The sequence below is a fragment of the Limnohabitans sp. T6-5 genome (genome assembly GCF_003063315.1).
Taxonomy (GTDB): domain Bacteria; phylum Pseudomonadota; class Gammaproteobacteria; order Burkholderiales; family Burkholderiaceae_C; genus Limnohabitans_A.
On sequence record NZ_NERV01000003.1, the window covers coordinates 453,902 to 567,011 of the forward strand.

The 113,110-nt window shown below is 59.6% G+C and carries 109 protein-coding genes and 3 tRNA genes (2 of these 112 cut by a window edge); 55 read left to right on the plus strand and 57 right to left on the minus strand.

All coding sequences use genetic code 11. The features are described from left to right. On the plus strand, positions 1–69 hold the 3' portion of the coding sequence (locus B9Z51_RS13750) for an ABC transporter substrate-binding protein (protein WP_233254971.1). Its footprint begins 966 nt before the window's first position; only the last 69 of its 1,035 coding nucleotides appear in the window; the start codon falls outside the window, past its left edge; the stop codon is at positions 67–69. 31 nt (positions 70–100) lie between these two features. On the opposite strand, the gene B9Z51_RS13755 is transcribed toward B9Z51_RS13750, so the two are convergent. Both B9Z51_RS13755 and gloB read right to left on the minus strand, forming a co-directional pair. Further along, positions 101–1,588 (minus strand): transglycosylase SLT domain-containing protein, encoded by a 1,488-nt coding sequence (locus B9Z51_RS13755; protein ID WP_199227551.1) that lies wholly within the window; start codon positions 1,586–1,588, stop codon positions 101–103. 50 nt (positions 1,589–1,638) lie between these two features. Then, positions 1,639–2,412, minus strand: a complete 774-nt coding sequence (gene gloB / locus B9Z51_RS13760; protein ID WP_108375635.1) for a hydroxyacylglutathione hydrolase — start codon at positions 2,410–2,412, stop codon at positions 1,639–1,641. On the opposite strand from gloB, the gene B9Z51_RS13765 reads away from it, so the two are divergent. From B9Z51_RS13765 to B9Z51_RS13780, 4 genes are all read left to right on the plus strand, one after another. Then, entirely contained in the window at positions 2,411–3,238 is an 828-nt protein-coding gene (locus tag B9Z51_RS13765) for a class I SAM-dependent methyltransferase (RefSeq protein WP_108375637.1), read from the plus strand. The two genes, gloB and B9Z51_RS13765, sit on opposite strands and share 2 nt — an antisense overlap. Next, on the plus strand, positions 3,225–3,671 hold the full coding sequence (gene rnhA, locus B9Z51_RS13770; protein WP_108375639.1) for a ribonuclease HI: 447 nt from the start codon (positions 3,225–3,227) through the stop codon (positions 3,669–3,671). The genes B9Z51_RS13765 and rnhA overlap by 14 nt, the downstream gene beginning before the upstream one ends. A gap of 154 nt (positions 3,672–3,825) precedes the next feature. Further along, entirely contained in the window at positions 3,826–5,181 is a 1,356-nt protein-coding gene (locus B9Z51_RS13775; protein WP_108375641.1) for an efflux RND transporter periplasmic adaptor subunit, read from the plus strand. Beyond that, positions 5,168–8,248: an efflux RND transporter permease subunit gene (locus B9Z51_RS13780; protein ID WP_108375643.1), complete on the plus strand. Its 3,081-nt coding sequence runs from the start codon at positions 5,168–5,170 to the stop codon at positions 8,246–8,248. Before B9Z51_RS13775 ends, B9Z51_RS13780 begins: the two co-directional genes overlap by 14 nt. 281 nt (positions 8,249–8,529) lie before the next feature. On the opposite strand, the gene glp is transcribed toward B9Z51_RS13780, so the two are convergent. From glp to B9Z51_RS13805, 5 genes are all read right to left on the minus strand, one after another. Next, positions 8,530–9,816: a gephyrin-like molybdotransferase Glp gene (gene glp / locus B9Z51_RS13785; RefSeq protein WP_108376019.1), complete on the minus strand. Its 1,287-nt coding sequence runs from the start codon at positions 9,814–9,816 to the stop codon at positions 8,530–8,532. Positions 9,817–9,852: 36 nt separating this feature from the next. Beyond that, entirely contained in the window at positions 9,853–10,476 is a 624-nt protein-coding gene (gene mobA, locus B9Z51_RS13790; protein WP_108375645.1) for a molybdenum cofactor guanylyltransferase MobA, read from the minus strand. A 5-nt stretch (positions 10,477–10,481) separates the two neighbouring features. Further along, positions 10,482–11,624, minus strand: a complete 1,143-nt coding sequence (gene moaA / locus B9Z51_RS13795; RefSeq protein ID WP_108375647.1) for a GTP 3',8-cyclase MoaA — start codon at positions 11,622–11,624, stop codon at positions 10,482–10,484. A 179-nt stretch (positions 11,625–11,803) separates the two neighbouring features. Beyond that, positions 11,804–13,237 (minus strand): aldehyde dehydrogenase family protein, encoded by a 1,434-nt coding sequence (locus B9Z51_RS13800; protein WP_108375649.1) that lies wholly within the window; start codon positions 13,235–13,237, stop codon positions 11,804–11,806. A gap of 133 nt (positions 13,238–13,370) precedes the next feature. Then, on the minus strand, positions 13,371–15,440 hold the full coding sequence (locus tag B9Z51_RS13805) for a sodium-translocating pyrophosphatase (protein WP_108375651.1): 2,070 nt from the start codon (positions 15,438–15,440) through the stop codon (positions 13,371–13,373). A gap of 209 nt (positions 15,441–15,649) precedes the next feature. Here B9Z51_RS13805 and ppa point away from each other — a divergent pair, with 209 nt between their 5' ends. Further along, positions 15,650–16,180, plus strand: coding sequence for an inorganic diphosphatase (gene ppa, locus B9Z51_RS13810; RefSeq protein WP_108375653.1), 531 nt, complete (start codon positions 15,650–15,652; stop codon positions 16,178–16,180). Positions 16,181–16,256: 76 nt separating this feature from the next. On the opposite strand, the gene B9Z51_RS13815 is transcribed toward ppa, so the two are convergent. Further along, positions 16,257–17,444, minus strand: coding sequence for a GNAT family N-acetyltransferase (locus B9Z51_RS13815; RefSeq protein WP_108375655.1), 1,188 nt, complete (start codon positions 17,442–17,444; stop codon positions 16,257–16,259). A gap of 4 nt (positions 17,445–17,448) precedes the next feature. On the opposite strand from B9Z51_RS13815, the gene B9Z51_RS13820 reads away from it, so the two are divergent. Together B9Z51_RS13820 and B9Z51_RS13825 are read left to right on the plus strand one after the other, a co-directional pair. Further along, a complete protein-coding gene (locus B9Z51_RS13820) occupies positions 17,449–19,122 on the plus strand; it encodes an NAD+ synthase (RefSeq protein ID WP_108375657.1) in 1,674 nt (557 codons plus the stop codon). A gap of 17 nt (positions 19,123–19,139) precedes the next feature. Continuing rightward, on the plus strand, positions 19,140–19,478 hold the full coding sequence (locus tag B9Z51_RS13825) for a P-II family nitrogen regulator (protein WP_108375659.1): 339 nt from the start codon (positions 19,140–19,142) through the stop codon (positions 19,476–19,478). A gap of 80 nt (positions 19,479–19,558) precedes the next feature. Here B9Z51_RS13825 and B9Z51_RS13830 read toward each other — a convergent pair whose 3' ends face one another. From B9Z51_RS13830 to B9Z51_RS13855, 6 genes are all read right to left on the minus strand, one after another. After that, entirely contained in the window at positions 19,559–20,152 is a 594-nt protein-coding gene (locus tag B9Z51_RS13830) for a TIGR00730 family Rossman fold protein (RefSeq protein WP_108376020.1), read from the minus strand. After that, a complete protein-coding gene (locus B9Z51_RS13835; protein ID WP_108375661.1) occupies positions 20,149–20,556 on the minus strand; it encodes a diacylglycerol kinase in 408 nt (135 codons plus the stop codon). Before B9Z51_RS13835 ends, B9Z51_RS13830 begins: the two co-directional genes overlap by 4 nt. A 12-nt stretch (positions 20,557–20,568) precedes the next feature. Beyond that, positions 20,569–21,078, minus strand: coding sequence for an RDD family protein (locus B9Z51_RS13840; protein WP_199227552.1), 510 nt, complete (start codon positions 21,076–21,078; stop codon positions 20,569–20,571). Then, positions 21,078–21,701, minus strand: a complete 624-nt coding sequence (locus B9Z51_RS13845) for a DUF3106 domain-containing protein (protein WP_158272897.1) — start codon at positions 21,699–21,701, stop codon at positions 21,078–21,080. The genes B9Z51_RS13840 and B9Z51_RS13845 overlap by 1 nt, the downstream gene beginning before the upstream one ends. A gap of 85 nt (positions 21,702–21,786) precedes the next feature. Then, on the minus strand, positions 21,787–22,233 hold the full coding sequence (locus tag B9Z51_RS13850; RefSeq protein ID WP_108375667.1) for a DUF3619 family protein: 447 nt from the start codon (positions 22,231–22,233) through the stop codon (positions 21,787–21,789). After that, positions 22,230–22,796 (minus strand): RNA polymerase sigma factor, encoded by a 567-nt coding sequence (locus B9Z51_RS13855; RefSeq protein ID WP_108376021.1) that lies wholly within the window; start codon positions 22,794–22,796, stop codon positions 22,230–22,232. The genes B9Z51_RS13850 and B9Z51_RS13855 overlap by 4 nt, the downstream gene beginning before the upstream one ends. A 307-nt stretch (positions 22,797–23,103) precedes the next feature. On the opposite strand from B9Z51_RS13855, the gene B9Z51_RS13860 reads away from it, so the two are divergent. The 6 genes from B9Z51_RS13860 (at position 23,104) to B9Z51_RS13885 (ending at position 30,291) form a co-directional block, all read left to right on the plus strand. Next, positions 23,104–24,867 (plus strand): acetolactate synthase 3 catalytic subunit, encoded by a 1,764-nt coding sequence (locus B9Z51_RS13860; protein ID WP_108375669.1) that lies wholly within the window; start codon positions 23,104–23,106, stop codon positions 24,865–24,867. 2 nt (positions 24,868–24,869) lie between these two features. After that, entirely contained in the window at positions 24,870–25,361 is a 492-nt protein-coding gene (gene ilvN, locus B9Z51_RS13865; protein WP_089953931.1) for an acetolactate synthase small subunit, read from the plus strand. Positions 25,362–25,400: 39 nt separating this feature from the next. After that, positions 25,401–26,417 (plus strand): ketol-acid reductoisomerase, encoded by a 1,017-nt coding sequence (gene ilvC / locus B9Z51_RS13870; RefSeq protein WP_108375671.1) that lies wholly within the window; start codon positions 25,401–25,403, stop codon positions 26,415–26,417. Positions 26,418–26,537: 120 nt separating this feature from the next. Continuing rightward, positions 26,538–27,353 carry a CDP-diacylglycerol--serine O-phosphatidyltransferase gene (pssA, locus tag B9Z51_RS13875; protein ID WP_108376022.1) on the plus strand — a complete coding sequence of 272 codons (816 nt, stop codon included), beginning with the start codon at positions 26,538–26,540 and terminating at the stop codon, positions 27,351–27,353. A gap of 197 nt (positions 27,354–27,550) precedes the next feature. Further along, positions 27,551–29,089: a 2-isopropylmalate synthase gene (locus tag B9Z51_RS13880; protein ID WP_108375673.1), complete on the plus strand. Its 1,539-nt coding sequence runs from the start codon at positions 27,551–27,553 to the stop codon at positions 29,087–29,089. A 125-nt stretch (positions 29,090–29,214) separates the two neighbouring features. Next, on the plus strand, positions 29,215–30,291 hold the full coding sequence (locus tag B9Z51_RS13885; RefSeq protein ID WP_108376023.1) for a serine hydrolase: 1,077 nt from the start codon (positions 29,215–29,217) through the stop codon (positions 30,289–30,291). Positions 30,292–30,369: 78 nt separating this feature from the next. Here the strand turns inward: B9Z51_RS13885 and B9Z51_RS13890 are convergent, their stop codons facing one another. Genes B9Z51_RS13890 through aat form a run of 3 tightly spaced genes read right to left on the minus strand, consistent with a single transcriptional unit; the run spans position 30,370 to position 32,702 of the window. Further along, positions 30,370–31,149 (minus strand): IclR family transcriptional regulator, encoded by a 780-nt coding sequence (locus B9Z51_RS13890; RefSeq protein ID WP_108375675.1) that lies wholly within the window; start codon positions 31,147–31,149, stop codon positions 30,370–30,372. Between the two features lie 51 nt (positions 31,150–31,200). Further along, a complete protein-coding gene (locus B9Z51_RS13895; protein ID WP_108375677.1) occupies positions 31,201–31,938 on the minus strand; it encodes an arginyltransferase in 738 nt (245 codons plus the stop codon). After that, complete coding sequence (gene aat, locus B9Z51_RS13900; RefSeq protein WP_108375679.1) at positions 31,935–32,702, minus strand: leucyl/phenylalanyl-tRNA--protein transferase; 768 nt, start codon at positions 32,700–32,702, stop codon at positions 31,935–31,937. The genes B9Z51_RS13895 and aat overlap by 4 nt, the downstream gene beginning before the upstream one ends. A gap of 244 nt (positions 32,703–32,946) precedes the next feature. On the opposite strand from aat, the gene pgeF reads away from it, so the two are divergent. After that, positions 32,947–33,618 (plus strand): peptidoglycan editing factor PgeF, encoded by a 672-nt coding sequence (gene pgeF / locus B9Z51_RS13905; protein WP_369959258.1) that lies wholly within the window; start codon positions 32,947–32,949, stop codon positions 33,616–33,618. Here the strand turns inward: pgeF and B9Z51_RS13910 are convergent. Further along, positions 33,535–33,891, minus strand: coding sequence for a hypothetical protein (locus B9Z51_RS13910; RefSeq protein ID WP_369959260.1), 357 nt, complete (start codon positions 33,889–33,891; stop codon positions 33,535–33,537). The genes pgeF and B9Z51_RS13910 overlap by 84 nt on opposite strands. A gap of 37 nt (positions 33,892–33,928) precedes the next feature. Here B9Z51_RS13910 and phaC point away from each other — a divergent pair, with 37 nt between their 5' ends. The 3 genes from phaC (at position 33,929) to phbB (ending at position 37,711) form a co-directional block, all read left to right on the plus strand. Further along, entirely contained in the window at positions 33,929–35,647 is a 1,719-nt protein-coding gene (gene phaC, locus B9Z51_RS13915; RefSeq protein ID WP_108375685.1) for a class I poly(R)-hydroxyalkanoic acid synthase, read from the plus strand. A 23-nt stretch (positions 35,648–35,670) separates the two neighbouring features. Then, positions 35,671–36,852, plus strand: a complete 1,182-nt coding sequence (locus tag B9Z51_RS13920) for an acetyl-CoA C-acetyltransferase (RefSeq protein ID WP_108375687.1) — start codon at positions 35,671–35,673, stop codon at positions 36,850–36,852. Positions 36,853–36,973: 121 nt separating this feature from the next. Further along, positions 36,974–37,711 (plus strand): acetoacetyl-CoA reductase, encoded by a 738-nt coding sequence (gene phbB / locus B9Z51_RS13925; protein ID WP_108375689.1) that lies wholly within the window; start codon positions 36,974–36,976, stop codon positions 37,709–37,711. 87 nt (positions 37,712–37,798) lie between these two features. Here the strand turns inward: phbB and B9Z51_RS13930 are convergent, their stop codons facing one another. Together B9Z51_RS13930 and B9Z51_RS13935 are read right to left on the minus strand one after the other, a co-directional pair. Continuing rightward, the gene (locus B9Z51_RS13930) at positions 37,799–38,719 is read right to left on the minus strand and encodes an SPFH domain-containing protein (protein ID WP_108375691.1); all 921 of its coding nucleotides are present in this window, start codon (positions 38,717–38,719) and stop codon (positions 37,799–37,801) included. Positions 38,720–38,747: 28 nt separating this feature from the next. Next, entirely contained in the window at positions 38,748–39,173 is a 426-nt protein-coding gene (locus tag B9Z51_RS13935; RefSeq protein ID WP_108375693.1) for an NfeD family protein, read from the minus strand. Positions 39,174–39,272: 99 nt separating this feature from the next. Between B9Z51_RS13935 and dusA the strand changes: the two genes are divergently transcribed. Then, the gene (gene dusA / locus B9Z51_RS13940) at positions 39,273–40,274 is read left to right on the plus strand and encodes a tRNA dihydrouridine(20/20a) synthase DusA (protein ID WP_108375695.1); all 1,002 of its coding nucleotides are present in this window, start codon (positions 39,273–39,275) and stop codon (positions 40,272–40,274) included. 1 nt (position 40,275) lies between these two features. Here the strand turns inward: dusA and B9Z51_RS13945 are convergent, their stop codons facing one another. Next, positions 40,276–40,911, minus strand: coding sequence for a GntR family transcriptional regulator (locus B9Z51_RS13945; protein WP_108375697.1), 636 nt, complete (start codon positions 40,909–40,911; stop codon positions 40,276–40,278). Positions 40,912–41,100: 189 nt separating this feature from the next. Here B9Z51_RS13945 and scpA point away from each other — a divergent pair, with 189 nt between their 5' ends. From scpA to B9Z51_RS13985, 8 genes are all read left to right on the plus strand, one after another. Next, a complete protein-coding gene (gene scpA, locus B9Z51_RS13950; RefSeq protein WP_108375699.1) occupies positions 41,101–43,257 on the plus strand; it encodes a methylmalonyl-CoA mutase in 2,157 nt (718 codons plus the stop codon). 53 nt (positions 43,258–43,310) lie between these two features. Then, entirely contained in the window at positions 43,311–43,643 is a 333-nt protein-coding gene (locus tag B9Z51_RS13955; protein ID WP_108375701.1) for a hypothetical protein, read from the plus strand. Beyond that, complete coding sequence (locus B9Z51_RS13960) at positions 43,640–44,047, plus strand: type II toxin-antitoxin system VapC family toxin (protein ID WP_146187773.1); 408 nt, start codon at positions 43,640–43,642, stop codon at positions 44,045–44,047. Before B9Z51_RS13955 ends, B9Z51_RS13960 begins: the two co-directional genes overlap by 4 nt. Positions 44,048–44,057: 10 nt before the next feature. Further along, entirely contained in the window at positions 44,058–44,507 is a 450-nt protein-coding gene (locus tag B9Z51_RS13965) for a DUF4260 family protein (protein ID WP_233254972.1), read from the plus strand. Further along, positions 44,504–45,535 (plus strand): methylmalonyl Co-A mutase-associated GTPase MeaB, encoded by a 1,032-nt coding sequence (gene meaB / locus B9Z51_RS13970; RefSeq protein ID WP_108375705.1) that lies wholly within the window; start codon positions 44,504–44,506, stop codon positions 45,533–45,535. The genes B9Z51_RS13965 and meaB overlap by 4 nt, the downstream gene beginning before the upstream one ends. A gap of 29 nt (positions 45,536–45,564) precedes the next feature. After that, complete coding sequence (locus B9Z51_RS13975) at positions 45,565–47,097, plus strand: acyl-CoA carboxylase subunit beta (RefSeq protein ID WP_108375707.1); 1,533 nt, start codon at positions 45,565–45,567, stop codon at positions 47,095–47,097. A gap of 91 nt (positions 47,098–47,188) precedes the next feature. Further along, positions 47,189–49,237 carry an acetyl-CoA carboxylase biotin carboxylase subunit gene (accC, locus tag B9Z51_RS13980; RefSeq protein WP_108375709.1) on the plus strand — a complete coding sequence of 683 codons (2,049 nt, stop codon included), beginning with the start codon at positions 47,189–47,191 and terminating at the stop codon, positions 49,235–49,237. Next, positions 49,238–49,720, plus strand: a complete 483-nt coding sequence (locus tag B9Z51_RS13985) for a VOC family protein (RefSeq protein ID WP_108375711.1) — start codon at positions 49,238–49,240, stop codon at positions 49,718–49,720. Positions 49,721–49,925: 205 nt separating this feature from the next. Here the strand turns inward: B9Z51_RS13985 and rsxB are convergent, their stop codons facing one another. The 3 genes from rsxB to B9Z51_RS14000 form a co-directional block, all read right to left on the minus strand. Next, positions 49,926–50,615: an electron transport complex subunit RsxB gene (gene rsxB / locus B9Z51_RS13990; RefSeq protein WP_108375713.1), complete on the minus strand. Its 690-nt coding sequence runs from the start codon at positions 50,613–50,615 to the stop codon at positions 49,926–49,928. Positions 50,616–50,620: 5 nt separating this feature from the next. Next, positions 50,621–52,186 (minus strand): polyhydroxyalkanoate depolymerase, encoded by a 1,566-nt coding sequence (locus B9Z51_RS13995; protein ID WP_108375715.1) that lies wholly within the window; start codon positions 52,184–52,186, stop codon positions 50,621–50,623. 165 nt (positions 52,187–52,351) lie between these two features. Next, positions 52,352–53,548 (minus strand): amino acid aminotransferase, encoded by a 1,197-nt coding sequence (locus tag B9Z51_RS14000; protein WP_108375717.1) that lies wholly within the window; start codon positions 53,546–53,548, stop codon positions 52,352–52,354. 191 nt (positions 53,549–53,739) lie between these two features. Here B9Z51_RS14000 and B9Z51_RS14005 point away from each other — a divergent pair, with 191 nt between their 5' ends. The 20 genes from B9Z51_RS14005 to B9Z51_RS14095 all read left to right on the plus strand — a co-directional run bounded on the left by B9Z51_RS14005 (position 53,740) and on the right by B9Z51_RS14095 (position 72,065). Further along, the gene (locus B9Z51_RS14005) at positions 53,740–55,491 is read left to right on the plus strand and encodes a hypothetical protein (RefSeq protein WP_146187774.1); all 1,752 of its coding nucleotides are present in this window, start codon (positions 53,740–53,742) and stop codon (positions 55,489–55,491) included. 232 nt (positions 55,492–55,723) lie between these two features. After that, complete coding sequence (locus B9Z51_RS14010) at positions 55,724–55,963, plus strand: type II toxin-antitoxin system CcdA family antitoxin (protein WP_108375721.1); 240 nt, start codon at positions 55,724–55,726, stop codon at positions 55,961–55,963. A 3-nt stretch (positions 55,964–55,966) separates the two neighbouring features. After that, positions 55,967–56,281, plus strand: a complete 315-nt coding sequence (locus B9Z51_RS14015; RefSeq protein WP_108375723.1) for a CcdB family protein — start codon at positions 55,967–55,969, stop codon at positions 56,279–56,281. Between the two features lie 42 nt (positions 56,282–56,323). Then, the gene (uvrB, locus tag B9Z51_RS14020) at positions 56,324–58,435 is read left to right on the plus strand and encodes an excinuclease ABC subunit UvrB (RefSeq protein WP_108375725.1); all 2,112 of its coding nucleotides are present in this window, start codon (positions 56,324–56,326) and stop codon (positions 58,433–58,435) included. 243 nt (positions 58,436–58,678) lie between these two features. After that, positions 58,679–59,215: a Fe-S cluster assembly transcriptional regulator IscR gene (gene iscR / locus B9Z51_RS14025; protein WP_108311373.1), complete on the plus strand. Its 537-nt coding sequence runs from the start codon at positions 58,679–58,681 to the stop codon at positions 59,213–59,215. Positions 59,216–59,237: 22 nt separating this feature from the next. Further along, positions 59,238–60,458 (plus strand): IscS subfamily cysteine desulfurase, encoded by a 1,221-nt coding sequence (locus B9Z51_RS14030; RefSeq protein ID WP_108375727.1) that lies wholly within the window; start codon positions 59,238–59,240, stop codon positions 60,456–60,458. Positions 60,459–60,534: 76 nt separating this feature from the next. Further along, positions 60,535–60,921 carry a Fe-S cluster assembly scaffold IscU gene (gene iscU, locus B9Z51_RS14035; RefSeq protein ID WP_053175507.1) on the plus strand — a complete coding sequence of 129 codons (387 nt, stop codon included), beginning with the start codon at positions 60,535–60,537 and terminating at the stop codon, positions 60,919–60,921. Position 60,922: 1 nt separating this feature from the next. Continuing rightward, entirely contained in the window at positions 60,923–61,246 is a 324-nt protein-coding gene (iscA, locus tag B9Z51_RS14040; protein WP_108375729.1) for an iron-sulfur cluster assembly protein IscA, read from the plus strand. Positions 61,247–61,261: 15 nt separating this feature from the next. Next, complete coding sequence (hscB, locus tag B9Z51_RS14045; protein ID WP_199227554.1) at positions 61,262–61,777, plus strand: Fe-S protein assembly co-chaperone HscB; 516 nt, start codon at positions 61,262–61,264, stop codon at positions 61,775–61,777. Between the two features lie 58 nt (positions 61,778–61,835). Beyond that, complete coding sequence (hscA, locus tag B9Z51_RS14050) at positions 61,836–63,701, plus strand: Fe-S protein assembly chaperone HscA (RefSeq protein ID WP_108375733.1); 1,866 nt, start codon at positions 61,836–61,838, stop codon at positions 63,699–63,701. A gap of 34 nt (positions 63,702–63,735) precedes the next feature. Continuing rightward, entirely contained in the window at positions 63,736–64,074 is a 339-nt protein-coding gene (gene fdx / locus B9Z51_RS14055) for an ISC system 2Fe-2S type ferredoxin (protein WP_108375735.1), read from the plus strand. Positions 64,075–64,087: 13 nt separating this feature from the next. Continuing rightward, a complete protein-coding gene (gene dnaQ / locus B9Z51_RS14060) occupies positions 64,088–64,801 on the plus strand; it encodes a DNA polymerase III subunit epsilon (protein WP_108375737.1) in 714 nt (237 codons plus the stop codon). 82 nt (positions 64,802–64,883) lie between these two features. Next, a tRNA-Val gene (locus B9Z51_RS14065) sits at positions 64,884–64,958 on the plus strand. 133 nt (positions 64,959–65,091) lie between these two features. Further along, complete coding sequence (locus B9Z51_RS18445) at positions 65,092–65,265, plus strand: hypothetical protein (RefSeq protein WP_158272898.1); 174 nt, start codon at positions 65,092–65,094, stop codon at positions 65,263–65,265. A gap of 23 nt (positions 65,266–65,288) precedes the next feature. Then, positions 65,289–66,272, plus strand: coding sequence for a tripartite tricarboxylate transporter substrate binding protein (locus tag B9Z51_RS14070; RefSeq protein WP_108375739.1), 984 nt, complete (start codon positions 65,289–65,291; stop codon positions 66,270–66,272). A gap of 11 nt (positions 66,273–66,283) precedes the next feature. Continuing rightward, positions 66,284–67,492, plus strand: coding sequence for a CaiB/BaiF CoA transferase family protein (locus B9Z51_RS14075; RefSeq protein ID WP_369959271.1), 1,209 nt, complete (start codon positions 66,284–66,286; stop codon positions 67,490–67,492). After that, positions 67,489–68,481 carry a hydroxymethylglutaryl-CoA lyase gene (locus B9Z51_RS14080; RefSeq protein WP_108375741.1) on the plus strand — a complete coding sequence of 331 codons (993 nt, stop codon included), beginning with the start codon at positions 67,489–67,491 and terminating at the stop codon, positions 68,479–68,481. The genes B9Z51_RS14075 and B9Z51_RS14080 overlap by 4 nt, the downstream gene beginning before the upstream one ends. A gap of 462 nt (positions 68,482–68,943) precedes the next feature. After that, a complete protein-coding gene (paaZ, locus tag B9Z51_RS14085; RefSeq protein ID WP_108375743.1) occupies positions 68,944–70,989 on the plus strand; it encodes a phenylacetic acid degradation bifunctional protein PaaZ in 2,046 nt (681 codons plus the stop codon). Between the two features lie 29 nt (positions 70,990–71,018). Continuing rightward, positions 71,019–71,633, plus strand: a complete 615-nt coding sequence (locus B9Z51_RS14090; protein ID WP_108375745.1) for a class I SAM-dependent methyltransferase — start codon at positions 71,019–71,021, stop codon at positions 71,631–71,633. A gap of 27 nt (positions 71,634–71,660) precedes the next feature. Continuing rightward, positions 71,661–72,065, plus strand: coding sequence for a YkgJ family cysteine cluster protein (locus B9Z51_RS14095; protein WP_108375747.1), 405 nt, complete (start codon positions 71,661–71,663; stop codon positions 72,063–72,065). A gap of 67 nt (positions 72,066–72,132) precedes the next feature. Here the strand turns inward: B9Z51_RS14095 and rpoD are convergent, their stop codons facing one another. From rpoD to yjgA, 3 genes are all read right to left on the minus strand, one after another. After that, positions 72,133–74,586: an RNA polymerase sigma factor RpoD gene (gene rpoD, locus B9Z51_RS14100; protein WP_199227543.1), complete on the minus strand. Its 2,454-nt coding sequence runs from the start codon at positions 74,584–74,586 to the stop codon at positions 72,133–72,135. Positions 74,587–75,094: 508 nt separating this feature from the next. Further along, positions 75,095–75,691, minus strand: coding sequence for a molybdopterin adenylyltransferase (gene mog, locus B9Z51_RS14105; RefSeq protein WP_108375749.1), 597 nt, complete (start codon positions 75,689–75,691; stop codon positions 75,095–75,097). Continuing rightward, the gene (yjgA, locus tag B9Z51_RS14110) at positions 75,684–76,337 is read right to left on the minus strand and encodes a ribosome biogenesis factor YjgA (RefSeq protein WP_108375751.1); all 654 of its coding nucleotides are present in this window, start codon (positions 76,335–76,337) and stop codon (positions 75,684–75,686) included. Before yjgA ends, mog begins: the two co-directional genes overlap by 8 nt. Before the next feature lie 104 nt (positions 76,338–76,441). On the opposite strand from yjgA, the gene pmbA reads away from it, so the two are divergent. Together pmbA and B9Z51_RS14120 are read left to right on the plus strand one after the other, a co-directional pair. After that, entirely contained in the window at positions 76,442–77,839 is a 1,398-nt protein-coding gene (gene pmbA / locus B9Z51_RS14115; RefSeq protein WP_233254973.1) for a metalloprotease PmbA, read from the plus strand. Between the two features lie 13 nt (positions 77,840–77,852). Beyond that, a complete protein-coding gene (locus tag B9Z51_RS14120) occupies positions 77,853–78,743 on the plus strand; it encodes a DMT family transporter (RefSeq protein ID WP_108375755.1) in 891 nt (296 codons plus the stop codon). Between the two features lie 96 nt (positions 78,744–78,839). Here the strand turns inward: B9Z51_RS14120 and B9Z51_RS14125 are convergent, their stop codons facing one another. Genes B9Z51_RS14125 through B9Z51_RS14145 form a run of 5 tightly spaced genes read right to left on the minus strand, consistent with a single transcriptional unit; the run spans position 78,840 to position 84,340 of the window. Further along, a complete protein-coding gene (locus tag B9Z51_RS14125; RefSeq protein WP_108375757.1) occupies positions 78,840–79,964 on the minus strand; it encodes a class II histone deacetylase in 1,125 nt (374 codons plus the stop codon). 6 nt (positions 79,965–79,970) lie between these two features. Beyond that, a complete protein-coding gene (locus B9Z51_RS14130) occupies positions 79,971–81,464 on the minus strand; it encodes a tripartite tricarboxylate transporter permease (RefSeq protein ID WP_108375759.1) in 1,494 nt (497 codons plus the stop codon). A 2-nt stretch (positions 81,465–81,466) separates the two neighbouring features. Continuing rightward, entirely contained in the window at positions 81,467–81,961 is a 495-nt protein-coding gene (locus tag B9Z51_RS14135) for a tripartite tricarboxylate transporter TctB family protein (RefSeq protein WP_158272899.1), read from the minus strand. After that, positions 81,958–82,914: a tripartite tricarboxylate transporter substrate binding protein gene (locus B9Z51_RS14140; RefSeq protein WP_108375763.1), complete on the minus strand. Its 957-nt coding sequence runs from the start codon at positions 82,912–82,914 to the stop codon at positions 81,958–81,960. The genes B9Z51_RS14135 and B9Z51_RS14140 overlap by 4 nt, the downstream gene beginning before the upstream one ends. Before the next feature lie 40 nt (positions 82,915–82,954). After that, a complete protein-coding gene (locus B9Z51_RS14145; protein WP_108375765.1) occupies positions 82,955–84,340 on the minus strand; it encodes an aminotransferase class III-fold pyridoxal phosphate-dependent enzyme in 1,386 nt (461 codons plus the stop codon). A gap of 81 nt (positions 84,341–84,421) precedes the next feature. Between B9Z51_RS14145 and B9Z51_RS14150 the strand changes: the two genes are divergently transcribed. Continuing rightward, positions 84,422–84,994 carry a MarR family winged helix-turn-helix transcriptional regulator gene (locus tag B9Z51_RS14150; RefSeq protein WP_108375766.1) on the plus strand — a complete coding sequence of 191 codons (573 nt, stop codon included), beginning with the start codon at positions 84,422–84,424 and terminating at the stop codon, positions 84,992–84,994. On the opposite strand, the gene B9Z51_RS14155 is transcribed toward B9Z51_RS14150, so the two are convergent. Together B9Z51_RS14155 and B9Z51_RS14160 are read right to left on the minus strand one after the other, a co-directional pair. After that, a complete protein-coding gene (locus tag B9Z51_RS14155) occupies positions 84,991–86,607 on the minus strand; it encodes a GMC family oxidoreductase (protein WP_108375767.1) in 1,617 nt (538 codons plus the stop codon). The genes B9Z51_RS14150 and B9Z51_RS14155 overlap by 4 nt on opposite strands. Further along, positions 86,608–87,588, minus strand: a complete 981-nt coding sequence (locus B9Z51_RS14160) for a tripartite tricarboxylate transporter substrate binding protein (RefSeq protein WP_158272900.1) — start codon at positions 87,586–87,588, stop codon at positions 86,608–86,610. A gap of 131 nt (positions 87,589–87,719) precedes the next feature. Between B9Z51_RS14160 and B9Z51_RS14165 the strand changes: the two genes are divergently transcribed. Next, a complete protein-coding gene (locus tag B9Z51_RS14165) occupies positions 87,720–88,655 on the plus strand; it encodes a LysR family transcriptional regulator (protein ID WP_108375769.1) in 936 nt (311 codons plus the stop codon). A gap of 9 nt (positions 88,656–88,664) precedes the next feature. On the opposite strand, the gene B9Z51_RS14170 is transcribed toward B9Z51_RS14165, so the two are convergent. Continuing rightward, positions 88,665–89,111, minus strand: a complete 447-nt coding sequence (locus tag B9Z51_RS14170; protein WP_108375770.1) for a GatB/YqeY domain-containing protein — start codon at positions 89,109–89,111, stop codon at positions 88,665–88,667. Between the two features lie 108 nt (positions 89,112–89,219). Then, positions 89,220–89,432: a 30S ribosomal protein S21 gene (gene rpsU, locus B9Z51_RS14175; protein ID WP_053175654.1), complete on the minus strand. Its 213-nt coding sequence runs from the start codon at positions 89,430–89,432 to the stop codon at positions 89,220–89,222. Positions 89,433–89,687: 255 nt separating this feature from the next. Between rpsU and B9Z51_RS14180 the strand changes: the two genes are divergently transcribed. Then, positions 89,688–91,967, plus strand: coding sequence for a patatin-like phospholipase family protein (locus B9Z51_RS14180; protein WP_108375771.1), 2,280 nt, complete (start codon positions 89,688–89,690; stop codon positions 91,965–91,967). Here the strand turns inward: B9Z51_RS14180 and B9Z51_RS14185 are convergent. Further along, positions 91,957–93,186 carry an NAD(P)/FAD-dependent oxidoreductase gene (locus tag B9Z51_RS14185; RefSeq protein ID WP_108375772.1) on the minus strand — a complete coding sequence of 410 codons (1,230 nt, stop codon included), beginning with the start codon at positions 93,184–93,186 and terminating at the stop codon, positions 91,957–91,959. The genes B9Z51_RS14180 and B9Z51_RS14185 overlap by 11 nt on opposite strands. Before the next feature lie 78 nt (positions 93,187–93,264). Here B9Z51_RS14185 and B9Z51_RS14190 point away from each other — a divergent pair, with 78 nt between their 5' ends. Together B9Z51_RS14190 and B9Z51_RS14195 are read left to right on the plus strand one after the other, a co-directional pair. Beyond that, positions 93,265–93,510, plus strand: a complete 246-nt coding sequence (locus tag B9Z51_RS14190) for a type II toxin-antitoxin system CcdA family antitoxin (protein WP_108375773.1) — start codon at positions 93,265–93,267, stop codon at positions 93,508–93,510. Positions 93,511–93,523: 13 nt separating this feature from the next. Beyond that, positions 93,524–93,853, plus strand: a complete 330-nt coding sequence (locus tag B9Z51_RS14195) for a CcdB family protein (protein ID WP_108375774.1) — start codon at positions 93,524–93,526, stop codon at positions 93,851–93,853. A 2-nt stretch (positions 93,854–93,855) separates the two neighbouring features. Here B9Z51_RS14195 and cobA read toward each other — a convergent pair whose 3' ends face one another. From cobA to B9Z51_RS14210, 3 genes are read right to left on the minus strand one after another with little or no spacing between them, the layout of a single operon-like run. Further along, positions 93,856–94,635, minus strand: coding sequence for a uroporphyrinogen-III C-methyltransferase (gene cobA, locus B9Z51_RS14200; protein ID WP_108375775.1), 780 nt, complete (start codon positions 94,633–94,635; stop codon positions 93,856–93,858). Then, on the minus strand, positions 94,632–95,531 hold the full coding sequence (gene ybiB / locus B9Z51_RS14205) for a DNA-binding protein YbiB (RefSeq protein ID WP_108375776.1): 900 nt from the start codon (positions 95,529–95,531) through the stop codon (positions 94,632–94,634). Before ybiB ends, cobA begins: the two co-directional genes overlap by 4 nt. Positions 95,532–95,583: 52 nt before the next feature. After that, positions 95,584–96,273 carry a substrate-binding domain-containing protein gene (locus tag B9Z51_RS14210; RefSeq protein ID WP_108375777.1) on the minus strand — a complete coding sequence of 230 codons (690 nt, stop codon included), beginning with the start codon at positions 96,271–96,273 and terminating at the stop codon, positions 95,584–95,586. A 165-nt stretch (positions 96,274–96,438) separates the two neighbouring features. On the opposite strand from B9Z51_RS14210, the gene tsaD reads away from it, so the two are divergent. Further along, positions 96,439–97,488 carry a tRNA (adenosine(37)-N6)-threonylcarbamoyltransferase complex transferase subunit TsaD gene (gene tsaD / locus B9Z51_RS14215; RefSeq protein ID WP_108375778.1) on the plus strand — a complete coding sequence of 350 codons (1,050 nt, stop codon included), beginning with the start codon at positions 96,439–96,441 and terminating at the stop codon, positions 97,486–97,488. 214 nt (positions 97,489–97,702) lie between these two features. Here the strand turns inward: tsaD and B9Z51_RS14220 are convergent, their stop codons facing one another. The 17 genes from B9Z51_RS14220 to B9Z51_RS14300 form a co-directional block, all read right to left on the minus strand. Then, positions 97,703–98,698 (minus strand): SDR family oxidoreductase, encoded by a 996-nt coding sequence (locus tag B9Z51_RS14220; RefSeq protein WP_108375779.1) that lies wholly within the window; start codon positions 98,696–98,698, stop codon positions 97,703–97,705. Continuing rightward, positions 98,695–99,627, minus strand: a complete 933-nt coding sequence (locus B9Z51_RS14225) for a bile acid:sodium symporter family protein (RefSeq protein WP_108375780.1) — start codon at positions 99,625–99,627, stop codon at positions 98,695–98,697. Before B9Z51_RS14225 ends, B9Z51_RS14220 begins: the two co-directional genes overlap by 4 nt. Positions 99,628–99,652: 25 nt before the next feature. After that, the gene (locus tag B9Z51_RS14230; protein ID WP_108375781.1) at positions 99,653–100,969 is read right to left on the minus strand and encodes an NAD(P)/FAD-dependent oxidoreductase; all 1,317 of its coding nucleotides are present in this window, start codon (positions 100,967–100,969) and stop codon (positions 99,653–99,655) included. Beyond that, entirely contained in the window at positions 100,966–101,784 is an 819-nt protein-coding gene (locus tag B9Z51_RS14235) for an SDR family oxidoreductase (RefSeq protein WP_108375782.1), read from the minus strand. The genes B9Z51_RS14230 and B9Z51_RS14235 overlap by 4 nt, the downstream gene beginning before the upstream one ends. Positions 101,785–101,989: 205 nt before the next feature. After that, the gene (locus B9Z51_RS14240) at positions 101,990–102,703 is read right to left on the minus strand and encodes an ABC transporter ATP-binding protein (RefSeq protein ID WP_108375783.1); all 714 of its coding nucleotides are present in this window, start codon (positions 102,701–102,703) and stop codon (positions 101,990–101,992) included. A gap of 1 nt (position 102,704) precedes the next feature. Further along, on the minus strand, positions 102,705–103,472 hold the full coding sequence (locus tag B9Z51_RS14245) for an ABC transporter ATP-binding protein (protein ID WP_108375784.1): 768 nt from the start codon (positions 103,470–103,472) through the stop codon (positions 102,705–102,707). After that, positions 103,465–104,463, minus strand: coding sequence for a branched-chain amino acid ABC transporter permease (locus B9Z51_RS14250; RefSeq protein WP_108375785.1), 999 nt, complete (start codon positions 104,461–104,463; stop codon positions 103,465–103,467). The genes B9Z51_RS14245 and B9Z51_RS14250 overlap by 8 nt, the downstream gene beginning before the upstream one ends. A 7-nt stretch (positions 104,464–104,470) precedes the next feature. Next, complete coding sequence (locus tag B9Z51_RS14255; protein WP_108375786.1) at positions 104,471–105,334, minus strand: branched-chain amino acid ABC transporter permease; 864 nt, start codon at positions 105,332–105,334, stop codon at positions 104,471–104,473. 120 nt (positions 105,335–105,454) lie between these two features. Beyond that, positions 105,455–106,639 carry an ABC transporter substrate-binding protein gene (locus B9Z51_RS14260; protein ID WP_108376027.1) on the minus strand — a complete coding sequence of 395 codons (1,185 nt, stop codon included), beginning with the start codon at positions 106,637–106,639 and terminating at the stop codon, positions 105,455–105,457. A 663-nt stretch (positions 106,640–107,302) separates the two neighbouring features. Beyond that, positions 107,303–107,379, minus strand: a tRNA-Arg gene (locus B9Z51_RS14265). 43 nt (positions 107,380–107,422) lie between these two features. Beyond that, positions 107,423–107,499: transfer RNA gene (locus B9Z51_RS14270), tRNA-Pro, on the minus strand. A gap of 65 nt (positions 107,500–107,564) precedes the next feature. Beyond that, positions 107,565–108,257: a glutathione binding-like protein gene (locus B9Z51_RS14275; protein ID WP_108376028.1), complete on the minus strand. Its 693-nt coding sequence runs from the start codon at positions 108,255–108,257 to the stop codon at positions 107,565–107,567. Between the two features lie 90 nt (positions 108,258–108,347). Continuing rightward, entirely contained in the window at positions 108,348–109,607 is a 1,260-nt protein-coding gene (locus B9Z51_RS14280; RefSeq protein WP_108375787.1) for an acyl-CoA dehydrogenase family protein, read from the minus strand. A gap of 47 nt (positions 109,608–109,654) precedes the next feature. Beyond that, positions 109,655–110,740, minus strand: a complete 1,086-nt coding sequence (locus B9Z51_RS14285) for a phosphotransferase (protein ID WP_108375788.1) — start codon at positions 110,738–110,740, stop codon at positions 109,655–109,657. A gap of 52 nt (positions 110,741–110,792) precedes the next feature. Then, complete coding sequence (locus B9Z51_RS14290) at positions 110,793–111,512, minus strand: Crp/Fnr family transcriptional regulator (RefSeq protein WP_108375789.1); 720 nt, start codon at positions 111,510–111,512, stop codon at positions 110,793–110,795. A 57-nt stretch (positions 111,513–111,569) separates the two neighbouring features. Next, entirely contained in the window at positions 111,570–112,349 is a 780-nt protein-coding gene (locus B9Z51_RS14295) for an oxepin-CoA hydrolase, alternative type (protein ID WP_108375790.1), read from the minus strand. Between the two features lie 2 nt (positions 112,350–112,351). Next, a protein-coding gene (locus B9Z51_RS14300) for a 3-hydroxyacyl-CoA dehydrogenase (protein WP_108376029.1) crosses the window boundary here: on the minus strand, positions 112,352–113,110 show its final stretch. It continues 762 nt past the right edge of the window; the window shows 759 of its 1,521 coding nt (coding positions 763–1,521); its start codon lies beyond the right edge, outside the window; the stop codon is at positions 112,352–112,354.

Below are 113,110 nucleotides of genomic sequence, written 5' to 3' on the forward strand. Positions count from 1 at the left end.
TCGAGCCGATTGCCTCGGGCGTACACCAATGTCTTCGCAGTCAAGGCCAAAGAACGTTTCGAGTTGTGATCGGTTGGAACCGCTCCCGCTGGGATAAGACTCAGCGCCGGGCTTTGGCCGGGGCGGAGTGCTGCGCCGTGGTGTGACTGCGTGGGGCTGTTTTGCCCATCGCAGGTTTGGTGACCCGCCGTGGTGCTTGTGAGGGCATCAGGATGGTCAGACTCTGGTTTGCGCTCAAAATGGCATTGATTTTCAGGTTGTTCCAAGCCGCCATGTTGGCGGCTGTTACCCCATATCTGGCGGCCAGGCTGGCCAGGGAGTCCCCTTTGTGGGCTTTGACAGAGATGCGTTTGAGGACAATTTCCGGGGCCAAAGACAGATGGCCATTTTCTGCCATCTGTTGCGTCACATCGTTGTTCAGTTGTCCCTTGCGATGCACAAGCAGTGTGGAGCCCGCTTTGACCATCATCTGAGGCGGAATGCCATTGACAGAGCGCAACTGATCGATGGGCATGTTCAGTTGCTGCGCTACTTCTTCGGGCTTCATGGTACGCGGCGCCTGCCAGGCGGTCCAGGTGGCCAGCGGCAAATTGGCGTGGGCCTGGAGCTTCTCTTCAAAAATGGTGGCATTGTCCCAGGGCAGCAGAATTTGCGGCGTACCAGCGGCCAGGATGACCGGCCGTTTCATGGAGGGGTTGAGGGCCTTGAAGTCTTCCAGGCTGACCGAAGCCAGCTTGACCGCCACCGCCACATCAATGTCGCGCTCAATCGGCACGCTCTTGAAGTAAGGGTGGTTTTGGATCAGCGGCAGTTGCGTGCTGAAGGCCTCGGGTTGCGCCACGATGTTTTTCACGGCTTGCAGCTTGGGCACGTAATAGCGTGTCTCGTTGGGCATATTCAAGTCGCTGTAGCTCAAAGGTTTGCCTTGCGCCTTGTTGCGGGCCAGTGCCCGGCCTACGCTGCCTTCGCCCCAGTTGTAGGCGGCCAGTGCCAGATGCCAGTCACCAAACATGCCATAGAGCTTTTGCAGGTAATCGAGCGCTGCACGCGTGGATTCCAGCACATCGCGTCGGTCATCGCGAAACAGATTTTGTTTCAGGTCGAAATACTTGCCTGTGGCCGGCATGAACTGCCACATGCCTGCGGCATTGGCGCTCGACACGGCCTGGGGATTAAAGGCCGACTCGATGAAGGGCAGCAGGGCCAGCTCGGTGGGCATTTTGCGCCGCTCCAGCTCCTCGACGATGTGAAACAAATAGGGACGTGAACGCTCGGTCATGCGCAAGATGTAATCCGGTCGGCTTGAATACCACTGCTCGCGGTTGCGCACCAGGTCATTGTCCAGGTCAGGCATGGCAAAGCCCCGCCGAATCCGCTCCCACACGTCGGTCGGTGGTGTCAGCCCAAGGTTGCCATGGGGCTTGAGTGAGACAGGACGCTCTGCGGTCTGTTCGGCATCGGCCACCATTCGGGCTGCTGGCTGTGCGGTGGGTGCGTTCATGCCCGGGAGGGGGGGCGGTGGTGTGGCGGTGCCAGAAGTCGTAGCGCAGCCGACCAGCCATAAGACCAGAGACAGCCCCAGGCCCATGAGCAGTCTCTGGGGCCTCTGGCCGTCAATGTGCGGTTTCAAGGATAAGTTCATCGGAAGTCGTTTTTCCAGGCGCGCAATGCGGCAAACGTTGAGATATCGTCCACCGCTTGGGCATCATGGTCCTTGAGCGCAGCAACCACACTGGGGCTGCGGCTGCGCAAAAAGGGGTTGATGGCCAGTTCCGTGGACAATGCCACGGGCAGGGTGGGCAAGCCTTGTTCACGCAGGGCTTGGCAGACGCGAGTGTAGGTTTGCAATGCCGTATTGTCCGGGTCGACGGCCAGTGCAAATTTCAGATTCGACAGCGTGTACTCATGGGCACAGCAAACCCGGGTGTCGCCGGGCAGGGTGGCCAAGCGGTCAAGCGAGTCCAGCATTTGGGCCGGTGTTCCTTCAAAAAGCCGTCCACAACCGCCTGAAAACAAGGTGTCGCCACAAAACAAAATGGGGGCCTGCCCTGGAGGCTGGCCCCAGAAAGCCACATGACCTGCGGTGTGTCCGGGTACATCAAACACATTCAGTGTCAAGCTGTGCCAGGTCACGCTGTCGCCTTGTTGTACACCTGTGGTGGCCAAGGGCAAGGGTTCCAGTACCGGGGCCAATACCTTGGCCTGACTGGCCGACACCAAGGCCGCAACGCCGCCCGTGTGATCCGCATGGTGGTGCGTGACTAGAATCATGTCCAACTGCACCCCTGGATGCAACTGGAGCCATTGCATCACGGGCGCACTGTCCCCGGGATCGACCACCAAGGCGTGGTGGTCATCGTGCAACAACCAAATGTAGTTGTCTGAAAACGCAGGCAAGGCAATGAGTTTCATGGAGCCTCAGATTATAGAAAGTAAGCATTCATCCGCAGCTTGGCTGGCCGGTTTGGGTCAGCCCGTGGCCACACGCTTGCTGAGCTGGGAACAACAACAGGCCGATGAACTGCTGGCCGATGTGTTTGGTTACCACGCGGTGCAATTGGGCTGGCCTGAACTGCAAGCGTTGCGCACCAACCGCATGCCGCACCGCTGGATGGCCCAACCGGAGTTCGAATTCAATACATCGATGTGGGGTGCATCCGACATTGTCACTGATCTTTGCCTGGACAGCCGTGCCTGGCCATGGCCTGCTGACAGCCTGGATCTGGTGGTGTTGCCCCACACCCTGGAACGGTCCATGGACCCTCATGCCTGCTTGCGCGAGGTCGCACGTGTGTTGATCCCTGAAGGACAACTGCTGATCACCGGTTTGAATCCACTGAGTTGTTGGGGCTGGCAGCAAACGCGCAGCCATCGCCGAGGAGGTCAAATTGATGCCCCGACGACCGCATTGCTGGCTTACCAACGTTTGCGTGATTGGTTGCGCTTGCTCGGTTTTGAGGTTCAAGTCAGCCGTTTTGGTGGGTGGACGCCCGCTTTGGGCAGTGAGCGCTGGATGCAGCGGCTGAGCTGGATGGATGCCATGGGGCAGCGCTGGTGTCCGATTCTGGGTGGGGTTTATCTGCTGTTGGCCACCAAAAGGGTGCCGGGCGGCCTCTTGCTCAATGGGCGGCGCTGGCGCACGGTACGATCGCCCGCTGCAGCGACCGTGCCACTGGCCCGGTCAGACACCACCATTGGCCGACAGGCGGCCTCGAAAGACATTGTTGAACCACGTTGAAATCCATACCGATGGGGCTTGCAAAGGCAACCCCGGTCCCGGCGGCTGGGGCGTTCGCCTGCAGTCGGGCAAGCATGTGCACGAGCTTTTTGGTGGCGAGCTGGGCACCACCAACAACCGCATGGAGCTGACCGCCGTCATTGAAGGACTCAAGGCGCTCAAGCGTCCTTGCAAGGTGACCTTGTACCTGGACAGCGAATACGTGCGAAAAGGCATCACCGAGTGGATTCACGGCTGGAAAGCCAAAGGCTGGCGCACGGCGGCCAAGCAGCCCGTCAAAAACGTTGAGCTTTGGCAAGCCCTGGATCACGTGGTGTCCACTTCGGGACATCAGATCGAATGGCGCTGGGTCAAGGGCCATGCGGGCGATCCGGGCAATGAGCGCGCCGATGCGCTGGCCAATCAAGGCGTGGCGCAGGTTTTAGGGCGTTAAGGGAGCGCTGAGGGGGCGCATGTAAATGTGGAGTAAAGACGGTAAATCGCCGTTGTAAGCGCGCCATACCTTGCCGGTTTCCCTATGTGGAAGCACCCGCAAGACTGTTACATTGCGAAACTGTTTGCGTTTTCAATGTGTCGGGATTTCTGTAATGGCTTACAACAAAAAATATGCCTTGATCGCTTTGATCGGGGTGGGCGTGGCATCCGGTGTAGCTTGGTGGGTGCAACGCCAGCCGTCAACAAAGACTGATGCTGCGGTTCAAACCGCACCTGCAGCCGGCGGTGCCCGGACGCCCGCGGTGGAGGTGGCCAAAGTGGACAGCATCACCTTGGTCGATGAAACCCAATCGGTGGGCAGTCTGCGCTCTCGTCAAGGCGTGATGCTTCGCCCTGAAGTGGCCGGGCGCGTGAGCAAAATCCTTTTCAACGATGGCCAACGCGTTCACAAAGGCCAAGTGTTGGTTCAGTTTGACGACCAGTTGCCAGCCGCGCAGTTGTCCCAGGCCAAGGCTGAAATGTCGATTGCCGAGTCCAACCACAAGCGCAATCAGGAACTGGTGGCACAAAACTTCATCAGCAAGCGCTCGCTGGACGAAAGTGCTGCGGCCCTGGAAGTGGCGCAAGCCAAACTGGCCCTGGCGCAAGCGACCTTGCAGCGCCTGAAAGTTCTGGCCCCGTTTGATGGCGTCATGGGGCTGCGTCAGGTGAACGTGGGCGATTACCTCAAGGACGGCACCGACATTGTCAACATCGAAGACATTGACGCGGTGCTGGTGGACTTCCGTTTGCCTGAACGCTTCCAGGCCAAGATCCGCAGTGGACAAAAAGCCCAGCTCACCATCGACGCCTTGCCCGGCAGACCTTTCACTGCTGTGGTGCAAGCGATTGACCCCCTGATCGATGCCAATGGCCGTTCGGTGGGGGTGCGCGGGTGCATCGACAACCGCCAGCAGCAGTTGCGCCCGGGCATGTTCGCCCGCGTCAATGCCGTGTTCGGTAGCCGTGACAACGCTTTGGTCGTCCCTGAAGAGGCCATCGTGCCGCAAGGCGGGCGCACTTTTGTGGTCAAGGTGGTGCCCGGCGACAAGCCCGACACCTTGGTGACCCAGCGTGTGGCCGTCAAGGTCGGTTTGCGTCAGCCTGGCAAAGTCGAAATTCTGGAAGGCCTGGAGCAGGGCGATACCGTGGTGACCGCTGGCCACCAACGCCTGCAAAAAGACGGCACGGCCGTGCGCGTGGTCGACATGTCGCGTCCGCCTTCGGGCAAACCTGGGGCGAATGGCGGCCCGAACGGTGCCCCAGCGGGTGCCGCCGGTGCACCTGCAGCGGGGGCTTCAGCGCCTGCAGCTTCTTCCCCAACCGCTGCGCCAGCCGCTGCGACCGTGCCATCAGCACCGTCAGCGCCCGTGGCCCAGGCAGCACCTGCTGCTGCCACAGGCAAACCTGCGGCCAAGCCCTTGACCGGACCCAACCCCTGCCTGCGAGGTGCTGATGCAACTCGCTGAAACCTCCATCCGGCGGCCGGTTCTGGCCGTCGTCATGTCGCTGCTGATCTTGCTGATTGGCGCTGTGAGCTTCAACCGCCTGTCGGTGCGCGAATACCCCAAGATCGACGAGCCCACCGTCACCGTGAGCGTCAAATACCCCGGTGCTTCAGCCGAGGTGATCGAGTCGCAAGTCTCCAAACCGCTGGAAGATTCGATTGCCGGCATTGACGCGGTGGATGTGATCACCTCGATCAGCCGTGCCGAGCAGTCGCAGATCACGGTGCGTTTTCGCCTTGAAAAAGACGCCGACACAGCGGCAGCTGAAGTGCGTGACCGCACTTCTCGGGTGCGCAACCGCTTGCCGCAAGCCATTGAAGAGCCGGTGATCGCCAAGGTCGAGGCCGACGCGTTTCCCGTGATCTGGCTCGCGTTTTCGAGCGACACGCTCAACCCGCTGCAGATCAACGACATGATCAACCGCGTGGTCAAACCCCGCCTGCAAACCGTGACCGGCGTGGCCGATGTGCGCATTTACGGCGAACGTAAATACGCCATGCGCGTCTGGCTGGAGCCTGAGCGACTGGCGTCCTTCAAACTCACGCCGCAAGACGTGGAAGACGCCATACGCCGCAGCAACCTCGAATTGCCTGCCGGGCGCATTGAATCGAGCACCCGCGAATTCACCGTCACCTCTCAGACCGATCTGACGCGCGCAAGTCAGTTTGCCGACATCGTGGTCAAGACGGTCAATGGGTTTCCAGTCAAGATCCGGGATGTGGCCAAAGTCGAAGAGGCTGCGGCCGATGAGCGCAGCACGGTGCGTCTGGGCGGGCGATATGCCATCTCAGCGGGGGTGATCCGACAGGCCACAGCCAACCCGCTGGAGCTGTCCAAAGGTGTGCGCGAAATGATGCCGCGCCTGGAAGCGGACTTGCCCCCGGGCATCACCATCAGCGTGGCCAACGACAACTCGGTCTTCATTGACCGCTCCATCAAGAGCGTGTTCCAGACGATTGTGGAGGCGGTCATCTTGGTGGCTTTGGTGATTTTTGTGTTTTTGCGCACTTTGCGCGCCTCCATCATTCCCATCATCACCATTCCCGTCAGCCTGATTGGCACCTTTGCCATGATGGCCCTGGCCGGTTTCACCATCAACACCCTGACTTTGCTGGCGCTGGTGCTGGCCATTGGTCTGGTGGTGGACGATGCCATCGTGGTGCTGGAGAACATTTACCGCCACATTGAAGAAGGCCTGGACCCTTTTTCTGCCGCCATCAAGGGCGCCCGTGAGATTGGTTTTGCCGTGGTCGCCATGACCATGACGCTGGCCGCCGTGTTTGCGCCGCTGGCCTTCACACCGGGGCGCACAGGCAAGCTCTTCACTGAATTTGCACTGGCGCTGGCGGGCTCGGTCATCGTGTCAGGCTTTGTGGCCTTGACGCTTTCACCCATGATGAGTTCCCAACTGCTCAAGCACAACCCCAATCCGGGCTGGTTTGACCGCAATATGGAGCGTTGGCTCACGGCCTTGTCTGACGCCTATGAGCGCTTGTTGCGCTGGGTTTTGCTCAAGACCCGCTGGCTGGTGCTGCTGGTCATGTTGGGCAGCGGGGTGGCCATTGTCTGGGTTTATCCGACCATGAAGCAGGAGTTGGCCCCCATGGAAGACCGGGGCACTTTGCTGGCCACGGTCACCGCGCCCGACGGCTCGACACTCGATTACACCGACCGGTATGCCAAAGTGTTGGAGCGCATGGGCGAAGCCTATCCCGAGTTTGACCGCATTTTTGCCAACATCGGCAACCCCACGGTGGCGCAAGGCTCGGTCATTTACCGGGCGGTGGATTGGGAAAAACGCAGTCGCACCACACTGGAAATTGCCCGCGAACTGGGCCCCAAATTTGCCAGCCTGCCCGGTGTGACCGCTTTCCCGATCACACCGCCTTCGCTGGGGCAGGGCTTTCGCGAGCGTCCGATCAACTTTGTGATCCAGACCTCGGACAGTTACCAGAACCTCAGCGCGGTCACACGCGAGATGCTCGACGAGATCGCCAAAAACCCGGGCATCGTTTCGCCTGATGTGGACTTGCGCCTGAACAAACCCGAATTGCGCATTGAGGTGGACCGCGCCAAGACGGCCGAGTTGGGCCTGAGCATCGAGGTCGTGGCCAAAGCGCTGGAAACCATGCTGGGTGGTCGTGTGGTCACGCGCTACAAGAAAGACGCAGAGCAGTACGACGTGATTGTGCAAACCCAGGCCAGCCGACGCGACACGCCCGATGACATTGACAACATCTACGTGCGGGGTCGCAATGACGCCATGATCCCCTTGTCCGCCGTGGTCAAGGTCCGTGAAAGCGTGTCGCCGCGCGAACTCAACCACTTTGGACAACGCCGCTCGGTCTCCATCACGGCCAACCTGTCGGCAGACTATTCTTTGGGGGAGGCCCTCAAGTTCCTGGACGCCACTGCTTCCAAAGTGCTCAAACCGGGTTACACCACCGAGCTCAACGGCACATCGCGGGAATTTCGCAACTCCCAGGGCGCTTTGGTCATCGTGTTTGTGCTGGCGCTGTTCTTCATCTTTTTGGTGCTGGCCGCACAGTTCGAGAGCTTCATCGACCCCTTCATCATCTTGCTGTCGGTGCCCTTGTCCATGATTGGCGCCTTGCTGGCGCTCAAATGGACCGGCGGCTCGCTCAACGTGTATTCACAGATTGGCCTGATCACCCTGGTGGGGCTGATCACCAAGCACGGCATTTTGATTGTGGAGTTCACCAACCAGCTGCGCGAACAGGGTGTGGAGACCTTTGACGCCCTGGTCAAAGCCAGTGGTCAACGCCTGCGCCCCATTTTGATGACCACCGGCGCGATGGTGCTGGGCTCGGTGCCACTGGCTTTGGCCAAAGGCGCTGGCGCGGAAAGCCGCACCCAAATTGGTTGGGTGATTGTGGGCGGCATGAGCTTGGGCACCTTGCTCACCATCTTCGTGGTCCCGACCATGTATTCCTTGCTGGCCCGCAAGTCAGTGCCCGGCCCCAACAAAGCCATTGCCCACGAAGAACCCGTCGGCGCAGCGCATTGAAAGCAGGCGCCTGGGGGCGCCAGCTTTCAAAGCCTTGGGGGTGTCTGTGGGCGCCACCTCGCTGGAAAACGTGACGCCTCATTGATCCGGCACGCTGAAGATTGAATTTTATGCACCGTCTCTCCGCAGGTCGGTGGCTTTAGCCCCGACATTGCGAGCTTCGTCATAGGCTATGCGTCGGGGCTAAAGCCACCGATCTACAACGGACAAACAAAGGGGGCATTCAATCTTCATGGGGCCCGATCAACAGGCCTGCACCTGAAGAGTCCAATCCTGAGGGCCTACAGATGCCCTTCAAACATCATCACGTCCACTTCGTCGCCCACGGCCACATGGCCTTGACTGTGGCTCAGCACGATCAGGCCGTTGGCCTGCACCATGGAGCTGAGTACGCCTGAGCCCTGATTGCCAGTGGTGCGGACCACCAGTTCGCCTGCGGCGTTGGTGGTGACGATGCCGCGCTGGTATTCGGTGCGGCCCGGTTTTTTGCGTAACGCCTCCAGGCTTTTGGCCTTGAGCATGGGCAGCGCCGGGGCCTGCCAGCCCATGAGTTGCTGCAGGGCAGGGCGCACAAAGGCGGCAAAGGTCACCATGACTGCCACCGGGTTGCCGGGCAGGCCAAACAGCACGGCCGAACGGTCGCCCTGGGCGATGCGGCCCACCGCCATGGGGCGGCCCGGGCGCATGGCGATGCGCCAAAACGCCACATCGCCGAGTTTTTTCATCATGGCCTTGGTGTGGTCGGCTTCGCCCACGCTCACGCCGCCGCTGGTGATGACGGCGTCGGCCTGCGTTGCAGCATCACGAAAAGCCTGTTCCAGCGCGGCAGGCTCGTCGCGCACCACGCCCATGTCGATCAGCTCACACCCCAGCGCCTGCACCATGCCTGCCACGGTGTAGCGGTTGCTGTCGTACACGGCGCCTTCGCGGGGGGCTTCACCCAGACTCAAAATCTCGTCGCCGGTTGAAAAGTAGGCCACTTTGGGCCTGCGCCAGACCGAGACGGTGGGCAAGCCCAGGCTGGCCAGCAGGCCGCAGGCTGCAGGCGTCAATCGCGTCCCGGCCGACAGGGCCGCTTGGCCTGCCATCAGGTCTTCGCCAGCCAAGCGGCGGTTGTCGCCCGTCTGCAGCAGGCCCTGCGGCACCCGCACCGTATCGCCCTCGGTTTGCACCAGCTCTTGCGGGGCCACGGTGTCCAGACCTGCGGGCATGATGGCGCCGGTCATGATGCGCACGCATTCACCGGCTTGCACGGTGCCTTGCCAAGCTGCGCCCGCAAAAGCGGTGCCCACCACCTTGAAAGGGCTGGCTTGCCCGGCTTGCAGTTCTGCACCCCGCAGGGCGTAGCCGTCCATGGCCGAGTTGTCGTGCGGCGGCACGCTGATGGGCGAGACCACATCGCTGGCCAAAATGCGGCCATGGGCCTGCATCAGGGGCACGGTTTCTAGTTCGCGCACCGGCTGCACCAGTTGGGCGAGAAAGTCGTTCACATGACGAGCCGACAGGGCTTGCGGGTCGTAGCCTTGCAATCGCTCGGCAATGTCGTTCAGGCTAAGGGGCGTGGTCATGGTGAGGTCGGCACGGTCGTTGCGAGGCAACGCACTTCAAAGGGCTTCGAGTTGCTGGAGTTCGGCCAGCGTGTTGGCATTGGAGAACGCCTCGGCGCTGTCACCCGCCTGGTCAAAGGGCACGATGGCGCAGCGGTGCTGACCTGTCCAGGCATCGATCTTTCGGCCACCGCCTTGGGTGAACTTGACCAGGCTCTCGAGCATTTCGGTTTTGAGCAGGCAAAACACCGGTTGGGGGTGCACGGCGCCATCGGCCTCGGGGGCAGCGGCCATGGCCATGTCGGCGTCTTGTGCATGCATGGCTTGGTACAGGCGCTCGGCCAAGTCGAGCGGAAACAGGGGCGTGTCGCAGGGCACGGTGAGCAAAAGCGGCGTTTCGCAGCGTTCCAGGCCCGTGAGGAAACCGGCCAGAGGCCCGGCATAGCCGTCGATGCTGTCAGGCCAGACGGGCACGCCCAGCGACTCGTAAGCCGACAGGTTGCGGTTGGCGTTGAGCAAAATCTCTTGCAGCGGCAAGCTTTGCAGCTGCAGGCGCATCAGGGTTTGCAGGGCCAGGGGCAGACCGCGAAAGTTTTGCAGGCCTTTGTCGATGCCGCCCATGCGCGAGCCGCGACCGCCCGCCAAGATCAGGCCCGTGATGGCCGGTGGGGTGTGGTTCATGGCCTTCAGCCTCCGATGTAGCTCATCTCCACCCGGCGGCCTGGGCCGCTGGCGGTGTCTGGTGCGCGCAAACTGCGTTGCAAGGAGTATTGGTCAGTGCGTCCGCGCCAAATGGCGTCCACCGTCTGGGCCAGCGCGTGGTCGCTTTGCGCCGGGTCGCGTAAGAGCTGGCGAAGGTCGTAGCCTTGGCTGGCAAACAGGCACAGGTACAAGCGGCCTTCGGTCGACAAACGGGCGCGGTTGCAGTCGCCGCAAAACGCTTGCGTCACGCTGCTGATGACGCCGATCTCGCCCAAAGCCGGGTCGTGTGCACCCTGTGCGTTGGCGTAACCCCAGCGCTCGGCAGTTTCGCCGGGGGCAGATGGGTCGAGTTGCACCAGAGGCAGCTCGGTTTGCAGCAAGCGCACGACGTCCGCGCTGGGCAGCACCTCGTCCATGCACCAGCCATTCGTCGCACCCACATCCATGTATTCAATGAAGCGCAGCACGATGCCCGTTCCCCGGAAATGCCGGGCCATGGGCAAAATTTCATGCTCGTTGGTGCCACGCTTGACCACCATGTTGACTTTGATCGGCCCCAGGCCCGCAGCCCTTGCCGCTTCGATGCCGGCCAATACATCCGCCACGGGGAAGTCCACATCGTTCATGCGGCGGAAGATGGTGTCATCCAGCCCGTCCAGGCTTACCGTCACGCGTTGCAGGCCTGCGTCTTTCAGGCTTTGGGCTTTGCGCGCCAGCAGTGAGCCGTTGGTGGTCAGCGTCAAATCAAGCGGCAGCCCGTCGGGCGTGCGCAGGTCCGCCAGTTGTTCGATCAGGATTTCGATGTTCTTGCGCAGCAGGGGCTCGCCGCCCGTGAGGCGGATTTTGCGCACGCCCCGACCCACAAACACGCTGGCGATGCGGGTGATCTCTTCAAAGCTCAACAGGTGGCTGTGCGGCAGGTAGGCGTAGTCCTTGTCAAAGACTTCCTTGGGCATGCAATAGCTGCACCGGAAGTTGCACCGGTCCGTCACGCTGATGCGCAAATCGGTCAACGGACGACGCAGGTCGTCGATGGGCAACTGGCTCAGATCATGCCCCGCCAAAAGAGGGGGCAAAGGCAGGCTGGGGTGGCGCTGGTCAACCAGCGGAATGACGCGTTCAGACATGGGGGTCGATTGTGCCCGAGCCGCCACGCCCTTGAGGCGGCATGGTCAAGGATGCGCAGGGAGTATTTCTGGCTGCTCCGCAGGTCGGCGGCTTCAGCCCCGACGCAATCCTGCGCAGGAACCAACTGGTCTGAGCTGAAGCTGCCGACCTGCGAGGGGGTATTTGCAGGTCGGCGGCCTCAGCCGTGCTGGATGGCCACTGTTTTGAGGGTGGTGAAGCCCAGCAGGGCCTCGAAGCCTTTTTCGCGCCCATAGCCCGAAGACTTGACCCCGCCAAAGGGCAGCTCCACGCCACCGCCTGCGCCGTAGTTGTTGATGAACACCTGGCCGCTGCGCACGCGTTTGGCCATGCGGAACTGGCGTCCACCGTCACGCGTCCAAATACCGGCCACCAAACCAAACTCGGTGGCATTGGCCAATTCGACCGCGTGGTCCTCGTCGGTGAAGGACATGGCCGACAGCACCGGACCAAACACTTCTTCTTGCGCCAGGCGGTGCATCACCGGCACATCGCGCAGCAGGGTGGGGGCCTGGTAAAAGCCGCCCGCAGGCACGCCCGCCGCGATTTGCCCTTGGGCCACGGTGGCAATGCCATCGGCCTTGGCTTGGTCCAAAAAGCCGGTGACGCGCTCCAACTGGCTGGCGCGGATCAGTGGCCCCAAGTCCAGGTTCATGGCGGCCGAGCCCACTTGCAGGCGGCTGAACGCCTCGCCCAGCCGCTTGAGCAAGGGCTCGTAAATGCCTTGCTGAATCAGAACGCGCGAGCCCGCGCTGCAGGTCTGCCCCGAGTTTTGCACGATGGCGTTGACCACCACCGGAATCGCCGCGTCCAGGTCGGCGTCGTCAAAAATGATTTGTGGGCTTTTGCCGCCCAGCTCCAGCGTCACCGGGCAGTGGCGCTCGGCTGCCACTTGCTGGATCAGCGTGCCCACCCGGGGGCTGCCAGTGAAGCTGATGTGGTCAATGCCTGGGTGGCGGGCCAGCGCGTCGCCCACTTCATGGCCGTAACCGGTGACGATGTTGATGGCGCCGGGCGGAAAGCCCACTTCGGCGGCCAGTTGCGCTACGCGAATGAGCGATAGGCAAGCGTCTTCGGCGGGTTTGACCACGCAGGCATTGCCTGCAGCCAAAGCGCCACCTACGCTGCGCCCAAAAATTTGCATTGGGTAGTTCCAAGGTATCACATGGCCCGTCACGCCATGCGGCTCGCGCCAGGTCAGCACGCTGTAGCCGTTTTGGTAGGGCAGGGTCTCGCCGTGCAGCTTGTCGCACGATCCCGCATAAAACTCAAAATAACGCGCCAAGGCCACTGAATCGGCGGCGGCCTGCTTGGTGGGCTTGCCGCAGTCGCGCTGCTCCAGGGCGGCGAGCTCGGCGGCGTGCTCGCTCACTTTTTGCGACAGCTTCATGAGCAAGCGGCCGCGCTCCACGGCGGTCAGCTTGCCCCAAGGGCCGTTGAAGGCTGCCCTAGCCGCTTGCACGGCGTCATCGATGTCGGACGCCTGGCTGCGCGGGATCTGATCGAACACCTGTCCGTCGGACGGGTCGAGCACATCAATGGTTTGCCCTGCCAGGGCCTGAACGGATTGGTTGGCGATGAAATTCAGTTGCATGACCTCGATTGTGAACGGGTGGTGGATTTTGAAAATCACCGATGGGACATGACGCAAGGCACATGGAACTGGGCCGGGGGGATTGCCCATGAAAAAGGCCCGCCAAGGCGGGCCTTCGAGAGGGTAGGGCAGATCAAGCGCCGTGGAATTTCATCACCAGCGGCACGATCAACAGCGCCACGATGTTGATGATCTTGATCAGCGGGTTGATCGCAGGGCCTGCGGTGTCTTTGTAGGGGTCGCCCACGGTATCGCCCGTGACGGCCGCTTTGTGGGCCTCCGAGCCCTTGCCGCCGTGGTGGCCGTCTTCGATGTACTTCTTGGCGTTGTCCCAGGCGCCGCCGCCGGTACACATGGAAATCGCCACAAACAGGCCGGTGATGATGGTGCCCATCAATAAACCGCCCAGCGCCTTGGGGCCCAAGATCAAACCGACCAGCACCGGCACCACCACGGGCAAGAGGCTGGGGATCACCATTTCCTTGATGACCGCAGTGGTGAGCATGTCGACCGCCTTGCCGTATTCGGGCTTGGCCGTGCCTTCCATGATGCCGGGGATCTCCTTGAACTGTCGACGCACTTCGACCACCACGCTGCCTGCAGCCCGGCCCACCGCTTCCATGGCCATGGCGCCGAACAGGTAGGGGATCAGGCCGCCAATGAACAGGCCAATGATCACCAGCGGATCGGACAGGTCAAAGCTGATGGCTTTGCCATAGGCTTCGAGTTTGTGGGTGTAGTCGGCAAACAGCACCAGCGAGGCCAGACCCGCCGAGCCGATGGCATAGCCCTTGGTCACGGCCTTGGTGGTGTTGCCCACGGCATCCAGCGGGTCGGTGATGTCACGCACGCTGCTGGGCAACTCGGCCATTTCGGCAATGCCGCCCGCGTTGTCAGTGATGGGGCCATAGGCGTCCAACGCCACCACAATACCCGCCATGCTCAACATGGACATGGCTGCTACAGCAATGCCGTACAAGCCACCCAGCGTATAGGCGGTCCAGATGGCCAGGCAAACGAACATGACCGGCCAGGCGGTAGAGCGCATGGAGACGCCCAAACCGGCAATGATGTTGGTGCCGTGGCCGGTGGTCGAAGCCTGCGCGATGTGCCGCACCGGGGCGTATTGCGTGCCGGTGTAGAACTCGGTGATCCAGACCAGGGCTGCCGTGAGTGCCAGGCCCACGGTGCAGGCGCCGAACAGTTTCATCTGGCCGCCGGTGCCGCCCAAGGCGTTGTCAGGCATCAACCAAGTGGTGACAAAGTAAAAGGCGATCAGCGAGAGCACGCCCGCAATCGCCAGGCCTTTGTAGAGCGCGGGCATCACATTGGTCATGCCCGGCGAGGCCTTGACAAAAAAGCAGCCGATGATGGAAGCGATGATGGAAACCGAGCCCAAAGCGAGCGGATACAACACGGCCTGGCGCGGTGCTGCCGAGATCACCAGGGCGCCCAGCACCATCGTGGCGATCAACGTGACCGCGTAGGTCTCGAACAGGTCGGCGGCCATACCCGCGCAGTCGCCCACGTTGTCACCCACGTTGTCAGCGATCACAGCGGGGTTGCGCGGGTCGTCTTCGGGAATGCCAGCCTCCACCTTGCCCACCAGGTCGGCGCCCACGTCAGCGCCTTTGGTGAAAATGCCTCCTCCCAGGCGGGCAAAGATCGAGATCAGCGATGAGCCAAAGGCAAAGCCGATCAGCGGGTTGAGCAGGGGGGCCAGGTTCTTGTCGGGTGTGAGGTTGCCGTTGCCCGTCAGGAACCAGAAAAAGCCCGTCACGCCCAAGAGGCCCAGTCCGACCACCAGCATGCCGGTGATGGCGCCACCCCGAAATGCCACATCCAATGCTGGGCCAATGCCCCGTGTTGCCGCTTGCGCGGTGCGCACGTTGGCTTTGACCGACACGTTCATGCCGATGAAGCCGCAAGCACCCGAAAGCACCGAGCCGATCACGAAGCCCGCAGCGGTGACGCCGTCCAGAAAGACGCCCATCAAAACGGTAAGCACCACGCCGACGATCGCGATGGTTTTGTATTGCCGGGCCAGATAGGCGGCCGCGCCGGCCTGGATGGCGGCCGAAATTTCCTGCATCCGGGGATTGCCGGCATCTTGAGAAAGGATCCACCGCCTGGCCCAAATGCCGTAAGCCACGGCAATCAGACCACAGGCGAGCGCCAGAAAGAGCACTGAGTTTCCAGTCATCGTTTTCTCCTCGATGGTTGTCGCTGAACAGAGGTGCAACGCATTGGAGGCCCCTCCACGGCGTTGCTTCCTCGATCGCCGAACCCGGAGAACGATTGGCCAACAGTTCATTAAAGAGGCTGGATCGGAAATCGCGCAAGCCCTGTGAAAGTAAAATCGGGGTTAATCCCTAGGATTTTCTTTTTTCTTAACTTTTCCAACGAGACACCATGTCCCTGAACAAAGTCACCCCCGGCAGCAAAGTGCCCGAAGCCTTTAACGTGATCATCGAAATCCCGATGAACGCTGACCCGATCAAGTACGAAGTGGACAAAGAGTCCGGCGCCTTGTTTGTGGATCGATTCATGGGTACGGCCATGCACTACCCGACCAACTACGGTTATGTTCCCAAAACCATCGCAGGTGATGGCGATCCCGTGGACGTGCTGGTGATGACACCTTTCCCATTGCCCCCAGGCGTGGTGGTGCCTTGCCGTGCCATTGGCATCTTGCTGATGGAAGACGAAGGCGGCATGGACGGCAAAGTGCTGGCCGTTCCTACCGAAAAAATCTTGCCGATTTACGCCAACATCAAGTCCCTGGACGACGTGCATGAGCTGCAACTCAAGCAAATTGCCCACTTCTTTGAACACTACAAAGACCTCGAAAAAGGCAAGTGGGTCAAGGTCAAAGGCTGGGAAGGTGTCGAATCTGCTGCCAAGGAAATCACCGACGGCATCGCCAATTACAACAAGGCTTGATCGACTGAGTCAGTGGCTCCTTACTGGAGCCGTGGCCTCCAAATGCCTGCCCGGTTTGCACCGCGCAGGCATTTTTTTAGGGGTTTTTCTTCAAAGGCGAATGTTGGTGCAAGGTTTCCAAGTAGTTTTCAATACCTGCGTTTTCCCGTTCCAAAAATCTGGCCACCGCCTCTGAAAAAGCCGGGTGCGCCAGCCAATGCGCGCTGTGTGTGGGCGTTGGCAGCAGGGCGCGGGCCATTTTGTGTTCGCCTTGGGCGCCGCCTTCAAAGCGTTGGAGGCCATGCTGGATGCACCATTCGATGGGCTGGTAGTAGCAGGCCTCAAAGTGCAGGCAATCGACCCGCTCCAGCGCACCCCAGTAGCGGCCATAAGCCACTTCGGGCTCGCCTTGGGCGGTCAGGTGCAAGCCAATCAGGCTGATGGCGATGGGCTGGCCTGCGCGCTCGGCCACAAACAGCAGCCAGTGGCGGGCCATGTGGGTGCGCATGGATTCAAAAAACGCCGGGGTCAAATACGGTGGGTTGCCGTGTTCCCAATAGGTTTGCTGGTAACAACGCAGCAGCAATGCCCAGTCTTCGGCATCCATGTCGGGGCCGCGAACGGCACGAAACGTGATGCCTGCCTCGTGTACTTTTCTGCGTTCCTGACGGATTTTTTTGCGTTTTTCCTGGTTCAAACTGCTTAAGAAATCATCAAAATTGCGCCATCCTTGGTTTAGCCAGTGGAACTGAACCTGGCTGCGTTGCAGCAAACCAGCTTGGGTAGATGCCAGCAAGTCTTGGGGGCTGGCAAACAAGATGTGCAGTGAGGGGATTCCATGGCCTTCGCACCAGGTCAGCATGGCTGTCAGCAGGGCCTGCCGTGCCTGTTGCGACTCGGCCAGTAAGCGGGTGCCCGGTACAGGGGTAAAGGGCGAGGCCACCAGCGCTTTGGGGTAATAGGCCAGGCCGTGGCGTTCGTAGGCATCGGCCCAGGCGTGGTCAAAAACGTATTCGCCTCGTGAATGGTTTTTGATGTAAAGCGGGCACGCTGCGGCCAAAGACAGGCCATCCGGGGTGTCCCGCCAAAGACTGAACACTTGCAATAACCAGCCAGTCTCGGACGTAGCCGACTGGCTGCTGAGCATGGCCGACAAATAGGCATACTGCATGAAGGGCGATGGTGCTTCTTGCCTTGCCAGCAAGTCGTCCCAAGCCTGGGGCTCGATGGCACGCAGGTCATCCAGCACCTGGGTGACATAATTCAAGCTCACATTTTCTTGCACCTGTATGACTCTCCAAATTTGTGTGGCTCAGCTCAATTTCGTTGTGGGCGACATGCCTGGCAATGCCCGCAAGATCATCGACGCTGCGACTGAGGCTTATGGCCGCGGTGTGCGCTTGGTGGTCACGCCCGAATTGTCCCTTTGCGGCTATGCCGCCGAAGATTTATTGCTGCGCCCAGCCTTCATTGACGCCTGTGATGATGCCCTGAAAACGGTGGCCCAGGCCTTGGCCGGGTTAAAGGGCCTGCATGTCGTGATTGGACACCCTGAAGGCGGCGGTTTGCGCACACGCAGCGTGGCCGTGACGCGTCGGCATAACCGGGCTTCTGTGCTGTGCGAGGGCCAGGTGGTGGCGCACTATGACAAGCGCGAGTTGCCCAATTACCAGGTGTTTGACGAGCGTCGTTATTTCACCCCGGGCCAGGGCGTGGGGGTTTTTGAGGTCGATGGCGTGAAGGTAGGCCTGCTGATTTGCGAAGATGCCTGGTTTGATGAACCTGCCCGCTTGGCACGCGATGCAGGCGCACAGGTGCTGGCCGTGCTGAACGCCTCGCCTTTCCATGCGGGCAAGGGCGCCGAGCGTGAGCAGCGCATGCGCGAGCGGGTGGCCGATTGCGGCTTGCCCCTGATTTACGCGCATTTGGTAGGCGGTCAGGATGAGGTGATTTTTGAAGGTCGCTCCTTTGCGCTGGATGCACAAGGCCAAGTGGTAGCGCGGGCAGAGGGCTTTCGCGAAGCGGATTTGACGGTGCAGCTTGCGGTGAACCCGCAGGGCGTGGATTTGACCGCCGGGGCTGATGCCCTGGTGCCTCTGGCCAATGCCGATGCCGAGTTGTGGGATGCGTTGGTGCTGGGAGTGCGCGATTATTTGGGCAAGAACGGTTTCAAGGGCGCGATTTTGGGGCTGTCAGGCGGCATTGATTCGGCGCTGGTGCTGGCCATTGCGGTGGATGCCATTGGGGCTGACAAGATCCATGCGGTGATGATGCCGTCGCCTTACACGGCCGACATCAGCTGGATCGACGCGCGTGACATGGTCAAACGTTTGAATGTGCGTTACGACGAAATTGCCATTGCGCCCTTGTTTGATGGCTTCAAACAAGCCCTGGCAGATCAATTTGCGGGCTTGAAGGAGGATACGACCGAAGAGAACATCCAGGCCCGCATTCGCGGCACCTTGCTGATGGCGTTGTCCAACAAGACGGGGGCGATTGTGCTGACCACAGGCAACAAGAGCGAAATGGCCACGGGGTATTGCACGCTTTATGGCGACATGGCGGGTGGTTTTGCGGTGATCAAGGATGTGGTCAAAACCCGGGTGTTTGATCTGGCGCGCTGGCGCAACATGAATGACCCGTACGGCACGGGTAGCCAGCCGATTCCAGAGCGCATCATCACTCGGCCCCCAAGCGCTGAGCTGCGACCGGATCAGAAAGATCAGGACAGCTTGCCCGCTTATGAGGTGCTGGACGCCATCATCCAGAGGTATATGGAGAACGATGAGGGTGTGGAGGCTTTGATCGCAGATGGCTTTGAACGGGCCGATGTGGAGAAGGTCACCCGCCTGATCAAGCTCAATGAGTACAAACGGCGTCAATCGCCCGTGGGCATTCGCGTGACCCACCGCAGTTTTGGCAAGGATTGGCGTTATCCTATGACCAATAAATTTCGTGCTTAATTTTTGAGGACTTTCCCATGAAACAGATCACTGCCGTCATCAAACCTTTCAAACTGGAAGAGGTTCGTGAGGGATTGGCTGAATGCGGCGTGACCGGTCTCACGGTCACTGAAGTCAAAGGCTTTGGCCGTCAAAAAGGCCACACCGAGCTGTACCGTGGCGCAGAATACGTGGTCGACTTTTTGCCCAAGGTGAAGGTTGAAGTGGTTGTCAAGGATGACGATGTGGACAACTGCGTCGATGCCATCGTCAAGGCGGCCAGAACCGGCAAGATCGGTGACGGAAAAATATTTGTGACTTCGGTGGAGCGTGTGGTGCGCATCCGCACCGGTGAGCAAGACGAAACCGCCATTTGAGTGGCGGTGGCGCAGCCTGAACGGGCTGCGCACTCTCGGCGAGCTGTGTCCGACGATCGCAGGCTGCAACCGTCAGCCAGTCAGAGCAGTTCAACTTTGGCTTGGGGTGAAAAGCCAGCCTTTTGTACCAAACTTTGCAGCAAGGCTTCAGGCTCTGTGCCGAGGGTGACCAGGTCAATTTGCCAATTGGCCATGAAGCCGTCTTGCACCACCTGGGCAACGAAATCCATGAGGCCGTCGTAATAACCATTGCTGTTGAGGATGCCCACGGGCTTGTCGTGGTAGCCCAGCTGGCGCCAGGTCCAGACTTCAAACAATTCTTCAAAGGTGCCAATGCCGCCGGGCAGCGCCAAAAAAGCATCGGCTTTGTCGGCCATCATGCGTTTGCGTTCATGCATCGTGTCCACGACATGCAGCTCGGTGCAGCCGCGGTGTGCCCATTCTTTTTCGACCAAAGCGGTAGGAATGATCCCCACCACCGCGCCACCAGCGGCCATGGTGGCTTCAGCCACGAGGCCCATGAGGCCGTTTCGCCCGCCACCATAGATCAATTGACCGCCGTGTGAGCCAATCCACGTGCCTACTTGCTCCGCGAGTTGGGCAAATCCGGGCTTGTTGCCGGGCTTGGATCCACAATAAACGCAGATCGAAAATGCAGGCGTTGATTTTGTCATGATGGGTTCAGCTTGCACCAAATGGCTGCCAGCCAGACGCTGGCACAAAGCAGCAAGCTGAGCAATACGGCTGCACTGCCCATGTCCTTGGCGCGCTTGGACAGGTCGTGCCATTCGGGGCCAATGCGGTCAATGGCAGACTCGATGCCGCTGTTGAGTAATTCAACGATCAAGACCAACACAAGCGATCCAGCCAGTGCGGCAGTTTCAAGCCAGGTTTGTCCCAGCCAGAATGCAAGGGGGATCAAAACGATCGCGAGTTGGGCTTCTTGTCGAAAAGCTGTTTCAGCCCATCCAGCTAGCAAACCCTGCAGGGAGTAGCCGCCGGCATGCAGGATGCGTGACAAGCCCTTGCGCGATTTTTGTGGGTTGACCTCGGATGAAGTGTGGGGGGAGCTGGGCATCGTTGTGGTGCCTCAAGTGGGCTGAGAAATCAGACGCGTTCCAGCCCAAGCATCGTGCCAGAACTGTCTTTCGGGGTGAAAGCGGCTGAGCAACGCCCAAACAATGACCCAGCCTACGGTGAGCACCCCAACTTCCAGGGCGGGCAATCCAAAAGGCAGCGTCAAGAGCAAAGGTGGCAGGAGCCACAACCAAGCCAGAACATAGCGAAGCAGGGCGCGGGCTTGGGTCAGGGGTTGACCTGCTGAATCGACTGCACGGATGTGCCAAGTTTTCATGGCCAGAGTTTGCCCTCGGGACCAGAACCAGGTGAAGTAAATCCCCAGAATTAAAAACAAAAAAGCCTGCAATCCAGGACGGTTGTCCATGGCGTGGCGTGTCTGGCTCAGGGCGCTGAACAGATAGCCAGAGATGAAGACCACGCCAAACAGGAGCATGCCTTCATAAAGCCAGCAAGCCATGCGGCGTGCAAGTGAGGGCGTCGCCAGAGGGGATGGGTTTGAAGTGGCTGAACCGTTACGCATCATGAGGGAGCAGTTTCTGTGGCGTTGCGTGCGGTATCAGGCGCTGTCTCTGAAGAACCGGCTGGAACGGTTTGTTTCGGGACTGCCAATGTAGATGGTCGCGGCAAGAGGGTTTTGCGGTCGATGGTGGTGGCATTGACTGACCGGGATGCGTCAGCTGGATGGACAGCGGGGTGCACCAAACGACGGGATTCCAACGGCTTGGCCGTCGGTGCGGCGCTCTTGGTGGGGGCTGTAGATTCTGCGGACAGCAAGCGCTTTTCTTCGACAGACAGGGCTTGATAGGCTTCCCACTTGGCTTTTTTGTCTTCTTTGGGCAAATTTTGCAGCGTGTTGAAGTTATAACGAGCCACATTGCGCTGTTGTGGGCTCAATGCCACCCAATCGGCCATGCGTGTGTGCATGGTCGTTTGTTCAGATGCCGAGAGTTGTGAAAAGTTCTGGGAAATCGTGAGCCACTTGCGTTGCTGTTGTGCAGTCAGCGCGCTCCATTGGGCGCCCAAAGGGGCCAACGCCTGCTTTTGACGGGACGTCAATTGTTGCCAGCTTGGAGAATTGGCTTCGGTATTGGAATGGGTGATATTTGTTACTGGTTTTGCAACGTTAGTTTGTGTTTGTGCCACGGCCGCTGTCAAACTGGTCGACAAGAACAAGCCGCAGCCCAGTCGCAATGCCGGGTCAAGAATTGGAAGGTAGCGCTTTCTCATCTCAGTCATGCGCGGCACCAGCCTGGAGTCCTTGCTTGAGAAACTGAACAAAGCCTGTATCAGCATAGGCGTCTGGTGGCAATTCATCCGTCAGGAGAGCCGAGTCAATGGCTGCAATTTCAGATGTGAAATTGTCTTGCTGTACCCACTGAATGGCCAGTAACCCAAGCACCAAAGCCAAGAGCGGCAAAGCAGATGCCAGGATGCTCCACAGGTTCAAACCTTCGTCAGGGGATGCCGTTAATGTGCCGTTGTGGTTGACTTGTGCTGTGCTCACCAGGCGAGACTGAAGTTGAGGTTTGCGCTCAGCCAGAGCGCGCAGTCGTGCCACGCGCAGCCGTTCGCTGATTTCATGGGGCAGACCTGGTGTGGCCAACGTCAATTGGGCCGAAAAATGTCGACCCAAACGGTCCAGGTCCAGCTCATTCGGTGTGTTTTGGATTTTCATGGTCGGATTCCTTGGGTTGCCAAGGTTTTGCTCAAGGCCTGAATGGCCCGAGAGCAGTGGGTTTTGACGCTGCCTTCCGAGCAGCCCATCACGGCGGCTGTTTCAGCAAGATCCATCTCCTCCCAATAACGCAGCAGGAAGGCTTCTCGTTGACGAGCAGGCAAGTTCATGATGGCTGTCTCGATGTGTTCGAGGGTTTGAACTCTCCCAATCCAATCTTCAGCGCTCTCTGAGGTTCCATTGTCAGCCGCGCTGCTGGAGACTTCAAGCAGGTCAAATTCGCCATCAGCGTCATCTGTGCCGAAATCACTGAGATTGCTGAACAGGGCGTTGCGGGTTTTTTGTCTCCGAAACCAGTCCAGAACAGTGTTGGACAAGATTCGCTGGAACAACATTGGGAGTTCCGCGATGGGTTTGTCCCCGTAGCTGTTACACAGCTTGATCATGCTGTCTTGGAGGATGTCCAGGGCTGCGTCCTCGTCTCGAACATGGTAGTAAGCGCGTTTGAACGCCTTTTTTTCCACGTTTTTCAGAAATTCTGAGAGTTCCGCTTCGGATGCCAACTTATTTTCAGCAGTCGCTTTGGCGATGCTTTTACTTGTGAGTGAATGAAATACCAGTTTGGAGTCTGACACTTTGACCGGTCACGAATTATGGCATTGCCGATGAACCCCTGAGACGGCTTGGAAAACTGCTCGGTACAAATGCGATAATGTGAGATTGCAATTGAAAAAAAGCAAACGGATCACCGTCCGGCACCGTTACAGCTTGGTGCCCATGTCAGTGGTCTCAAGTCCCAAAGCCACTTCACAAGAGTCGAGCCCAGGGGCACCCAAGGTTTTTCGTTAGAGAAATTCACAAAGGTTGAATATGGAAATGAACAAAGCCGAAATGGCATCGACCCCTGCGGGTGGTCAAGAGTTGCGTGGTGCAGAAATTCTGGTCAAAGCACTCCAGGCTGAAAACGTGCAGTACATCTGGGGCTATCCCGGTGGCGCCGTTCTTCACATTTACGACGCGTTTTACAAACAAGACACCATCCAGCACGTTCTGGTGCGTCACGAACAAGCGGCTGTGCACGCGGCCGATGGCTTTGCTCGTGCGACGGGTGAAGTGGGTGTGGCGCTGGTCACTTCAGGCCCTGGATTGACCAATGCCGTGACCGGTATTGCTACCGCTTACATGGACAGCATCCCCATGGTGATCATCAGTGGGCAAGTGCCTACTGCTGCCATTGGTCTGGATGCCTTCCAGGAGTGCGATGCCGTGGGTATCACACGGCCGATCGTGAAACACAATTTCCTGATCAAAGATGCCAAGGATGTGGCTGAAGTCATGAAAAAGGCTTTCCACATTGCACGCAGTGGTCGGCCAGGCCCTGTGGTGGTAGACATCCCCAAAGACGTGTCTTTCAACAAAGTGCCCTATACCGGCTATCCCGACTCGGTCGAGATGCGCTCTTATAACCCCGTGCGCAAAGGCCATGGGGGGCAGATCCGCAAAGCTTTGCAACTGTTGATGTCGGCCAAGCGTCCTTACATTTACACCGGCGGTGGCGTTTTGCTGAGCAATGCCAGTCCTGAATTGCGTGCTTTGGTGGACATGCTCAATTACCCTGTGACCAATACGCTGATGGGCTTGGGCGCGTTTCCTGCAACCGATCGTCGCTTTGTGGGCATGCTGGGTATGCACGGGACCCTCGAAGCCAACAACGCCATGCAAAACTGTGACGTATTGCTGGCTGTGGGTGCCCGTTTTGATGACCGCGTGATTGGCAACCCCAAGCACTTTGCACAAAACGAACGCAAGATCATCCACATTGACATTGATCCGTCGAGCATCTCCAAGCGTGTCAAGGTGGATGTGCCCATCGTGGGCGACGTCAAAGATGTGCTGACAGAGTTGATGGGCATGATTCGTGAGTCAGGTCTCAAGCCAGATGCACAGGCGCTGGGCCAATGGTGGGAAACCATTGAAGGCTGGCGCAGTCGTGATTGCATGAATTACGACAACACGAACACCCAAGTGATCAAACCCCAGAAAGTCATTGAGACATTGTGGGAAATGACGAAGGATGCTGATGCCTACATCACCTCCGATGTCGGTCAGCACCAGATGTGGGCTGCGCAGTACTACAAGTTCAACGAACCACGCCGCTGGATCAACTCCGGTGGTCTGGGCACCATGGGTGTGGGCATTCCTTATGCAATGGGGATCAAACTGGCCAAGCCTGACAGTGAGGTTTTTTGCGTGACGGGTGAAGGCTCGGTGCAAATGTGCATTCAGGAGCTGTCGACTTGCCTGCAATACAACACGCCGATCAAGATCGTGGCGCTGAATAACCGTTATCTCGGCATGGTGCGTCAGTGGCAAGAGATCGAATACTCCGGCCGTTACAGCCACAGCTACATGGATGCGTTGCCCAACTTCGTGAAGTTGGCCGAAGCTTATGGCCACGTGGGCATTTTGGTGGAGCGTCCTGATGATGTGGAACCTGCTTTGCGTGAAGCACGCAGGCTCAAGGATCGCACGGTGTTTCTGGACATTCGCACAGACCCTACGGAGAACGTGTTCCCCATGGTGAAGGCTGGCAAGGGCCTGACCGAGATGCTCTTGGGCGCGGAGGACCTGTAATCATGAAACACATCATCGCAGTATTGATCGAAAACGAAGCAGGTGCCCTGTCCCGCGTGGTGGGCTTGTTCTCGGCCCGTGGTTACAACATTGAGTCGCTGACGGTGGCCCCCACCGAAGACCCGAGTCTGTCGCGCATGACCATCCAGACCACCGGGTCGGACGATGTCATCGAGCAGATCACCAAGCACCTGAACCGCCTGATCGAGGTGGTCAAGGTCGTGGACCTGACCGAAGGCGCCTACACCGAGCGCGAGCTGATGCTCGTCAAGGTGCGCGCCGTGGGCAAGGAACGTGAAGAAATGAAACGCATGGCCGACATTTTTCGCGGCCGCGTGATCGACGTCACCGACAAGAGCTACACCATTGAGCTCACCGGTGACCAGTCCAAGAACGACGCCTTTTTGGAGGCGATCGACCGCAGTGCCATTTTGGAGACCGTGCGCACGGGTGCATGCGGTATCGGGCGCGGCGAGCGCATCCTGCGCGTCTAAACCCACTCATTGAACCTGTTTATTCCTAAGGAGAACCCCGTGAAAGTTTTTTACGACAAAGACTGTGATCTGTCCCTGATCAAAGGCAAAACCGTGGCCATCATTGGTTATGGCTCGCAAGGTCATGCACACGCTCAGAACCTGAACGACAGCGGCGTCAAAGTCGTCGTCGGTCTGCGCAAAGGTGGCGCATCTTGGGACAAAGTCGGCAAAGCCGGTTTGACCGTGATGGAAGTCAATGACGCTGTCAAAGCCGCTGATGTGGTCATGATCTTGTTGCCCGACGAGCAAATCGCCGAGGTTTACAACAACAACGTGGCTCCCAACATCAAGCAAGGTGCTTCGTTGGCCTTCGCTCACGGGTTCAATGTGCACTACAACCAGGTTGTTCCTCGCGAAGACCTCGATGTGTGGATGGTTGCCCCCAAGGCCCCTGGTCACACGGTGCGTAACACTTACACCCAAGGCGGCGGTGTGCCCCACTTGGTGGCGGTTCATCAAGACAAGAGCGGCAAGGCCCGTGCTTTGGCGTTGAGCTATGCCATGGCCAACGGTGGCGGTAAGGCTGGCATCATTGAAACCAACTTCAAAGAAGAGACTGAAACCGATTTGTTCGGCGAGCAGGCTGTTCTGTGTGGTGGCGCGGTCGAACTGATCAAAATGGGTTACGAAACACTGGTGGAAGCCGGTTACGCCCCTGAAATGGCTTACTTCGAGTGCTTGCACGAGTTGAAGTTGATCGTTGACCTGATCTACGAAGGTGGCATCGGCAACATGAACTACTCGATCTCGAATAACGCTGAGTACGGCGAATACGTGACAGGTCCAGAGGTTATCAACGAGCAAAGCCGTGAAGCCATGCGCAATGCTCTGAAGCGCATTCAGACCGGTGAATACGCCAAGATGTTCATCCTGGAAGGCCGCACCAACTACCCCAGCATGACAGCTCGCCGTCGCTTGACTTCTGACCACTCCATTGAAGTTGTGGGCGCTCAATTGCGCGCCATGATGCCTTGGATCGCCAAGAACAAACTGGTCGACAAGACCCGTAACTGATCTGGCCTTTTGGGCGAGTGTGAAAAAGGCCACTGAGGTGGCCTTTTTCTTGGGCGCTTGAACTGCCTTAAACTTCGCTGACACGGGATGAATCAGAAAAAGCCCCAACAGGAATGGACGATGAACAAAACCAACGACAACATCGAAGACACAGAAGCCTCTGTGCCGGTGCGCAAACCCTCCAAGGGCATCTACATGCTGCCCAACATGATCACCCTGGCCGCTTTGTTTGCGGGTTTTTATGCCGTGGTCATGGCCATCAATGGTCGTTTTGATCTGGCCACTGTCGGGATTTTTTGCGCCATGGTGCTGGACAGCCTGGATGGCCGTGTAGCCCGCATGACGAACACGCAAAGTGCCTTTGGTGAGCAGATGGACTCACTGTCCGACATGGTGTCCTTTGGCGCCGCCCCTGCCTTGATCGCCTATGTCTGGACGCTCAAGGAGCTGGGTCGCTGGGGCTGGATTGCCGCTTTCGTCTATTGCGCTTGTGCGGCTTTGCGCCTGGCCCGCTTCAACGTGAACACCGCTGTGGTGGACAAGCGTTATTTTCAGGGTTTGCCATCGCCCGCCGCTGCGGCTTTGGTGATGGGCTTTGTCTGGATCATGTTTGATAACGCCGTGCCCGCCAAAGCTGTGGCGTGGGGCATGTTTGCCGTGTGCCTGTTTGCGGGCTTGACCATGGTGACCAATGTGCCGTTTTACAGCTTCAAGGACATGCACATGAAAAAGAGCGTGCCTTTTGCCACGCTGGTGTTGGTCGCCTTGGGCATTGCGGTGGTCAACATTGACCCGCCGACGGTTTTGTTTGCTGTATTTGTGGGCTACGGCCTGAGCGGTTATGTGATCTATGTCTGGCGCAAGGCCAAAGGTCAGCCGACCAGCATGATCAGCACATCCACCGATGAGCCAGAAGAGCGTGGCTTGCACCAGTGATGTCAACTGGATGACAAAGTCCGTTTTGAACTGTGCTAAAGTGACCACATGAACTTTTCTTTGTCTGCACTACTGCTACTGCCCAACGGGCGGGATGTGTAGCGCACGCAAACATTTTCCCAAAAGGCCCGTATGCCATCCGCAACGGGCCTTTTGCATTTTTGCTTTGACTTGCGGGTATCTGACCAGGAGTGAACATGACTGATAAATTGATTATTTTCGACACCACTTTGCGCGATGGCGAGCAGTCGCCCGGTGCGTCCATGACACGCGACGAGAAGTTGCGTATTGCGCGCCAGCTGGAGCGTTTGCGCGTGGATGTGATCGAAGCCGGATTTGCGGCCAGCTCCAATGGCGACTTTGAAGCCGTCAAGACCATTGCGGACGCCATCAAGGATTCCACCATTTGTTCTTTGTCACGCGCCAATGACCGTGATATTTCTCGCGCTGCCGAAGCCCTTAAGGGGGCCAACAGCGGGCGTATTCACACCTTCATTGCCACGTCGCCACTCCATATGGAAAAGAAGTTGCGCATGACCCCTGATCAGGTGTTTGAGCAAGCCAAGCAATCGGTGCGTTTTGCCCGTAATCTGGTCGGCGATGTCGAATTCAGTCCTGAAGACGGTTACCGTAGCGACATGGACTTCCTGTGCCGTATTTTGGAAGCCGTCATCGCAGAAGGGGCCACCACCATCAATGTGCCCGATACGGTGGGTTACGCCGTCCCTGAGCTTTATGGCCAGTTCATCAAGACCTTGCGCGAACGCATTCCGAACTCCGACAAAGCAATCTGGTCTGTGCACTGCCACAACGACTTGGGCATGGCCGTTGCCAACTCGCTGGCCGGTGTCAAGATTGGCGGCGCTCGTCAGGTCGAGTGCACCATCAATGGTTTGGGTGAACGTGCAGGTAATTGCTCGCTCGAAGAAGTGGTCATGGCCGTGAAAACACGCCGCGACTATTTCGGTCTGGATGTCGGCATTGACACCAGCCACATCGTGGCCGCCAGCCGCATGGTCAGCCAGACGACCGGCTTTGTGGTTCAGCCTAACAAAGCTGTGGTGGGCGCCAATGCGTTTGCGCACGCATCGGGCATTCACCAGGATGGCGTGCTCAAGGCGCGCGACACTTACGAAATCATGCGCGCCGAAGACGTGGGTTGGACCACCAACAAGATTGTTCTGGGCAAGCTGAGTGGTCGCAACGCCTTCAAGCAGCGTTTGCAAGACTTGGGCGTGACTTTGGACAGTGAAACTGAAATCAACAACGCTTTTGCCAAATTCAAAGAATTGGCTGACCGCAAGAGTGAGATTTTCGACGAAGACATTCTGGCCCTGGTGGGTGATGAGAGTGTGACTGCCGACAAAGAGCAGTATGGTTTTGTTTCCATGTCTCAGCACAGCGAGACCGGTGAGCGCCCCCATGCAACGGTGGTGTTTACCGTGGATGGACAAGAAGTCCGCGCAGAATCGGATGGCAATGGTCCAGTCGATGCCTCACTTAAGGCGATTGAGTCCCATATCAAGAGCGGTGCTGAAATGGTGCTCTATTCGGTCAATGCCATCAGCGGATCCACCGAAAGCCAAGGTGAAGTGACGGTGCGCTTACAAAACAGTGGCCGAGTGGTCAATGGTGTTGGGGCGGATCCTGATATCGTGGTGGCATCGGCCAAGGCCTACCTCAGTGCGCTCAATAAACTCCAAAGCAAGGCGGATCGGGTTGCTGCGCAAGGGTAATTGAATCCTTTGGAGGTAATTGTTGACATCAAAAAAGTCGCGCAAGTTATTGTTCTTGCGCGACTTTTTTATTTGAGTAAACTCTGGGGCACAATCCACGTATTCATTTCCAGTCGATGCTGCCCATGCGTTCCAAATCAGCTCATTCTATTTTTTCGTCCCGATTTTTGGGGCTTGCTTTTGTGCCTCTCATCTCCGCTGGTTTGTGGAGTCTTGCGCTGACGTCTCCTGCAGTTGCTCAAACGAGCGTTCATCATGGAGCCCTCAAAAAGCATGCAATGGTTGCGGAACATAAAGCGATTAAAAAGACGCGGTTCAATAGCGCAGGCAGCAAAACTTTCGTCTCATCTCGTATTGCTGCCATGCCATTGCAGGCATCATTTGGGCAAATGGCTGGATTGCACACCACATCTGACCCTTTGGATCTGCGCTCAAGCGTGGCCTTGGTGATTGATCAGGATACTCAGGAAGTGTTGTTTCGCAAGAATGACCAAGCTGTGTTGCCCATTGCGTCGTTGACCAAATTAATGACAGGGTTGGTTATTTCTGATGCCGATTTGCCCATGTCTGAGATGATCACGATCACTCAGGACGATGTGGATACCGAAAAGGGCAGTTCTTCACGTTTGGCGGTTGGTACGGTGCTCAGCCGAGGGGATTTGTTGCATCTTGCATTGATGTCCAGTGAAAACCGGGCGGCTCATGCTTTAGGTCGGACTTTTCCGGGTGGACTGGATGTTTTCGTGGCACGAATGAATGCACGGGCCAAAATTTTGGGAATGACGGATACCCGCTACGTCGAGCCAACGGGATTGTCCAGCCGCAATCAGTCGAGTGCCAAGGATCTGGCTGCATTGGTCGCGGCAGCTTACAAGGAGCCCGTGCTGCGGGAATTGTCGACTTCTCATGGTCGCGAGATTGAGGTGGGCCGTCGCACATTGCAATACAACAACACCAATCGCTTGGTCAAAAGCCCTCAGTGGGATATTGGCATCCAGAAGACGGGTTACATCTCTGAGGCTGGACAATGTCTGGTGATGCAGGCTCAGGTGGCTGGGCGCAAATTGATCATGGTGTTTCTGGATTCGGCAGGCAAACTCAGTCGAATTGCTGATGCGGAGAGGGTACGTCGCTGGGTTGAAAAATCACCCGGCATGTCGGGCATCAAACATTTGGCGTTGGACAATCGCCAGCCCGGATGATGATGACGTTGATCCATGAGAAAAGGCCCTGCGGGGCCTTTTCTCATGGGTTTCACTGGAACACGCAACACGCAAGGCTTAACGCTCCGCGTGGTATCCCAGTGTGGTGGAAATTTCTCGGGCGGTGGCTTGCAGTTTGGGCAGCCAGCCTTCATCGAGTCGGTCTGCTGGTGCCGAGATGGACAAACCGGCCAGTAACTTGCCTTGGTCATCGTAAATACCTGCGGCAATGCAGCGCACGCCAAGTTCGAGTTCTTCATTGTCGCGTGCAATGCTGTACTGCTTGACGCGTGACAGCTCCCGTTCGAGAACAGGCAGTTGGGTGATGCTGTTGCGTGTTTGACCTGGCAGGCCCGTCCTGCTGGCGTATGAGCGAACCCTCAGAGGATCGTCTGCAGCCAAAAAAAGTTTGCCCACAGAGGTCAGATGCAATGGGGCTCGGCCCCCAATGGCTCGCACTACCTGCATACCTGATCGTTCGCTGTAAGCGCGCTCAATGTACACAATTTCATCGCCTTGGCGCATGCTTAAATTCACGGGTTGCTGGATCAGTTTGTGCAACTCGCGCATAGGCGTAAGTGCCGCATCACGAACATTCAAGCGGCCTTTGACCAAATTCCCAAGCTCCAGTAGCCGCATGCCCAGGCGGTAGTTGCCTGCTTCCGGGCGGTCGACAAACCGGCCAGTTGCCAAATCATTGAGAATACGGTGCGCAGTTGAGGGGTGCAGGCCTGTTTTTTCGCTGATTTCCTTGAGTGAGATGGCTTCTTCCCGTGAGGCAAGCACATCAATCAAAGAGAACATCCGTTCTATGACTTGAATGGTCGGGGTCTGTGGAAGGGCTGTGTCTTTTTTCATCGTGTGGGATAAATACGATTGAATTTTACACTGTGAAAAATATGTGTATTTTCAAGGCATCACTTGCCATAGTCCTTGAATCCTGACTTCACAAGGTTGGAACCGGGATTTGTAATTCATTTTGGGACTGCTTTCAATCCAATAGCCCAGATAGACATGCGGCAATCCCAACTGAGCAGCTTGCTGAATTTGCCAAAGCACACCATAGGTGCCATAGCTGGCCTGATCGTCCGGTTCATAAAAGGTATAAACCGCAGAAAGACCATGATTGAGAATGTCCACAATGCTGACCATTTTCAGTGGACCCAATCCGCCGTCTTCAGCGGGTTCTCGAAATTCGATCAAGCGCGAGTTGACGCGACTTTGTAGCAAAAACTGGCTGTATTGATCGACGTTGTCCTGATCCATTCCGCCACCCACATGGCGGGTGTTCTGATAGCGCAAATACAAAGCATAGTGCTCCGCATCCAATTGCAAATCAAGAACGCGGACTTTCAAGTGCTGATGCAATTGCTGAGCGCGACGCTGACTTCTGTCCGGCGTGAATGTTGCCACATTGACTCGCAAAGGCATGCACGCTTGGCAGCTGTCGCAGTAGGGTCGGTAAGTGAACATACCGCTGCGGCGAAAACCTTGCTCAACCAGATCCGAGTAAACCTCGTTATGAATCAGATGGCTGGGCGTCGCTACCTGAGAACGCGCAGAGCGGTCCACCAGATAACTGCATGCGTAAGCAGCCGTTGCATAGAACTGAAGTGGCAGCAGGTGAAGGTCTTTGAGATGGGTCACGGTGTCTGGTTGAAAGCCGTCAACGCATGCCAGTTTAAAGTTTGATCAGCCCAGGAAATGTTGGGTTTGATCTGCTCATTTTGGATCAGCTGCACAAAATCTGATCGGGGCATTTCTTGGGCGCCCATGGACGCTAAGTGCGGGGTGTTTTGTTGGCAATCTATAGTGGGCAAGCCGTGTTTCAGGCAAACACTGACCAAGGTGGCCAGCGCCATTTTGGAGCCATCGGTCAATGTGGTGAACATGGATTCACCAAAAACGGCATGGCCCAGTGCCACGAAGTAAAGACCAGCCACCAGTTCACCGTCCAGCCAGACTTCTACGCTGTGCGCATGTCCTTGTCTGTGAAATTCCTCGTAAGCCGAAATCATGGCAGGAACGATCCAGGTGCCCTTTTGGCCCGCTCTGGGGGCCTGGCTGCATCGCCGAATGACTTGTCCAAAAGCGCGGTCAAAGCTCAATTCAAAGTCTGGGTGCAGCAGCCAACGCTTGAGTGTTTGTCTCAGAGATCTGTGAAATCGGAATCGTGAGGCATGAAGCACCATGCGGGGGTCAGGACTCCACCAGAGTACAGGCTGGCCCATGCTGAACCAGGGGAATATGCCTTGGCTGTAGGCCTCGTGCAGACGTGTTGCCGTCAAGTGTTTGCTGGCGGCCAATAAACCGGGTGCGGGTGACAAAGCATTCCAAGCCGAGGTTGCGCACGGCAAAGGCTTGCCGGGTTCAATCCAGGGCAACTCCGGTGCGTGCTGAGCTTTTTCCATATTTTTGATTACACAATAAAAGTAGACGGCTGATGCGATTGAGGGGTGAACCATTGTTTTTTTGGGTTTATCCTTTTGGCTTGATGTTGCCCAAGACTTTCCCGATCCTTGATTTGTGAGCACCGACCTTCCATTGCCTGACTTTTCCGCCAACTGGTTACGCCCTGAATGGCCTGCACCGGCCCGTGTCAAGGCACTCATGACCGATCGCCATGGGGGTGTTTCTTCGCCGCCATGGGACAGCATGAATCTAGGGGACCATGTTGGAGATACAGACTCGGATGTCTTGATCAATCGAGATCGCTTGGCGCAGGCCACGGGGAGCAAACCCGTTTTTTTGCGTCAGGTGCATGGGGTCGATGTGGTTTTTCTGGACCCCACGCTGTCCGATGATGTCGCTGCAGATGCTTGCATCACAGACCGTTCTGACAGGGTCTGCACCATCATGGTTGCCGATTGCTTGCCGGTTTTGCTGTGTGATTCCTCGGGGCAATGGGTGGCTGCGGCGCATGCAGGTTGGCGAGGACTGGCGGGGCAGCACGGTATTGGCGTCCTTGAACGGCTGATGGAGTCCACCCCCTCCAGTGAGGCTCGAGATATTCTGGCTTGGCTTGGGCCTTGCATCGGGCCTCAGGCATTTGAAGTGGGGGCCGAAGTGAAAGAGGCATTTTGCGGTAACGACTCTGACGCGCATGCATGTTTTACGCCGACCACGAATGGCAAATTTCTGGCCGATTTGGCAGGCTTGGCCAGAAGGCGCTTGCAGCGCATGGGAATCACGCAAATTTTTGGCAACAACAGCCAGCCCGCCTGGTGTACCGCATCGCAGGCTTCACGGTTCTTTTCGCACAGAAGGGACAGTCCGATCCTGGGCCACAGTGGGCGAATGGCTGCCTGCATCTGGCTCGACAGATGACGCACAAGAGGAATTCGGTTCTTGTTGATGTGCCTCTTGTCGTCGGATTTCACGACGACGCAAAGGCGTGCCCATCAGATACATCGCCAGTGACATGGGCAGCACGCCATACAAGAGGAACGTGATGACGGCTCCGAGAATCGTTCCTTGGGAACTAAAGGCTTCGGCCAACCCCATCAGAAGCGTGACATAAAGCCACGCAATAACGAGCAAATACATTTTGTTTTCAAGTTGTAATTTAGGCGACATCAAAGTGAAAGATACTTGATTCATCGGAAGCTAAAAAAACGTGAATTTCAGGAGACAACCCATGAACGCATCTTCCCCCGAATTCTGGACCCAAATGAGCCAGGGGTTTCAACAAAATTTGACCAAAAGCTGGGGGCAGGCCATGCAGCACTTCCAAACCATGGATCTGGGCGGTTTCAAGCCCGATGCTGCCGAGAGTGCACCTCAGTTGAAGTTTTCCCCCGAAAAGCTTCAAACCTTGCAAGGGCAGTACTTCAAGGACGCTTCCGAGTTGTGGAATCAGAGCCTGCACAACAGCCTGCAAGTCAAAGACCGTCGGTTTTCGGGCGAGGCCTGGGCATCCAACCCGGTGGCGGCCTTCAATGCGGCAACTTACCTGCTCAACGCACGCACCCTGATGGGCCTGGCCGATGCGGTGGATGCGGATGCCAAAACGCGCAGCCGAATTCGTTTTGCCATTGAGCAATGGGTGGCAGCAGCGGCCCCAAGCAACTTCCTGGCCTTCAATGCAGAAGCTCAGCGTAAAGCCGTAGAAACCAAGGGCGAGAGCATTGCCCAAGGTGTGAAGAACCTGGTGCACGACATGCAGCAGGGCCATGTGTCAATGACCGATGAAAGTTTGTTCGAAGTTGGCAAGAACGTGGCGACCACAGAAGGCGCTGTGGTGTTCGAGAACGAATTTTTCCAGTTGATCGAATACAAACCCTTGACCGCCAAGGTTTACGAAAAGCCGTTCTTGCTGATTCCGCCTTGCATCAACAAGTTCTACATCCTGGATCTCCAGCCTGAAAATTCCCTGATCCGCTATGCCGTCAGTCAAGGCCACCGCACTTTCGTGGTCAGCTGGCGCAATCCGGATGAGTCCATGCAGGACAAGACCTGGGACGACTACATCGAACATGCGGCGATCAAGGCGATCCAGACGGTGCAAGGCATCACCGGCGCGCCCCAGATCAATGCATTGGGCTTCTGCGTGGGGGGCACCATCCTTTCCAATGCCCTGGCTGTGTTGGCCGCGCGTGGAGAAAAACCGGTGGCCAGTGCCACGTTCCTGACCACGCTGATCAACTTCACAGACACCGGCATCCTGGATGTGTTCATTGACAACAACTTCGTCAAGTTCCGCGAGATGCAAATGGGCCAAGGCGGCTTGCTCAAAGGCCAGGATCTGGCCTCGACCTTCAGCTTCCTGCGCCCGAACGACCTGGTCTGGAACTACGTCGTGGGCAACTACCTCAAGGGCGAAACACCGCCTCCATTCGACCTGCTGTACTGGAACAGCGACTCGACCAACTTGCCTGGTCCTTTCTACGCCTGGTACTTGCGCAACACCTATCTGGAAAACAACCTGGTCAAGCCGGGCAAAACCAAGGTGTGCGGTGCGGCCATTGACTTGCGCAAACTTGATTTGCCCGTGTACGTCTATGGATCACGCGAAGACCACATTGTGCCCATTGGTGGTGCGTATGCCAGCACCCAGGTGCTGCCTGGCAAAAAGCGTTTTGTCATGGGGGCATCCGGCCACATCGCTGGCGTGATCAACCCGCCTGCTGCGAAAAAGCGCAGCCATTGGTTGCGTGAGGATGGTCAGTTCCCGGCCGATGTCAACGAGTGGATCGACGGCGCCAAGGAAATCTCTGGCAGCTGGTGGACCGATTGGTCGGATTGGCTCAAGGGTCATGCTGGCAAGCAAATTGCCGCACCCAAAACTTATGGCAAGGGCGCCAAGTTCAAAGCCATCGAGGCGGCCCCTGGCCGTTATGTGAAGGCCAAGGCCTGATTGATTTTTTATTGGAGACAAACATGGAAGACATCGTCATCGTTTCAGCCGCCCGCACCGCCGTGGGCAAGTTTGGTGGCTCGCTCGCCAAAACCCCCGCCACCGAGCTGGGCAGCATCGTCATCAAGGGCTTGCTCGAGCGCAGCGGTTTGCCTGTAGACGCCATTGGTGAAGTCATCATGGGCCAGGTGCTGGCCGCAGGCGTGGGCCAAAACCCCGCCCGCCAAGCCATGATGAAAGCCGGTGTGGCCAAGGAAACACCTGCACTCACCATCAACGCCGTGTGCGGCTCGGGCTTGAAAGCCGTCATGCTGGCCGCGCAAGCCGTGGCCTGGGGCGACAGCGAAATCGTGATCGCTGGCGGCCAAGAAAACATGAGCGCCAGCCCGCATGTGCTGAATGGCAGCCGCGACGGCCAGCGCATGGGCGACTGGAAGATGACCGACACCATGATCGTGGACGGTCTGTGGGACGTCTACAACCAGTACCACATGGGCATCACCGCCGAAAACGTGGCCAAGGCCCATGGCATCACACGCGAAATGCAAGATGCCCTGGCGGCAGGCAGCCAGCGCAAAGCGGCTGCTGCCCAAGAAGCGGGCAAGTTCAAGGACGAAATCGTCGATGTGCTCATTCCTCAGCGCAAAGGCGATGCCTTGGTGTTCAACACCGACGAATTCATCAACAAGAAAACCAGCGAAGAAGTGCTGGCCGGTCTGCGCCCAGCCTTTGACAAGGCCGGTAGCGTCACCGCTGGCAACGCTTCAGGCATCAACGACGGCGCTGCCGCCGTGATGGTCATGAGCGCCAAGAAAGCTGCTGCCCTGGGCCTCAAGCCCCTGGCCCGCATTGCCGCCTTTGGCACCAGCGGTCTGGACCCCGCCCACATGGGCATGGGCCCCGTGCCTGCTTCGCAAAAGGCCCTGGCCCGCGCCGGCTGGAAAGCTGCTGACGTGGACTTGTTCGAGTTGAACGAAGCCTTTGCCGCGCAAGCTTGCGCCGTGAACCAAGCGCTGGACATTGACCCGGCCAAGGTCAACGTCAATGGCGGTGCGATCGCTATCGGTCACCCCATCGGCGCGTCCGGTTGCCGCATTTTGGTGACCTTGCTGCACGAAATGCAGCGTCGTCAGGCCAACAAGGGCTTGGCTGCGTTGTGTATTGGCGGCGGCATGGGGGTTTCGCTGGCCGTCGAACGCGTCTGATGATTTACCGTTTGCATGCCCTGGCTGACGCACTGCCCATCATCAAGGGCTGCCAGCAGGTGCGTGTGAAGCGGGTGCACTGAATTTTTTTATCCACTTCACTCATAACAAGGAGACAACCATGAGTCAAAAAGTAGCTTACGTCACAGGTGGCATGGGCGGCATCGGAACCGCGATTTGCCAGCGTCTGCATCAAGAAGGTTTCAAGGTCATTGCTGGCTGCGGCCCAACCCGGGACTTCAACAAATGGCTGGACGAGCAAAAAGCCCTGGGCTTCACGTTCTACGCATCGGTGGGCAACGTCGGTGACTGGGATTCCACTGTGGAAGCCTTCGGTAAATCCAAGGCCGAGCACGGCAGCATCGACGTGCTCGTCAACAACGCTGGCATCACCAAGGACCGCATGTTCCTGAAGATGAGCCGTGACGATTGGGATGCTGTGATGAATACCAACCTGGACTCCATGTTCAACGTGACCAAACAAGTGGTTGCCGACATGGTGGAAAAAGGCTGGGGCCGCATCATCAACATCTCATCGGTCAACGGCGAAAAAGGCCAGGCTGGCCAGACCAACTACTCGGCTGCCAAAGCCGGTATGCACGGTTTCTCGATGGCCCTGGCCCAAGAGATGGCCACCAAGGGCGTGACTGTGAACACCGTGTCGCCTGGCTACATCGGTACCGACATGGTCAACGCCATCCGTCCTGATGTGCTGGAAAAGATCGTGGCCACCGTGCCCGTCAAGCGCTTGGGCAAGCCCAGCGAAATCGCCTCCATCATCGCCTGGCTGGCCAGCGAAGAGGGCGGTTACGCCACTGGCGCTGACTTCTCGGTCAACGGCGGTCTGCACATGGGCTGATGCCCTTGCCTTTGGGCAAAATGTGCATGGGCTTCGCCCACAAAAAAACCCGCCTAGGCGGGTTTTTTTGTGTCTGTCGCACAAGCTTTAGTGCCCGCCGCTTTTGCCTGCACCCACCATCTGCATGGCCGAAGCGATCAGCCCCGAGACCTCGGTCATGTTGCCCGGCACGATGAGGGTGGTCTTGGCGTCTTGCGCCACTTTTCCGAAGGCCTGCACCGCTTGCTCGGCCACCTTGAGCTGCACGGCCTGCTCGCCCCCGGGTTGACGGATAGCTGAGGCAATCCGTTCGATGGCCTGCGCTGTGGCTTCGGCCACAGCGGTGATGGAGGCGGCTTCGCCTTGCGCTTTGTTGATGACCGCCTGTTTTTCGCCTTCAGAGCGGGCGATGAAGGCCTCTCGTTCGCCTGTGGCGATGTTGATCTGCTCCTGGCGGCGGCCTTCGGAGGCGGCGATCAGGGCGCGCTTCTCACGTTCTGCCGTGATTTGTGACTGCATCGCATGCAGAATTTCATTGGGCGGCGTCAGATCCTTGATTTCATAGCGCAGCACCTTGACACCCCAGTTCAGGGCCGCTTCGTCGATGGCGGCGACCACTTGAGCGTTGATGATGTCGCGCTCCTCAAAGGTCTTGTCCAGCTCCAGCTTGCCGATCACGCTGCGCAAGCTGGTTTGTGCCAGCTGCGTCACGGCCATGATGTAGTTGGACGAGCCATAACTGGCCAATTTCGGGTCGGTGACCTGGAAGTACAGGATGCCGTCGACTTGCAGCTGGGTGTTGTCACGCGTGATGCATATCTGGCTGGGCACATCCAGCGGGATTTCCTTCAGACTGTGCTTCTGGATCACGTTGTCCACAAAGGGCACCACAAAGTTCAGGCCGGGTGTGAGGCTGGCGTGGTACTTGCCCAGACGCTCCACCACCCAGGCATGCTGCTGGGGCACGACCTTGACGGTTTTGATGACAAACAAGACGGCGATGACCAGAAAAAGAATGGCGATTTCCATGCGAAGACTCCCTTTTGTAAAACAGTGATCAGATTTTTTCGAGCACCAGGCGACTGCCCTGAATGGCTTGGATGCGGTGTGTGCCAGGTGATGGCTCGGGTGATGGTGAATGTGCCGATGAGTAAATGGCTGTCCAGTTGGCTCCCCGGTGTTTGACCTGAGCAGTGCCTTGAGTATCCCAGGCCACGACTTCTACGGTTTCGCCAATGTCCAGGTGCTGCGCGCTTGGGGCTTGCGCCTCGCGGCGCAGGCTTTTTTGCCGCCACAGCACCACCGCCAGACCGCCGATCAGGGCGGCTGTCACCAGTTGTGTGTTCAAGCTTGTGCCCATGTGTGCAGCCAGTGCTGCCGCCACCGCACCAATGGCCAGCATCAGCAAATAAAAGGTGCCAGACATCAGTTCGGCGGCCACCAGGCCCCCGGTCACCAGCCACCAAATCGTTGCATCGTTCATGTGTACTCCCTGAAATTGGATGTTCCGATGCCGCATGCTACCTGTTTGCCCGGCACTGTGGCGCGAAGGGATCGGGCTGGGCAAGGATAATCAACCCCCATGCAATTTCCTGAACCCCAACGCTGGCGCTTGTCTGTGGCCCCCATGATGGATTGGACAGATAGGCATTGCCGTTTTTTCCACCGCCTACTTACCCGCCACACCTTGCTTTACACCGAGATGGTGACCACAGGTGCCTTGCGCCACGGCAGTGTGCAGCGGCACCTGCGTTTCAACGCCGAAGAGCACCCCGTGGCATTGCAGCTGGGCGGCAGTGACGCCGCCGATTTGGCGCACGCGGCCAAGTTGGGGCAAGAGTGGGGTTACGACGAGATTAACCTCAACTGCGGCTGCCCTTCAGACCGTGTGCAGCGCGGCGCTTTTGGGGCGTGCCTGATGAACGAGCCGCGCACCGTGGCCGATGGCGTGAAGGCCATGCTCGACGTGGTCGATGTGCCCGTCACGGTCAAGCACCGCATTGGCATCGACCGCATCGAAAGCTACGACTTTGTGCGCGACTTTGTGGGCACGGTGAGCGATGCCGGATGCAAGGTGTTCATCGTCCATGCCCGCAACGCCTGGCTCGACGGGCTGAGCCCGAAAGAAAACCGCGAAATCCCGCCGCTGCGCTATGAGCTGGCCTATCAGCTCAAACAAGACTTTCCGGGGCTGCTGATCGCCGTGAACGGCGGCATCAAGACCAACGAAGAAATTGCCCTGCATCTGCAGCACGCCGACGGCGTGATGATTGGCCGCGAGGCGTACTACAACCCTTGGCTTCTGGGCACTTGGGACGCCACGTTTTTTGATGACACGCATGAAGTGCTCAGCCGTGAAGCGGTGGAAGAGGCCATGGTGGCCTACATGGAGCGCGCCTTTGCCGAAGACGGCTGCCCTTGGTACGCCATTGCACGGCACATGTTGGGGCTGTACCACGGGCAACGTGGTGGCCGTTTGTGGCGACAAGTCTGGAGCGACCACAAGCTCAAGCCCTTGCCGCCGCGTGAAGTCTGGCAATTGGCGCGCGCCGCATTGGCCAGGGGCGCGGTGGTTACTGACTGATTTATTGGGCGGCCTGCAAGCCGTTCATGAAGTGCGCTGACATGCGCTCGGCGGCCACTTCGGCTTGGCGCGCGGCCAGCGCTTGAACAATCTCACGGTGTTCGGCCAGTGATTGCTCAATGCGGCCCTCTTTGAACAAGGAGCTGTGCCGGTTGAGCTTCATCACTTTGCGCAGGTCGGCCACCATTTGGTCGCGCCAACGGTTATCGGCAATGTCCATCAGCAGCATGTGGAAGGCTTCGTTGATCTCAAAAAAGCGGTCTCGGTTGTCCATCGCTTTTTCCAAGTCCTGATGCAGGGTCTGAATCTGGGCCATTTGTGCCTCACTGGCGCGTTGGGCCACCACGCGGGCCGCGTCGGACTCGAGCAGGGCCAGCAGGTGGTAGACGTCGCGCAGGTCTTTTTCGCTGACTTCTGTGACATAGGCGCCCCGGCGCACTTTCATGGTCACGAGACCTTCGGCGGCCAGGACTTTGAGGGCTTCACGCAGCGGGGTGCGGCTGATGCCCAGCGCCTCGGCAATGCGCAACTCGTCGATCCAGCTGCCGGGCTCCAGTTCGCGCGCAAAGATGCGCTGGCGCAGCAGTTCGGCAACTTCTTCATACAGGGCGCGTGGAGCGAGTGACAGGGCGGACATCGTGTGCTTGATCAGGGGTGCAGAACGGGCTCAGTCAAGGTGGGCTTGACAGGCATTTCAGATGCCGAATTGTAAGCGGGTTAAAATATTCTGCATCAATAATTATGAATCACGGTACTTGTAAGCCGGTAGGCAGCCATGGGCTGCCAAAATCAGCACAAGTTATTTTTGTCTCGAAAGTGGTGAGCCATGTCGTCCCAATCCTTTGAATTCAATGCTTCCAACCTGGAAGCCTGGCAAAAAGCAGCGGTCAAATCTGCCCCCGGTGGCGATGTCTCTGCCCTGAACTGGAAGACGCCCGACGGCATCATTGTCAAGCCGCTTTACACCGCCGAAGACACGGCCAATTTGCCTTACGCCAACACGCTGCCGGGCTTTGAGCCTTTCTTGCGCGGGCCGCAGGCCACCATGTACGCCGTGCGCCCCTGGACGATCCGCCAATACGCCGGTTTTTCGACTGCCGAAGAGTCCAACGCTTTCTACCGCAAGGCCTTGGCTGCAGGCGGGCAGGGCGTCTCGGTCGCGTTCGATCTGGCCACGCACCGAGGCTATGATTCCGACCACCCCCGTGTGGAAGGCGACGTGGGCAAGGCCGGTGTGGCCATCGACTCGGTCGAGGACATGAAGATCCTGTTCAACGAGATCCCGCTGGACAAGGTATCGGTCTCGATGACCATGAACGGCGCGGTGCTGCCGGTTTTGGCTGGTTATGTGGTCGCCGCCGAAGAGCAGGGCGTCTCGCAAGACAAACTGAGCGGAACCATTCAGAACGACATTCTGAAAGAGTTCATGGTGCGCAACACCTACATCTACCCGCCCGAGCCGTCGATGAAGATCATTGGCGACATCATCGAGTACACGGCCAAGAACATGCCCAAGTTCAACTCGATCTCGATCTCGGGTTACCACATGCAAGAAGCCGGGGCTAACCAAGCGCTTGAGATGGCCTTCACCTTGGCGGACGGCAAAGAGTATGTGAAGACCGCCATTGCCAAGGGCATGGACGTGGACGATTTCGCGGGCCGCTTGTCCTTCTTCTGGGCTGTGGGCATGAACTTCTACCTGGAAATCGCCAAGATGCGTGCCGCCCGCCTGCTCTGGTGCCGCATCATGAAAGGCTTTGACGCCAAGAACCCCAAGAGCTTGATGCTGCGCACGCACAGCCAGACCTCGGGCTGGTCGCTCACAGAGCAAGACCCTTACAACAACGTGGTGCGCACCACCATCGAAGCGATGGCGGCCGTGTTTGGCGGCACCCAGTCGCTGCACACCAACTCGCTGGACGAAGCCATTGCGCTGCCCACCGAATTCAGCTCGCGCATCGCCCGCAACACCCAGCTGATCATCCAGGAAGAAACCCACATCACCAACGTGATCGACCCTTGGGCCGGTTCATACATGATGGAGAGCCTGACGCAAGAGATGGCCGACAAGGCCTGGGCGATCATCGAAGAAGTCGAAGTCATGGGCGGCATGACCAAAGCCGTCGATAGTGGCTGGGCCAAGCTCAAAATCGAGGCCGCCGCCGCTGAAAAGCAAGCACGCATCGACTCCGGCAAAGACGTCATCGTCGGCGTGAACAAGTACAAGCTGGCCAAAGAAGACCTGGTGGACACTTTGTCGATCGACAACGTCAAAGTGCGCGACGGCCAGATCGAACGCCTCAAGGCCATCCGCGCCAGCCGCGACAGCGCCAAGGTGCAAGCCGCTCTGGACGCTTTGACCGCTTCAGCCGAGTCCGGCCAGGGCAACCTGCTCGACCTCTCGATCCAAGCCATCCGCCTGCGGGCCACCGTGGGCGAAGTCTCCGACGCGCTGGAGAAGGCCTTTGGCCGCCACCGCGCCGACACGCAAAAGGTGACCGGTGTGTACGCTGCCGCTTACGATTCGGCCGAAGGCTGGGAACAACTGCAAAAAGAAATCGCCGAGTTCGCTGACCAGAACGGCCGTCGCCCCCGCGTGATGATCGCCAAGCTGGGTCAGGACGGCCACGACCGGGGCGCCAAAGTGGTCGCCACCGCTTACGCTGACCTGGGCTTTGACGTGGACATGGGGCCGCTGTTCCAGACGCCCGAAGAGTGCGCTCGCCAGGCGATTGAAAACGACGTGCACGCCGTGGGCGTGTCGACCCTGGCCGCAGGACACAAGACCTTGGTGCCCGCCATCATTGCCGAGCTCAAAAAGCAGGGCGCGGACGACATCATCGTGTTCGTGGGCGGCGTGATCCCGCGCCAAGACTACGAGATGCTGTACGACGCGGGCGTCAAAGGCATCTACGGCCCCGGTACCCCGATCCCGGCCAGCGCCAAGGATGTGCTGGAGCAGATCAAGAAGGCTTTGGCTTGAAGTTGCCTGTGATACAGTAATACGGTATCACAAGCATTTTCAAGGAGTCTGCTATGGCTGTATCCGTTCGACTGGAACCTCTGCTTGAAAAAGAGCTGGAGTTGACCGCCAAACGCATGGGCGTGACCAAGTCACAGTTCATTGTTTCTGCGCTGGAGAGGGCATTGGGACGCAAGAATCCCTATGACCTGCTGCTCAAGGTGCAAGCGGAGGTGCGAGAGCCTTTGCCAGAAGGCAATGAATTCCTTTCGCCAACCAAGGCGGCCATTCGGTCCAAACTCAAAACCAAACGGGATGCCCATCAAGCCGATTGGCTGGCTTTTCAAGAGGCCAAAAAGCAGGGCAAAGTGTGGTCTGGCTCAGACCAGGAAACGGACAAACCGTGAAGGTGGCTTTGATCGACACCGGACCCATGGTGGCACTGTTTGACGCCAGTGATGTGGCGCATCGGCACTACACCAGCTTGTTGGCTGAAAACTGGCGGTTGACGACCACCTGGCCGTGTGTGGTGGAGGTGTGCCATTTTCTGGGTGCCAATGCCGTCCAGCGATTTTTGAGATGGGTGTCCGAAGGTGGCGTCATTGTGTTCCCGTTTGATGTCTCGAACCTCCCCGACTTGGCGGAGTTGATGGCGCGTTATACCGCTGAGCCTCGCACAGAAATGGACTTGGCCGATGCCTCTTTGGTGTGGTTGGCGCAAGACACGAACACCCTCAACGTGATGACCATGGATGTGCGCGACTTCTCGCGTTATCGCCTGCCCGATGGGCGGCATTTTGAGATCTTGTGAGGCCATGCACATGAAGCTCAACAACCCGTTCGCTCAGTCCGACCTGGACATGCAGGACATCAAAGGCGATCACTACGGACTCATGAACCCTGCGCTGAAAATTTTGCGTACCGAGGGGCTGGTGTGTTTGCTGTTGGCGTTGACCTTGTACCAAGTGCAAGGGTTTTCTTGGATGACATTCGGATTGTGGTTTTTCCTTCCAGATGCGGCCATTCTCGTCTACGTGTTGGGCAACGAACGTGTTGGCATGTGGGCTTACAACATGACCCACAGCACACTGGGGGCGGGACTGTTGGCACTGCTGGGGCTCGGACTCGATGTGCCCATGCTGTTGCAAGCTTCACTGATCTGGTTTTCGCACATTGGCTTAGACCGTGCCTTGGGCTTCGGACTGAAGTTCCCCTTGGGCTTTCGCGTGACACATTTGGGAGTGTTGCGCGGCATGAGGGACAAAGCATGACGCCCGAGCAATTGCTCCGGGGTCTGTTGCACGGCAACGCTGCCGGGCAGCGCCGTGCCATGGCCAAAGCCATCACGCTGCTGGAATCAACGCGTGCGGACCACCGCGCCCAAGCCGACGAACTGCTCACAGCCATGTTGCCGCACACGGGCAACTCATTCCGCTTGGGCATCAGCGGTGTGCCGGGCGTGGGCAAGTCCACCTTCATCGAGGCCTTGGGCCTGTACCTGATAGGTCAAGGCCACCGTGTGGCGGTGCTGGCGGTGGACCCTTCCAGCACCGTGTCGGGCGGGTCGATTTTGGGCGACAAGACCCGCATGGAGCACTTGTCCGTCCATCCGCAGGCCTACATTCGCCCCAGCCCCAGCAGCGGCACCTTGGGCGGCGTTGCCGAGAAAACCCGCGAGTCCATGCTGGTCTGCGAGGCCGCAGGCTACGACGTGGTCATCGTTGAGACCGTGGGCGTGGGCCAAAGCGAAACCGCCGTGGCCAACATGAGCGACATGTTTGTGCTGCTGCAATTGCCCAATGCGGGTGACGATCTGCAGGCGATCAAAAAAGGCGTCATGGAGATCGCCGATTTGGTGGTCATCAACAAGGCCGACATCGACGCCATCGCGGCCACCCGGGCGCAATTGCAGATCACCAGCGCCTTGCAGTTGCTGGGCATGCACGCCTCCTCGGGTCACATGCACGGCGATGACAGCGTCTGGCACCCCAAGGTGGTTCAGATCAGCGCGCTCCTGAACCAGGGCGTGGACAGCTTTTGGGCCGCGGTGAGTGAATTCAAGGCCATCCAATTGAAGAACGGTCGCTTTGGCATACGTCGCCAACAACAAGCCCTGTCGTGGATGTGGGAGCGCATCGATGCCGGTCTGAAACAAAACTTTCGGGCGCAGCCGCAAGTGCAAACCCTGCTGCCCCAACTGAGTCAACAAGTCGGGGCGGGCCAGCTGGCCGCATCGACCGCTGCCCGTCAACTGCTCAGCGCCTATGAAACGAAAAGTCAAAGCGCGGGCTTCATTTGAAATCTTCCTGAAGAAAAGAGAGAACCACCATGCAAGACATCCTTGAACAACTGGAAAAAAAGCGCGCTGCGGCCCGCTTGGGTGGCGGGCAAAAGCGCATTGACGCGCAGCACGCCAAAGGCAAGCTCACAGCCCGTGAGCGCATCGAGGTCTTGCTGGACGAAGGCACCTTCGAAGAGTGGGACATGTTCGTTGAACACCGTTGCACCGACTTCGGCATGGAAGGCAACAAGATCCCCGGCGACGGCGTGGTCACCGGTTACGGCATGATCAACGGCCGCCTGGTGTTTGTGTACAGCCAGGACTTCACCGTTTACGGCGGCGCTTTGTCCGAAACACACGCCGAGAAAATCTGCAAGGTCATGGACCAGGCGATGAAGGTCGGCGCACCCGTGATCGGCCTGAACGATTCGGGCGGTGCCCGCATTCAAGAAGGCGTGGCTTCACTCGGCGGTTATGCCGAGGTGTTCCAGCGCAACGTGATGGCCTCGGGCGTGGTGCCCCAGATCAGCATGATCATGGGCCCCTCGGCCGGTGGCGCGGTGTACTCGCCAGCGCTGACCGACTTCATCTTCATGGTCAAGGACACGTCTTACATGTTCGTGACGGGCCCGGATGTGGTCAAGACCGTGACCCACGAAGAAGTGACCGCCGAAGAACTGGGCGGCGCCGTGACCCACACCACCAAGAGCGGTGTCGCAGACATGGCCTTCGAGAACGACGTGGAAGCGCTGCTCATGCTGCGCCGCCTCTACAACTACCTGCCACTCAACAACCGCGAGAAGGCCCCGGTGCGCAAGAGCGGCGACCCGACCGACCGCATGGACATGAGCCTGGACACCCTGGTGCCCGAGAACCCCAACAAGGCCTATGACATGAAGGAACTCATCGTCAAGACCGTGGACGATGGCGACTTCTTTGAGTTGCAACCCGACTATGCCAAGAACATCCTGATCGGGTTTGCCCGCATGGACGGCCAGACCGTGGGCATCGTGGCCAACCAGCCTTTGGTGTTGGCCGGATGTCTCGACATCAAGAGCTCCATCAAGGCCGCCCGCTTTGTGCGCTTTTGCGATGCGTTCAACATCCCTGTCATCACCTTTGTGGACGTGCCCGGTTTCATGCCCGGTACAAGCCAGGAGTTCGGCGGCATCATCAAGCATGGTGCCAAGCTGCTCTACGCGTACGCCGAGTGCACCGTGCCAAAAATCACGGTCATCACACGCAAAGCCTACGGCGGTGCGTACGACGTGATGGCCTCCAAGCACCTGCGCGGCGATGTGAACTTCTCTTGGCCCAATGCCGAAATCGCGGTGATGGGAGCCAAGGGCGCGGTGGAAATCATTTTCCGCGAAGACAAGGGCGACCCTGAAAAGCTCGCTGCCAAAGAAGCCGAATACAAAGCCCGCTTTGCCAACCCCTTTGTGGCGGGCGCACGCGGCTTCATCGACGACGTGATCCAGCCGCACGAAACGCGCAAGCGCATCTGCCGCTCGCTGGTCATGCTCAAAGACAAGAAGATTGAAAACCCATGGCGCAAGCACGGGAACATTCCACTTTGAGGTTCAGCGTTTGGCGTTCAGTGTTCAGCGTATTGAACCAGCGCCACTCCTGATTTTTCGCTCAACACTCAACGCTTAACGCTCGACGAACATGTTTACCAAAATCCTGATTGCCAACCGCGGCGAGATCGCCTGCCGTGTCATCGCCACCGCCCACAAAATGGGCATTAAAACCGTGGCCGTTTACTCCGAAGCCGACAAGGAAGCACGCCACGTGCAACTGGCCGACGAAGCCGTCTTGCTTGGCCCCGCGCCTTCGCGCGAGTCTTATCTGGTCGCTGAAAAAATCATCGCGGCCGCCAAGGCCACGGGCGCACAAGCCATTCACCCAGGTTACGGCTTCTTGAGCGAGAACACCGAGTTCGCCAAGCGCTGCGAAGACGAAGGCATCGCCTTCATCGGCCCCAAGGCCCACTCGATTGCGGCCATGGGCGATAAGATCGCGTCCAAGAAATTGGCCAACGAAGCCAAGGTCAACACCATCCCCGGCTACAACGACGCCATCGACACCGCTGAACAAGCCGTGGAGATCGCCAAGGGCATCGGCTACCCCGTCATGATCAAGGCTTCGGCCGGTGGTGGTGGCAAGGGCCTGCGCGTGGCCTTCAACGACAAGGAAGCCTTTGAAGGCTTCACCTCTTGCCGCAACGAAGCGCGCAACAGCTTTGGCGACGACCGTGTGTTCATCGAGAAATACGTGCTGGAGCCGCGCCACATCGAGATTCAAATTTTGGGCGACAGCCACGGCAACGTGGTGTACCTGAACGAGCGTGAGTGCTCGATCCAGCGCCGCCACCAGAAGGTGATCGAAGAAGCGCCAAGCCCATTCATCTCGGACGCGACCCGCAAAGCCATGGGCGAGCAAGCCGTGGCCTTGGCCAAGGCGGTGAAGTACCAATCGGCCGGTACAGTGGAATTCGTGGTCGGCAAAGACCAGGATTTCTACTTCCTCGAAATGAACACCCGCCTGCAGGTGGAACACCCGGTCACCGAGTGCATCACCGGTCTGGACCTGGTGGAGCAGATGATCCGCGTGGCCGCTGGCGAGAAACTTTCGTTCGCGCAAGCCGACGTCAAGCGCGACGGCTGGGCCATCGAGTGCCGCATCAACGCCGAAGACCCCTTCCGCAACTTCTTGCCATCGACTGGCCGACTGGTGCGTTTTCAGACGCCCAAGCAGACCATGTTCCAGGGGAACACCAGCGCCTTGCAAGGTGTGCGCGTGGACACTGGCGTGCAAGACGGCGGCGAGATCCCGATGTTCTACGACTCGATGATCGCCAAGTTGATCGTGCACGGCAAAGACCGCAATGAAGCGATTGCCAAAATGCGCGAAGCCCTGAACGGTTTTGTCATTCGCGGCATCAGCTCCAACATCCCCTTCCAGGCCGCTTTGCTGGCGCACCCCAAGTTTGTGACGGGCGAGTTCAACACCGGCTTCATTGCCGAGCACTACGCCCACGGTTTCCGTGCCGAAGACGTGCCCCACGAGGACCACGACTTTTTGGCCGCCTTGGCCGCTTTCGTGCGCCGCAAGTCGCGTGAACGCGCAGCGGGTTTGAGCGGTCAGCTGCCCGGTTACGACGTGAAAGTCGGCCAGGACTACGCCGTGGTCGAGTTGGGCCAAGGCGGCAACAACCGCTATGTGCAAGTGCATGTGGACGAGTTCGTCGGCAAGTCCGGCGTGGCGCAGATCACCGTGGACGGCAAGACGTATGCGATCGAGAGCAACTCGCGCCTGAACGACATCCGCATCGAAGGCACTTGCAATGGCAAACCTTTCACGGCGCAGGTCGAGCGCGGCACCATCAAAAACCCGTTGGCCCTGCAGGTGCAGCACAACGGCACCCGCATCGAAGCGCTGGTGATGTCGCCCCGCATGGCCGAGCTGCACAAGCTCATGCCTTTCAAGGCCCCACCGGACCTGAGCCGTTACGTGATTTCGCCCATGCCTGGCCTCTTGGTCGAGGTCTCGGTGCAGCCCGGCCAGAAGGTGCAGGCCGGCGAGCGTGTGGCCGTGATCGAAGCCATGAAGATGGAGAACGTGCTGTTTGCGGCGCAAGACGGCGTGGTCAAGAAAGTGGTCGCTGCCAAAGGCGAATCGCTGACGGTGGACCAGATGATCGTGGAGTTTGAATAAATGACACGTCCTTTCAAGGTCTTGGGCATCCAGCAGATCGCCATCGGCGGGCCTGACAAGGCCCGCCTGCAAAAGCTCTGGGTCGACATGTTCGGTCTGGAGGTGACCGGCACCTTCAAAAGCGAACGCGAGAACGTGGACGAAGACATCTGCGCCATTGGCACCGGCCCTTTCAAGGTCGAGGTCGACCTGATGCAGCCGCTGGACCCAGAGAAAAAGCCCGCCGTGCACACCACGCCACTCAACCACATCGGTTTGTGGATCGACGACTTGCCTGTGGCGGTGGAGTGGCTCAGCGCGCAAGGCGTGCGCTTTGCACCCGGCGGCATCCGCAAGGGGGCGGCTGGGTTTGACATCACGTTTTTGCACCCCAAGGCGAACGAAGAGTTCCCCATTGGTGGCGAGGGCGTGTTGATCGAACTGGTGCAGGCGCCTGCTGAAGTGGTCAAGGCCTTTGCGGCTTTGGCTGCAGCTTCGCATTGACATCGGCACCTGTCGGGGGCTTCGACCACCGACCTACGAAGGAATTTGTAGGTCGGCACTCGCAGAGTCCGACACGCTTTGGGTGACCGCTGCGGCCGGTTCAGACGATGTGGGTTGACATGCAGCTGTCGGGGTTTTCGACCACCGACCTACGATGGAATTTGTAGGTCGGCACTCGCAGAGTCCGACGTTCTTAAAAAGCCCGTCAGGCTCCGGTCTGGCGGGCTTTTGCTTTGGCCAGCGCCGCTTCGATGATGGCGCGCTTGCGGTCCGCCTCGGGGGCGTTTTCTGTGCCCTTGGTGTGTGCGTCCAGGTCGGCCAGCTTGTGTTCGGCTTTGGCCAGTAGCTGCTTTTGGTGGGCCTGTTCTTCGCTCACCAGGCGCTGCAGACGCGCTTCGTAGCGCAGACGTGCGGTGTTCGCTTGCGCGGGTGACCAGGCGGCCCAGCCGGTGTGCGCACCCGTCACGTTTTCCAGCTGAATGCAGTCGACCGGACACACCGGAATGCACAGCTCACAGCCCGTGCACCAAGGCTCGATCACGGTGTGCATGAGTTTGTTGGCCCCCACGATGGCATCGGTCGGGCAGGCCTTGATGCACAGCGTGCAGCCGATGCACCAGGCTTCATCGATGATGGCCACATGGCGTGGATTTTGCGCGCCGTGATTTGGGTTCAATGACAAAACTGCCTGTCCCGTCAGCTCGGCAAGACGTTCAATGCCGACTTGTCCTCCGGGTGGGCATTGGTTGATGGGGGCTTGCCCTTGTGCCATAGCTTGGGCATAGCTGGCGCAATCGGGGAAACCGCAGCGTGTGCATTGCGTTTGTGGCAATGCTGCATTCAGACGTAGAAAAAGCGCCTGGGTCTCAGGCGCCGTGTCAATGGAGCTTGGCATGTGCCTCAGGCTTTTTTCTTCGGCTCAACCCACGCTGTTTTGACGGCAGCACTCGCTTTATTTGCAGAGGCGGCTTTGCTGCTTGCAGCAGGTTTGGCCTTGGCGGCAGAGGAGGTGCGCGCTGGGCTGGCTTTGACAGCGACTTTGGGGGCAGCTTTCACTGCAACCTTGACCACTGGCTCTGCTGCTTTCGCCTTGGCGGAGGCTTTGGCTTTCACTGGAGCCTCGGTTTTGACGGGGACCGGCGCTTTCACCTCGGTCGCTGCGGGTGCGCTTGTTGGAGCCGCTGGTTTGGTCTGTGCAAATGGTTTGGCATGGCTTTTGATGAAGTTGACCACTTGAGGGTAAACAATCGAGCGCCAGCGGCTGCCACTGAAAATGCCGTAATGGCCTGCGCCTTGCACATCAAGATGCAAACGGTCTTTGTCATCCACGCCCGTGCACATGTCTTGCGCTGCGCGGGTTTGACCGGAACCGGAGATGTCGTCCAGTTCCCCCTCGACGGTCAGCAGGGCCGTGCCCTTGATGTCTTGCGGGCGCACGCGCTCGACTTTGCCATCGACCCCTTTGACGTCCCAAGTGCCGTTGACAAGTTTGAAATCCTGGAACACGGTCTGGATGGTTTCCAGGTAGTAATCGGCGTCCATGTCGAGCACAGCGTTGTACTCGTCGTAAAACTTACGGTGGGCTTCGGCGCTGGCGTCGTCACCCTTGATCAGGTCTTTGAAATAGTCGTAATGGCTGTTGGCATGGCGGTCGGGGTTCATGGCCACGAAGCCGGTGTATTGCAAAAATCCGGGGTACACACGGCGACCAGCGCCCGGGAAGTTGGACGGAACGCGGTAGATCACGTTGTTTTCGAACCACTCGAAGCTCTTGTTGGTGGCCAGGTTGTTCACCGAAGTGGGTGAGCGGCGGGCGTCGATCGGGCCGCCCATCATGGTCATGGTCAACGGGGTTTTTTCGCCTCGGCTGGCCATCAGCGACACGGCGGCCAGCACTGGCACGGTGGGTTGGCAAACGCTCACAATGTGGCAATTGCCATAGATGGATTGCAGGTGACGAATGAATTCCTGCACATAGTTGATGTAGTCGTCCAGGTGGAATTCGCCTTCGGACATGGGCACCAAGCGGGCGTTTTTCCAGTCGGTGATGTAGACCTTGTGGTCTTGCAGCATGGTTTTGACGGTGTCGCGCAGCAAGGTGGCGTAGTGGCCAGACAATGGCGCCACGATCAGCACCACGGGCTGAGTCTTCATTTGCGTCAAAGTGGCTGGTTCGTCCGAAAAACGCTTGAAACGGCGCAGTTCGCAAAATGGCTTGTCGATTTCGATGCGCTCATGAATGGCCACGTCGGTCTTGTTGACCTTGATGGTCTTGATGCCGAATTCTGGCTTTTCGTAATCTTTGCCCAAGCGGTGCATCAGGGCATAACCGGCTGACACACGCTGCGCCAAGGGGGTCTGCGAAATCGGGCTGAGCGGGTTGCTGTAGAGCTTGGCTGCGGCCTGTGCCAGATCGGAAAAAGGTTCCATGATCGAGCGTTGTGTTTCGAAGATCTGGTAAAGCATTTGACAGTTTCCCTTGCGGCATGGCCGATAAATGGTGCGGTGCAACAATGCTACAGGACTTGGCCGGGTATTTTTTGAGTGTTGTCCCTAATCGGCGTCACCTTCCGGACCGATCAAAAAAAAACCGCCCCGTCAGGGGCGGTTGAAAGCGCAATGTCAGCCCGTTCAAATGACTTTGGCGATTGAAGCGCAGACGTAGTCGATGTTTTTGCTGTTGAGCGCGGCCACGCACATGCGGCCGGTGTCGGTGCCGTACACACCAAACTCGCTGCGCAGACGCACCATCTGGTCTTTGGTCAGGCCAGAGTAGCTGAACATGCCGATCTGCGTGGTGATGAAGCTCATGTCTTGTTTCACGCCAGCCGCTTTGAGGCTGTCCACCAGTTTTTGGCGCATGGCCTTGATGCGCACGCGCATCTCTGCCAGTTCGCTCTCCCACTGGGCGCGCAGTTCGGGGTTGTTCAGCACAGCTGCCACGACCGCACCGCCGTGGATGGGCGGGTTAGAGTAGTTGGTGCGGATGGCGATCTTCAATTGCGACAGCACGCGGGACGCTTCTTCTTTGTCAGAAGCCACCACCGACAGGGCGCCGACGCGCTCGCCGTACAGGCTGAAGCTCTTGGAAAAAGACGTGGACACGAAGATGTTGAGGCCGGCATCGACAAATTTCCCAATGACAGCGCCGTCTTCGGAGATGCCGTGGCCAAAGCCCTGGTAGGCCATGTCGAGGAAAGCCGTGAGGCCCTTGGCCTTAACGACGGCAATGACCTGGTCCCACTGGGCGTCGGTGATGTCGTAGCCGGTGGGGTTGTGGCAGCAGGCGTGCAGCACGACGATGGTGCCCGCTGCGGCCGCGTTCAGGCTGGCCAGCATGCCGTCGAAGTTCACGCCGCGCTTGGCCGCGTCGTAGTAGGCGTAGCTGTCGACTTCAAAACCGGCGTTCACAAAGATGGCGCGGTGGTTCTCCCAGCTGGGGTCGGAGATCATCACCTTGGCGTTGGGGCTGACTTTTTTCAGAAAGTCGGCGCCGATTTTCAGACCGCCTGTGCCACCAATGGCTTGCACGGTGGAGACGCGGCCAGACTTGACCACGTCGGAGTCGGCGCCAAAGACCAGGCCTTTGACGGCATTGTCGTAGGCCACGATGCCGTCGATGGGCAGGTAGCCACGCGCTGTGGGGGTGGCCATCATGGTTTTTTCGGCGGCCTGCACGCATTGCAGCAGGGGCAGTTTGCCGTTGTCGTCGAAGTACACGCCCACGCCCAGGTTCACTTTGTTGGGGTTGGTGTCGGCGTTGAATTGTTCGTTCAGACCCAGAATCGGGTCGCGAGGGGCCATTTCGACGGCGGAAAAGAGTGACATTTGAAATCCTGTACGAGGGGCGGGGTGGAGAACTGTAAGGAAGAAATCCTGCTTTGGTGGTCACTATTTTAATGGACCGTGATTTACTTGTATTTTGTATTTTTTTGTAAAAAATATACACATATGTACTATTTTGGTAAGTTTGATCAGTAGACTGAGTGTGTCATTTACATCGCTCATAAGGAGTCAACATGCGATTGAAACTACAGGCCTTGCCTATCTTGTCCCTTCTCTCTTTGGCCGTTTTGACCGCTTGCGGCGGCGGTGGAGGTTCTTCCAGTGCACCCACAACTTTTACGGGTGTTGTGGTTGATGGCTACATCGAAGGCGCCACGGTGTGTCTGGATCTCAATGCCAATCAAGCTTGCGATGCAAACGAACCTAATGCAACCAGCAAAGCAGGCGGTACTTACAGCCTGGATGTGTCGGGTGTGGACGCAGACAAACTCAAGGCGGCGCATCTGCTGACGGTTGTTCCTATTGATGCTAAAGACTCTGACGATAAGGGCCTAACTTTGGGAAAAGCCGGAAAGCAAGCCTTTAATTTGCTGGCTCCTGCGGCTGCATTTGTTAACAGCGATGGCAGCCTGAAATCGGCGGTCATCAGCCCTCTGACTACGCTGGTTTCGCATGAAATGATTTCGGGCGGCAATACCCTGGAAACATCCGAAAAATACGTCCGATCGCGCCTTGATTTGGCTGGTGATACAGATTTGCATCAGGACTTTGTGGCCAAAGATGTTACTGATCTGAAGTCAAAAGCGCAGATGCTGGCTGTGGCGATGGGCGAGGTCAAAGCGCAGGTGCTTGAATACCAAGGAAAAGAACAAAACGAGCGGGACGCCTTCCTGGCCGCTTTGACATATTTGCAAACGCAAGCGGCTAATTTGCAAAAAGCTTACGACGATGCCAAGACGGCCGATACATTGAAAAAAACACTCGTTCAATTGGTCGCTGATGAATTGAAGAAGGAAAATGGTTCGGCCAAACCTGCCATTGCAAATTTGGTGGCGGAGGCCAAAAAGATGACCAGTAGCACAGCTGCCGCTTCGGTCGTGGCAGTTCTTGAACAGGGCTTTTACACCGCTGAGGCTGTATTTGAAGACTGTAGTCAAGCCTCCTACTACTGCGTTCACCGCTATTCGCAAGTGCAGGGCAGTGGCGGCAAGATCAATTTGAGTCGTGATTACAAGTTGGTGGGTTCGAGTTGGCAGCTTGAAAGTAACACCAGCAGTACCACTTGGGTTTTGGTGGATGGAAAGGGCTGGGTTCAGGATAGTAATTGTCCTGATGGGACCGTCACCTATGTTGCAGACAGCACGGGTGGTGCAACCATCAAGAGTTGTAACGGCTTAACTGAAAAAGTCACTGCCCGAATGGTGGATGCCTCTGGCAAAACATTGAAAGCTTTGCTGCTGTATCCGCCTGAAGGGCATGAAGGTGTGACCATGCCCAGTGGTTCTGTGTTGTATTGGATTGACCTTGCCCGAACACAAGACGAATACCAGATTTACACCGGCAGCAAGGTTATGAAACCGCAGAATTACACCAGTGCATTCAGTAGCTTGGATGACTACATCGCCACTTATTCCACCACTAAAAAGAACAAAGATAATTGGGATGGTCTGAATTTCACTTTTGATGAAAACGGAACGTCTTCGGGTGGCAAAGTAACCCTCTGGAGCAATTCCGGCAAGACCATCGGCAGCGCCGACTATGAGCGTCGTAAAATTTCTGGCCAAGAAGTGCTGATCATCAAGGCCACTTTGCCAGATGCAGAGCGTAACGGTGAATGGGTCATGTTCGGCGTCAAAGACGGTTTCGTCTACAACGGTAACTTCCGTTCTGCCTCAGCCAAAAAATCCTCTTACCCATTCTTCAACAAGACCATGATCAATGCCATCTTGAACGCGGGTAACAAGCCTGAAGTGTTGAGTAATTGATTCTTGATTTTTGAATAGGGGGTGATGCCCCATTCATTCAAAAAAATCATGCCTGCCCGCAAAGGTCAATCGGTCTTTGCGGGTTTTTTGTATTCGGCTTCGGAAACGTCAGACATTTCGGATCAAATTTACAACTGAGTCAAACGATCCCGTTCTGGGTGTCATGTGGCGTGGGTATCAGGCATGCTGTCTCTTGCGCATAAAATATGCGCATACTTTTCAGAGGTTCCACATGCTGCGCTTTGAAGATGCCCCCAAAAAACCCGTCAATTTGTCGCTCAACGCCGAGGTGCTGGCCATGGCGCGAGAGTTGGACATGAACGTGTCGCGTACGGTGGACGCCTTGTTGGCCCAAGAGGTCAAGCGTCAGTATTGGGCGCGCTGGCAGGCGCAAAACCAGGAGGCGATTGCCAGTTACAACGCCCGCATTGAACAAGAGGGCTTGCCCTTGGACGCCTACCGCAGTTTCTGAGCTATGGCCCAATTCGATGTCTATATCCACCCCGATTCGCGCTTTCGAGAGCGCACGCCGTATTTGCTGGATGTGCAAAACACCTTTCTGGATCGCATTGCGACCCGCGTGGTGATTCCTTTGCGCAGTGCCGAATTTGCCCCTTTGCCGATGCAGGACCTCAACCCCGTTTGCACGGTAGAAGGCCAAGTGGTGGTGCTGGACACGGCTGCGTTGGCTGCAGTGCCTTTGCGGTGGCTGGGTGCACCGCTTTTGAATTTGCGGGCAGACTCGCCCCAGGTGGTGAATGCGCTGGATATTTTGTTTGGCGGGTATTGAGTCTGCTGGCGCCTTCATCAGAAACATCAACTTCGAGTTCCCATGTCTGAAATCATTCCTCTCGCAGAGGTTCCTGCTGTTGCGCCCGCTGGCCAATTTGTCCACTACCCCGGCTCGCCGTTCGAGCTGTTCCAGCCTTACCCGCCCGCAGGCGATCAGCCCACTGCCATCGCCCAACTGGTCGAAGGCGTACACGACGGCGAGGTGTTCCAGACCCTGCTGGGCGTGACCGGCTCGGGCAAGACCTTCACCATGGCCAATGTCATTGCCCAGCTGGGGAGGCCGGCCATTGTGTTTGCGCCCAACAAGACACTGGCCGCGCAGCTCTACAGCGAGTTCCGCGAGTTCTTCCCCAAGAATGCGGTCGAGTATTTCGTCAGTTATTACGACTATTACCAGCCCGAAGCCTATGTGCCGCAGCGCGATCTGTTCATCGAGAAAGACTCGGCCATCAACGAGCACATCGAGCAAATGCGCCTGTCTTGCACCAAAAGCATCATGGAGCGGCGCGATGTGGTGATTGTGGCCACGGTGTCGGCCATTTATGGCATTGGCGAGCCCGAGAGCTACCACCGAATGATCATGACGCTGCGCACGGGCGACAAGCTGGGCCAGCGTGACGTGATCGCTCAGCTGATCCGCATGCAGTACCAGCGCAACGACATGGAGTTCAGTCGCGGCAAGTTCCGGGTGCGGGGCGACACGATTGACGTGTTTCCGGCCGAGCATTCCGAGCTGGCGATCCGCATCGAGCTGTTCGACGACGAGATCGAGAGCCTGCAGCTGTTTGACCCGCTCACCGGGCGCATCCGGCAAAAGATCCCGCGTTTCACGGTGTACCCGTCTAGCCACTATGTGACGCCCCGAGACAAGGTGCTGGCGGCGGTGGAGACCATCAAGCTGGAGCTGGACCAGCGCCTGAAAGAACTGGTGGGCATGGGCAAGCTGGTGGAGGCGCAGCGACTGGAGCAGCGCACCCGGTTTGACCTGGAAATGCTGTCCGAAGTCGGGCACTGCAAGGGCATTGAAAACTACACCCGGCATTTGTCGGGCGCCGCCCCCGGCGACCCACCGAGCACGCTGACTGATTACATGCCGCCGGACGCCATCATGTTTCTGGACGAGAGCCACCAGATGATTGGCCAGCTCAACGCCATGTACAACGGCGACAAGGCGCGCAAAACCACGTTGGTGGAATACGGCTTTCGCTTGCCCAGCGCGTTGGACAACCGACCGCTCAAGTTCGAAGAGTTTGAAAAGCGCATGCGCCAGTGCATTTTTGTCTCGGCCACCCCCGCCGACTATGAAAAGACGCATTCGGGCAAAGTGGTCGAGCAAGTCGTTCGCCCCACGGGCCTGGTGGACCCGCAGGTCGAGGTGCGCCCCGCCACCCATCAGGTGGACGATGTACTGCAGGAAATCCGCATTCGGGTGGATAAGCACGAGCGGGTGCTGATCACCACGCTGACCAAGCGCATGGCCGAGCAGCTGACCGATTACCTGAGCGATAACGGCGTGAAAGTGCGCTACCTGCACAGCGATGTGGACACGGTGGAGCGGGTGGAAATCTTGCGGGATCTGCGCCTGGGCGCGTTCGATGTGTTGGTGGGCATCAACCTGTTGCGCGAAGGTCTGGACATCCCCGAGGTGTCGCTGGTCGCCATTTTGGATGCCGACAAAGAAGGCTTCTTGCGCGCCGAGCGCAGCCTGATCCAGACCATTGGCCGTGCGGCGCGTAACTTGAATGGGCGCGCCATTTTGTATGCGGACCGCATCACCGAGTCCATGAAGAAAGCCATGGGCGAGACCGAACGGCGGCGCATCAAACAGCTCGCCCACAACGAGGCCATGGGCATCACGCCCAAGAGCATTGTCAAAAAGGTGAAAGACCTGATCGATGGCGTTTACAGCGAAAAGTCGGGCAAAGAGGCTGAGCGCCTGGAGCAGGCCGCGCTTCAAAAGGCCAAGGTTGAGGACATGAGCGAGAAAGACATCGCCAAAGCCATCAAGCAGCTCGAAAAGCAAATGATGGAGCACGCCCGGAACCTGGAGTTCGAAAAGGCCGCCCAGGTGCGGGACCAGCTGACCATTTTGAAAGAGCAGGCGTTTGGTGCAACAGGGGGCGACAACATCGTGCCTTTGATCAGGGCCTGATGTCGGAGTCTTCGACCACCGACCTACGAAAGATTGTTGCAACCACGAACCTGCGTGAAACCGCGCTGCCTTGTCGGCAGTCGAAGAGTCCGACGTTGTTGGGTGAAGAGCCCACCACCCTTCACTTTTGAGCGCTGATAACCCGAGCGATTTAATCGGGATTGCGGTATACTTGACTCGTTTAGTCGGGAACCCGTTTCAGTGTTTCAAGACTGAACATCCCCCCCACTTCAGGAGCCTGCCATGCGTTTAACCACCAAAGGCCGTTTTGCCGTCACCGCCATGATTGATCTGGCTTTGCGTCAAGACGCAGGTCCCGTGACTTTGGCCGCCATCAGCCAGCGGCAACAAATTTCACTGTCGTATCTTGAGCAGTTGTTTGGCAAGCTGCGTCGGCACAACCTGGTTGAATCGACCCGTGGCCCCGGCGGCGGTTACACCCTGGGCCGCAAATCCACCGACATCACCGTGGCCGACATCATCTTGTCGGTCGACGAGCCCATCGACGCCACCCATTGCGGCGGCAAGGAAAACTGCCACGGTGGCGACAGCCGCTGCATGACGCACGACCTGTGGGCCTCGCTGAACTCCAAAATGGTCGAATTCCTCGACTCCGTTTCCCTGCAAAAACTGGTGGATGACCAATTGGCCAAGGGCCTGGTCGTCGAGTCCAAGCCCAACATCAAACGGGCCATTTCGCCCATGCCGGTGGTCAAACCCATCCGCGTGACGGGCCCCAATTCGGTTTTTGAGTTGGGCACTGTGTTTGCCAAATCCTGATTTTTTCAAGAAAAGTACCGCCATGGACACGACCCCACACTTGCCGATCTACCTCGACTACGGCGCGACCACGCCTTGCGACCCCCGCGTGGTGGACGCCATGATCCCTTGGTTGCGCGAGCACTTTGGCAACCCCGCATCGCGCAGTCACGCCTGGGGCTGGGAAGCCGAAGCCGCTGTTGAAAAAGCACGCGAAGACGTGGCTGCTTTGATCGGTGCCGACCCCCGCGAAATCGTCTGGACCAGTGGTGCGACCGAATCAAACAACCTGGCCATCAAGGGCGCAGCGCAGTTCTACAAGTCGCGTGGCAAGCACCTGATCACCGTCAAGACTGAACACAAGGCTGTGCTCGACACCATGCGCGAGCTGGAGCGTCAGGGCTTTGAAGTCACTTACCTCGACGTGCAAGACGACGGCATGCTCAGCATGGACGCTCTGAAAGCGGCCATCCGCCCCGACACCATCTTGATCAGCGTGATGTTCGTGAACAACGAAATCGGCGTGATCCAGGACATCCCCGGCATCGGCGCTCTTTGCCGCGAAAAAGGCATCATCTTCCATGTGGATGCCGCGCAAGCCACGGGCAAAGTCGCCATCGACATGGCCACGCTACCGGTTGACCTGATGAGCCTGGCTTCGCACAAAACTTATGGCCCCAAAGGCATCGGCGCTTTGTATGTGCGCCGCAAGCCCCGTGTGCGCCTGGAAGCGCAGATGCACGGCGGCGGTCACGAGCGCGGCATGCGCTCGGGTACCTTGCCCACCCACCAGTGCGTAGGCATGGGTGAGGCCTTCCGCCTGGCCAAGCTGGAGATGGACCAGGACAACGCCAAGGCGCGTGCCCTGCATGACCGTCTGATTGCTGGCCTGAGCGACATGGAACAGGTGTTTTTGAACGGCCACGCCACCCAGCGCGTGCCACAAAACATCAACATGAGCTTCAACTTCGTCGAAGGCGAATCACTCATCATGGGCATCAAGGGCCTGGCGGTGTCGTCCGGCTCGGCCTGCACCTCGGCCAGCCTGGAGCCCAGCTATGTGTTGCGCGCCTTGGGCCGCAGCGACGAGCTGGCCCACAGCAGCCTGCGCATGACCATTGGCCGCTGGACGACAGAAGCCGAGATTGACGAAGCCATTGCCACCATCCGTCTGAATGTGGCGAAGCTGCGCGAGCTGAGCCCTTTGTGGGAGATGTACAAAGACGGCATTGATTTGAGCACCATTCAATGGGCGGCTCACTGAGCCGTGTCGCCCAAACGGCTCAGCGCTTGGCGACTGAACCCTTTGGGCTTAGCGGCATAAATTAAGGAGAATTGAAATGGCATATTCTGAAAAAGTGGTTGACCACTACGAAAACCCCCGCAACGTCGGATCGTTCGACAAGGGCGACGAGGACGTGGGCACCGGCATGGTCGGCGCACCCGCTTGCGGCGACGTGATGAAGCTGCAAATCAAGGTCAACCCGACAACCGGTGTGATCGAAGACGCACGCTTCAAGACCTACGGCTGCGGCTCGGCCATCGCCTCCAGCTCACTCGTGACCGAGTGGGTCAAGGGCAAGACGCTGGACGAAGCGGCGGCATTGAAGAACAGCCAGATCGCTGAAGAGTTGGCACTGCCGCCCGTCAAAATCCACTGCTCCATCCTGGCCGAAGACGCCATCAAGGCCGCTGTGGACGACTACAAAAAGAAACACCTGAACTGACATGGCCATCACACTGTCTGCCGCCGCCGCCCGGCACGTCAACCGCTACTTGGCCAAACGTGGCTCGGGTGTGGGTGTGCGTCTGGGCGTTAAAACCACCGGCTGTTCAGGGCTGGCCTACAAGCTTGAATACGTGGACGACATCGCCCCGGAAGACGTGGTCTTTGAAGGTCATGGCGTGAAGGTGTTGGTGGACCCGAAAAGCCTGGCCTACATTGACGGCACCGAGTTGGACTTTGTGCGCGAAGGATTGAATGAAGGTTTCCGCTTCAACAACCCCAACGAACGTGACCGTTGCGGTTGCGGTGAATCGTTCCGCGTTTGAGTTTTTAAGCGCGTGATCTCTCTTCAAGCCAACGACTTCGAGCTGTTTGACGTGCCGGTGCAGTACGCACAGGATCGTGCACAGCTCGATGCCCGCTGGAAGGCGTTGCAGCGCGAAGCCCACCCCGACCGCTTTGCGGCAGAAGGTGCAGCTGCCCAGCGCATCGCCATGCAGTGGTCGGTGCGCATCAACGAGGCGTATCAGCGGCTGAAAGACCCGCTCAAACGCGCAGCCTATTTGTGCGAGCTGCAAGGTGCGCCCGTGCAGGCCGAGAACAACACCGCCATGCCAGCCGCATTCTTGATGCAGCAAATGGAATGGCGTGAAAACCTAGAAGACACAGACAGCGCTCAAGGTCTTGAAACCCTGGCAGGTGTTGTGGCTGCCGAGCAGCGCCGGGTGCAGCAAACACTGGCCCAATTGCTGGATGTGGCCAAAGACCCCGCGCAAGCCGTGGGGCAGGTGAGGGCGCTCATGTTCATTGAGCGCTTCACGCAAGAAGTGAACGCTAAACTCGACCGATTGACCTGACCCTCGGGTCGCAGCGCCTCATGCAGGTGGGCGACTTGAACACCACCCCTGATTGACCATGGCGTTACTGCAGATTTCTGAACCGGGCCAGTCGCCCGACCCGCACCAGCGCCGCATCGCGGTGGGCATTGATTTGGGCACCACGCATTCGCTGGTGGCTTCGGTGCGCAACGGCGTGTCCGAATGTTTGCCCGATGACGATGGGCGAGTGATCTTGCCCTCTGTGGTTCGCTTCATGCCGGGGCAGGGCCGTCAGATCGGTTTTGACGCAGTGCAGTCTGCCGCGAGCGACCCGGTCAACACCATCGCCTCGGTCAAGCGCTTCATGGGCCGTGGCCTTCAAGACATCGCCGACCGCAGCAAATTGCCCTACGAGTTCACGGCCAGCGATCAGGGCATGCTGTCTATTCAAACGGTGCAAGGCCCCAAGTCGCCCGTCGAAGTCAGCGCCGAGATTTTGGCCACCTTGCGTTACCGCGCCGAAGACACCTTCAACGACGACTTGTATGGTGCGGTCATCACCGTGCCCGCTTACTTTGACGACGCGCAGCGTCAAGCCACCAAAGACGCCGCGCAGCTGGCGGGCCTGAACGTGCTGCGCCTGATCAACGAACCCACCGCAGCGGCCATTGCCTATGGCCTCGACAACGCCAGTGAAGGTGTTTACGCCGTGTTCGATTTGGGCGGTGGCACCTTCGATATTTCCATCTTGCGCCTGACGCAAGGCGTGTTCGAGGTCTTGTCTACCGGTGGCGACTCGGCTTTGGGTGGCGACGATTACGACCAGGCCCTGGCCGATGCCGCCATGGCGCGCCAACGCGCCTTGCAGGCGATCACTGCAGAAGACAAAACCGTGCTCAAGGCAGCAGCCCGCGCCGCCAAAGAAGCGCTCACTTCTGCGGATACGGTCACGTTGAATGCCGCCTTGTCCACCGGCAGCTTGTCGGTGCAAATCAGCCGTGCAGATTTCGAACAAGCCACCCAAGCCCTGACGGCCCGCTGCATCACCGCCGTGCGCAAAGCGCTGCGCGATGCCCAGCTGGGCAAGGACGATGTGCAAGGCGTGGTCATGGTGGGCGGCTCCACCCGCATGCCGCAAATCCAGCAGGCCGTGGCCGAGTTTTTTGGTCAGGCCCCGCTCAACAACCTCAACCCCGACGAAGTCGTGGCCCTGGGCGCGGCCATCCAGGCCAACCAGCTGGCGGGCAACAACGCCGCTGGCGAGTTGCTGCTGCTCGATGTGATCCCGCTGTCGCTGGGCATCGAGACCATGGGCGGCCTGGTCGAGCGCATCATTCCGCGCAATCAGACCATCCCCACCGCCATGGCGCAAGACTTCACCACTTACCAAGATGGCCAGACGGCTCTCGCGCTGCATGTGGTGCAGGGTGAGCGTGACTTGGTGCAAGACTGCCGCAGCCTGGCCCGCTTTGAGCTGCGTGGCATCCCGCCCATGGCCGCAGGCGCGGCCCGCATTCGCGTGACTTTCACGGTGGATGCCGATGGTTTGCTGAGCGTAGGGGCCAAAGAACAAATCAGTGGCGTGGAGGCGCGCATTGACGTCAAGCCTTCGTATGGCTTGAGCGACGACCAGATCGCCACCATGCTGCAAGAAAGCTTCACCACCGCCCAGGCCGACATGAAAGCCCGTGCGCTGGTGGAAGCCCGTGTGGGCGCTGACCGCATGCTGCTGGCCACGCGCAGCGCATTGGCCGCCGATGGCCAATTGCTGCAAGCGCATGAACGCAGCGCCATTGATGCACTGATGGCGACACTGCAAGCCGCTGTGCAAACCGAACAAGACGCCAAAGCCTTGGAAGACTGCACCCAGGCGCTGGCCAAGGGCACCGAGGCCTTCGCCGCCGAGCGCATGAACCACAGCATCCAAAAAGCTTTGTCTGGCCAAAACATCCAGTCCTTGTAAAGTCAGGCCTGTCGTACCGAATTCAAAGATATCTATGCCCGTCATCAAAATCCTGCCCCACGCCGAATACTGCCCCAACGGTGCGGAAATCACCGCGCCTGCGGGCACCAGCATCTGCGAAGCCCTGCTGGACAACCATATCAACATCGAACACGCTTGCGACATGAGCGCGGCCTGCACCACCTGCCATGTGGTGGTGCGCGAAGGCTTCAAAAGCCTCAACGAGATGCAAGAAACCGAGGAAGACCTGCTCGACCGCGCCTGGGGCCTGGAGCCCAACTCGCGCCTGAGCTGCCAGGCCTTTGTGGCCAAGCAGGATCTGGTGATCGAGATCCCGCGCTACAGCATCAATCACGCCAAAGAGCTGCACTGAGCGAAGGCGAACCATGCGTCAAATCGTTCTGGACACCGAAACCACAGGCCTCTCGGCCGAAGGTGGCGACCGCATCATCGAGCTGGGCTGCGTAGAGCTCTATGCCCGCAAGCTCACCGGCAACAACCTGCATTTCTATTTCAACCCCGAGCGCGACAGCCACGAAGACGCACTCAGAGTGCACGGCATCAGCAACGAGTTTTTGCGCGACAAGCCCAAGTTTGCGGAGCTGAGCGAAGAAATACTTGATTACCTGAGCGATGCTGAACTCATCATTCACAACGCAGCGTTCGACATCGGCTTTTTGAACAAAGAGCTGGAGCGTGTAGGCAAGAAACCGCTCAAGGCTTACGTCAGCAACGTGATCGACACCCTGGCCATGGCCAAGGAAATGTTCCCGGGCAAGCGCAACAGCCTGGACGCCCTGTGCGACCGACTGGAAGTGGACAACTCCGGTCGTACCTTGCACGGCGCCTTGCTGGATGCCGAGTTGCTGGCCGATGTGTACATCAACATGACGCGCGGCCAGGAGGCCTTGTTGATTGACGCGGGCGATGCCACGCCCAACGATGCGCAGCAAATGGTGGTGCAAGTGGACTTGAGCACCTTTGTGCTGCAGGTCTTGTCGGCCAATGCCCAGGAGTTGGCGGCGCACGATGAGGTGCTCACGCAATTGGACAAGTCCAGCGGTGGAAAAACAGTCTGGCGCCAGCTGAGCGTGTCCTGAAAATTGGCGCAAAATTTTGAACTCAGCCTCAATCAGCGCAAATTTTTATGCCATAATTGAGGTCTTCGCTGCAATGCAGTGAGGGCGATTAGCTCAGCGGTAGAGCACTGCATTCACACTGCAGGGGTCACATGTTCGATCCATGTATCGCCCACCAGATTCAGCCCCGTCAGTCTTCGATTGACGGGGCTTTTTCACGTCTTTGATTTTTGTGTGATCCCGGTTAGCCTTGCGGGTGGCGCATTTTTTGTCTTTACGTTCCTCGTTTATGAACTTTCACCGCATCGACCTTGTCCCTGTTCAACGCGGTGGCCCACATTCCCATCTCGTTGGACATCGACGAGTCCCGCATGTACCGACTGCTTGAAGGGCTTGGTGACATTGGCATCACAATGCAAAAGTCTGAGTGCATCCCTTCGTCCAAGGCGCGCCAGCGCGTGGTCAGCCCCTGGCTTTTCAATTGACACATTCCAAAGAGGAGAACCCCATGTTTCAACACCGCCGAATCCTGATGGCCCTGTCCTTGGCGTTGCCGCTGTCCTTGGCCGCTACAGGCCTTGCCCTGGCCCAGGACAAATACCCGAGCAAGCCCGTCACCCTGATCGTTCCGCAGGCCGCAGGCGGCGCCAATGACGCCATTGCCCGCGTGATCGCACAAAAGCTGACCGAGCAGCTGGGCCAGACCTTCATCGTGGAAAACCGCACGGGTGCAGGCGGTAACGTGGGCACGGTGGCCGCAGCGCGTGCCAAAGCGGATGGCTACACGCTGATGGTCACGGCCGACAGCTCGATGGTGATCAACCCCTCGCTCTACAAGATCACGGGCTTCGACCCGATCAAGGACTTCGAGCCCGTGGGCACAGTGGCCACCGCAGGTTATGTGCTGGTGGCCCATCCGGCCTTTGCCGCCAAAAACACGGCCGATCTGATCAGCCTGGCCAAGCAGCAGCCGGGCAAGATCAACATCGGCTCGGCCGGTAACGGCACCCTCAACCACCTGATCGGCGAGATGCTGGGCAAGGTCGCTGGCATTGACCTGGTGCATGTGCCTTACAAAGGCTCGGCGGCGGCAGTGACCGATCTGGTCGCCGGGCAGGTGGAGGTGTCGGTGCAGAGCCTGCCATCTTCGATTGCCTTCATCCGCTCGGGCAAGATCAAGGTGCTGGGCGTGGTCAACCCCAAGCGCCTGCCTGCGCTGCCGGACGCGCCCACGATTGGCGAGACGATCAAGGGCTTTGGCACCACGCCCTGGTACGGCATGTTCGCCCCCGCAGGCACACCCAAGCACATTGTCAGCCAACTCAATGCGGCGATTGCCAAGGCACTGGAATCCAAAGACGCGCAGGAGCGCCTGGCGGGTGTGGGCTGTGAGCCTTACAAGTCCACACCCGAGCAGTTTGCCCAGCTGGTGCGTGACGATCTGCCCCGTTGGGCCAAGATCGTCAAGGATTCTGGCGCCACCATTGACTGAGGACTGCAGGAATGAACATGCCGCAACTGACCCCGGGCGCCTTGAAGGGCCTGCGCGTGGTGGAAATGGGCCAGCTGATCGCTGGGCCTTTTGCCGCCAAGACTTTGGGCGACTTTGGTGCCGACGTCATCAAGATCGAACCGCCGGGGGCCGGTGACCCACTGCGCAACTGGCGCATGATTCAGGACGGCACTTCTGTCTGGTGGCAGGTGCAGTCGCGCAACAAGCGCTCGATCGCGCTGGACCTGCGCAGCGCTGAGGGGCAGGACATCGCCCGCCAGTTGATCGCCCAGGCCGATGTGCTGATTGAGAACTTCCGCCCCGGCACGCTCGAGGGCTGGGGCATGGACTACGAAACCTTGTTCAAAACCAATCCTGGATTGGTGATGCTGCGCATCTCGGGCTATGGCCAGACCGGCCCTTACCGTGACCTGCCTGGCTTTGGCGCGATTGGCGAGGCCATGGGCGGCCTGCGTCACCTGACGGGCGAGCCAGACCGCATTCCGGTGCGTTGCGGCATCTCGATTGGCGATACGCTGGCCGCGCTGCACGGCACCATCGGGGTGCTGATGGCGCTGTACCACCGCAAGGTCAATGGCGGGCAGGGCCAGGTGATTGACGTGGCCTTGAACGAGGCCGTCTTGAACGTCATGGAAAGCCTGGTGCCCGAGTACAGCGCCTTCGGTGCGGTGCGTGAGCCTGCGGGCTCGGCCCTGCCGGGCATTGCCCCGTCCAACGCCTACCGCTGTGCCGATGGCGTGGTGCTGATCGCGGGCAACGGCGACAGCATCTTCAAGCGGCTGATGGCGCTGATGGGGCGCGACGATCTGGGCAACGATCCGGAACTGGCCAACAACGCCGGGCGTGTGACGCGCGTGCAGGAACTGGACGCGGCCATCGAAGCCTGGACCCAGACCCGCAGCGTGAGCGATGTGCTGGCTGCGCTGGGCGATGCGAGTGTGCCCGCTGGCCGCGTCTACACCGCCAAGGACATCGTCGAAGACCCGCACTACCGCGCCCGCGACATGATCCTCAAGCAGCAAACGCGCGACGGCCATGAGATTGAAGTGCCCGGCATCGTGCCCAAGCTGATGGGCACACCCGGCACCGTGCGTTCGTCTGCGCCCAAGCTGGGCGACGACACCGACGCTGTGCTGGCCGAACTCGGCATGAGCGCTGACAGGATTGCTCAATTGCGCAACAACAAGGTGGTGGCATGAGCACACAAAAACACACAACCGTCTGGCAAGGCGCCGGGCGCCGCATCCACATGCAGGAAGTCGGCACCCGCGACGGCCTGCAGGCCGAAACCGCCTTTGTGCCGACCGAGGACAAAATCGCGCTGGTCAACGCTTTGTCCGAAGCGGGGCTGGCCAAGATCGAGGTGACGTCCTTCGTGTCGCCCAAGGCCATTCCCGCGCTGCGAGATGCCGAGCAGGTGCTGCGCGAAATCCGCCGCGTGCCCGGCGTGGTCTACACCGCGCTGGTGCCCAATGTGCGCGGCGCCGAGCGGGCCATCGAATCGAAAGCCGACGAGCTCAACCTGGTCATGTCGGCCAGCGAAAGCCACAACCTGTCGAACCTGCGCATGACGCGCGAGCAATCGTTTGCGGGGCTGGCCGATGTCGTGCGGGCTGTCCAGGGCTCGGGCGTGGCCATCAACGTGTCACTGTCTTGCGCCTTTGGTTGCCCCATGGAGGGCGATGTGCCGGTGCCCGTGGTGCTGGACTGGTGCCGCCGCTTTGTGGAGGAGCTGGGCGCGGGAGGCGTGACTTTGTGCGACACCACCGGCATGGCTTACCCCACGCAGGTGGCCGATCTGACTCGGGCTTTTCGGGTGCACTGGCCTGAGCGCGAGTTGACCCTGCATTTTCACAACACGCGTGGCATGGGCCTGGCCAATGTGATCGCCGCCATCGACGCGGGGGCCGACCGTTTTGATGCTTCGATTGGCGGCATCGGTGGCTGCCCCTATGCACCGGGCGCGTCGGGCAACGTCTGCACCGAGGAAATCGTGCACGCGCTGGCCCTCATGGGCTACGACACGGGTGTGGATTTGCCACGCCTGCTGGACGCTGCTGGTCAGCTGCCCGCGCTGATTGGCCACGATGTGCCCAGCCAGATCCTCAAGGCAGGACGCCGACTGGACTTGCACCCTCGGCCCAGCGACTTTGCCGAGATTGCGCAGCGGGCCGCTGCCCGGGGTTGAGTGTGGGTGTTTGATGTATGGGTTTGGTTCAACCGTCAAAGGTGCTGTAGGTCGGTACCGCCAGTTCCGACATGGATGGCTTCGGCACAGGCTTGATGTCGGCTCTGTTGCCTCGACCTGCGAATACCACCTTGTAAGTCGGCAGCTTCAACTCCGACATTCGTGGCTTCGACGCAGGCCTATGCTTTGGCTGAAGCCGCCGATCTGCCATTCCGTTGTAGGTCGGCACTCGCATAGTCCGACATCTGCTTTTGCAACCCTGCCTTCTTTGGGGGCGTCAGGTTTGGGCACGAAGGTCGAGGTTCTCCACCGCCGGTTCGCAGGAGTGCCTGATTTGACACAAGGGGAAACCCCTGTCTCAGGGGATGTTTGGGGGAGGTCCAAAGCGACTAGAATTTCCCGACCGCTCGGTTGGTTAATTCGTTTGAACCGGGCTTAGTTCTTTTCTGAAAGCTCCCGCACATGTCCCAAGTCCTGCAAAGTTTCATCGGTGGCCAATGGATCGGCCAGCAAGGCGCGCAAGCCCTGCGCAGCGCCATCAACGGCCAGCCGATTTACCACACCCATGCCGAAGCACTCGACTTTGGCGACGCGGTGCATTACGCCCGCACCGTGGGACTGCCCAACTTGCTCAAACTCGATTTTCAGGAACGCGCCCAGCGCCTCAAGGCCCTGGCCAAGTACCTGGGTGAGCACAAAGAGCAGCTGTACGCCATTTCGGCCCACACCGGCGCCACGCGTGCCGACAGTTGGGTGGACATCGAAGGCGGTGCGGGCACTTTGTTTGCGTACTCGGGCATGGGCAGCAACGAGCTGCCCAGCGGCAACCTGATCCACGAAGGCCCGGCCTTCCCCTTGGGCAAAAAAGGCGGCTTTGCGGGCACACACATCCTGGTGCCACGCGGTGGCATCGCGGTGCACATCAACGCTTTCAACTTCCCCATCTGGGGCCTCTTGGAAAAGTTCGCGCCCAGCTTTCTGGCGGGCATGCCTTGCATTGGCAAACCCGCTTCGTCCACCAGCTACCTGACCGAAGCCATGGTGCGCTTGGTGGAGCAATCGGGCATCTTGCCTGCGGGTTCGCTCCAGTTGGTGATCGGCTCCACCGGCGACCTGCTGGAACGCCTGAATGGCCAGGATGTGGTCACCTTCACCGGCTCGGCCGACACCGCCGCCATGCTGCGTGTGCACCCCAATGTGGTCAAGCACAGCATCCCGTTCAATGCCGAGGCCGACTCGCTCAACTGCGCCATCCTCGCGCCCGATGTGACGCCTGACGACGAAGAGTTCGACCTGTTCGTTAAAGAAGTCGCCCGCGAGATGACCGTCAAGGCGGGCCAGAAGTGCACCGCGATCCGCCGCGCCATCGTGCCGCGCCAGCACCTGGATGCTGTGGTCGAGAAGCTCACAGCGCGTCTGGCCAAAGTGGTGGTTGGCGATCCATCGGTCGAGGGCGTGAAGATGGGCGCACTGGCCTCGCATTCTCAACAAGCCGACGTGGCCGAGCGCGTGGCCTTGCTGCGCCAAAGCGCCGAACTGGTGTTTGGTGGCGGTACCGGTTTTGCACCCGTGGGGCAGGGCGTCGAAGGCGGTGCGTTCTTCCAGCCCACGCTGCTGCTGTGCCAAAAGCCTTTGCACACCGACAGCGTGCACGACGTGGAAGCCTTTGGCCCCGTGAGCACGCTCATGCCCTACGACGGCATTGACGAAGCGCTGCAACTGGCCGCACGCGGTCAGGGCAGCTTGGTGGGCACGCTGGTCACCAAAGACCCGCAAATCGCGGCACGCGTCATCCCGGTCGCGGCTGCCTTGCACGGCCGCTTGCACATCCTTGACCGCGAATCGGCGGTCGAATCGACCGGCCATGGCTCGCCTCTGCCCCCGCTCAAACACGGTGGCCCTGGCCGTGCAGGTGGCGGTGAAGAACTCGGCGGCATTCGCGCCGTCAAGCACCTGATGCAGCGCACCGCGCTGCAAGGCTCGCCCACCATGATCGCCGCCGTCACGGGCGAGTACATGCGCGGCGCCAAGCTGATCGAGACCGAGGTTCACCCCTTCCGTCGCTATTTCGAAGAGTTGCAAATTGGCGAGAGCCTGCTGACCCACCGCCGCACCGTGGGCGAGGCCGACATCGTGGCCTTTGGCGGCCTGTCGGGCGATTATTTCTACATGCACTTCGACGAGATCGCGGCCAAGGATTCGCCTTTCGGCAAACGCATCGCGCACGGCTACTTTGTGCTGTCGGCCGCCGCTGGCCTCTTCGTTTCGCCCGCGCCTGGCCCGGTGCTGGCCAACTACGGTCTGGACACGCTGCGCTTCGTCAAACCTGTGGGCATTGGCGACACCATCCGGGCGCGTCTGACCGCCAAGCGCAAGATCGACCGCAACAAGAAAGACGCCAACGGCGTGGGTCAAGGCGTGGTCGCTTGGGATGTCGAAGTGACCAACCAATTGGGCGAAGTGGTGGCCAGCTACGACATCCTGACCTTGGTGGCCAAGAAGGGCTGAGTGTCCATCTGAACAACGGGAGGCGCAGCATGAACTGGTACGACCGCGTGGTGTTGCCCTACCTGATCGATGTGGCTTGCGGCTTGCCCGTGGTGCAAGCGCAGCGGCGCCAGCTGGTTCCCCAAGCGCAGGGCAGGGTGCTGGAGGTCGGCATGGGCACCGGACGTAATTTGCCGTTTTACGACCGCAGCCGCGTCAGTCGCCTCGTGGGTGTGGACCCGGCAATGCAAATGCACAGCCTCGCCCGCAAGCGCAGCCAAAAGGCAGGCATTGCAGTCGAGCTGATGGGCCTGTCGGCCGAGCAGTTGCCCACTGAAGACGCCAGCTTTGACACCGTGGTCTGCACCTACACCCTGTGCAGCATTCCTGATGCGGCGCAAGCCCTGCGCGAGATGCGCCGGGTGCTGGTGCCCGGTGGAAAGTTGCTGTTTTGCGAACACGGCCGTGCACCTGACGAAGCTGTGCGCCGCTGGCAGGACCGTCTGCAACCGTTCTGGGGGCCTCTCGCCGGGGGCTGTCATCTTGGGCGTGACATTCCCGCTTTGCTGGACGCCGCAGGCTTTGCGGCCACCACGCAATCGGCCTATCTGGCGGGGCCGCGCCCGATGACTTTTCACTATTGGGGCCAGGCGCAGGCTGCGTGAATTCGCGCATCCGGGATAATCTCGCCCATGAGATCCCCCATTGCCGTCGTTGACGTTGACCGTTGCGAAACCTGGACCCGTTACAAAAACGGTTTGTGCGACACCTGTGCGGCCAACTGTTGCACCATGCCGGTGGAGGTCAAGCTGGCCGATCTGGTGCGGCTGGAACTGGTGGACCCCTTTGAAGCCGAGCACGAAGACCCCAAACAGATCGCCAAGCGCCTGTCCAAGGCCGGATTGATCGACCATTTCAACTTCAAAAACAGCATCTTCAGTCTGGCTCGCCGAGCCAGCGGAGATTGTCAGTTTCTGGATGCCAAGACGCGCCGCTGCACCGTGTACGACAAGCGGCCCAACACTTGCCGCCTGCATCCTCAAGTGGGGCCTCGTCCCAACCATTGCCCTTACGGGAACAAAGCCCAGTCGCGCTGAACGGTGCAAGGAAAAAAGCCTCCTGACTTCGCAGACAGGAGGCTTTGCGCTTTGAAGGCTGAGCGGCTTACATTGAATCGATGAAGCTGCGCAGTTTGTCGCTGCGGCTGGGGTGCTTGAGCTTGCGCAGTGCCTTGGCTTCGATCTGGCGAATGCGTTCACGGGTCACATCGAATTGCTTACCCACTTCTTCCAGCGTGTGGTCGGTGGACATTTCGATGCCGAAACGCATGCGCAGCACTTTGGCTTCGCGTGGGGTCAGGCTGTCGAGGATATCCTTGACCACGTCGCGCAGACCGGCTTGCAGGGCTGCGTCCATGGGGGCGGTGTGGATGCTGTCTTCGATGAAGTCACCCAGGTGGCTGTCGTCGTCGTCACCGATCGGCGTTTCCATGGAGATCGGCTCTTTGGCGATCTTCATGATTTTGCGGATCTTGTCTTCCGGAATCTCCATCTTCTCGGCCAGGATCGATGCATCGGGCTCAAAACCGAATTCCTGCAAGTGCTGGCGCGAGATGCGGTTCATCTTGTTGATCGTCTCGATCATGTGCACCGGGATGCGGATCGTGCGGGCCTGGTCCGCAATGGAGCGGGTGATGGCCTGGCGAATCCACCAGGTGGCGTAGGTGGAGAACTTGTAGCCACGGCGGTATTCGAACTTGTCCACCGCCTTCATCAAACCAATGTTGCCTTCCTGGATCAGGTCGAGGAATTGCAGACCGCGGTTGGTGTACTTCTTGGCGATGGAGATCACCAGGCGCAAGTTGGCCTCGATCATCTCTTTCTTGGCATCGCGGCTGGCACGTTCACCTGCGTTCATGCGCTTGTTGATGTCTTTGAGCTCGTCCAGAGGCACGACCACCTTCGATTGCAGGTCCATCAGCTTTTGCTGAATGTCTTGAACGGGCGGGATGTTGCGACCCATGACCGCGCTCCAGCTCTTGCCTGCGGCGGCTTGCTTTTCGATCCACTTGAGGTTGAGCAGTTGCGACTCCACGCGCTTGCCATTTTTGTCGCGGCCGCTGAAGTCGGCAATGAAGTTGTCCTGAGGGTAGCCGCATTTGTCCACAATGATGCGGCGCAGTTCGCGCTCTTTCTTGCGAACGTCGTCCACCTGGCCGCGCACCATGTCGCACAGCTTTTCAATGGTTTTGGCCGTGAAGCGGATGGTCATCAGCTCTTCGGACAAAGCGGTTTGCACCTTGACGTAGGCGGGCGTGCCCCAGCCTTCCTTGTCGTAGACCTTGTGCACTTTTTCGAAGTATTCGGTGATGCGGTCAAAGCGTTCCAAGGCCTGGTTTTTCAGCTCTTCGAGCTTCTTGGTCAGGGCTTTGGAGCCACCTTTGCCATCGTCATCGTCGGCTTCGTCGAATTCGTCGAAGTCTTCTTCGGCCACGTAGTCATCGGCTTCGTTCAAGTTGGCGAAGCCGTCCACCACGGTGGAAATCACCACTTTGCCTTCGCGGATTTCCGCCGCCATGCGCAGGATTTCAGCAATGGTGGCGGGCGATGCACTGATGGCTTGCATCATGTCCATCAAGCCGCCCTCAATGCGCTTGGCGATCTCGATTTCGCCTTCGCGGGTCAGCAGCTCCACAGTGCCCATCTCGCGCATGTACATGCGCACTGGGTCAGTGGTGCGGCCAAATTCGCTGTCCACGGTGGACAGGGCGGCTTCAGCGGCTTCTTCGGCTTCTTCTTCGGTGGAGCCGGTGGGCGCGTTGTCGGTGATGATCAGGCTCTCGGCGTCGGGCGTTTGCTCGTACACCGCCACGCCCAGGTCGTTCAGGGTGGCGACCACCACTTCCAGGGTTTCGGCATCGACCAGTTTGTCAGGCAGGTGGTCGCTGATTTCGCCGTTGGTGAGGTAGCCACGGGTCTTGCCCAGCTTGATCAGGGCTTTCAGGCGCTCGCGGCGCTGCTTCATTTCGGCTTCGGTCAGGACGGTTTCGTCCAGGCCGAATTCCTTCATCAAGGCGCGCTCTTTGGCCTTGCTGATCTTCATGCGCAGAGGTTTGACTTTTTCAGCCGTGCCCGAGGCATCGGTGACCGGCTCGGGCTCGAGGTCGTCCTCGATGTCCATCAAGTCTTCGTCGCCTGTGGGCTCAGCGATGCTGCCCTTTTTCTTGGGGCCACGCTTGGCGCCGGTGACGGCTTTTTTGGCGGCGGGCTTTTTGGCCGTTGCGGACTCAGTGTCAGTGGCTTTGGCCGCTTTGGTTTTTTTGGTGACCACTTCGGCTTCTGCGGCTTTGGCAGTGGTTTTCTTTTCAGTGACTTCGGATTTCTTGGCGGGCACGGCGGCGACTTTCTTCTCGGACTTGGCAGGGGGCGCCGGGGCTTTGGTGGCCTTGGCCGCTGGGGCGACGGCTTTGGCAGCCGATGGGGTCGGTGCTTTGGCGGTCACTTTGCTGCCTGGCGCTTTGGCGCTGGGCGCAGAAGCTTTTTTGGCAGCAGCGGATGAGGCTACGGTTTTCGATGGGGCAGGGGCCTGGGCAGGCTTCTTCGGCTTTTGAGCGGGCATGAACAACCTCAAGACTTCAAAACAGACAAGGAAACAGACACAGTCAGCGCCTCATACATCCCGGCGCGGGCTTGTTATGACACAGCGTCAACACCCTATATGGGCGTCAAATCTGCAATGGCAAGATGGAGGGGCGATCATTTGGAGTGCAGTCCTTGCGGAACGGTGACCGGCCCGCATGGGGGCGTCGCGCTGATGGCGGTGGTCTAGCCGGAGGTGCTGCTGTCGCTCTTGCCGAAAAAATGGATTATACCCAAATGCAGGTGGACAGCCCCAGGTGCGGGACTGTAGGTCGGCGGCTTTAGCCCCGACAAGGGCCTGCGCCGAAGCCTGCAATGTCGGACCTGAAGGTGCCGCCCTGCGGGAGGAACGGTATTTGCAGGTCGGTGGCTTCAGCCCCGACAGGTGCCTGCGCCGAAGCCTGCAATGTCGGACCTGAAGGTGCCGACCTACGGGAGGAACGGTATTCGTAGGTCGGTGGCTTCAGCCCCGACATGTGGCGTAGGCCTCAGCGTGCAGGCCGGATGGCGGTCTTGGGGCGAAAGGCTTTGCAGACTTCGTCTCGGGTTTCCATGTAAGGCCCACCGATCAGATCGACGCAATAAGGCACGGCGGAAAAGATGCCGTGCACTACAGATTTGCCCTCAGCGTCTTTGAGGCCTTCGAGCGTCTCGGCAATCGACTTGGGCTGGCCTGGCAGGTTGATGATCAGGCTTTGGCCACGGATCACGGCCACCTGGCGCGAGAGGATGGCGGTGGGCACAAATTTCAGGCTGATCTGGCGCATTTGCTCGCCAAAGCCGGGCATTTCCTTGTCGGCCACGGCCAGCGTGGCCTCAGGCGTCACATCGCGCAGGGCCGGGCCGGTGCCGCCGGTGGTCAGGACCAAGCTGCAGCCTGCATCGACCAGCTCGATCAGGGTGGCGCTGATGCGTTCTTTCTCGTCAGGAATCAGGCGCGGCTCAAAGCTGATGGGATTGAGCAGGGCGCGGCTGAGCCATTCTTGCAAGGCGGGCAGTCCTTTGTCTTCGTACACGCCGGTGCTGGCGCGGTCGCTGATGGAGACAATGCCGATTCGGATCGGGTCGTGCTGCGGCTCACTCATCGTTGTTCTCCTCGGAGGTGTCGTCGTCTTCGCCAGTCAGGATGCTTTTGACCAGCTTGAACAGCTCGCGGTAGGCCCGGCTCTGGCGGGGCGCCAGTCCCTGCGACACAGCGGCGTTGCTCACCGGCACGGCGTCCTTGCGGGCCTGACGCACCAGCGCACGCAGTTGCTGGGTGTCGGTTTGCGGGTACTGGGCCATCCACTCACCCACGGCCGTGTCGTCGGCGATCAGGCGGTCACGCCAGGCTTCGGCCAGGTGCAGCGATTGGGTGTCTTTGGCGCTGCCCAGGCGCTGGATGTCGAGCGCTTCGCGCACGGCTTGCAGTGTTTCGGGGCTGAGCAAGCGCATTTGCTTGCCGATGAACTGCATCTGGCGGCGCTTGCCTTCAAAGTTGGTGATGCGGTTGGCTTCGACCAGGCCATCGGCCAGTTTGTCCGGGAGTTTGAGCCCGGCCATCAGGTCGCGACGCAAGGTCAGCAATTGCACGCCCAGCTCTTGCAGTTCGGTGCTTTCGCGTTTGAGCTCGGTTCTGCTGGGGCCTTCCAGTCCGAATTTGAGTTCGCGCTTGAACTCCAGGTCGAGTTCGCTGCCTTCGGCAACAAATTGACCACGGACGAAATAGCCTTTTTTGGGTTTACGGGACATGACTGGGGGAACTCGTTCTCAAGAACAGCGCGGCGGCTGGGTGGCAAGTATCATAGCGGCCACTGCGGGCTGCGCGCTCGCCATCTGCTCCGAGAACTTTTGCCGTGAAAAAAACCACCCCAGCCACCGCCTCATCTTCTTTGCCGCACGACGGCTTCAGCTATTCGCGTGACCACTTTGAGGCATTGGTGGATAAGGCCTTGAGCCATGCCAAAAAACTGGGCGCCAGCAACGCCGGTGCCGAAGCCTCTGAAGGCTGCGGTTTGTCGGTCAGCGTGCGCAAGGGCGAGCTGGAAAACGTGGAGCGCAACCGTGACAAATCGCTGGGTGTGACGGTTTACCTGGGCCACCGCAGGGGCAATGCCAGCACCTCTGACTTTTCCACCGCAGCGATTGAGCGCACGGTGCAAGCGGCCTACGACATCGCCCGCTTCACGGCCGAAGACCCCACTGCCGGTTTGCCAGACCTGGAGGACATCGAGACCAACCAGCGTGAGCTGGACCTGTTCCACCCCTGGTCGATCAACAGCGAAGAAGCGGCCAAACTGGCCTTGCAATGCGAAGCTGCCGCCCTGAAAACCAGCCGCCGCATCACCAACAGCGACGGCGCGGCCGTGTCGGCCCAGCAAAGCCATTTTTTCAGCGCCCACACGCACGGCTTTCGGGGCGGCTATGCCAGTTCGCGCCACAGCATTTCGGTGGCCCCCATTGCCAAGCTGCCCGGTCGCAATGCCGAGATGCAGCGCGACGCCTGGTACACCTCGATGCGCTCGGCCGACGAGCTGGCCAGTCCCGAAGCCGTGGGCCGCTACGCCGCAGAGCGCGCCTTGTCGCGTCTGGGGGCTCGCAAAATCGCCACGACCGAATGCCCGGTGCTGTTTGAGTCGCCCGTGGCCGCGGGCCTGCTGGGTGGCTTTGTGCAGGCCGTGAGCGGCGGGGCGCTGTACCGCAAGAGCAGCTTTTTGCTCGACTCGCTGGGCAAGAAGGTGTTTCCCAAGCACATCGACATCGAAGAAGACCCGCACCTGCTGCGCGGCAAAGGCAGTTCGCCGTTTGACGACGAGGGTGTGCGCTCGGTTCGCCGCAAGGTGGTCAAGGGCGGCCGGGTGGAAGGCTACTTCCTCTCCAGCTACTCGGCCCGCAAACTGGGCATGAAGACCACCGGCAACGCCGGGGGCTCGCACAACCTGACGCTGACATCGCGCCTGACGCAGCCGGGTGACGATTTGGACGCCATGTTGCAAAAGCTGGGCACGGGCTTGTTTGTGATCGAGCTGATGGGCCAGGGCGTGAACTATGTCACGGGCGACTATTCACGCGGCGCCAGCGGCTTTTGGGTGGAAAACGGCCAGATCGCCTATCCGGTGCACGAAATCACCATCGCGGGCAACCTCAAGGACATGCTCATGGGCATCGAGGCGGTGGGCTCGGACGCCTACAACATGGGCGCCAAGTCCACGGGCTCCATTTTGGTCAACCGCATGAAGGTGGCAGGCAGCTAAGGCCTGCGGCGCAGTGCAGGCTGAACTTTTGGCGGCGCTGGCCGCTTTGTCCTGGGCCGTGGGCAGTTTGTTTTCGGCCGCAGCCTCCAGCCAACTGGGGGCCTTTGCATTCACACGCTGGCGTTTGTTTTTTGCGCTGACCTTGCTGTGGGCGCTGGCGCTGTTCACCGGGCAGTGGCGCAGCCTGAACGGCGCGAATGTCGCCTTGCTGGCGCTGTCGGGCTTCATTGGCATCTTCATCGGTGACACGGCCCTGTTTGCCTGCATGAACCGTTTGGGGCCGCGCCGCAGTGGGGTGCTGTTTGCCACGCACGCCATTTTTTCCACCTTGCTGGCCTGGGTTTTTCTGGGCGAAACCCTGTGGGGCTGGACCTTGCTGGGCGGCAGTTTGCTGGTCTCTGGCGTGATGGTGGCCATTGTGTGGGGCCGCCGCGAGAGTGAAACCCACGCTTGGGAAAACACCCAAGGCCGTTTGATGACGGGTGTCTTGCTGGGGCTGTTGGCGGCGGTGTGCCAGTCGGTGGCCACCTTGATGATCAAGCCCTTGATGGCCTCGGGGGTGGACGCGGTGGCGGCGTCTGCCGTGCGTACATCGGCCAGCTTTTTGGCGCATTTGGCGCTGCTTTGGGCCGGGGCGCAGGTGGCGCGGGTGCAAAACCCGCTGAGCGCCAAAACCCTGTTCAACACCTGGGCCAGTGCGGCCGTGGCCATGGCGCTGGGCATGACCTTGATTTTGCAGGCGCTGCACACCGGGCAAGCCAATTTGGTGGGCATTTTCTCGTCACTCACACCCATCTTGCTTCTGCCCCTGCTGTGGGGTGTGTACCGCCGCCGCCCGGCCTGGGGGGCTTGGGGTGGGGCGGTTTTGGCGGTGCTCGGTGCGGCCTTGATTTTGCAGCGCTGAACAAACAGGGATCTGCGCGCTTGAGGCGATGTGCCCGATGGGCCGTTCAGGCAATGTGCCCGATGGGCCGTTCAGGCGATGTGCCTGATGGGCCGTTCAGGCCCAGTGTTTTTGCCGGATGTCTTCAAAATACCCCGCCAATGACTGCACCAGCCGGGCCTGTTCGATCTGCAGCTTTTGTGCCGGCATTTGGTCGTGCTGTCCGGTAAACGGGCAGACCACTTCGGTTTTTATCCCGGTCATCTGCTCCAGCACCGACATGCCCCAAAACGGCACCGAAACCGGGCAATAACCGCCTTCATGCGTCATGACCACGCGGCCTTGCGCGTGCTTGCGGGCCATGGCCAGCACCGCATCGGTCATCCAGCGAAAGGCCACACCGTCGAGCATCATGCGGCCCAGGGGGTCAAAGCGTCCGGCATCGTAGCCGCAGGCCACGATGATCAATTCGGGCTGGTAGGCGTCCAGCGCCGGGAGGATGACTTTTTCAAACGACTCGCGGTAAGCCCCGAAGCCGCAACCGGGCGGCAGCGGAATGTTGATGTTGTAGCCCGCGCCTGCGCCTTGGCCGAGTTCGTCGGCCTCGCCTTTGACGAACAAATAGCCTGCTTGCTGGTGCACCGAAATCGTCAGCACATCGCTGCGGTTTTCAAAACATTTTTGGGTGCCGTTGCCAAAGTGCACGTCCCAGTCCACGATGGCCACGCGCTTGAGCCCATGCACCTCGATCGCGTGGGCGGCGGCCAGCGCGGCATTGGCAAAGACGCAAAAACCCATGCCTTGCTCAGGTTCTGCATGGTGGCCTGGGGGGCGCGTCAGGGCGTAGGCCATTTGCGCTTGGCCCTGCATGACCGCGTCCACGGCCGTGAGGGCGCAACCGGCCGAGCGGCGCGCGGCGGCCCAGCCGTTGGACGAGATGGGCGCGCCAATGCCGGTGTCGCCGCCACCGGCCAGGGCGATCTGCTCGACCTTGGCCACATAGCTGGCGCTGTGCAGGCGGGTGAGTTCGTGCACTTGCGCGTCGCGTGCCGGAATGACATTCAGATCGTGCACCAGGCCCGATTGCTGGATCAGGTTGTGCAGGCGCCGCTTGGGGTCGGCGTTTTCGATGTGGCGGTTGTAGGGCTCCACAAAGCCGCCGGGTTTGAGCATCAGGGCGTAGTTGCCCGGGTCGTGCCAGAAGCAGATTTCGTCGGTGATGTAAGCGGTGGGTGAGGTCATGAGGGGTCAGGCTTTGCGGGAAGAGACAAGTCGGGACAGCCCGGGCCAGATCAGCATCAGAACCATGACGGCCAAAATCGCGGCCGAAATGGGGCGTGTGACAAAGGGCATCAACGAGCCGTCACTGCGGCCCAGCGCCTGCCGCAAGGCCGACTCCAGCGTGTCGCCCATGACCATGCCCAAAATGAGTGGAATGGTGGGAATATTGGCCCGTGCACACACCAGCCCGAAGACCCCGAACACGGTGGCAATCAGCACGTAATACATGGAATTGGCCGCCGAGTAGGCCCCCACAAAGCACAGCGCCAAAATCGCCAGGCCCAGGATGCGCGGGTTCACATAGGCCAGGCGGGCCAACGGTTTGACGCACACCACCAGCAGGGCCAGGATGACCACGTTGATGACCAGCAGGGCCGACAGCACGCCATTGATAATTTCGGGCCGGTCCATGAACAGCGAGGGGCCGGGCACGATGCCGTGCACCACAAACACGCCCATGATGATGGCGGTGATCGCGTCGCCCGGAATGCCCAGGGTCAGCACCGTGATCATGGCGCCGCCCGAGTTGGAGTTGTTGGCGCTCTCGGCGGCCACGATGCCTTCGGGGTTGCCTTCGCCAAAAGGCGTGGGGTCTTTGGCGCCGCGCTGTGCCCAAAAGTAAGCCAGCGAGGTGGACAAGGCCGCGCCCACAGCGGGCAAAACGCCGATGGCCGAGCCCAGAAACAGGCCCTTGCCCAAGGTTTTGGGGTATTTGAAGGGCTCCAGAAACGCGCGCCAGGACACGCCTGCACGGCCAATCAGCGACGGGTCAAACGTGGGCACGGGCGAGCTGACCATGACCAGGGCCTGCGCCATGCCAAACATGCCCACTGCCACTGGCACCAGCGGGATGCCGCTGAGCAGGCCCTGCAGGCCCAGGGTGTAGCGCTGCTCGTTGGAGTTGGGGTCGATGCCCACGGTGGCCAGGAAGAAGCCGAAGCACATCATCATCATGGCCGAGGCAAATTGGCGCTGGTAGGCCTTGCCCACACACAGGCTGGCCAGCAAGATGGCCATCACGCTTTCGGGCGCGCCAAATTTGGCGGCAAAACCGGCCAGTGGGCGGGCAGCCAGGCCCAGCAGCAAAGCGCTCACGATGCCGCCAATGAAGGCCGACATGAAGGCCAGCGACAAGGCCCTTTGCGCCTGACCTTGCCGGGCCATGGGGTAGCCATCAAACATGGTCATGATGGACGAGGCTTCGCCGGGCGTGCGGATCAGGATGGAGGTGACCGCGCCGCCGTAAAAGGCGCCACAGTACACACCCAGCAAGAGGGAAATGCCCGCTAACGGCGCCATCCCGTAGGTGAAGGGCAGCAGCACGGCAATCGTGACGCCTGGCCCCACGCCGGGCAGCACACCCACCACGATGCCCAAGGCCGAGCCCACCAACAAAGACAGCACGATTTGCCATGTGCCCAAGGCCGCAAAACCTTGCGACAGACTGTCAAAAAATTCCATGCTCAGATCAACCAGCCATGTCCGAAGTGGACTTTGAGAAGTTTCAAAAACACCCACCACATGACCAGCGCCAAGGGCAGGCTCAGCGCCCAGGTGGTGCGCCAGGCAAAGCCCAGCAGGCGGCTGCTGGCCACCAAAAAGAGCAAAGTGCTGCTCAGGTAGCCCAGCCAGGGCACGGCCAGCATGTACAAGCCAAACAGCCCCAGCATGGCCCAGGCCAGCCCCATGCAGGCCTGGCTGGAGTCCAGTTCTTCTGAGTCCTTGAGTTCGATGGCATGCCGTCGGTTGAAGACCTCAACGACCCCGGCCAAGGCCATCAAGGTCAGGGCCAGCAAGGGAAAGAAGGCGGCCGACTCGAACCAGGCCATGGCTTGGGGGTAGGGCACGATGAGCTGAGGGCTGGCCAGCGCCAGGCCGCAGGCCAGCAACGCCAGCACCAGCAGCAAGACCCGGTCCCAGGACCAGCCGCGTCGCGATGAATCCGCTGTGTGGGTCACTTCTTGGTCATGCCCAGTTCGGTCATCAACTCGCCAATCCATTTGGCGTCTTCAGTCACGCGCTTGCTCATCTGGTCAGCGGTCATGGGGAAGGCCGGGATACCGGCTTTCTTGAACTGGTCCTGCACCGCTTTGTCATTGAGCGATTCCATCATCACGCTGGAGAGCTTGTTGATGATGTCCTTGGGCACGCCAGCAGGCGCTGCCATGCCGCCCCAGGTGTACAAGTCGCCATAGCCTTCTTCAGTGGGGGTTGCTGCGTTCGGGAACACGGGGTTGCGTTGCGGGCCCCAGGCCGACAGGATCTTGATTTGCCCGGCCTTGGCATAGGACATGGCGCCTTCTGCCCCGGCGGTGGTCACGTCGGCATCACCGGCCACCAACTCTTTGGCGCTGGGGTTGGGGAAGGCCACCACTTTGTAGGCCCAGCCGTCTTTCTTGGCAATTTTGGCGGCGATCAGTGCAGGCACAGCAGCAGGCGCATAGCTGCCAATCACCACGGGCTTGCCGCTTTTCTTGGCCCAGGCGGCGAATTCCTTGAGGTTGGTGGCCGGAATGTCGCCACGTGCAGCCAGCACAAAGTCGTTGATCAGCATGCCGCCGACCGACTGGTAATCGCTGATTTTGTAGGGGGTGTTGCCCGCCACGATCTGTGAGATGCCGGGGCCAGGCGTCCAGGTGCCGATGGTGTAGCCGTCAGGTTTGGCGCGGGTCATCTCGGCAAAGCCGACCACACCGCCGCCGCCGGGCTTGTTGATCACTTGCACCGGCACGCCCAGGCGCTTGCTCATGCCCTCGGCCAGCAGGCGGGTCACCACGTCCATGTCGTTGCCTGGTGGGTAGGGGTAGATGATCTCGATGGGTTTGCTGGGCCATTTGTCTTGGGCCATGGCGGGCAGGGCAGCGGCAGCGGCCAGGGCGGCCAAAGCGATGAGGCGGATGCGGTGAGTCATGCTTGTCTCCAGAAAGGTGAGGGTAATGGGTATGGGGGGATTAAACTTTTTCGGCCGCTGTGAACGCAAGGTGTAAAACCCTGAGGGCTTCGTCCACGTTCTCGCGGGTAAAGACCAGCGGTGGCGACAGGATCAGCCGATTGCCTTGCACGCGGATGATGGCGCCTTCGCTGCGCGCGGTGCCGACCAGGGTCTGGATGTAAGGCGAGGGTGGCATGAGCATGTTTTTGCTGGCTTTGTCGGTGACCAGTTCGATGGCGGCCATCATGCCCTTGCCACGCACCTCGCCCACATGGGCGTAGTGCATCAGTTCCTGCAACTTGTCTTGCATGTATGCCCCCACGCGGCTGGCGTTGCCGGGCAGGTCTTCGCTGGCCACGATGTCCAGGTTGGCGTTGGCCGCAGCGCACGCCAGCGCATGGCCCGAATAGGTGTAGCCGTGCATCAGCGCAGCGGGCACGCCGGGCTGGTTCCAGGCGCTGGCCACGCGTTCGTTGATGAGGGTGGCACCCAGGGGCACATAACCCGAATTGATGCCCTTGGCCATGGCCATGATGTCGGGGGCCACGCCCCAAGCGCGGGCACCGCACATGGCGCCAATGCGGCCGAAGCCGGTCACGATCTCGTCGCTGATCAGCAAGATGCCGTGCTGGTCCAGCAGTTGCCGCAGGCCTGGCCAGTAGCTGTCGTGCGGCACGATCACGCCGCCTGCGCCTTGCACCGGCTCGGCCACCAAGGCGGCGATGTTGTGCGCCCCGACTTGCTCGATCAGTTGGGCCAATTGGTTCAGACACAACTGGGCCAGCTGGGCTGGATCGCTTTCGTTCCAGGGGTTGCGGTAGGTGTAGGGCGTTTCGGCCAGGTGGCAGCCCGGCAGCAAGGGCTCGTAGGCACTGCGGAACATCGGGTTGCCGTTGATGGACGCGCCGCCAAAGTGCACCCCGTGGTAGCCCCATTTGAGCGAGATGAACTGGTGACGCTCGGGCTGGCCGTTCAGCTTCCAGTATTGGCGTGCCAGCTTGAGCGCGGTTTCCACCGCGTCCGAGCCGCCGGAGGAAAAGAACACCTTGTTCATTTTTTCTGGTGCGAACATGCGCATCAGCCGCGCCGACAATTCGATGGCGGGCGGGTTGGAGGTGTTTTGAAAGGTGGAGTAATAAGCCAGCTTGTCCAGCTGTGCCTTGATGGCGTTGATGACTTCGGGGCGGTTGTGCCCCACGTTCACATTCCAAAGAGAGGCCACGGTGTCCAGATAACGCTTGCCGTCGATGTCGTAAACGTAGACGCCTTCGCCCCGGTCAATGATCAGGGGCGGCGCAGCTTGCACCGCCTTGGGGTCGATCATGGGGTGGTACATGTGCTGCGCGTTGGCGCTGCGGATGTCGATGGGCGATTGAATGGAGGCGTCGAGGGGTGTTGTGCTCATGCGCTCTAGCATAGGCAGCAAGCAGGTAATGGAAAAAATCCATTATCCTCAGGTCTTTCCCGTAGACAGGTCGTGTCCACCATGGGTTTTCCCAAGCCATCGCTGGCGACGCCCAGCCAGTTGCCCCAATTTGAAAATCCGCAATCGATTTTCGATCTGCTCAACTTCCGGCTGTCCGAGCTTCTGGGCATCAGCGGTTCGCTGGTCACCCGCATCTGCGAAAACGAATACGGCATCACCCGCGAAGAGTGGCAATTTGTGGCCATGTTGGCCGAGCTGGACGCCATGTCGCCGTCGGACCTGGCGGCCCGCACAACCGTGGACAGATCTCAGGCTTCCAAAACCTTGCGTGGCCTGATGAGCAAAGGGCTTGTTGAGCGCCAAGCTGTTCCAGGCGATGGCCGCAGGGCTCGTGTCTTGTTGACGCAGTCTGGCGTGGCCCTGTTCGAGCAGCTGTTCCCGCGTGTCGTGCAGGTGCACCAGGAGGTGCTGCAGGATTTGGCGCCTGCCGATCGGCAGGCCCTGGCGCACAGTTTGAGTGCCATGCAGGCACGGGCCTTGGCCGTGGCGCAACAGCACAAGCCCGAAGGCGTTGCCGGACGCAGGCAAGGGGGCAGCCGCGCCCGCTGGGGCATGCCACCGCGCGAGGCTTAGGCGCGCAGGTCCTCGCGGATCAGGTCAGCGGCTTTTTCAGCCAGCATGATGATGGGGGCATTGGTGTTGCCCGACACAATGCGCGGCATGACCGAGCCATCGACCACCCGCAATCCCTGCAGCCCGTGCACGCGCAAGCGCGCATCCACGACGGCCATGGGCTTGTTGGCTGGCCCCATGGCGCAAGTGCCCACTGGGTGAAAAATGCTGCCTGCCCGGCGGCGCACCCAGTCCAGGATGTCGGCATCGCTTTGCTTGGCCACGCCGGGCTCGTGTTCTTGCACGATGAAGTTTGACAGCGGCGCTTGACTGGCGATTTCGCGCATCTTGCGCACCATGCGCACGGCCAAGCGTTGATCGTTTTCGGCGCTCAGATAGCCTGCATGGATGTGGGGGCGCGCCAGAGGGTCGGCGCTGCCAATCTGAATGCGCCCTCGGCTTTCGGGGCGCAGCATGCATGCTGACAGCGTGATGCCCGGAAAAGGGTGGGGCGGCTGATGCGGACGATCGAAACTGACCAGACCGAAATGGATTTGCACATTTGGCCAGTCGGCTTGTTCGGCGTTGTCCAGCGACAGAAAAGCACCAGCACGGTACACCCCTGTGGCCAGAGGGCCGGTGCGGGTGAGTTGGTAGCGCACAAAGTCACGCGCACTGCGCCAAGTGCTGTTGGCCACATCGTTCAGGGTCTCGACCCCCTGGCAACGAAACGAGGGACGAACCTGCAGGTGGTCTTGCAGGTTTTCGCCCACGCCCGGTAAATGGATGACCGGGCTGATGTGGTGCTGCAGCAGCAAGTCACTGGGCCCGATCCCCGACAGTTGCAACAGTTGTGGCGACTGGATGGCGCCTGCACTCAGCACCACTTCATGCCGGGCGTGAAGGCTGTGGGCTTGCCCCTCTTTGACCCAGGCCACGCCATGTGCGCGTTGGCCTTGCAGCAACACCCGCGTGACCTGCGCGCCACTGATGACGTGCAGGTTGGGTCTTTGCATGGCGCGCCGCAAATAAGCCCGCTCGGTGCTCATGCGCTGACCTCGGTGCGTGTTCATGCGGAAGTAGCCTGCGCCCGAGTTGTCGCCGCCGTTGAAGTCGGCGGTGGGGGCGATGCCGGAGCGGCCTGCCGCAGTGATAAAGGCATCTGACAGTGGATCGTGTGGCAATTCAGACACCTGCAATGGCCCACCTTGCCCATCACCGGGCAGGGGGTGGTCGCTGTGCATGGCGCGCTGAAAGTAAGGCAGGACATCGGCCCAGGACCAGCCTGCGTTGCCCAGCGCCTGCCAATGGTCGTAGTCTTGGCGATGGCCCCTCAAGTAAAGCATGCCGTTGATCAGGCTGGAGCCACCCAGGCCCTTGCCTCGCGGCCAGGGCAGACGGCGATCGGCCATGCCAACTTCGGGCTGGGTTTCAAATTGCCAGTCGTGAGCCGGGTTTCCCACGGTTTTGAAGTAACCGATCGGGATGTTCAGCCAAGGGTATTGGGAGGGTGTTCCCGCTTCGATGAGGGTGACTTGCAGATGCGGGTCTTCACTCAGGCGGGCCGCCAGGGTGCAGCCGGCCGAGCCCGCACCAATGATGATGATGTCGGTTTCTGGGATGACGGCAGACATTCAATCGGCCTTGATTTGGGCTGCCCGGCCGATGCGTTGCCATTTCTCGGTTTCAGCGGCAATCACGGCGCCAAATTGTGTGCTGCTCATCGGCTCGGTCTCCAGGGCCAGTGCCGCCAGGCGTTCGCGCACATCGGGCAGACTCAAGGCTTTGTTCAGTTCGGTGTTCAGGCGTTCCACCACTTCTTTGGGCGTGCCGGTCTTGACCATCATGCCGTCGAAAGAACGCAGCACAAAATCGCCGAAACCTTGCTCGGCCATGGTGGGCACGTCTTTCAGGGCAGGCAGTCGTTTGGCGCCCGTGACGGCCATGGGTTTGAGTTTGCCGCCATTGATTTGCGGGATGGCGGCTGAGGCGGTCAGAAACATGAAGTTGGTGCGGTCCGCGATCAGGTCGCCAATGGCCAGGCCAAACTGGTTGTAGGGCACATGGGTTGTCACGGTGCCCGTTTGTTGTTTGAACAGTTCACCGGCCAAATGGGCGGGTGTGCCGTTGCCGCCCGAGGCAAAGCTCAGGCTGCCGGGTTTGGCCTTGGCTGTTTGGACGATGTCCGAGGGGCCTTTCAAGGCGCTGCTCACCGGGGCCACCAGCACGTTGTAGCTCCAGGCCAAGTGGCCCACAGGCTCCAGTTGATGGAATGGGAGGGGCTGCGCGGGAAACAGCAATGGTGCCACCAAGGATGCGGAAGACAGCAGGTAAAGCGTGTAACCGTCTGCAGGTTGGCGCAAGGCATCGGCCATGCCGATGGTGCCCGCCGCACCGGGCTTGTTGTCCACCACGATGGGCTGGCCCAGTCCACCGCTCAATTTCTCGGCCACGATGCGCCCCGACACATCAGCCGGTGTGCCCGGAGGCCAGGGCACCACCATGCGGATGGGTTTGACGGGGTAGCCTTGCGCCAAAGTGCCAGACCCCAACGTCAGCAACAGGCAGGCCATCAGGCCCTGGGTGAATGGACGAAAAAGGTGCTTGATTGGCATGTTCTGGGGTCTCCATGGGTGGGTTTTCGCGACAAGGTCAGGCCTTGCTTGCTGGCCATTATTGAAAGCAGCAGCGGACAAGACAAATGAAAAATCCGAGTTCATTCATACCTGAATGGGTATGATCAGGCATGACTTTGAATCTGCAGCGGGTGCTGACGCTCAAACAATTGCGCTTGGTGAGCGTTCTGGGCCGTGAACTCAATCTGAGCCGCTGTGCCGAACTGCTGCACTCCACCCAACCTGCTGCATCGCGAGCGCTGTCGCAGTTGGAGGCGCAGTTGCAGGTGAGCTTGTTTCAACGCACGACCAAACGCATGGTGCCCACGGTTGCCGGGCTGAGTCTGATCCAGCATGCCAATCGGGTATTGGCCGAAATTGATCTTGCAGAGGAAGACCTCTTGGGTTTGTCCGGTGGTGTGCACGCGGAAATGCGCCTGGGGGTGCTGGCTTCTTTTTCACCCGAAGTGCTGGCCCGCGCCATGGCCCTGTCGCGCGACATGTTGCCCGATGTGTTGTTCTTGGCCCAGATGCAGCCCCTGGAGGTGCTTTATGAACATTTGCTGGATGGACGCATCGATCTGATGCTGGCCCATGCCGAGTTCAGGGTGGATTTGAATCTGGTGGAGGTGGTTCCCCTGTACGAAGAACACAGCACCATATTGGCCGGCTTGGAGCACCGACTGCACAAAAAAAAGAAAGTCAGTTGGGCAGATTTGGCCCAGGAAGCCTGGGTGCTGCCGCCTGCCCATACGCCGCTGCGGCCCAAAATGGACAGGATGCTGTCCGTTCACCGCAGTGGTGAGCGTTCAGGCCGTGGGCCGGATGTGCAAACCGATTCGTCCTTGCTGGCACTGGAGTTGATCCGCCAGACTCCGATGCTGTGGGCCATCGCGCACCAGCAAGCCAAGCAGTTTGAAGCCAGTGCCCAAGTGCGTGCCATTGCGCCGCCCGCAGATCTGCTCAGAGGGCCGATGTGCTGCTTCAGATTGCGGCAGGAGCGACTGAAGACGCCGCAAAGCGTCTTCATGGGGTGTCTCAAGGACAGCGCGCTGTTGGCGGGCTGAGTGACCGCCTCAGCCTGCCAGTGCGGCCTTGACTGCTGCGGACACCTGGCCCATATCGGCTTTGCCCGCCAGTTGGGCTTTGACAGCGCCCATGACTTTTCCCATGTCGCCGGGGCCTTTGGCACCCAGCTCGGCCACGATGGCTTGCACCGCAGCTGCCACTTCTTCGGCCGACATGCGTGCGGGTAGATAAGCCAGCAAAACCGCCATTTCCGCCTTTTCCTTGTCGGCCAGGTCCTGTCGGGCGGCTTGTTCAAAAGCGGCAATCGAGTCCTTGCGCTGCTTGATCAGCTTGTCCACGATGGCCACCACGGCCACGTCGTCAAGCACCACGCGCTCGTCGACTTCTTTTTGCTTCATGGCGGCCAGCAGCAAGCGGATGGTGCCCAGACGCTCGCTGTCTTTGGCGCGCATCGCGGTTTTCATGTCTTCGGTGATCTGGTCTTTCAGGCTCATGGTAAGGCTCCTGTGGGTGAAAAAGAGGGGTGCAGAAACAACAAAGCCCGCCTGAGCGTCCTCCAGCGGGCTTGTGCAAAGGCCGGTTGAGGGCCTTGCAAGAAGTGCTTAGTACAGCTTCTTGGGCAGTTGCATGCTGCGAACGCGCTTGTAATGGCGCTTGACGGCTGCAGCTTTTTTGCGCTTGCGCTCGGTCGTGGGCTTTTCGTAGAACTCGCGGGCACGCAGGTCTGTCAGCAGGCCGAGTTTTTCGATGGTGCGCTTGAAGCGACGCAGGGCAACGTCAAACGGCTCGTTTTCTTTCACGCGGATGGTGGTCATTGAATCAATTTTCCAAAATGTGTGCCGGTCGCTGAAGCAAGGAAGATCGTGCCTTGCCACCCGATACCAGCGGTTCCCCGTCACGAACTAGTATTTGGCAGACGGGGGTTTGCCAGCAAAGCCTGCGATTATAGCCTCATATGAGTGGCCATCACGGACGGACGACATGGCGTCATGTGCCTTTGTGACAGCTTGTGACCACTGTAGGGCGAGTGCCTCGGTTTTATCTGTGAAAATCAATAAAATGAAACATAAATGAATAAATTTAACCGAATGGGTGGGTGTGCAATGGGCTTTAAAGCATGGCTATTCACAGTGTGGGTGTGCTGCTCAGGCGTGGCCTGGGGGCAGGGGGCCGCATTGCCGACCGCCAAGCCGCCGTCCGTGGTGGTGGTGCTGGCCGGGGGCGGGGCCAAAGGTTTTGCCCACCTGGCCGTATTGCGTCAATTGGAAAAAGACCATATTCCGATTGCTCGCATCGTTGGCACCAGCATGGGGGCTGTCATTGGCGGTTTGTACGCCACCGGCTTGTCAACAGACGACATCGAGCGCGTGATTGGCGGGCTGGATCCCGCCAAAGTGGCGCTTGACCAACTCAACCGTCTTGAACTGCCTTCACGCACCCGTGCGTACCAGCAGAAATACCCGGTGGAGCTGGAGTTTGGCATCAAGAGCGGGGGGTTGAGCTTTGCCCGCGGGGTCAGTGATGGACAACGCTTTTTGGCTTTGCTGCAAGAGCTGACGGCGCATGTGCCGCCGCAAGTGAATTTCAACAACCTGAAGATCCCATTTCGTGCTGTGGTAACGCGTTACCGCGATGGCGAGATGAAGGTGTTTGACCAAGGAGCCTTGCATTTGGCCATTCGTGCGAGCATGGCCGCCCCTGCCGTGTTTGCCCCGGTGGAAATCGATGGGGAGACTTATGTGGACGGCGGTCTGGTGGCCAACTTGCCTGTTGAAGTCGCTTTGCAGGAAGGTGCAGATGTGATCGTTGCGTCGTTTTTGGCAGGCGGCGTAGACGATGGCAAAACCGAGCAGGCCAACCATGCGCTGGTGGTGGCCAACCGGATGATCGACATCATGATTCGCCAGAATGAAAAGCGAAATTTGACCCTGTTGCGCCCACAGGACGTGCTGGTCAAACCGTCCTTGCAGGATGTGGGGTTTGCTGATTTCAACCGCGCAGCCGAGATCGTGCAGCGAGGCCAGGTCGCCGTTTCAGAGGTCGGCGTGCGGTGGGCCGATTTGAAAACGCATTTTGCGCAATCAACGGCAAGGCCAGCGGGTAACCGCTTGTCGTTTCATCAGCGGGAAAAGCGCATTGTGGGCATTGAAGCCAAAGGCCAGAGCGATGTGTCGCAGGCCTATATCCGCTCGGTGTTGTCGCCCCTGCTGGAACAGGAATTTTCTGCGGTCGAAACCGAGCGTTACATCGACGAGCTGTACACCAGCGGATTCTTTGATCTGGTCAGTTACAGCTTGCAGCAACAGCAAGGAGATCAGTACAAATTGATCGTTCAAGTGCGGGAAAAGCCCTACAGCCCGCACTTCATGAAAACCACCTTGGGTTTTTCCACGGAAGACAGCGGGGTAACGCAGTTTTCGACAGGTTTTGGCTATCGTCGCCCTTGGTTGACGCCCTCAGGGCTGGAGTTTTCTTTGGATGCCCGCTTGGGGACCCAGTCTGAATTGGCGGCACGCTTGTACCAACCCTTGTCCAGCCGCTGGAGTGTGGAAACCGGTGTGTCCTGGGACAGCAACCATTTGCCCATTTACCGCATGGCCATCGACCGTGACGATCTGAGTACCCAAAAGCTGGCGTATTTCAACCAGACGGTGCAGACCTGGGATGCCCAGCTGGTCTATGACCTGGAGCGCAAGGCCAACATCAAAGTGGGTCTGACTTCAGGGCGCATTCGCCGAACCCTGGATACCTACAGCGAACTGCTGGCTTCTGCGGGCAACTCCAACAGTGACTTCAGCTACACCGGCTTGAAGACCCAATTGCAAATTGACCAGCTGGACTCGCTGAGTTTTCCGACCCGGGGCTATTACTTGAACGCCAGTGTGGAGCAGGGCGTCTCTGGTAACTCTTATGGCACGGGACGATTGAGTGCCAAAGTGGCCCACGGTGTTGGGCCACATATATTCAACTTGGGCCTGAATCTGGCGCAGGAAAGGCTGACGCAAGACTGCCAAAAATGCCAATCCCCCACTTTGCTGTTTTTGGGCGGCTTTCAGCTCATGGGGGCCTACCGCATGGGGCAATTGGCGGGCAATCAGCTGGCCCATGTACAAGGCACTTACATGTACCGTTTGACGGAAGGCGGCTTGCTCAAGCAAAAAACCTATGTGGGCGCTGTTTTGGAAGCGGGTGATGCCTGGCTTCAGGGGGAGGCCATGCGAACACGCTACAGCGCGACGGCCTTCGTGGCTGTGGACAGCAAGATCGGCGACATCTATCTGGGGACAGCCAGGGGGTCTGGCAATGTCTATACCTTGTTTGTGCAGCTGGGCAGGCGCTTCAGCTTCTGACGGGTGTGCTTTGTGCTGACAGTGCCTGCCCACAGGCGCTGGCGCTGGCCCAGGCCCATTGGAAGTTGTAGCCGCCCAACCAGCCGGTCACGTCCACCACCTCGCCAATGAAAAACAAGCCCGGCTGTTTGGACTCCATCGTCTGTGAAGACAGATCCCGCGTGTCCACCCCGCCCAGCGTGACCTCGGCTTTTTTGTAGCCCTCGCTGCCCGTTGGCATGAGGCTCCAGTTCGACAGCGCCTCAGCCAGCTTGTTCAGCGCCTTGTCCGGCACCTCGGCGCAGGTGCGCTGCAAGGCCGCGTCCTGGCCCACCCAGGCTTCGGCCAGGCGGCTGGGCACCAGGGTGGCCAGCTCGTTGCCCAGCAGTTTTTTGGAACGCAGCTTCACTTCGGCCAGACGTTCGGGCAGCTGCACCTCGGGGGCCAGGTTCAGGCGAATGGGGGCGCCGTCTTTCCAGTAGCTTGAGATCTGCAGCACCGCCGGACCCGACAGGCCCCGGTGGGTGAACAGCAAGTCTTCGTCAAAGTGCATGCGGGTTTTCTTTTCGCCCGTCTCGATGCTCACAGGCAGCGCCAGTCCAGCCAGTTGGGCATAGGGCGCCCAGGCCGCGCCGTCAAAGGTCAGGGGCACCAAGCCAGCCCGACGCTCCACCAGGCGCAGGCCAAACTGCGTGGCCACTTCGTAGCCCCAGCCCGTGGCGCCGATCTTGGGGATGGACAAGCCGCCTGTCGCCACCACCAGCGATCGTGTTTGCAGCGAGCCCTGTGGAGTGTCCAGTTCGTAGCCGCCATCGGCGATGTGCCGAATGGCTTGTACGCCGCAGCCGGTGCGCAGCGTCACGCCGCCCGCATCGCACTCGGCCAGCAACATGCGGATGATGTCCTCGGCCGAGTGGTCGCAAAACAGCTGGCCCTTGTGCTTTTCGTGGAAGGCGATGCCGTGCTTTTGCACCAGATCGATGAAGTCCTGCGGGGTGTAGCGCGACAGTGCCGAGCGGCAAAAGTGAGGGTTTTGGCTGATGAAGTGTTTTTGAGGGGCCGATGCGTCGAGCAGCCGGTTGGTGAAGTTGCAACGCCCGCCACCCGAGATGCGGATTTTTTCGGCCACCTTGTCACTGTGGTCCAGCACCAGTACCTTCAAGCCGCGCTGGCCTGCAATGCCCGCGCAAAACAAGCCGGCAGCCCCGGCACCCACGATCACAGCATCCCATTGGTTCATGCGGGGGAGTGTAGCTGGATTGGTGGACGCTCATGCGCATGCAATGCGCATAAAATCTGCTTGAAAGGGACGTGCGCCATGTCAAATTTCGAATCCACCGCCAAAAAACCTGTCAACCTCTCGCTCAGCGAAGCGCTGGTGCAAGAGGCCCGCGCTTATTGCGGCAACCTCTCGGCCAAGGTCGAGGAAATGCTGCAGGCGTATGTGGTCTCTGAGCGGCAGTCACGCCAGCAGCACCGCGAACAGGCGCAGCGGGCCGTGACCGACTGGAATGCCTTGCACGATGGCGTAGGTTCTTATGCCGACGGCCATTCCACGCTGTAACGTGCATTGAGCGATGCCACAGTACGACGTTCACCTGAACCCCGGCCCCATGCGCGCCACCGTGCCCATGGTGGTGCTGGTGCAGTCTTCGTTGTTTGATGGTTACCGCCGCCGGGTCGTGGTGCCACTCGTGCTGCGTTCGGCCTTGCCAGCCGGGGCCAAGGTGGCGGGCACCCGCATGAACCCGGTGTTCAAAATCAAGGGGCAGACCCTGGTGCTGCACCCACTGGACATGGTGTCTGTCGCCAGCGACCAGCTCGGGCCGTGTGTGGGCAGTCTGGCCGATCAGGGGCAGGTGATCGCCGATGCGCTCGATGAGCTGCTCACGCGCAGCTGGGGCTGATTTCAGGCCACTTTGTGTGAAGTGTTGGTCTGCGCAGCCCAGGCCCGCGCACCCTGCACCACATCACCCACCACGATGATGCTCGGGCTTTGCAGGCCCTCGCGCTGCACGGTGGACACCAGTTCGCCCAGCGTGGTCAGGGCCTGGCGCTGTGTGGGCAAGCTGGCCTGCTGCACCACGGCCACAGGGGTGTGGGCAGGCAGGCCTTGCAGCAAGCCTTGGCAGATGTGGTCCAGGCTGCTCACGCCCATGTAGATCACCAGCGTCAACTTGGCCTGGCGGGCCGTGGCCGCGAGCTGCGCCCAATCGGTTCCGCTGTCGCCGGGTTTGGCGTGGCCTGTCACAAACACCACGCCGTGCGCGTGCTCGCGGTGGGTGAGCGGTGCGCCCAGGCTGCTCATGCCCGCCAGACCCGAGGTGATGCCGTTGACCACCTCGACGTCGATGCCCGCTTGGCGAAGGTGCTCAACCTCTTCGCCGCCTCGGCCAAAAATGAACGGGTCGCCTCCCTTGAGGCGCACCACATGCTCGCCTTCTTGAACAGCGGTGATCATCAGTTTGTCGATAAAAGCCTGTGGTGTGCTCTTGCAGCCGCCGCGTTTGCCCACCTGCACGATGCGGGCGCTGGGGGATGCGTGTTCGAGCACTGCGTCGTTGACCAGATCGTCCACCAGCAGCACGGTGGCGCTGGCAATGGCTTTCACGGCTTTGAGGGTCAGCAGTTCGGGGTCGCCGGGGCCCGCACCGACCAGGGTGCAGCGGCCTGGGGTGGTTGCGTTCATGCTTTCACCTCATGCAGGATGTGTTGGACTTGCAGTGCTATCGACTCGGGCACCGGCAGCAGGCCTTGCAAAACATGTTCGGTGTAAATGGCCGTGGCAGCAGCGTCGGTCGTGGGCAGTTCGGGCACTTGCACCAATGAGCCTTCTTTCTGGTCTTGCACGCGCCGTGTCTGGCCGTCTTTGAAAACGTCCATCGCCGGGGTGCGGCGGGCATCGGCCACGGGCTCGCCCTCGGTGCCGCGCAACAGCAGGGCGTGCTGGCCCGTCAGGGCAAAGGTGGCCGACATCGACTGTAAATATTCAGGGTGGGTGTAGCTGCCCACCACCAAGGCAGGGCCGTCGCAAGGCTTCATCAGTTTGACCAGGCTGTGCCCCGGGTTGCGCAGGCCCACCACCCGGCGCACCGCCAGCAGGCGTTCCAGCCCGGCGTTCAGCTCGCCCGTGGGCAGAAAAACCACTTCACCGGCTTTCACTTGCGGTGAGTGGCCAGAAGCAACAATGCCCAACTCGGTCAGCACCGCCTGGCTGCTCACGCGTTTGTCTTCGGTGGCTGTGCCGTGCACCACCACGGCCACGCCTTCGCGGGCCATCAGCAGCGCCAAAAGCGGGGTGAGTACCGGCAGCTTGCGCGCGCCGTTGTAGCTGGGCAACACCACAGTGGGCGCTTGGCCCGAACTGACCTTGTTCAACCGGGCATGGGTGGCGTCCAGAAACCCGGCCATCTCTTCGGGCGTTTCACCCTTGATGCGCATGGCGATGCAAAAAGCGCCCAACTCCAGGTCGCTCACCTGTTGGTCGAGTATCTGGCCCATCAGGTCGGTGGCTTGCGTGCGACTGAGCGCACGCGCGCCGTCTTTGCCGCGGCCGATCTCTTTGATGTAGTGGCTGATTCCCATGCCCGCGATTGTGCTGGAAGCCAGATAACCGCTGGTTATATGGGTATGGCGTTCAGGCCGGGGCCATGCCATGCTGGCGCTTGAGCGCGTCGCAGGCAGGCGACTGCCAGAAGGCCAGCAGGTCGCGCATGGCCTCAGGCTGTGCGCAAGACGCCGCCACCGAACCCGAGAAGGTGGTGATGATCTCCACCGCCTGGGGCAGTCCACCCACGATGGTGATGCCTTGCACGCCCAGCATTTCGCTCAGCTGCTGAAAGCCCAGCGCCACTTCGCCTTGGGCCACCAGCGAGCCCACAGGCACGCCGGGTTTGGCTTGCACGATGCGTTGGGCGATTTCACTCGCGATGCCCCAGGCCTCGAACTGTTTGGCCAGTTGCACGCCGCTCGGGCCTGTCGAATAGCCCAGCGTGGGCGCGGCCAGGATGGCGGCCTTGAGCGCGGCTTCGGTCGAGATGTCGGGCACGGGCTGGCCCGCAGGCACGGCCACCGCCACGCCCGAGCGCACCAAGTCGGCGCGGCTGCCTGTCAGCACATGGCCGCTGGCTACAAGTTTGTCGATCGCGTCGCTGGCCAGCACCACGCCGTCAAAGGCTTCGCCCGCTTGCACGCGCTTGGCGGCATCGACGCCGCCGACCGACTCGACCAGCACCTGAACGTCGGGAGCCTGCGCTTTGTAAAGCGCCACCAGATCGGCCAGCAGGGGTTTGGTGGCCATGGAAGAAATCAGTCGGAGTGTGGTCATGTTTGGCTTTGAATGGATGACTGGTGCAGGAGCGACGCCCCCGTCGCGATGGGGTCGCTTCGTGTGGCAGGTGGTACGGCGACCATCGCAACGAGGGTGTCGCTCCCACAAAGGATTATGGCCAAGGGCAGGGCCTGCGCTCATGCCCCGCTTAAACTACCTGTCATGCGAATCTTGGGTATCGAATCTTCTTGCGACGAGACAGGTGTGGCTTTGGTCGAGACCACGGGCGAGGCTTTGCCGCGCTTGTTGTCGCACGCGCTTTACAGCCAGATCGAGATGCACCAGGCCTATGGTGGCGTGGTGCCCGAGCTGGCCAGCCGCGACCACATCCGCCGTGTGCTGCCGCTCACGCGCCAGGTCATGGCCGAGGCGAGGGCGACTTTGGCCGATGTGGATGTGGTGGCCTACACCCGTGGACCTGGTCTGGCTGGGGCGCTGCTGGTGGGCTCGGGCGTGGCTTGCGCGCTGGCTGCAGCTCTTGGCAAGCCGGTGCTGGGCGTGCACCACCTCGAAGGCCATTTGCTCTCGCCATTTTTGAGCGCCGATCCGCCCGAGTTTCCCTTCATTGCTTTGCTGGTGTCTGGCGGACACACCCAGCTGATGCGGGTGGACGGCGTGGGCCGCTACGAGCTTTTGGGTGAAACCATTGACGACGCGGCAGGCGAAGCCTTTGACAAGTCGGCCAAGCTCATGGGCCTGCCTTACCCGGGTGGCCCGGGTTTGTCGCGTCTGGCCGAGCAGGGCAACCCGGCCGCTTACAAGCTGCCGCGCCCGCTGCTGCACAGCGGGGACTTTGATTTTTCTTTCGCGGGCCTCAAGACGGCTGTGCTCACGCAAAGCCAGAAGATTGGTCCCGCCGCTCACACCGAAGGCGCCCCCGAGCGTGCCGATTTGGCCGCATCTACCCAGGCGGCGATTGTGGAAGTGCTGGTCAAAAAATCCATGAACGCGCTCAAGGCCAGCGGCATGAAGCGTTTGGTGGTGGCTGGTGGCGTAGGGGCCAACCGCGAACTGCGTGCGCAGCTCAATGCCGCCTGCGCCAAAGCTGGGGTGCGCGTGCATTACCCCGAGTTGCATCTGTGCACCGACAACGGAGCCATGATCGCCATGGCGGCGGCTATGCGCCTGCAAGCGGGTGCCCAGCAAGCTGAAGCTCGCTACAGCTTCGACGTGAAACCGCGCTGGCCCTTGCACGAACTGCTCGCTCCGTGAGCTCAAGTCGGGGTCTTCGACCACCGACCTAAAGAGGCAGGGCGTTTTGGCAGGTCGGTACTCGAAGAGTCCGACAGTCAGCAAATGACCAGAGCCTCTTGCTCAAGGTTTGTGGATAAAAGCCGCTTGTCGGGGTTTTTGACCACCGACCTACAGGACACCACGGTGTTTTGGTAGGTCGGTACTCGAAGAGTCCGACTTCTTCCGAAGTCCTTCAGGGGTGAGCGCGCACAGATGCGCCATGGCGCTCTCGGGCTGAAAGCCACGCCTCGAATGCTTGCGCACTGGTTTTGTTGGGCGAGTAGCCGAACAGCGTTTTGAGGGCGGTGTTTAAAAGCACAGGCCGGTAGCGCAGAAAGTCGAGTTGCTCGGGGCCGTAACGGCTGATGCCCAGTTTGTGCCCCACAAACAAAGCGGTTTGCAGCAGCCAGGCAGGCAAGACAAGGGCTTGTTTGTTCAAGCGCTGAGCGATGTCGAAGATCGTCAGAGCCCCGTCACCGGCCAGGTTGAAGCAGCCACTCTCGGCCTGGCCGCTCAGCGCATGCATGATGGCGCCGGTAACGTCTTCGTCCCAGATGAACACAAAGGGGCTGTCACTGCCACGGATGGCCAACAGGCGCTTTTTCTCAAACAGGGCGGTGATCTGGTTGTTGACCCGCTCGCCCAGGATGGTGCCGATGCGCAGCACGGTTTGCGCCAGTTGCGGGTGGCTCTGGCGGTATTGCGCCAGCATCTCTTCGACCAGGCGCTTGTGGTGCGAGTAGGCAAAGCTCTCGTTGCCGCGCAGCGGCATGTCTTCGGTGAGCCAGGCCGCGTTGTCGGCGTGGTAGCCGTAGGCCGCGCCGCTGGACGAGACCACAATGTGCGCCACGCCGTTTTGCACACAGGCTTGCAGCACGTTTTGGGTGCCACCCACATCGACGGAATATTCAAATTCGCGGTTCGAGTCTTTGCCGGGCGTGACGATGGAGGCCAGGTGCACCACGGTGTCGATGCGGTGGGTGGCAAGGGTGCCCTCCAGCGCCGGGTCGCGCACATCTTGCGTGACGTAGGTGATGCCAGGCAGGCGATTTTCGGGTGTCACCTCGCGCACATCGACCGCGACCACGTGTGCGCAAGTACGGCGTTCTGCGAGGGTGCGAATCAGGCCCAGGCCCAAAAATCCAGAGGCCCCGGTGACCAGCACGCGGGCGGCTTGAGGTGCCTTCACGCTGTGGGGTCCACCGCGGCAGGGCCGCCACTGCTCAAGGGTTTGCGCGCCCACCAACCGGCCAGGATCAGGCCCGCGATGATGTCCCAAAAGCCCCAGACGCCGGCCACCACGGCCATGCCGCCCAAGCCGTTGAAGAAGCTGAAGATCAGCACCAGGCCCAGACCCGCGTTGCGGATGCCCACTTCGATGGACACGGCGCGGCAGTCGTAGTCGCTCAATCGCGCCAAGCGCGCAATCGACCAGCCGGTGGCAAAGGCGAGGGCATCGTGCAGCACCACCGCCATGAGCACCAGACCGACATAGTCCATGAAGTAGCGCCAGTTGCCCGCGATGGCACCGATGATGAAGCCGATCAGGGCCAGAAAGCTGAGGATGCGCAAGGGCTTTTTAAAGCGCGCTGTAAAAGCCGGAAAGCGGTGCACGCAAGCCAGGCCCAGCACAAAGGGCAGGCCGATGATCAGGAGGATGTGCACAAACATCTGCACCGGATCGAGCGCGATGCTGGTCAACAGCTTGGACGCCGTGGGGTGGATGCTGCCCCAGAAGGCAAAGTTCAGCGGCATGGCGAACACCGAGATGGCGTTTGACACGGCGGTCATGGACACGCTGAGCGCCACATTGCCGTTGGCCCGGTGGGTCAGGATGTTGCTCACGTTACCCGGTGGGCAGCAGGCCACCAAAATCATGCCCAGTGCGATGCTGGGCGCAGGCTGCAGCAAGAGCGTGAGGCCAAAGGTGATGGCGGGCAGGACCAGAAACTGCGCCGCAATGCCCACTGCAAAGGCCATGGGCATGCGCAGGAGACGGCGAAAGTCTTCAATGCGGGTATCGAGCGCGATGCCGAACATCAAAAAGCCCAGCACTGCATTGAGCACCGCCAGCGAGGCGGGGTTGAAGTTCAGGCGGATCTCGTCAACAGGCAGCATGGGGTGTTCCTTATGGGGGCTGTGGTCAGGCCAGCGCGGCCGAGGCTTGGCGCACGGCGGCGCGGTAGGCGTCTTTGTTGACGTAGTAAGCCATGCGTTCGAGTTGCAGGTAGCGGTAGCCCCCCGACACATCGGGCGAGGGGCCTTGGCGGGCCTGGTTCAAGGCCGCCGCTGCTGCGCTGCCGCTGTCCAGTCCCTTGAAGTAGCGGGCCACCAGCTCGGCTTGTTCGTAGCGGCCTTGCCAGCCCAGGCCACTGGCCTCGACCATGCCCAGCACGGCCAGGCGGCTGAACTGTGGAGAGAGCATGTTGAGGTAGAGCTTGGGCGCCATGCCTTGCCAGTTGAGCAGGGCGCGGTCGATGAAGGGGTAGTGCAGCTTGTAGCCGGTGGCGGCCATGACCATGTCGTAGTCTTTTTGGCTGCCGTCCTTGAAGTGCACGGTGCGGCCGTCCATCCGCGCGATGTCGGGGCGCACCTTCACATCGCCATGGCCGATGTGGTACAGGATCAGCGAGTTGACCACCGGGTGCGACTCGTACATTTTGTAGGTGGGCTTGGGGAAACCAAAGCGCACCGGGTCGCCGGTGAACCATTTCAAGATGGTGCTGTCAACGGCTTGCTTCAGGCGCATGGGCAGCGTGATCTTGCCGCCCACGGTGTCGGCCGGTTTGCCAAACACGTATTTGGGCACGAAGTAATAACCCCGGCGCACCGAAATGTCGATGCTTTGGGCGTGGTGCACGGCGTCGACCGCAATGTCGCAGCCCGAGTTGCCCGCGCCCACGATGAGCACGCGCTTGCCGTCGAACTGGCGGGCGCTTTTGTAGGCCGAGGTGTGCAGCAGCTCGCCGCTGAACTGGCCTTCAAAGGCGGGCATATTGGGCTCGGCCAGGGTGCCGTTGGCAATGACCACGCCTTTGTAGTTGGCCGTCTCCAGTGGGCCGTTGCCGGGGTCGATGCTCACGCGCCAGAGCGTGTCGGGGGCATCACTGACCGGTTCGACCCGGACCACGCGCACGCCAAAGCGGTAATGCCGCAGCAAATCGAAATGCTCGGCATAGGCCTTGAAATAAGGCAGCAACTCGCGGTGGCTGGGGTAGTCGGCCACATCACCAGCCATCGGAAATTCGGTGAATTCCGTCATGCGTTTACTGGAGATCAGATGGGCGGACTCGTAGACGGTGGAGCGGGGGTTGCCTGCGTTCCACAGGCCACCCACTTCGGTGTGGGCTTCAAAGCCCTGAAAGGGCACGCCGTGCAGGCTGAGCGCCCGCGCACCGGCCAGGCCAGCGGGGCCTGCGCCGATGAGGGCGATTTGTTCTTCGGTGGGGGTGGTGTTCATGGTGGGGACGATGAGGATGGTGGCAGACCCGGAATGGGGGTGGCGCCCGCCTGGCCTGCACGCGGCTTGCGGGGCTGGCCCAGCAAGATGTGGTCGTGCAAGCGGGTGGGTAGCAACGACAAGGCTTTGGACAGCCAGCCGATGCGCCGGGGCAAGACGATGTGTTCACGGCCTTGGTCCACCCCTTGCAGCAAAGCGCTGGCGGCTTCGTCGGGGCCGAGCAGGCCGGGCATGGCGAAGGTGTTGCCTGCCGTGAGCGCGGTGCGCAAATAACCGGGGCTGACGGTGTGAACGGTGAGTTGCGTGGGCCGCAATTCGGCGCGCAGGCTTTGCAAATAGGCGATCAAGCCCGCTTTGCTGGCGCAATATGCGCCATTGCCTGGCATGCCGCGCCAACCTGCCACACTGGCCACGCCGACCAGCGCGCCGCCTTGGCCGCTGTCACGCATGGTGCTCAAAAAAGGGTGGAAAGTGGTGGCTACGCCCAACAAGTTGATCTCCAGCATGCGGCGCATCACCGTCAGGTCGGTGGCCTCTGCGGTGTCAAAGCCACCGGCCACGCCCGCATTGGCAATGACCAAATCGGGTACGCCGTGGTGTTGTAGCCAGTCTGCGCCCATGGCTTGCATGGCGACTGCATCCGAAACGTCGGGGGTGTAAATGCGGCAACGCTTTGGCGCCAGCGCCGCCAAGGCGTTCAAGGCCTTGGTGTTCATGCCGACCAGGGCCACTTGGGCGCCTTGTTCGATCAGAAGACGCGCCAGGGACTGCCCTAGGCCCCCACAGGCGCCGGTGATGACTGCGTTGCGAAACATGTTGTGCTGAAAATCCGTGAATTTGTTCTGAACGATTTTGGCATGTCAAGGTGCTCACGCCCTTCGGTAAAGACCCTTGTACGGGCCCGGCAGTCGGATGTCGGAGTCTTCGACGACCGACCTGCGGGGCGTATGCGGTCTTGCAGGTCGGTACTCGAAGAGTCCGACCTTGCGTGTTCTTCGGGAGTTGCAAGAGGGCTACGCGTCAGACACCCAGATGCAGATCGAGCACAGTGGGCGATTCGCGCAGCTGTTCGGAGCTGCCTTCATAAGCCACTTCGCCCTTTACCAAAATCACGTTGCGGTCAGTGATCTGTGTGACGTGTTTCCAGTTTTTGTCCACGATGATGGTGCTGATGCCGCTTTGCTTGATGAGGCTGCAGATGCGCCAGATTTCTCGGGCGATCAGCGGGGCCAGTCCTTCGGTGGCTTCGTCCAGAATCAGCACATCGGGGTTGGTCATCAGTGCCCGGCCGATCGTGAGCATTTGTTGCTCGCCGCCTGACAGCTGCTGGCCGCCGTGGTTCAGGCGCTCGGTCAGGCGTGGGAAGGTTTCCAGCACGCGTTCATAGGTCCAGTCGCGTTGGCCTTGTGTGCCAGCGCGGGCCGCCATCTTGAGGTTTTCAACGACGCTCAGGTTGCCGAAGATGCCACGGCCCTCGGGCACATAGGCGATGCCCATTTGTGCGACTTCAAAGGTGGGGCGACCATTCATGGCTTGGCCCTTGATTTGCACGGTGCCACTTTGCGGTGGCACGATGCCCATGATGGACTTCAGCAGTGTGCTTTTGCCCATGCCGTTGCGGCCCATCAGGCCAATGGTTTCGCCGCGGGCGACAAAGAAGTCGATGCCGCGCAGGATGTGGCTGGCACCGTAGTAAGTGTTCAGGCCTTGGGCGTTGATCAAGAGTTCGCTCATCTCAATGTTCCTCACCCAGGTAGGCGGCTTGCACGCCGCTGTCGGCGCGCACGATCTGGGGTTTGTCGCTGGCGATCACCTGACCGTTGACCATCACCGTCAGGTGGTCGGCCAGGGTGAAGATCGCGTCGATGTCGTGTTCAACCAGCATCATGGCGTGGTCTTTTTTCAGGCGCAGCAAGAGCTGCACCATGCTTTCTGCCTCCGCCAAGCCCATACCGGCCAGCGGCTCGTCCAGCAACAGGACCAACGGCTCGGTGGCCAGCGTCATGGCAATTTCCAGCTGGCGTTGTTCGCCGTGACTGGCCGCGCCTGCGATGGTGTGGCGGCGGTTTTGCAGACCTGCCAGCTCCATGGCGCGCTCGGCCCGTTCGTTGACGACTTTCATGTGGGCGGCTTGGCTGAACCAGCCCATTGGGTTGAAAGGCGAGGGTTGCACACGCGACTGCGCTGACAGGCGCACGTTGTCCCAGACGCTGAAGGTGCGGAAGATGTTGGTCTTTTGGTAGCTTCGGCCCAGACGGTGGCGCGAGATTTTTTCGGGTGCCCAGCCGGTGATGTCGGTGCCGCTGAGCGTGATGGTGCCGCTGGTGGGGGGCAAGTCGCCCGAGAGTAAATTGGTCAGCGTGGATTTGCCCGCCCCGTTGGGGCCGATCACGGCATGGATGTGGCCAAGCCACAGGTCGACGTTGACTTGCTGGACGGCGGCCAACCCACCAAAACGTTTGGTCAGCTGGCGTGCCGACATCAGGGTTTGGCGCTCACTCATGGTGCGCCTCCTTGCGTGCAAAGATGCGGGTGATGATTCCCAATATGCCTTTGGGGGCAAACACAATCAAGGCCACGATGAACAGGCCCATCCACATTTGCCAGTGTTTGCCGGTTTCAAAGTTGCCAATGGCGGGCAGGTCCTTGAAGACACTCAGCAGGACTTCAAAAGAAAAGGCGCCAATGATGGCCCCAGCGAAATTGCCCATGCCACCCAGGATGACCATCATGATGGCGTGCGCGCTCATGTGAAAGCCCATGAGTTCGGGGTTCACAAAGCCGCTTTGCGCAGCCCACAGGTAACCCGCCAGTCCGGCCAGCGCACCGGCCAGCGTGAAGGCCGCGAGCTTGTGTCTGAAGGTGTCAAAACCTAAAGCGCGCATGCGGTGCTCGTTCACGCGGATGCCCGACAGGGCTCGGCCAAAGGGGCTCCACAGCAGGCGGCGCAAGAAGCCGTACACACCGACCAGGCAGGCGAGTGTGAAGAAATAAAAGACCTGCTTGTTTTCCAGGTTGACCACGACGGCATCGGGCTTGAAGTTCAGGAAGAGACCGTCGGAGCCGCCCAGAACCTTGTTGTCAAAAAACACGAAGAACACCATTTGCGCAAAAGCCATGGTGACCATGATGAAGTAAATGCCTTGTGTGCGCACCACCAGAACGCCAATGATGAGTGCAGCGAGTGCCGAGGCGCCTACGGCAATGGGCAGGCTGCTGTAGAGGCTGATGGGGTTGTCTTGCGGCGTCAGAAAAGCCAGCGCATAACCGGCAATGCCAAAGTAGGCCGCATGACCCAGCGACACCAGACCGGTGACGCCTTGCAGCAGATCAAGGCTCATCGCAAAGATGGCCAGGATCATCATGCGGTTGACCATGTCGATGTAAAAGTTGCTTCCGACAAAGGGGAAGGCAAGCAAAGCCGCAAGGCCCAGCACGAGCAGCAACTGCACGCTGCGTGGCAGGATTTCCAGATGGGTTTGGGGGGCGCTCATGTCGATCTCACTGTTTGAAAAGGCCTTCGGGCTTGTACAAAAGCACCGCAGCCATGAGCACATACACCAGCATGCCGGAAACCTGCGGCAGCAAGACTTTGCCAAATGTGTCGACCAGGCCCACCAGCAAGGCTGCGATGAGTGCACCGCGCACCGAGCCGATGCCACCAATGACCACGACCACAAAGCACATGATCAGCACTTGAGAGCCCATGTTGGGGTAAACACTGGAAATGGGGGCGGCGATCATGCCGGCAATGGCCGCCAGGCCCACACCCAGCGCAAACACCACCGCATGGATCAAGCTGATGTTCACGCCCAGCGCTTCGGTCATTTCGTGGTTGAAGGCACCCGCACGGATCTTCATGCCCAGGCGGGTTTTGGAAATCAGCAAATACAGACCCAGTGCGAGCAGCAGGCACACGCCTGACATGAACAGGCGATACACCGGGTAAGACAGGGTATCGGTCAGTGCAATGGATGCTGACAGGACTTCGGGAATTTGCACGCCGTGCACATCGTCGCCCCACAACATGGAGCGCATTTCTTCAAACACATAGATCAACCCAAAGGTCAGCAGCACTTGATCGAGGTGATCGCGATGGTAAAAGTGTTTGAACAGCAGCTTTTCAAGCAAGAGGCCAAACACCACCGACAGCGCGGTGCCCACGATGATGGCCAGGGTGAAGCTGCCCAGAATTCCCGCCAGTGACCAGGCCAAGTAAGCGCCCAGCATGTAAAAGCTGCCATGCGCCAGGTTCACCACGCCCATGATGCCGAAGATCAGTGTGAGGCCTGCGGCCAGCATGAACAGCAGCAGCCCATACTGGACGCTGTTGAGCAGCTGGATCAAAAAATTGATGAAGTCCATGGGTTTTCTACAAGATGAAAAACGGTCATGTCATGGCCATTGGGGAAAGAAAAACGGCGGATGTTTCCGCCGTTGTTGGGAGTGTGGGTTTGCGGGGCACGGCTCACCGTGCGCCGTGCATCACAGGCGGCAGCCTGCGCCGGAATCTGCCAGGGCCTTGACGGCCACACCCAGCACCTTGTTCTCACCCTTGACCACTTCGCGCAGGTACATGTCTTGCACGGGGTTGTGGGCTTTGCTCATGGTCCACTTGCCGCGTGGGCTGTCGATCACGGCGCCTTCCATGGCTTTGTACAAAGCCGGTTTTTGGCTCAAGTCGCCTTTGACCGCGTTGGCACCCTGGATCAGCAGCAAGCCCGTGTCATAGCCTTGCACCGCGTACACGTCAGGCTGCATTTTGAAAGTCTTGGCATAGGCCAGGCGGAATTCGTGGTTGCGCTTGGTGTCCAGGCTGTCGGCGTAGTGCAGGGTGGTCATCACGCCTTCGGCAGCGGGACCTGCGGCTTCGATCACGCCTTCGGTCAGGAAGCCCGAACCGTACAGGGCGATCTTGCCCTTGAGGCCCGCAGCGGCAAAGTCTTTCATGAACTTGGCCGCAGCGCCACCAGCGAAAAAGCAGGCCACGGCGTCAGGCTTGAGGGCAGCGATTTCGGTCAACAGAGCCTGGAATTCGACGTTGGGGAAGGGCAGGCCCAGTTCCTTGACGATGGTGCCGCCGGCCTTGGTGTAGCTGTCGCGGAAACCCTCAAAGGCTTCGTCACCAGCGGCGTACTTGTGCGTGATCCAGACGGCCTTCTTGTGGCCGCGCTTGACCATGGTCTCGCCCAGCGCCATGGTGGGTTGGCTGTTGGAGAAGCTGGTGCGGAACACGTTGGGCGCACACAGGGCGCGGGTTGCAGCATGCACACCCGCATTGGGAATCAGGCTGAGCACGCCACTGTCGCGAGCCACTTTGTGGATGCCCATCTGCACACCCGAATGCACGGTGCCGATGATGACGTCGACCTTGTCGCGCTGCACCAGTTTGTTGGCGTTTTCGATGCCTTTGGACGGTTCGGATTCGTCGTCAACCTTGAACCATTCAATTTCGCGGCCGCCGAGTTTGCCGCCTTGTTCGTTGATGGCCATGCGCACACCGTTTTCAATGGCCACACCCAGCTGGGCATAGGTGCCGGTGTAAGGCAGCATGAATCCGACGCGGATTTTGCCGCTTTGGGCCAGTGCGGTTTGCGGCAGCAAAAGACCAGCAGAGCTGGCTCCCAGCAGGGCAGCACCCTGGGTCAGCATTTGTCGGCGGGAGGTCAAAAAATGGGTCATGGTTGTCTGTCTCCTGTGGTGCAATGGAATGATCGAATGCTGGAGGATTTCCTGTGCAATCTGGTCAAAGCATAGCGGATGATCGTGTCACGATAAATGCATTATCTTGCTTGTCTTTGCTGATTTTTCTAGGTGGATACCCTCAAGATGGGGCTTGACACGCATCAAAACGCATGTTTTTCTGAGACTATAGATCCGGCCCTGTGAAGTTTGAAGTGAAAGGCTTTTCTTGGCATAGCGATCAGTGTGGGAGCCCCGCCCTCGGGGCGATGGGTAGTGGTCTGCGAGGCTCCATCGCGGCGAGGGCGCCGCTCCCACAAAAAAGCGTTCATGCAAACTTCATCGGGCCGGATCAATAGAAACATAGTGCTCCTGTTGCTCAAGGAAACCGCGCTACATGCTTGGCGTCTACGGCCATGCCATCAAGGGACATCCGCAAAGCTCAGATGGATATTGAGGAACGATAAGGATGCGCTATCGCAGAAATTTACGATGCCTTGTTGACGTCGACAAGTCGCCTGCGAAGACCGGGTAGGCATCATGCTGGCAACAGTGAAAGGAATGGGGGTTATTGAAGGCTATGCCGGAATCGTTGGTGATTTGGCATGTCGGGCCTGTAGGGTCATGCGGCCATGGCATGTAGAGAAAACTTGGCCTGCCCGCCTGGGATCGAACCAGGGACCCACAGCTTAGAAGGCTGTTGCTCTATCCAACTGAGCTACGGACAGATGCTGCAAAAACAAAAGGCCCTGACGGGCCTTTGTTTTTAAATGGTCGGAGCGGCGGGATTCGAACTCGCGACCCTCTGCTCCCAAAGCAGATGCGCTACCAGGCTGCGCTACGCTCCGACTGCATGTATTCTAACCGTCAAAAGCTTGGTTTTTTGACGCGCTGCACAAACAAGTGAAATCTTTCAGCGTTTTTTGTACTGAGCGGACCCGAACAGCGTTTGTTTGGCCTTGTCATCCAGCAGCGGTTTGCGGGCATCGGCCAGGACCAGCACGGCTTTTTGCACCGCCGGGCGTTCTGCGATCCGGTCAAACCAGGCTTTCAGTCGCGGGTAATCGGCCCAGTCGATGCCCTGGTTTTGCCAACTGCGCAGCCAAGGGAAGATGGCCATGTCTGCAATCGAGTAGTCTCCGCCTGCGATCCAGTCCTGGCTCTTGAGTTGTTTGTCCAGCACGCCATACAGACGCTTGGCTTCGTTGGTGTAACGCTGGACGGCGTAGTCGATTTTTTCGGGAGCGTAGATGCGAAAGTGGTGGGCTTGTCCGAGCATGGGTCCGAGGCCCCCCATCTGGAACATGAGCCATTGCAGCACATCGTATTTGGCGCGGTCAGATGCGGGCAGGAAGCGTCCGGTCTTGGCCGCCAGATACAGCAAGATGGCGCCCGACTCGAAGAGGGAAATCGGTTGGCCATCCGGCCCATCTGAGTCGACCAAGGCTGGAATCTTGTTGTTGGGGCTGATTTTCAGGAAGGAGGGCTTGAACTGGTCGCCTTGTCCAATGTTGACTGCATGCACCCGGTAGGGCAGACCGCATTCTTCAAGCAAGATGTGAATTTTGTGGCCGTTGGGCGTGGGCCATGTGTAGAGGTCGATCATCTGAAAATCCTTGGGGATGGGACAAGAAGGGGGGATCATCGCAAAAAAACGGCCTGCAAGTGCAGGCCGTTTATAGGGGAGTGCGCGCGATCAGCTGCCGCGTGTGATGGGCATGTCCACTTCGCCAGGCATGGCCAGGTGCTTGGCCAGCTCCAGCTTGGCCAGGGAGTTGCGGTGCACTTCATCCGGACCGTCGGCCAGGCGCAAGGTGCGCTGATGGGCGTAGGCATAAGCGAGCGGGAAGTCTTGCGACACACCGCCACCGCCGTGGGCCTGGATGGCCCAGTCGATGATCTGGCAGGCCATGTTGGGGGCCACGATCTTGATCATGGCGATCTCGGCTTTCGCCACCTTGTTGCCTACGGTGTCCATCATGGAGGCCGCTTTAAGAGTCAGCAAACGGGCCTGCTCGATCATGCAGCGGGACTCGGCGATGCGTTCTTGCCAGACCGTCTGACGGGCCACTTCGCGGCCAAAGGCCACGCGGCTGTTCAGGCGCTTGCACATCAACTCCAGCGCACGCTCGGCGATGCCAATGGTGCGCATGCAGTGGTGGATGCGTCCGGGGCCCAAGCGGCCTTGGGCGATTTCAAAACCTCGGCCTTCACCCAGCAGGATGTTGTCGACCGGAACGCGCACATTCTTCAGCACCACTTCCATGTGGCCGTGTGGCGCGTCGTCGTAGCCAAACACAGACAAGGCACGCACCACCGTGATGCCAGGGGTGTTGGCAGGCACGACGATCATGGATTGCTGTTCGTGGCGACCCGCGTCGGGATTGGTTTTGCCCATGACGATGTAGACCGCGCAACGTGGGTCGCCGGCACCGGACGACCACCACTTGCGGCCGTTGATGACGTATTCGTCGCCATCGCGGCGGATCTCACATTCGATGTTGGTGGCATCCGACGAGGCCACATCGGGCTCGGTCATCAGGAAGGCTGAGCGGATCTCGCCTTTGAGCAGAGGCTCCAGCCATTCGTCCTTGAGGCTTTCGCTGGCATAGCGCTCCAGCGTTTCCATGTTGCCCGTGTCAGGGGCTGAGCAGTTGAAAATTTCGGCGGCAAAGGGCACGCGGCCCATGATCTCGCACAGGGGGGCGTATTCCAGATTCGACAGGCCTTGTGGGGCGCGTGTGGATTTGGGCAAAAACAGATTCCACAAACCTGCGGCCAGCGCCTTGGGCTTGAGTTCTTCCACTATCTTGGTCGGCACCCAGGCGTTGCCTTTGGCCCGGTTTTCGGCGATTTCCGCAAAGAACCTCGCTTCATTGGGGTAAATGTGTTCGTCCATGAAGGCCAGCAAGCGGGCCTGCATCTCTTTGACCTTGGGGGTGTATTCAAAATCCATGGTCTGTCTCCTTGAAGTGAGGGGGGAAAGGGGTGAGGGGTGTTGGATCAGGCTTTGCAGGCAAACTGCCAGGCCAGCTCGGCCATGGGGCGAGCGCCTGCGCCAGATGTTTTGGCCTGATCGCTGGAGGCGGTGCCGTCTTCCACGCGTTTGGCAATGCCTTGCAAAATGGCCGCAATGCGGAACATGTTGTAGGCCAGGTAGAAGTTCCAGTCTTTGGCCAGGATGTCTGGTGTAGTGAAGCCTGTGCGCTCGCAATAGCGGCGGATGTATTCGGCTTCTGAGGGAATGCCCAGAGCGGCCAAGTCCAGCCCGCCGATGCCCCGGAAGGTGCCCGGGCTGATGTGCCAGGCCATGCAGTGGTAACTGAAGTCCGCCAGCGGATGGCCCAAGGTGGACAGCTCCCAATCCAGCACGGCCAGCACGCGCGCTTCAGTCGGGTGGAACATCAGGTTGTCCAGTCGGTAGTCGCCGTGCACGATGCTGACCAGTGAATCGTCCTTGGCGCTGTCCGGGATGTGCTTGGGCAGCCATTCGATCAGTTTGTCCATTTCCGGGATGGGCTGGGTGATGGATGCTGCGTATTGCTTGCTCCAGCGTCCGATCTGTCGCTCGATGTAGTTGCCCGGTTTGCCATAGCTGGCCAAACCGCGTTCGGCAAAATTCACTTTGTGCAGTGCGGCCATGACGCGGTTCATTTCGTCGTAAATAGCGCCGCGTTCGCCCTGTGTCATGCCGGGCAGGGACTGGTCCCACAGGACGCGACCTTGCACAAACTCCATCACATAGAAGGCACGCCCAATGACCGATTCGTCATCGCACAGCACATGCATTTGGGCCACGGGCACGTCGGTGCCATGCAGGCCTTGCATCACGGCAAATTCGCGCTCAATGGCGTGGGCCGAGGGCAGCAGTTTGGCCACAGGGCCTGGCTTGGCCCGCATCACGTATTGGCGTGATGGGGTGATGAGCTTGTAAGTGGGATTGGATTGGCCGCCCTTGAACATTTCCACGCTCAAGGGGCCTGCAAAGCCGGGCAGTCTGGCGCTGAGCCAGTTTTCCAGGGCTGCGATGTCGAAGGCGTGGGAGCCCGTGACAGGCCGGGTCCCCACGAAATGATCAAAAGCACTCATGGGGCACCTGTTGCCGCTTGTTTCAGCGGTGATTGAAGTTGAAAAATCCGGGTCAGTGATCCGCGTTGACGATTTGCATCAAGCCTTCCCGATCCAGCACCAGCAGACCACCCGGCTCGATCCGGATGATGTGCTCGCGCTCCATTTGCTTGAGTTCCTGGTTGACCCGCTGACGCGATGCGCCCAGCAGTTGCGCCAGTTCTTCTTGCGCCAGTTGCAAGCTGATGCGAATCGCCTTGGCGTCCGACAAGCTGGGCACCCCGTAGCTGCGCAGCAAGTGGTTGAGTTGCTTGGCCAGTCGGGCGCGCAAGGGCAGGGTGTTGAGGTCTTCCACCAAGCCGTAGAGTTGGCGAATGCGACGTGCATGCAGACGCAACATCGCATCGTAGAACTCGACGTGTTGCGAGAGGATTTTTTTGAAGTCGGCTTTGGCCACGTTCAGTGTGGTCGTGTCGCCATGCGCATAGGCATCGTGCGTGCGCCGATCCCCGTCGAAGATCGAGACATCGCCAAACCAGATGCCCGGCTCCACATAGGTCAATGTGATTTGTTTGCCCGAGACCGAGGTCGAGCTCACGCGCACCGCACCCTTGGCGCAGGCGATCCACTGCTCGGGGGGCTCCCCCCGTGCAGCGATCATGTCGCCGTCCTTGTAGCGTTTGACGTAAGCGCATCGAAGTATGTCGTGCCGAAGCGATGGTGAAAGGGTTGAAAACCAGCGACCGTTGTTGATCGCTTCTCTTTCTTCCATTGTCAGAATGGGTTCGTCCATGGGCTGTCTTTTCAGTGACTGGAAAATGGTTTTTTGTCGCCTGGGGGACCGGGCGGCTTATTCGTACTGCGGCGTTTGTTTGTTCAAAAACGCCGCAATGCCAATGCCTGCATTGCTGTGGTGCAGGTTCTTGACAAAGTGGTCGCGCTCTCGCGCCAGTTGCGCATTCAGGCTGCTGCCATCGGCGTCGGCCAGCAGTTCCTTGACGCTGCTCAGCGCGTTGGGCGCACGGGCATTGAGTTGACCCGCCAGCTTCAGGGTTTCGTTCAAGGCTTGCGCGGGGTCGGTCAATCGGTTGACGACACCCAGTTGTTGCAAACGTTCAGCGCCGATGCGCTCGCCGCACATCAGCAGCTCGGTGGCCAGCTGGCGCGGGACGGCACGCGACAGGCTCCAGCTGCCGCCGCCATCGGGTGACAGGGCAATGCCGCTGTAAGCCATCACGAACACGCTGTTGCGTGCGGCCACGATCATGTCGCAGGCCAGAGCCAGCGAGAAACCGGCGCCCGCAGCAGGCCCTTCGACGGCTGCGATGACGGGTTTGGGAAAAGTGCGAATGGCCTCGATCCAGTTGTGCAAGCCTTCTATGCTTTGCGCCTGGTGCTCAGGGGGCAACTGGCGGTTGTTTTGCAAGCGTTGCAAATTGCCGCCTGCGCTGAAGATGCCATTGGCCCCGGTGATGACCACGCTGCGCACATCAGCGTTGGACTCGGCCACGCTCAGGGCTTCCACCCCGGCGGCGTACATCTCTGGCCCGAGTGCATTGCGGAACTCCGGATTGCTCAGGGTCAGGACAAGGGTCTGGCCTTCGCTGGTGCTGATCAGTTGTGCGGTCATGCTCAGTCTTCGGTGTGCAAGAGGGACAAGCCAATGGCCCCGCGGCGGCGCAGCCAGGGGCTGGGGCGATAACGAGGATCGCCATAGACCGTCTGCATGTTGAACAACACTTCGAGCGCGTTGGTCGGGCCATAGCGGTTGCCCATGGCCAATGGGCCCAAGGGATAAGCCAGGCCCAGGGTCACGGCGGTTTCCAGGTCCTGCGGGGTGCAAATTCGTTGCTGGCAAATGTCTGACGCGATGTTCACGATGGTGGCCACCACGCGCTGGGTGATGAAACCACCGCTGTCACGGATCACCGACACCGCCTTGCCGTCGCGGGCAAACAGGGCGTGCGCCGCATCGCGCATGTCGGTGCGGGTGGCGGGGTTGGTGGCCAGCACGCGGCGCTTGGTGGCGGCGTCGTCAATCAACATGTCGATGCCCACGGTGCGGGCCGGGTCCAATCGTTCGACCACGGCCACGGTGGTGATGTCAAAGCCCAATGGGGCCACGATGGTCAGCGCTTCGGGGGAGGGCGAGGCACCGGTTTCGATTTTGGCACCCAGGTCCTTGAGCAATTGCAGCAGCTCCATGCGGCGCGCCGCGCGAGGCGACACCCACACGGGCGGGATGTTCTCCACCACGGGCACGGGAGCCTCGGCGGGGACTTGGGCTGTGCCATCCACGTATTTGTAGAAACCTTCGCCGACCTTTTTGCCCACCAAACCACCGGCCAGACGTTGGGCGGTGATCACATTGGGCCGGTAGCGCGGCTCCTC

Excerpts from the sequence above, each read along its gene's own strand:
- B9Z51_RS14095 (WP_108375747.1), top strand. The coding sequence starts at position 71,661 with ATGAGATCCCCCATTGCCGTCGTTGACGTTGACCGTTGCGAAACCTGG.
- accC (WP_108375709.1), top strand. The coding sequence starts at position 47,189 with ATGTTTACCAAAATCCTGATTGCCAACCGCGGCGAGATCGCCTGCCGT.
- B9Z51_RS13945 (WP_108375697.1), bottom strand. The coding sequence starts at position 40,911 with ATGTCCGCCCTGTCACTCGCTCCACGCGCCCTGTATGAAGAAGTTGCC.
- B9Z51_RS13910 (WP_369959260.1), bottom strand. The coding sequence starts at position 33,891 with ATGAATCAAGTATCTTTCACTTTGATGTCGCCTAAATTACAACTTGAA.
- B9Z51_RS13975 (WP_108375707.1), top strand. The coding sequence starts at position 45,565 with ATGCAAGACATCCTTGAACAACTGGAAAAAAAGCGCGCTGCGGCCCGC.
- pssA (WP_108376022.1), top strand. The coding sequence starts at position 26,538 with ATGAACAAAACCAACGACAACATCGAAGACACAGAAGCCTCTGTGCCG.
- B9Z51_RS14070 (WP_108375739.1), top strand. The coding sequence starts at position 65,289 with ATGTTTCAACACCGCCGAATCCTGATGGCCCTGTCCTTGGCGTTGCCG.
- B9Z51_RS14090 (WP_108375745.1), top strand. The coding sequence starts at position 71,019 with ATGAACTGGTACGACCGCGTGGTGTTGCCCTACCTGATCGATGTGGCT.
- B9Z51_RS14225 (WP_108375780.1), bottom strand. The coding sequence starts at position 99,627 with ATGCTGCCTGTTGACGAGATCCGCCTGAACTTCAACCCCGCCTCGCTG.
- B9Z51_RS14250 (WP_108375785.1), bottom strand. The coding sequence starts at position 104,463 with ATGAGCGCCCCCCAAACCCATCTGGAAATCCTGCCACGCAGCGTGCAG.
- B9Z51_RS13825 (WP_108375659.1), top strand. The coding sequence starts at position 19,140 with ATGAAACAGATCACTGCCGTCATCAAACCTTTCAAACTGGAAGAGGTT.
- B9Z51_RS14290 (WP_108375789.1), bottom strand. The coding sequence starts at position 111,512 with ATGGACGAACCCATTCTGACAATGGAAGAAAGAGAAGCGATCAACAAC.
- B9Z51_RS14000 (WP_108375717.1), bottom strand. The coding sequence starts at position 53,548 with ATGTCACTCTTTTCCGCCGTCGAAATGGCCCCTCGCGACCCGATTCTG.
- B9Z51_RS14140 (WP_108375763.1), bottom strand. The coding sequence starts at position 82,914 with ATGACTCACCGCATCCGCCTCATCGCTTTGGCCGCCCTGGCCGCTGCC.
- B9Z51_RS13805 (WP_108375651.1), bottom strand. The coding sequence starts at position 15,440 with ATGACTGGAAACTCAGTGCTCTTTCTGGCGCTCGCCTGTGGTCTGATT.
- B9Z51_RS13995 (WP_108375715.1), bottom strand. The coding sequence starts at position 52,186 with ATGCTTTACCAGATCTTCGAAACACAACGCTCGATCATGGAACCTTTT.
- B9Z51_RS14240 (WP_108375783.1), bottom strand. The coding sequence starts at position 102,703 with ATGAGCGAACTCTTGATCAACGCCCAAGGCCTGAACACTTACTACGGT.
- B9Z51_RS14280 (WP_108375787.1), bottom strand. The coding sequence starts at position 109,607 with ATGGATTTTGAATACACCCCCAAGGTCAAAGAGATGCAGGCCCGCTTG.
- B9Z51_RS14285 (WP_108375788.1), bottom strand. The coding sequence starts at position 110,740 with ATGAGTGCTTTTGATCATTTCGTGGGGACCCGGCCTGTCACGGGCTCC.
- B9Z51_RS14030 (WP_108375727.1), top strand. The coding sequence starts at position 59,238 with ATGGACACGACCCCACACTTGCCGATCTACCTCGACTACGGCGCGACC.
- B9Z51_RS14210 (WP_108375777.1), bottom strand. The coding sequence starts at position 96,273 with ATGACCACACTCCGACTGATTTCTTCCATGGCCACCAAACCCCTGCTG.
- B9Z51_RS14150 (WP_108375766.1), top strand. The coding sequence starts at position 84,422 with ATGGGTTTTCCCAAGCCATCGCTGGCGACGCCCAGCCAGTTGCCCCAA.
- gloB (WP_108375635.1), bottom strand. The coding sequence starts at position 2,412 with ATGAAACTCATTGCCTTGCCTGCGTTTTCAGACAACTACATTTGGTTG.
- B9Z51_RS14145 (WP_108375765.1), bottom strand. The coding sequence starts at position 84,340 with ATGAGCACAACACCCCTCGACGCCTCCATTCAATCGCCCATCGACATC.
- B9Z51_RS13890 (WP_108375675.1), bottom strand. The coding sequence starts at position 31,149 with ATGAAAAAAGACACAGCCCTTCCACAGACCCCGACCATTCAAGTCATA.
- B9Z51_RS13840 (WP_199227552.1), bottom strand. The coding sequence starts at position 21,078 with ATGCGTAACGGTTCAGCCACTTCAAACCCATCCCCTCTGGCGACGCCC.
- iscA (WP_108375729.1), top strand. The coding sequence starts at position 60,923 with ATGGCCATCACACTGTCTGCCGCCGCCGCCCGGCACGTCAACCGCTAC.
- B9Z51_RS14010 (WP_108375721.1), top strand. The coding sequence starts at position 55,724 with ATGCTGCGCTTTGAAGATGCCCCCAAAAAACCCGTCAATTTGTCGCTC.
- cobA (WP_108375775.1), bottom strand. The coding sequence starts at position 94,635 with ATGAACGCAACCACCCCAGGCCGCTGCACCCTGGTCGGTGCGGGCCCC.
- B9Z51_RS13935 (WP_108375693.1), bottom strand. The coding sequence starts at position 39,173 with ATGAACGATGCAACGATTTGGTGGCTGGTGACCGGGGGCCTGGTGGCC.
- B9Z51_RS13820 (WP_108375657.1), top strand. The coding sequence starts at position 17,449 with ATGACTCTCCAAATTTGTGTGGCTCAGCTCAATTTCGTTGTGGGCGAC.
- B9Z51_RS14275 (WP_108376028.1), bottom strand. The coding sequence starts at position 108,257 with ATGATCGACCTCTACACATGGCCCACGCCCAACGGCCACAAAATTCAC.
- B9Z51_RS13830 (WP_108376020.1), bottom strand. The coding sequence starts at position 20,152 with ATGACAAAATCAACGCCTGCATTTTCGATCTGCGTTTATTGTGGATCC.
- dusA (WP_108375695.1), top strand. The coding sequence starts at position 39,273 with ATGCAATTTCCTGAACCCCAACGCTGGCGCTTGTCTGTGGCCCCCATG.
- pgeF (WP_369959258.1), top strand. The coding sequence starts at position 32,947 with ATGAATCTAGGGGACCATGTTGGAGATACAGACTCGGATGTCTTGATC.
- paaZ (WP_108375743.1), top strand. The coding sequence starts at position 68,944 with ATGTCCCAAGTCCTGCAAAGTTTCATCGGTGGCCAATGGATCGGCCAG.
- B9Z51_RS13920 (WP_108375687.1), top strand. The coding sequence starts at position 35,671 with ATGGAAGACATCGTCATCGTTTCAGCCGCCCGCACCGCCGTGGGCAAG.
- B9Z51_RS14295 (WP_108375790.1), bottom strand. The coding sequence starts at position 112,349 with ATGACCGCACAACTGATCAGCACCAGCGAAGGCCAGACCCTTGTCCTG.
- B9Z51_RS14130 (WP_108375759.1), bottom strand. The coding sequence starts at position 81,464 with ATGGAATTTTTTGACAGTCTGTCGCAAGGTTTTGCGGCCTTGGGCACA.
- iscU (WP_053175507.1), top strand. The coding sequence starts at position 60,535 with ATGGCATATTCTGAAAAAGTGGTTGACCACTACGAAAACCCCCGCAAC.
- phaC (WP_108375685.1), top strand. The coding sequence starts at position 33,929 with ATGAACGCATCTTCCCCCGAATTCTGGACCCAAATGAGCCAGGGGTTT.
- mog (WP_108375749.1), bottom strand. The coding sequence starts at position 75,691 with ATGAGTGAGCCGCAGCACGACCCGATCCGAATCGGCATTGTCTCCATC.
- dnaQ (WP_108375737.1), top strand. The coding sequence starts at position 64,088 with ATGCGTCAAATCGTTCTGGACACCGAAACCACAGGCCTCTCGGCCGAA.
- B9Z51_RS13880 (WP_108375673.1), top strand. The coding sequence starts at position 27,551 with ATGACTGATAAATTGATTATTTTCGACACCACTTTGCGCGATGGCGAG.
- B9Z51_RS13780 (WP_108375643.1), top strand. The coding sequence starts at position 5,168 with ATGCAACTCGCTGAAACCTCCATCCGGCGGCCGGTTCTGGCCGTCGTC.
- B9Z51_RS13765 (WP_108375637.1), top strand. The coding sequence starts at position 2,411 with ATGGAGCCTCAGATTATAGAAAGTAAGCATTCATCCGCAGCTTGGCTG.
- ilvN (WP_089953931.1), top strand. The coding sequence starts at position 24,870 with ATGAAACACATCATCGCAGTATTGATCGAAAACGAAGCAGGTGCCCTG.
- phbB (WP_108375689.1), top strand. The coding sequence starts at position 36,974 with ATGAGTCAAAAAGTAGCTTACGTCACAGGTGGCATGGGCGGCATCGGA.
- B9Z51_RS13930 (WP_108375691.1), bottom strand. The coding sequence starts at position 38,719 with ATGGAAATCGCCATTCTTTTTCTGGTCATCGCCGTCTTGTTTGTCATC.
- B9Z51_RS13775 (WP_108375641.1), top strand. The coding sequence starts at position 3,826 with ATGGCTTACAACAAAAAATATGCCTTGATCGCTTTGATCGGGGTGGGC.
- B9Z51_RS14080 (WP_108375741.1), top strand. The coding sequence starts at position 67,489 with ATGAGCACACAAAAACACACAACCGTCTGGCAAGGCGCCGGGCGCCGC.
- fdx (WP_108375735.1), top strand. The coding sequence starts at position 63,736 with ATGCCCGTCATCAAAATCCTGCCCCACGCCGAATACTGCCCCAACGGT.
- B9Z51_RS14170 (WP_108375770.1), bottom strand. The coding sequence starts at position 89,111 with ATGAGCCTGAAAGACCAGATCACCGAAGACATGAAAACCGCGATGCGC.
- B9Z51_RS13985 (WP_108375711.1), top strand. The coding sequence starts at position 49,238 with ATGACACGTCCTTTCAAGGTCTTGGGCATCCAGCAGATCGCCATCGGC.
- B9Z51_RS14155 (WP_108375767.1), bottom strand. The coding sequence starts at position 86,607 with ATGTCTGCCGTCATCCCAGAAACCGACATCATCATCATTGGTGCGGGC.
- B9Z51_RS13835 (WP_108375661.1), bottom strand. The coding sequence starts at position 20,556 with ATGCCCAGCTCCCCCCACACTTCATCCGAGGTCAACCCACAAAAATCG.
- B9Z51_RS13885 (WP_108376023.1), top strand. The coding sequence starts at position 29,215 with ATGCGTTCCAAATCAGCTCATTCTATTTTTTCGTCCCGATTTTTGGGG.
- rpoD (WP_199227543.1), bottom strand. The coding sequence starts at position 74,586 with ATGCCCGCTCAAAAGCCGAAGAAGCCTGCCCAGGCCCCTGCCCCATCG.
- ppa (WP_108375653.1), top strand. The coding sequence starts at position 15,650 with ATGTCCCTGAACAAAGTCACCCCCGGCAGCAAAGTGCCCGAAGCCTTT.
- B9Z51_RS14160 (WP_158272900.1), bottom strand. The coding sequence starts at position 87,588 with ATGCCAATCAAGCACCTTTTTCGTCCATTCACCCAGGGCCTGATGGCC.
- mobA (WP_108375645.1), bottom strand. The coding sequence starts at position 10,476 with ATGAACCACACCCCACCGGCCATCACGGGCCTGATCTTGGCGGGCGGT.
- B9Z51_RS14245 (WP_108375784.1), bottom strand. The coding sequence starts at position 103,472 with ATGAGTGAGCGCCAAACCCTGATGTCGGCACGCCAGCTGACCAAACGT.
- tsaD (WP_108375778.1), top strand. The coding sequence starts at position 96,439 with ATGCGAATCTTGGGTATCGAATCTTCTTGCGACGAGACAGGTGTGGCT.
- B9Z51_RS14180 (WP_108375771.1), top strand. The coding sequence starts at position 89,688 with ATGAATAAATTTAACCGAATGGGTGGGTGTGCAATGGGCTTTAAAGCA.
- B9Z51_RS14195 (WP_108375774.1), top strand. The coding sequence starts at position 93,524 with ATGCCACAGTACGACGTTCACCTGAACCCCGGCCCCATGCGCGCCACC.
- B9Z51_RS14165 (WP_108375769.1), top strand. The coding sequence starts at position 87,720 with ATGACTTTGAATCTGCAGCGGGTGCTGACGCTCAAACAATTGCGCTTG.
- yjgA (WP_108375751.1), bottom strand. The coding sequence starts at position 76,337 with ATGTCCCGTAAACCCAAAAAAGGCTATTTCGTCCGTGGTCAATTTGTT.
- B9Z51_RS14125 (WP_108375757.1), bottom strand. The coding sequence starts at position 79,964 with ATGACCTCACCCACCGCTTACATCACCGACGAAATCTGCTTCTGGCAC.
- moaA (WP_108375647.1), bottom strand. The coding sequence starts at position 11,624 with ATGTCTGAACGCGTCATTCCGCTGGTTGACCAGCGCCACCCCAGCCTG.
- B9Z51_RS13850 (WP_108375667.1), bottom strand. The coding sequence starts at position 22,233 with ATGAAAATCCAAAACACACCGAATGAGCTGGACCTGGACCGTTTGGGT.
- uvrB (WP_108375725.1), top strand. The coding sequence starts at position 56,324 with ATGTCTGAAATCATTCCTCTCGCAGAGGTTCCTGCTGTTGCGCCCGCT.
- B9Z51_RS13755 (WP_199227551.1), bottom strand. The coding sequence starts at position 1,588 with ATGGGCCTGGGGCTGTCTCTGGTCTTATGGCTGGTCGGCTGCGCTACG.
- B9Z51_RS14075 (WP_369959271.1), top strand. The coding sequence starts at position 66,284 with ATGAACATGCCGCAACTGACCCCGGGCGCCTTGAAGGGCCTGCGCGTG.
- B9Z51_RS14190 (WP_108375773.1), top strand. The coding sequence starts at position 93,265 with ATGTCAAATTTCGAATCCACCGCCAAAAAACCTGTCAACCTCTCGCTC.
- rsxB (WP_108375713.1), bottom strand. The coding sequence starts at position 50,615 with ATGCCAAGCTCCATTGACACGGCGCCTGAGACCCAGGCGCTTTTTCTA.
- B9Z51_RS14185 (WP_108375772.1), bottom strand. The coding sequence starts at position 93,186 with ATGAACCAATGGGATGCTGTGATCGTGGGTGCCGGGGCTGCCGGCTTG.
- B9Z51_RS13800 (WP_108375649.1), bottom strand. The coding sequence starts at position 13,237 with ATGCAACTGAATTTCATCGCCAACCAATCCGTTCAGGCCCTGGCAGGG.
- B9Z51_RS13955 (WP_108375701.1), top strand. The coding sequence starts at position 43,311 with ATGGCTGTATCCGTTCGACTGGAACCTCTGCTTGAAAAAGAGCTGGAG.
- B9Z51_RS13860 (WP_108375669.1), top strand. The coding sequence starts at position 23,104 with ATGGAAATGAACAAAGCCGAAATGGCATCGACCCCTGCGGGTGGTCAA.
- glp (WP_108376019.1), bottom strand. The coding sequence starts at position 9,816 with ATGACCACGCCCCTTAGCCTGAACGACATTGCCGAGCGATTGCAAGGC.
- B9Z51_RS14005 (WP_146187774.1), top strand. The coding sequence starts at position 53,740 with ATGCGATTGAAACTACAGGCCTTGCCTATCTTGTCCCTTCTCTCTTTG.
- aat (WP_108375679.1), bottom strand. The coding sequence starts at position 32,702 with ATGGAAAAAGCTCAGCACGCACCGGAGTTGCCCTGGATTGAACCCGGC.
- B9Z51_RS14230 (WP_108375781.1), bottom strand. The coding sequence starts at position 100,969 with ATGAACACCACCCCCACCGAAGAACAAATCGCCCTCATCGGCGCAGGC.
- scpA (WP_108375699.1), top strand. The coding sequence starts at position 41,101 with ATGTCGTCCCAATCCTTTGAATTCAATGCTTCCAACCTGGAAGCCTGG.
- B9Z51_RS14255 (WP_108375786.1), bottom strand. The coding sequence starts at position 105,334 with ATGGACTTCATCAATTTTTTGATCCAGCTGCTCAACAGCGTCCAGTAT.
- B9Z51_RS14235 (WP_108375782.1), bottom strand. The coding sequence starts at position 101,784 with ATGTTTCGCAACGCAGTCATCACCGGCGCCTGTGGGGGCCTAGGGCAG.
- meaB (WP_108375705.1), top strand. The coding sequence starts at position 44,504 with ATGACGCCCGAGCAATTGCTCCGGGGTCTGTTGCACGGCAACGCTGCC.
- rpsU (WP_053175654.1), bottom strand. The coding sequence starts at position 89,432 with ATGACCACCATCCGCGTGAAAGAAAACGAGCCGTTTGACGTTGCCCTG.
- hscA (WP_108375733.1), top strand. The coding sequence starts at position 61,836 with ATGGCGTTACTGCAGATTTCTGAACCGGGCCAGTCGCCCGACCCGCAC.
- B9Z51_RS14015 (WP_108375723.1), top strand. The coding sequence starts at position 55,967 with ATGGCCCAATTCGATGTCTATATCCACCCCGATTCGCGCTTTCGAGAG.
- ybiB (WP_108375776.1), bottom strand. The coding sequence starts at position 95,531 with ATGGGAATCAGCCACTACATCAAAGAGATCGGCCGCGGCAAAGACGGC.
- iscR (WP_108311373.1), top strand. The coding sequence starts at position 58,679 with ATGCGTTTAACCACCAAAGGCCGTTTTGCCGTCACCGCCATGATTGAT.
- B9Z51_RS13965 (WP_233254972.1), top strand. The coding sequence starts at position 44,058 with ATGAAGCTCAACAACCCGTTCGCTCAGTCCGACCTGGACATGCAGGAC.